Source organism: Maribacter litoralis (assembly GCF_003075045.1).
Taxonomy (GTDB): Bacteria; Bacteroidota; Bacteroidia; order Flavobacteriales; family Flavobacteriaceae; genus Maribacter; species Maribacter litoralis.
In genome coordinates this window covers 865,074-980,416 of the sequence record NZ_QCZD01000001.1, presented here as the reverse complement: position 1 = coordinate 980,416, position 115,343 = coordinate 865,074, and the positions used below count along the sequence as shown (strand labels likewise).

Sequence of the window (115,343 nt, the reverse complement as noted above, 5' to 3'; positions counted from 1 at the left end):
TATGTTTGCTGTTCATGTTGTTCGGTATGTTCTCTGGGGAAGTTAAAGGACAAAATTATAGTCCCGAAAACGAAGATGTACGTGTTGGTCCGCCAAAACCACCACTAGGAAAAAGATGGGTAATGAATCCGGATTTTTCAGATGAATTTAATGGTACAGAGTTGGATACTACCAAGTGGTTAGATCATCACCCTACATGGATAGGAAGAGAACCGGGACTATTCATGAAATCGCAAGTATCCGTTGGTGATGGTTACTTACAGCTGAAAGGCGAAATGATGAAAAAGGACACCACAATAAATGCCTATGGTAGCAACAGAACATTTTCAATTGCCGGTGCTGCGGTAGTTTCCAAGAAGAAAACACAGTTCGGGTATTTTGAAACAAGGGCAAAAGCCGCGGCAACTACCATGTCTACTACATTTTGGTTTTCTACCGTAGGTAGTTTTAAAGGACCTAATGACTGTGATGCGTATGGTCTGGAATGGGATATTCATGAATCGGTTGGTAGAACGGGTGATTTTAGCGGCAATTATTTTGCAAGCGGAATGCATTCCAACAGTCATTTTTGGTATACCGATTGTGAAGGGGAACGACATGATCGTAGAGCGGCGCAAGTAAGATTTGAAGATGATGAAGTAACTTCCGAAAATTTTCATGTTTATGGTGGCTGGTGGCGAAATGAAAGTACTGCAAGCTATTACTATGACCATCGCGAACCTAAGCATCAAAAATTTTATGATAAGGTAAAAGAAAAACCTTTTGATCAGCCCATGTATATGCGCTTGGTGTCTGAGACCTATCCTTTTCCTTGGATAACGCTTCCCAGTGAAGAAGAACTTTCTGATCCACGTAAAAATGTGGTGTATTATGATTGGGTACGAGCCTATGCATTGGAAGATATTTCAAAAGAAATAGCATATCAACCTTTAGAAAAGCAACTGCAGTTATATGAAGAGAGCGTCATTTTTGATACCGTTGCGATAACTGTCAAAAATACATCGAACATAGAAATTCCTATTTCCTATAAGGCAAATGAATCAAGGCAACTGGTATTGGAAATCTATGATAACGATGATAAAAAAATAGAGACAGGTAAGGTGAAATTGCTACCAGGTTATGGTCATTTTCGTCATAATCTACAATTGGAAAATACTTTGCATATGGGTGGTGAATATAGGCTTCTAGCTAAGTTACAGCCCATAAATGAAGAAGATAAAACCATTTTGGATCGCAACAACCTAATTTTAAAATTCAAGTAGGTCAATAATCTACTTTCAAAACCATTTATAACCCTAAATGGGTCATTTGTAGTGTTGTTTTCGAGCAAATCGTACTATTCTTGTTAAGTACCTAATTGTTTATTATGGGTACTTAGGCTCCAAATAGTAAAGACTTGAAAACACGTTTAGATAAGATTTAAAATAGTACAAATGAAAAAATACATTGGTAAAAAAATAGGTGTGCTGGCTGTAATTGTTGGTGCAAGTATACAGTCAAACCTTCATGCACAAACTGAACAGTATGAAGAAAGTTGGGAATCTTTAGCCAACGTGAATGCTACGCCAGATTGGTTCTTAGATGCAAAATTGGGCATTTATGCACATTGGGGTCCGGTTTCAAGTGCATTTGAGGGTATTGAACCGAACAAACATTATGCAGGTTGGCATGGTATGATGATGTATCACGACGGAAAAATTATTGAAACAAAAAATGGTCAACCAAGTAACAATTACATCCATCATAAAAAGAAATACGGAAAGCCTTCTAAAAAGGGATATATAGAAATTATAGAAGATTTTTCTCCCACAGCCTTTGATGCCAAAGAATGGGCGGATTTATTTGAAAAATCGGGGGCACGATTTGCAGGCCCTGTAGCTATGCATCATGATAATTTTGCAATGTGGGACAGTAAAGCGACCCGTTGGAATTCTATGAATTATGGAGGTATTGATCCATCTGCAGCACTAAAAAAGGAGATAAATGATAAAGGAATGCGTTTTATTGGGTCATTTCACCATGCATTTACCTGGAAATATTTTGGTCCTGCACATGCTCACGGTAACATAAACCCGAAGGATTACGACTTGTATACCAATCCGCATAGTTTAGACAATGACACGCCAGATGAAGCTTTTATGACCGCATGGTGGGCAAGTTTAAAAGAATACATAGATAAGTACCAACCAGATATTATTTGGTTCGATTGGTGGTTGGAGAATTTACCGGAAGAAGACCGACTTAAATTTTTAGCCTATTACTATAACAAGGGCAAAGAGTGGGGAAAAGAAGTAGCGGTTTGTTATAAAGAAGCAACCTTTAACGAAGATGTCGCTATTAAGGATTATGAACGCGGTAGACCAAATCAACCAAAACAAAATGCTTGGTTAACCGATACCTCTCCCGGAGCTTGGTTCTATAGACCAAATGCAAAGTTTAAAACAGCTAATGAGCTCATAGATATACTTGCGGATATTGTAGCTAAAAACGGATTAATGTTATTGAACGTACCACCAAACCCAGATGGAAGTATTCCACCAGAAATGCAACAATTACTAACAGATATGGGATCTTGGTTAGCAATTAATGGCGAAGCTATTTATGACACGCGCCCATGGACTGTATTTGGTGAAGGACCAACAAGGTTGCCAGAAGGTGGGCACAAGGTAGAGGAAAAGTTAAAAATCGAATACCAAGAAAAAGATATTCGGTATACCAAAAAAGGCGATAAAGAAATTTTTGCCATTGTTTTAGATGAGCCTAAAGGCGAGATTATCATGAAAACCCTATCTACGGATATCGGAGCGTTAAATTCTGCCATACTGGATGTGCAACTAATTGGTAGTACCGAGAAATTAAGTTGGGAACGCAACGAAAAAGGACTTGTTATACAAAAACCAGCTTCCTTTCCTTCAAAATATGCACATGCCTTTAAAATTACTTTAGAAGGTTACAGAGAGAATGATATTGGAGGTGAAATCGAGGCTCATATAGATTAATTCCTGATGGTGAAATATACGGTCTTACTTTTTAAAAAGGTGTTAATAGGTTTATGTTACATAGGCATTGGCTGTATGTTTTCCTTGCAATCACAAGATAGACCCAATGTCATTTTAGTACTTACCGATGACCAAGGTATTGGAGATTTAGGGGCACATGGCAACCCGTGGTTAAAAACACCGGAAATAGATGCCTTTTACGATGATGCCGTACGAATGACCAATTTTCATGTATCGCCCCTATGCACACCTACTAGAGCTGCAATAATGACCGGAAAGTATCCTATTAATAATGGAGCTTGGGCAACGTATAAGGGTAGGGATGCCCTTTCCAATTCGGTGACAATGGCAGATGTTTTTCAGCAAAACGGATACAAAACCGCCTTATTCGGCAAATGGCACTTGGGGGATAATTATCCTAATCGACCAACCGATGCTGGTTTCGATACAGCTATACATCATTTAGCAGGAGGTATAGGGGAATTGTCCGATTATTGGGGTAATGACTATTTTGATGATGTATATTATGTAAACAACGAACCCAAACAATTTAAGGGTTATTGTACCGATGTTTGGTTCAATGAGACGATAAATTTTATCGAGCACAACAAAGACGATCCTTTTTTCGTGTATTTGCCTTTAAATGCGCCTCATGACCCGCTATATGTCGATGAAAAATATGCTGCCCCGTATAGACATTTAGAAGGAAAACATATTGTTAGTGCTAATCTCTATGGCATGATAGCCAATATTGACGAGAATTTTGGTAAACTGAACAGGTTCTTAAAAGCGGAGAAATTAGAAAAGAATACCATTGTTATTTTCATGTCAGACAACGGTACACGCTTTGGGTATCGTGCAGCCGATAACTTAGGATATAATAAAGGATTTAAAGGAATAAAAGGTCAGAAGGAAGAAGGTGGACATAGGGTTCCGTTTTTTATTCGATATCCTAAAGCCAAAATTAAAGGAGGAAAAGACAATAATGAACTGGCGGCTCACATAGACCTTATCCCAACTTTGGCAAATTTATGTGCGTTGAAAGTGCCAGATAGTTTGAGTTTAGACGGAATCGATTTTTCTCCTGTATTAAAGAATACGAATGCAAGTTTAAGAGAACGAGCACTATTTCTGCACAACCGACAAGACTGGAGACCACCCACACAAGAACATGACGGACTCGTTTTACAGAACGAATGGCGATTACTAAAGGGGAAAGAGCTTTATAATATCATTGATGACATAGGGCAAAAGCAAAACCTGGCAAAAGAACATCCGCAATTGGTTAAAGATTTAAAGAGTAAGAATGCCATTTTTTATACGTCGGCTATGGCTAATGATGTATTTACCGAGTTACCGGTTACTATTATAGGTTCTGAACATCAAAAAGAAATAAAATTAACCATTCAACATGCCGTCGGAGACGATACCGGTATTTGGAAAACCGAACAGGTGGCTGCGGGCGTAAAAAATAAAAATAATAGGTATGCTATAGAAGTTGCTTCGGCGGGCACGTATAAAATCTCTTGTATGCGCTGGTCAAAAGAAGTCCCTGGTCCTGTTTTAGGAGTACCCAATAAACATCCTAAATCTAATTTTGAGTATGTCGCCATTTCTCCTGATAAAGTGAGGATACAGATAGCCAATCAAATATTGGAAAAAACCATAAATGCGAATGAAGCGTCAATAGATTTTGAAGTGTATTTAGAAAAAGGAAAAACATTATTGATAACTGACTTTGTATTTGGCACCGATACCTGCGGAGTCTATTATACCTATATCAATAAAATATGATATGCTGTAATTTGGGTAAGATTATAAGGGTAATAATTAGTGATTGCTAGGTGCGTTTTAGTTAATTATACTTGGGCGGTGTATTGTATAACTATTTGTTGTTGAGTGTATTAATGGTTTGTACAGTTCATGTCTAGTTGTAAAATAAGGTACATTCAGAATGGTATTATAAATTCCCACTTTGAATTATGCATAATTATTTTGCTAAAAAAATTAATTAAATCTAAATTTTTATTTGATAAATGAGAATAATTAAAACATTACTAGGTATTTATGTTTTATCGGCATTCGTAAGTTGCCAAGAAAATACAGTAAAAACATCCGAAACTGATCAGAATAAAGAGGACAATATGTCTATTACCCAAGAGCAAATTGACCATTTGGGTATAACCGATGTCGACCATTTAAGTGCTGCGTCAAAAAGAGCATTGGCTTGGCCTACTGATCTAGGAAACGAGTGGTTTTTAGAATTTAATCAATTAGAACCATTAAAAGGCGATTTAGCATATGAAGAAGGTGTTATAAGAAGAGATCCAAGTGCCATGATCAAGGAAGATGGTAAATACTATGTGTGGTACTCAAAAGGGGTAGGACCTACTCAAGGTTTTGATGGTGATATAGAAAATGAAAAAGTATTTCCTTGGGATCGTTGCGATATCTGGTATGCTACTTCAGAAGATGGTATTACATGGAAAGAGGAAGGTATAGCGGTAGCAAGGGGTAAAAAAGGTGAATATGATGATCGCTCGGTATTTACGGTAGAGATCATGAAGCATGAAGACATGTACTACCTAAGCTACCAGACCGTTAAATCACCTTATAATAAAAGAGTGAAAAATCAAATTGGTTTGGCATGGTCTACTTCACCTAACGGACCTTGGACTAAAAGTAAGGAACCAATTTTAAGTCCCGCAGACAATGGTGTATGGGAAGGCGATGACCCTAATGATCGCTTCGCCGTTAAGAAAAAGGGTGATTTTGATAGTCATAAAGTACATGATCCATGTATTTTACCTTTCAATGGTAAATTCTATCTGTATTATAAAGGAGAGCAAATGGGAGAAGAAATTACTTTTGGTGGTCGCCAAATAAGACACGGTGTTGCAATAGCCGACAATCCTAAAGGACCTTATGTAAAATCACCTTACAATCCTATCAGTAACAGCGGTCATGAAATTTGCGTATGGCCGTACGACGGTGGTATAGCATCTTTAATAACCACTGACGGACCAGAGAAAAATACAATACAATGGGCAGAAGACGGTGTAAATTTCAATATCATGTCGGTAATTCAAAGTCCGCCACATGCTATTGGCTTAAATAGGGCTGTAGATAGCGAAAAAGAACCTACCGAGGTATTGAAATGGGGGTTGACTCACGTGTATAACAGTAGCGATTACCAAAGTATTATGCGATTTACATCACGTAAAAAGAAGAAGTACTAACAGTGTATTTTCGATATGAAAACCAATGTTCATAGGGTAAACTATAATAAATGGTGTTCAAAATTGAGCACTGTCCTATTATTAGGTTTTCTTGTTATGGGAAAATGGCTGATTGCACAGAAAAAGCCGAATATTATTTTTATTCTTTCGGATGATGCCGGTTATGCCGATTTTGGTTTTCAAGGAAGTAAGGAGTTTAAAACACCAAGATTAGATGAATTTGCCAAGATAAGTATACGCTGTACCCAAGCTTATGTAAGTGCAGCTGTTTGCGGGCCTTCTAGAGCAGGTTTTCTTACTGGAATGTATCAGCAGCGTTTTGGTTTCGAGGAAAATAATGTGCCAGGATACATGAGTTTGAGTGGTCTTACAGGTGATGATATGGGTTTACCGTTAGAACAAAAAACAATTGGTAATCAACTGAAAGAGCTGGGTTATACTACCACTATTTTTGGAAAGTGGCATATGGGTAATGCAGATAGATTTCATCCGACCAAAAGAGGTTTTGACGAATTCTACGGATTTAGGGGCGGATCACGAAGTTTTATGCCTTTTGATGAGACCAACCCAATAGATAAAGATGAAAATAGGTTAGAGGAAGGTTTCGGTAATTTTTTGGAACATAACGGTTATTTAACCGATGATTTGGCAGATAAAACCAATCAATTTATAGCTCAACATAAAGACCGACCCTTCTTTGTTTATCTATCGTTTAACGCGGTGCATACACCAATGCAAGCCATGGAAGAAGATTTAAGGCAGTTTCCTAATTTAAAAGGCAAAAGAAAAATTTTGGCAGCCATGACATTGGCAATGGATAGAGCTTGTGGTAAGGTGTTAGACCAATTAAAAAAGTTGAACCTTTTGGACAACACCATCATAGTTTTTACAAATGATAACGGCGGGCCAAGTGATACGAATTCGTCAATAAACTCCCCGTTAAGCGGTACGAAAGCAAACCATTTAGAGGGTGGTATAAGGGTTCCTTTCTTGATTTCTTGGAGAGGGCGCCTAAAAGAAAATACTGTCTACGATTACCCTATTTCATTATTGGATATGTATCCAACCTTTAGCGCTATCGCTGGCGCAAAAGTAGATGATATGGCACACCTAGACGGTGTGAATTTATTACCCTTTTTAGAACGCAAAAATTTAGGTAGACCACATAACACGTTGTTTTGGAAAAAAGAAAATAGAGGGGCTATTAGAGAATTAGATTGGAAGTTAATACGATATCCAGATCGCCCTGCAGAATTGTATGATCTCTCTAAAGATATCGCTGAAGCGCATGATTTGGCATCGGCATATCCGGATAAAGTACGAGTGTTGTACAAAAAACTATTTCAATGGGAGCTTGGCTTAGAGCGTCCTAAATGGCAACTACAGCGCAAGTTTGAAGGTAAAGTAGCGGAAAGAATGGATGCCTTTAGCGCTCCGAAAATTAGAAATTAGAAAGTTTAAGTTCATGAATACAAGTATACAGAAATTTGGAACTATTGAAGCTGATGATATAGAGTTGGTTACACTTAATAATGATAACGGCGTAGAGGTTAAAATAGCTACCTATGGGGCAACCATTACATCTATAAGAATTCCTGATAAAAATGGAGAAAAAGGGGAAATTGTGTGTGGTTTTGACCAATTGGAAAGTTATTTTTCTGATGCCTATAAAAGCAATGCCCCATATTTTGGGGGTACGGTTGGTAGGTATTGTTCTCAAATAAAAGAGGCAAAGTTTACATTGGAAGGTGTAGAATATCAGCTTAATAAAATTGTTGGAGAGAATAATTTACACGGCGGTAGAATAGGTTTTGACAAGAAATTATGGTCAGTGGAAGCCTTTGATGAAAATGAGGCATCGGTAACCATGAAGACTAGGAGTAATCATTTAGAGGAAGGCTTTCCTGGCAACGTTGATGTCTGGGTTACTTTTATCTTAACTGCCGATAATGAATTAAAAATAGAGTATAAGGCTACGACCGACCAAAAAACACCATTTACCATTACCAATCATACCTATTTTAACCTAACAGGTTTTAAGGACAATGTGCTACATCATTCCGTAAAAATAGCTGCTGATAAAAAACAAGTGTGGGATGAAACCGGTGCGGCTACTGGAGAAAATATATCAGTTATTGATAAACCGGATGATTTAAGGACTCCAAAGTTAATTGGTGATGTGCATGAGGCAATGGGCGATGGCTTTGAGCATTATTACCTATTTGATGACAAAGCTTTTAAGCTAGATAAAGTCGCTGAAATTGAAGAGGAAACCAGTGGAAGAAGCTTACAGGTTTATACAACCGAACCTGGTATGTTATTTTACACCGGTAAATATACTTCCGATGAATTAAAACGCGAATCAGGGCTTCAGTATGGAAAGTATAGAGGCTTATGTTTAGAAACGCACCGCTATCCTAACGGACCTAATATTTCTAATGCTCCCAAGAGTATTTTAGATACTGATGAAACATATCAAAGCACCACCATTTTCAAATTTGGATGGTAAAATTAACACGAACTAAACCAAAATAAGATAATATGATAGAAGGAGTCTTACTGGCAATATTTGCCGGTTTAATGTTGGGTCTTTATGCCCTACCGGAAAAATTCACCAAAGATTTTAAGTACGAAAACACATGGAGTTTGTTCTTTTTGCTCACTATGTTCGTGGTTCCTATAATAGCATCTTTGACGCTCATAAACGGGTTTGGGGAAATATTTGGAAACATGCCTATGGATATTTGGGTAAAAATGGGACTGACCAGTTTTTTATGGGGAATTGGAGTTATGATGTGGAGTAAGGCCATTAACCACATTGGTCTGTCTTTAGGTTTTTCCATCTTTATTGGAACTATCATATTAGTAGGATCATTACTGCCATTTATTGAAGATGGATTACCACCTGCAAATGTGCTTACCTATATTTTAATAGGAATTCTAATAGTGTTAGTAGGAGTTATTCTAAATGGTAGGGCAGGTATTCTACGTGAAAAGGAAGATGCTGGTACGAGTAATAAAAAGGGGTCTATGGTTACCGGTATTTTAATTGCCGTGGTAGGTGGTTTATTGGCAACGGGTTTTAGTTATGCCAATGCTGCAGGAAGACCATATTTGCATGAGGCAAGTATAGCGCAAGGAAATGCCGATTGGGTAACTGCGGTAGCGGTTATGTTTCCCATATTTTTAAGTGGCGGAATAGTTATGACGGCTTATTTTTTGTGGCAGTTGAGCAAAAATGATGCTTGGGGCAACTTTAAAACACCGGCGTTTGGTAAAAATGTAGTTTTAATATTGGTTATGGCTGTTTTTCACTATGCAGCATCGGCGTTGTTTGCGTATGCCGCTTTTAAATTAGGAAGTTCAGGAAATACTGTGGGTTATGCCATATTCAATACATCATCGGTAGCAACGGCGATAATAAGTGGGTTGATTACAAAAGAATGGTTAAATGCCTCTTCAAAAGCTAAAGGTTTTTTATATGCAGGTTTAGCATTGATGATTGCCGGTATTGTAGTAGTTGCTTACTCCAACGGAATCTCATAAAAATAGTTCGTTTGATTTAGCGAATTGCTAATTGATTAGAAGCGGAAGGTTGTTGGTCTTCCGCTTTTTCTTGTGGTATGGTAAAGGGTAGCCAACTCTTTTATTTTTGGTTGATATTGTACTTTTGTAATCAAATTTTGCGCTTCTAATTCACCTGGATTATCATTTAGATTGAACAATGCAATCGGTGTTTGGGTATGGTTGCTTTTATCGGATTTGTTCACTTGTAAAATCAATTTAAAACCATCTTTGATCAACATAACTTCTTTGCCTGTGCCGCTTTGAGTGTAAATAACCCTGTCTAAATCTTCAGTTTCATTTTCAAGTAATGGTAATAAACTAGATGAATCTAAAGCTTGGTCAGCAGAAATCTCAATATGATTTAGTTCAGCCAATGTTGCCATAATATCAATACCAAGAACCGGACTTTCATTTATCTGGTGTTTAAAATGATTGTTCCAAGAAATTATGAACGGAACACGATTACCGCCTTCATAAGCTTGGTTTTTTCCACCTCTATAAATATCACTTGGTCGGTGCCCAGACTTTAAGGTATTCTTTCTTAAAAGTCCGCCATTATCAGAAGTTAGCATAATGATGGTGTCATCATAAATACCTTGCTTTTTTAAAGTATCGATCAGCATTTGTATTTGTACATCTAGCTCTTTTACTAAGTCAAGATGTTTGGAAGGTGTGGTGCCGGCTATTTTAATTCCATTTAACTCATCGGTTGGGGTATGGGGTAAATGAACGGCTAGAGCGGAATAGTACATAAAGAACGGTTTGTCTTTATGTGCATTCGCATCAATATAATCCATTGCCTTTTTTACCAATAATGGTCCCATGTCATGCGGATTCCAATTACTGTCACCTAAACCTTCTGCTTTGTCCAATTTCACGCTAATCTTATCCATTTTTGCCTGGGAGATATATGTAATTTTCGAGTCCTTCGCCAAAGGCATCATGTCATTATCTTCATATACCGCGTAAGGCACATCTTGAATACCTGCTTGGAAAGAAAGCGCATAATCAAACCCTTGATAGCGTGGTCCGCCACCTACAATTTTTTTGATATCTACATCTAGTTCGGGTTTGTTTCTTGGACCTCGATAAATAGTATTTGGGTCATCTTTTCTAAGAAAATCACCACCAATATGCCATTTCCCAAAAAAGGCGGTTTGGTAACCCGCTTGCTTCATAAGTTTGGCAAGTGTTAGCTGGTTTTTTTTGATAGGGCTTTTTTCATAACTACCCCAAACTCCCCATGGGGAATCACTTCTATAACAATGGTTTCCGGTCATTATCGCATATCGTGATGGTGCACAAAGTGCAGCGGGAGCATGTGCATTTGTAAAAACGGCTCCGTTTTCTGCTAAGGCATCTATGGCTGGAGTTTCAACAATAATAGAATCTGAATGTGCTTTTCTGCAGTACGATACATCTCCAAGACCTAAATCGTCTACTAAAACAACAACTACGTTTGGCTTTTTCTGAGCACTGAGAACTACAGTGAAAAGTATTGTAAAGAGGGTGATTGTACGATGTAATCGATGCATGTTGTTTTTATTTAATTGGCACTAAAGTATAGGCACGTACCCAATCATAATAGGTGGTGTTTTTAGTATCGTCTGCTAATTCTTCTGGTGTTGGGGGTGTTTCCCAATTGTACGTTTCGGTTACCAAATGCATGTACATTGGTTTATTGAACGGTGTTTCCCTAAAAAATGTACTAGGGTTCATGGTAGTTCTGTATTCGCCATCTAAATAAATCTTTATAGTGTTGGCATCTACCCACCAACAACCGTACACATGATACGCTTCATCTGCTGGCGGATTAATTTCAGAGACGACTCCTTTTTGTGACTTCACTGTTTTTACTCCATCGCAATCGGTATAAAAGGTATGTGTATTCGATCTTAATTTGGTTCTAAAGTCAACACCCGTTTTTTGCTGACCAACAACTTCTACAATATCCAATTCCTGTACTTCAAACGGACATTCTTTGGTGTCTGGTTTATTCTTTAGCCAAAAGGTAGACGACATACTAATACTAGAAGCTTTCATTCTGGTTTCAAAATAGCCATAAAGTGCATCTTTTGCTACAGATGCTACGGCACCGCCCGCAATGTTATATTTCTTGTCGTTCTCTAAAACTGAATTTTTTATTTGGAGATTACCATCTTTCACAGAAACGGAATAATCTCTAAAAGTAGCCGGAGGTCTACCATCTACCCAATAAGGTGATCTAGCATACCATTTACTGGTATCTAATGAATTTCCTTCAAATTCATCGGTAAATTTATCATTTGGTACCCAAGTATATCCTTTAGGAGGTTGGGGAGCTTGTGCTGTTAAATTGAAACAGTACATTACGACTGTAAATAAGAATAGTGTTTTTATCGATTTCATATTTTATCAATTTTTGAATAGTTGTATCTCGTCATTATTATTACCTACCAGGAGTCCTGTTTTTCCGTTGGTCAGTGCAATTGATTTTAATGCTTTTACGTTTTTAGGGGCAAAGAATCCGCTTGACAAACGGTTTTGAGGTTTAAAATTTCCTTCTTTTGTGCCTAATAATACTAACCCGACAGAAGCATCTGCTCTTGTAGTCTCAATTTCAGATTCGAATTTATTTCCAGCTAAGACAATATCCGTAAGTCCGTCCGCATTAAAATCACCTGTAACAAAACCGTTTACACTTGAGAACTGTGCAGGGTAGGGAAGTGGGGCTAGTTTTGCATTTCCATCTTCAAAATTAACAATAACACTTGCGAATTCATAGGCGTTTAGTTGAAGCGCATTATCAATACCTTCCCCAATAATTTCCCTAAGGTTAGATTTAGAAAATTGAGTAAAAGTTTTAAATTTTCGGTCCAATCCTGGTAATTGCTCCGAGCTACATTGTAGACCCCTTATAGGTACTTGTCTACCTTTGTAGTCTTTCGCTAGAAAAATATCATTTGTACCGTTTTGGTCAAAATCACTAGCGTAGACCTTAAATGGTTTCTTTTCGCTTGCCGTAAACTTGTAGTTTAGTCCAAGATTACCGACTAAAAGTTCATTACTACCATCTTGGTCAATGTCTACGGCTGTAACTGTATTATACCAACCATTAGTTTTGTCTAAACCGTAGGAGTGCGTTTCATTTACAAGATTGCCATTATTGTTTTTAAATGCTGAAATAGGCATCCATTCACCAACTACGATAAGTTCTTTATTATTATCGCCATCAATATCCGAGTATGTGGCATCTGTTACCATACCAATAAACTCCAGTTCAGGAGCCAGCTCTGCTGTAGCATCGGTAAAGTTTCCGTTTTCGTTTTTTAGAATAATACTTCTTGGAGCTTTTGGATATTTTGCAGGAACCAGCCTACCGCCTATAAAAAGGTCTAGGTCACCATCATTGTCAACATCAAAAGGCAGTACGCAACCACCACTTTCTGCACTTTTAATCAGCTCTTTTTTCGTAATGAAATTACCCTTACCATCGTTGAGGTAGAGTCGATCTTGAAGTAAAGGGGAGTTTTCGGAAAATTCATTACCACCGCTTACCACATAAAGATCAAGATCTTGGTCATTATCTACATCGAAAAATACGGCATCAACATCTTCAAATTTTGCGTCACCGGATAAAATGGCATTGTCTTTTTTTACAAAGGATTCTTTAGCAGTTTGATAATAAATAGCACCTGAACTGCCTGTTGCCCCACCAACATAAAAGTCCTCTAAACCATCATTGTTAATATCGCCAACGGCAATACAAGGTCCTTCGTTAGAAAGTTTGTGAGGCAGTAATACCTGAATTCTAAAATCGTCAAATTCATTTTCTTGGTGTTTGTAGACGGATGAGAAAGAAGAGCTGGTTGCATCTACAAATAGGGTTTCTTTGGTTGAAGACTTTTCTAAAGGCTGTAAGGCATTTTTATAATCGACAATGATTGTTCTATTGGCAGCAATATCATGAAGTTGATGCTCTTTGCCATCTGGCCAGCCAATGGTTAGGGAGTCTATTTTAGTTACATCTCCAAGACCAAAATGTGCAATTGGTTCTACCGAAGAAAGATAGCCACGAACAGTTTTAAATTCATGAAACTGTATGCTATCATTTATTTTTAGTGTGATTTTTGCTCCTAAACCATCCTTGTTTGTTGCGGGACCCTTGAGCTTTATTTTAAGATATCCGTTCTCTTTAGAATTGGTAAGGTTTTCATAAATAAAAGCTGGATCATCAACGTTATTTACGATAATATCCAAATCGCCGTCATTATCCAAATCTGCAGTTGCGGCTCCGTTAGAAAAGCTTTGTTGGTCTAATCCCCAAGCCTTACTCATATTGGTGAATTTTAAATCACCGTCATTTTTATAGAGGTAGTTCGAAATTTTGTTCTGTTTAAATAGGGAAATAATATGCTGTGCATTCTCTTCATTTGTTCGTTGAGATGCTTCGGCACTTTGCATGTATTGCCTAAATTTTATAGTGGCATCTTTATCCCAAATATCTCTTTTAAATCCGTTTGTAATGAAAATATCCCGTAGACCGTCATTATCGAAATCACTTGCCAAGCATGCCCAGCTCCAATCTGTTTTGGCAATGCCCGAATACTGCGATACATCACTAAAAAACCCTTCGCCACGGTTTTTTTGAAGCATGTTGTGCATGTATTGGTAATGAAAACCATTGTTTTTCATATTGGCGAACAGCTGTGTGTTCATATCTGCCATCGTGGTTTTGGAGCGTTCATAGTCCTCTGGCATCATTTCTAATTGAATGATATCTTCCCAACCATCATTATCTAAATCTGCTATATCTACACCCATGGCGTAAAACGGTATATGATTAAATCTCGATTTCAATTGCTCGTTGAAAATTCCATTACCCTGATTCATGTAGAGATAATCTCGTTCTAAATAATCATTGGCAACAAAGAGATCCACTTGGCCGTCTTTATCCACATCAGAAGTTACTAATCCTAGTCCGTAACCAAAATTGCTAGTAATTCCCTTTTGTTTGCCTACTTCTTCAAATTTTCCGCTGTTGTTGATAAAGAGTTTGTCTCTATAGAAATCATTTTCATCGGCCTTACCCGCTAAAACCTGCTGGTAGTTGAGAAAAAAATGTTCAGGTCTATTCGTAAGGTAGAGGTCCAAGTCATTATCGTTATCCATATCAAAAAAGGATGCCATTACCGAAAACCCTTCGTCTGCCAATCCGTAGTCAGCGGCAGATTCCTTAAAGGTATTATCCCCTTGATTTATGTATAGAAGATTGCTTCTTTCTTGTGGCGTATCTTGCCAACCGCCTCTACAGACATAAATATCTGTTAAGCCGTCTGCATTTACATCTGCCATGACCACACCGTTATGCCAACCGTCTTGCTTGCTTAAGTTTGCCGAATCTGTAATATCATCAAAGGTGAAGTTGCCTTTGTTTAAATATAATCTATCGGGCGCTTCATTAGCTGTAAAATAAATGTCAGATAAACCGTCATTGTTGATATCTGCTATGGCAACACCCGCACCATTGTAGACATAGTTGAAAATGGCAAAGAAATTATCAAAGTTTTCTTCAATCGTATTTTTAAATTTGACGCCTGAATCTTCGGGCTGTACTAATTTAAACAGTGGTGTTTCTTTAGTATTCTTCACTTTTTGAGCCACTTCTTTATCTTCACAACTATAAAATAGAAAGCTGCTCAATAAAACAATTATTACGGTTTTGGCGGCTAGAAAACGGTGAAGAAACATATACAGTGTTTTAGCATAAAAGCCTATTCAGAAATGATGAATAGGCTTTTTAATTATTTGTTTAAGATATTAAAAATATATTACTAGTAACCAGGGTTTTGCACCAGATTAGGGTTAATGTCCAACTCAGATTGAGGTATTGGCCAACGTATTTCAAAATCTTGAAATTCAGGTCCTGGATCACCAGCATTTGGTCCGCCTTGTGTTATCCCCGAAATAGCTTCATGATAGACGCCAAAACGAATAAGATCATTACGTCTCCATCCTTCAAAACAAAGTTCTTTTCTACGTTCTTCTAAAAGTTCGGTTGCATTATCGTCTTGTGAACCTACAACCATATCTGGAACGGCATCATCAGTCATTCTAGCTCTTGCTCTCAATCGGTTTACAGTAATGTCCAAATCTGCCTGAGTAAGCTTGCCTTGACCGTTAAGTGCCTCAGCGTACATTAATAGAACATCTGCGTACCTAATGTACGGGTTATCAAATGGCGTGTCGTTAGGATAGCTATTTGGTTTTTCTGCATGCCATTTCCAACCTCTCCAGTTATTCATGTTTACGGTATGTGTTTCTGGGTCAGAGAATCCTTCTTCTGGAGTTGCGTCATTGGCATTGTGCTTAGCGATATTATTAAACAACCTAACATCTTCTCTGTCGTAAGAAGCTTCAAATGAATGATTGATAAAACAAGTACCCCAGCCACCGCCGTTGTTTACATTTCCATTAGGACCGTAAAAAGTACTTAATAGTCCGCCTTCTCCACGTGCAGGACCATCCATACCAATAGAATACACCATTTCTACGCTTTGCTCGTTATTAAGGTCGAAAACCTCTCTGTAGTTTGGTAAAAGATCATAAACACCGCTATCCATTACTTCTTTTAAAACAGTTTCGGCACTGGCCAATTTGTCTGTTTGATTAAGGGGAAAGCCACTCATTTGTAAATAGACTTTACCTAATAAAGATTTAGCTGCGCCCTTTGTGGCACGACCGCCACCTTGTTCTTCCGGTAGTACACTTGCGGCTTGTTGCAAGTCTTGTATGATGAAGTTATAGGTTTCTTCCGGTGTTGCCTGACTTACTTCCACAGACTCTAGATCTGTAGTTTCACTTGTTAACAATGGAATGTTTTCATACGTGGATACTAAAGAAAATAACACCATGGATCTTAAGAATTTTGCTTCGGCAACGAATTTACTTTTAGATTCATTATCGATTTCATCTTCGTTCATTGCTTCAATTCGGTCAATTGTACTGTTGATTCTGTTCAATGCAACGTATAAATTCTCCCAAATAGACCGCACCACACCATTTGATGGTGTTAATTGATGCAGATAGATAAATTTTCTATCACCTGCCCATGGTGGAAAAACAACTTCATCAGCGGCAACTGTACCCCAATGAATGCCCCAACCATCTTTACCATTTCCGCCAGATGAAACTATAGGCTGTACGGCATCGTACGCACCAATAAGATAGGTTTCTGCACCTTTGGTGTCTACCAAAAGAGCATCGGGAGTTAAGAAGTTACTGGGGTTTTCCGTTAAAATATCATCATCACAAGAAGACACAAGCAACAGTCCTGCCGCTAGCGTCAATATTCCGTAAAATTTAGTTTTTTTCATCTTTTAATTTTTTTTGTTCTTTAATTAGAATCCTACGCTTAAACCTAATCTTATAGTTCTTGATCTTGGGTAAGAGTCTGCATCTAGACCTGGAGTAAGTTGATTGTTACCAACACTTACGTCTGGATCGTAACCTGAGTATTTTGTAAAAACATGTAGGTTATCCACAGCAGCATATACTCTACAGCTTTTAAGACCAATGCTTTTCTTTACTCTGGTAGGTAATTCATAACCTAAAGTAACGTTGCTAATTCTAAAATAAGAGCCATCTTCAATAAATGACGAATAAGCAGTTCCATTAATACCAGCATCGCCATCTCCCCAAATAGAAGGGATATCTGTATCTGGTGTTTCAGGTGTCCAACGATCGGCAACTCTACCATATTTATTTAAAAACGGAATTGCTTGGGCCGTACCTTTACTAAGACTTTTTAAGTAAACATCGTTACCATAAGACCATTGGGTAATTACTGAAAGATCTAAGTTCTTGTATCTAAAGTTATTGGTAAATCCGCCAAAATGCTTTGGTAATGCATTACCTATTATTTTTCGATCATCAGAATTTACAACGCCGTCTGCAGCATCTGGTACACCGTCACCATCAGTATCAACAGTAAGTTGATCTACGAATTTTGGCATACCTGGTCTGTATTTCGTATTGTCTGGCTGACCGGAAGAAAGCACTGTACCTTCTTTAAGTTCATAAACCACATCATACCAGACCACGCCTTGATCTGCAGCGTCTTGCCTAACTTTTGCGGCAGCTTCTTCATTTGATAATCCGTCGAAAGCGGCAAAATCACTATAGTTATAAATTCCATCGACTTCTAAACCATACATGGAACCTAAAGATTCTCCAACCTTTACTATGTAATCATCTTGTATTTGATTGTCACCGATAGAGTTTACCAAAAATTGATCGGCATCACCAAGATCTAAAACTTGGTTGTCATTAAAACTGATGTTGAAATTCGATGTCCATCCGAAGTTTTCATTGTCAAAATTTACCGTGTTCAATGCAAATTCAAGTCCCTTATTCTCAACTTTTCCTAAGTTTTTAAATACGGTTTTAAATCCGGTTGTTGATGGTAATGGAACTTCTAATAAAAGATCAGAAGTTTCTTTACGGTAATAATCTGCTTCTAAAGAAATTCTATCATTGAACATTCCTATGGAAAGACCGGCATCAAACTGTTGGGTAGTTTCCCAAGTTAATTCTTCATTCGCAAGTTGCTGTATAGATGCTCCTGTAACCAATTGATTTCCGTTTAATATGGTACTTGCTACACCAGCTTGAGCAAAAGATCGGTATGAACCAATGGCGGTATTACCGGTTTCTCCAAAACTAGCCTTAATTCTAAAACGATTTAAGGTGTTGTTTTCTTTGAGAAAGTTTTCGTTTGCTACGTTCCAGGCAACACCTACCGAAGGAAAGAAGCCAAACTTTTTACCCTCTGCAAATCTAGATGAACCATCATATCTAGCACTGGCATTTAATGTGTATTTACCTTTGTAATCATATTGAACCCTAGCAAGATACGATTGTAGAGCGGTTTTGGTAAATCCAGAAGAGTTAGGTAAGGTCTCCGTGGCAGAAGCCAAATTGTTTAGGTTTACGCCAGGGAGATCAAAACCTGTTGCTGCTGAATTGTTGAATTCAAATGTATTCTGTTGTTCTTCATAAACCGCCGTAGCATTCAAAGAGTGGTCTCCATAAACCTTGCTGAAGTTTAAATTTTGCTCGGTTATAATACCAGTTCCCATATTGTTGTTTACGAATGCTCTACCATTCGCCGTTCTACCCCAACTGATTTTCTCTGAAAAGTAAGCAGTACCTTTAGTAGAGGATATATTACCCCTTACTGATGACTTAAAAGTAAGTCCGTCTGCCAAGGTATATTGAATATATACACTACCGAAAGATTGAAAAGCGGTTCTGTTATTACTGTTAAACTCTAGGGTAGCCAGAGGATTAGTAATATCACCATCTCTTACCGAGATTATACGACCGTTTTCATCATATTCGGCATCATCATATCTATTGATACCTTGTACGGGTGTAAAAAGTATGGCACTGGTAATAATACCGTTTCTACCATTACCGTTTTCATTGGCTGCATTTACGATACCATTATTTTTGTTGATACCTAAATTCAGGTTCATACCGGCTTTTAATTTGTCGCTTATATTTTGATTGATATTTAAGTTTCCATTATACCTTTCAAAATCAGATGTTTTTACGATACCCTCTTGATTAAGGTATGAGAAAGAAGCTGAATATGTGTTCTTATCACCACCACCGCTCATAGATACTTTATAGCTCTTGGTGATTGCTGGTCTTGTAATTTCTTTTTGCCAGTCGGTAACCAATACTCGAGGATCGCTCAAATCTAATGGTGAACCATCATCATATCTATAAGCTCTGGTGTAAGTATCCTCGGCATCGGGGTTCCATGGGAAATAATCGTTCCAGAAATCTACATATTCTTGACCGGTCATTAGATCCAATGGTCTAGCTAAGGTAGATACACCGGTAAACGTTTCGAAATTAAGTGAAGCTCTACCTTTTTTTCCTTGTTTTGTCGTAATTATAATTACACCGTTCGCACCTCTAGAACCGTAAATGGCTGTTGCCGAAGCATCTTTCAAAACTTCAATAGATTCAATAGAGCTAGGGTCTATTGTTGATAGCGGACTTGTAGAAGAGTTACCGATACCAACGGCAGTACTGGCAGTATTACCTTGTAAGGCAAAGCCATCAATTACATAAAGGGGATCATTACTAGCGGTAATAGAACTACCACCTCTAATTCTAATGTTAAAACCAGATCCGGGCTCACCGCCGGATTGTACAACTTGTACACCAGATGCTCTTGCCGCTAGTCCCCCTTCAAACGAAACAGGAGCCACTTTATCTAAATCTTCTCCTTTTACAGAAACAATGGAACCTGTTAAATCTTTTCTTTTAGAACTACCGTAACCTATAATGACTACTTCGTCCAATGTAGAAACATCGGTGTCTAAAACAACATTGAGATTAGTTCTACCATTAATAGCTAATTCTTTTGTTTTATAACCTAAATAGGTAAAAACAAGCGTGTCGTCAGCACTGGCATTAATTTCATAATTACCATCAAAATCAGTAGCTACGCCAGTGGTAGTACCTTTGACAATAACGGATACTCCAGGTAAAGGACCTGATTCATCGCTTACGTTACCTTTGACATTAATGTCTTGGGCGTACATTAAATTGATGCTTACTAAAAAGTATAATAATAAGAACCAAAGTGTTTTTGAGTTAATTTGTTTTACTCGCATAGTTTGTTCATTTTCAGTTGATGCAATATTTAAAAAAATGTTAAATTTTTACGACACAAATGATTTAGAGAGTGTTACATATGGTTTTTGCTATTATTTTATGGGCTATTTTGAGTATTTGGCAATATGCTGAGCGTGGTAGTAAAACCATTTGTGCTAATCCATAACCAATCAGTTCCATTTTTCAGTATGGCAGAAACTGGTTTTCAGTGACTAGTTCGATAAAAGATGTAGTTGTGGTGCGTCAATCTTTAAAAAGACAAAAAAGCACATGGTATTTGTTCTTTGGATTTTTAATTTTGAAGGACTGTAGGTGTCTAATCGTTAAAATAATCGAATGAACGATTATTGTGCAAATGGTTTGTTTGGGTTGTATGATCATATTTTGGAAAGGAGAATGACCCAGTCTTTCTGTTCACCCTTTGGAGCTATTCCTAAATCCACTTTTTGACCACCCGATACCTTTTTGATTTTCGAAGTTTTTAGCTTTCCACCTGTTTTTGGGTTGTACCAATGCACCTTATAGGTGTTGCTTGTTTCACTTAAATCTAAAACTGTAGATTCTACGCTATTCAGGTAAACGATATAAGTATCATTTGGTTTTGCTAGGCAGTAAACTGTGTTTTTGTTCTCTGAATTACCAACCAGCTCGTTATGGTTCTCCATTTCCCAATAAGAAAGATTGTTTTCTTCAAAAAACTGCATGGCATTGTGAGCTTGATTCCAAAATAAATCTCGAGAACGGTAATCTTCGCAGGTAAGGTCAGAATGTTCATGTTTATATCCAAAATACCATTCGTTGCCCCAGCCACCGGCCATAAGTGTTCCCCAAAGTCCGTTTCTTCTTGCTAGGTCATGATCTGGGTTTTCGTTATCAGGTAAGAGGGAGTGTTGTGCGTCACCCGGTTCATCTACAGCCACTGCCCATTGATTGCCGGCTTTTTTTGAAGCAGCTAACCAATGCAATACTTCTTTATGTATACTACCAAAATCGGCTCTATGGGTTTGCACGGATGGTCCTGTAATACCAGATTCGGCTCCTAGCAAATCGTCAAATTTTTTCCCATTGTGAATAACCAAGTGATGATGATAGGGATCGTGAGTTTTAAAATAATGAGCCATAGCCAGGCGCTGCATAGTATCTTGTGGTGGGGTTGTAGGGTTTTTTACCCATTCACCGTTTTCCTCGCAAAGATTCCAGTTTAGTGCTAAGTGATGCCCAAAGCGTGCAATTAATTCTCGGTAGTATAACTTGCTATTGGCACCAACTCCGCTATTATCCAACAGACCTTGGTTTTCTACCTCTAAGGTTTTAAAATGTAAAAACAGTCCAATTTTTTGTGCATGACTAAATACAATTTCCCATTGGTCTAATTTTGAAATGTCCATACGGTCCCAAGTGTTGTAATCAACATATGGAAATACATTTTTATCATCACCCTTAATGTTATTGGTCAAAAAAGAAAAAGCATTAAGACCTTTGTTAGATAAATAATTAAGCGCACCTATCATTCCTTTTCCCTTATTACCTTTCCAAACCGGGTCAGTAGTATTCCAATCTTGAATATGTGGAGACCATGTCTTTACCAATTTATCGCCATGACCATCGTTGTGGAAAGTACCATCGAAATCTGCATAGGCTAAAAAGTTTTCAGGAGCATCCGCGCCTTGTTTTAAGAAGTATTCGTTGGTTTCTGCAAATTTCAAATAACGCTCACCAACATATTGCAATCTACCTTTTGCTCTAAAGTCTTTCCCTTTTTTATCGGTTGGGGCAATAGTGAAACTACCTGTATGGCCATCCATAAATTCTGCACTTACTCCCGTATCTGCTTTATCACTAATAGCACTCCAATTTCCTTTTCTAAAATCTACTTTAAAACTCCATTCACCAATTTCATCGGGCGCAAAATGTACTTTCCATTTATTTCCTGCAATGGCAGAAGTCTCACCGGCATTTCCATCAGCAGCAAAATATCCTGGTACTAGGTAAGTTTTATTAGTAGCATTATGTGTAAAACGAACATTGAATCTATAATTGGTAAAAGGGTTGATTTCTGCCTGCTCAGATGAATGCGGACCGTCATATACTATGGTAACCTTATGCCACTTTTTAAGCTCTCCTTCAAGTTGATAGTTGATATCGTTTTTTGAATCTTGGGCGACTGAGTAGTTTATAAACAAACAGCCTAGAGATAATAATAGATACTTAAATGTAATATCGCATTTCATAATGGTAGGTTTTGATAGCATCTTATTTTTCCTTAACAGCTTTATTTTGAACATCAATACGCTGTTGCTGCTTTTTGCTTAATCCTAATTTATAATAATCACTTGGTTTGTAATGCCAAATGTTAGAATGGGTTTTCATTTCTTGATCATCGATTTCTAAACTTAGATCGCAGTCAAAGCGCATTAAAATGGAATATTGTTTGCCTTTAGTGCCGGCTGTTATAGCATGAGATATTCCCCAAGTGATACCTTTGCCGTAATCAGTGTTTGTAAAAGCATCTGGAATATATGGTCCGCCAGCAATTGGCATTAATGAACTGGTAATAGCGGCAATTGAGAAGTTAACACCATCGGGCGCGTATTGAATGGTAAAATGTTCGTTACCGTCTTTAATGACTAAAGCGGCAATACCTTCTTTAAAGGGGAATAATGTGGTTTCATGCCCAGAATTCAATACCGGGTTTAAAGGACTTTTGGTAAACGGACCAAGAGGGTTGTCTGCGGTAGCTAGCCCTTGCATGCGCACTAGTTTAGGGTCTCCGTCAAAATCGGACTTATAGTATAAATATATTTTATCGTTATAAACCAACGGGTAGGGGTCGTGAATTGAGTATTGATCCCATTCACCTTTACCACCATTGGGTATAACAATTTCGTTATGGGCTGTCCAAGGACCATCAGGAGAATCGGCATATGACACGGCAACAGGGCAGTCGTCGCCTCTTTTTCCACTAGCCTCCATAAATCCTTGATAATAGAGGTAGTATTTTCCTTTGAAAAACAAGATGTCAGTGGTGGAAACTGAGCGCCATCCTACTTGGGGTTTTTCAGGTCTCTTTATAGCTACGCCTTGTTCTTCCCATGTAATACCATCTTCACTGGTGGCATACCATATTTCGGCAAGATCCCAGTCACTAGAAGGTATGGTGTCGTTACTTTTAGCAGCACCTTGCGGCGGAGTACTAGTATGTCTGTACGTGTACCAAACATAATATTTACCGTTGTGAAATATAACTTTTGATGGGTCTCTTCTAGAAACGGTACCGTCACCATTACTATAATCCAATCCCTTCAATTCAGTATATTTAAATTGAGAATACAGCTCGTTATGCTCTGGGCGTGGGGCTAAATATTGATCATAATTTCGTTGCATTGCCAAGCTCAAGGGCTGATCGGGTTTTTCTTTAGGTAGATGAAACGGAAAAGCCTTTTGTGCATTTAAAGTACATCCTAAAATAACAAAACTAAGCAGTAGTGCAACGCGCTTATAAGCAATCATAAATTAGTGTGTTTGATTATGTTTTCAAGATAATGCAAATACAAAGCACTTAGCTTAAGCGTTGTGATCATTATTGCAACAGGTGACCAAAACCATACCACAAATGATTATATATTGTTTGAAACGAGCTTATTATGGTGATATCGTTTGATTTTTTCTATATTTTCCAGGTGTAGTGCCCGTGAGTTTTTTAAAGGTTCTTGAGAAGTATGAGAAGTTCTCCATGCCTATTTTATGGGCTATTTCTTCTAAGGAATGGTTGGTGGTCCATAACAATAATTGTGCTCGTTCAATTCTTTTTGTTTGAATGTATTTTAAGGGTCTCATATTAAACTGTTGAAGAAATAGTCTAGAAAAATGATCTGTGCTCATATGATATTTCTTGGCTAAATCTTGCACTTCTAGTACCTGGTTTAAATGTTCGGCAATGTATATAAGTACATCATCTAACCTACCAGGAGTAATATTGGCATTCTGAGCGGGCTCATTTTCAATAAAACGAGATAGTAAAATGGTTAAAATACCATGCGTTTCTAAATAACGTTGCGTATTCATTTTAGCATTGTCTCTGTTATATTGCAATAATTCTTGTGGTCTGTGCAAGTATGCCGTAGGATCGTTATTTACAATTTTTCTTTTAGGATACATCTTTGTTAAGCGCTCAAAAAGTAAATGATCACCTTCTTTAATGGGAACTTCATAGTTAAATGACCGTAGATTATAAATGGAGAGTCCCGTTCTTATTTCTTCAAAAAAGCTGATGTAAAACTGTTCATGATAATGCTCACATCTGTAAGTGTTATATACATAGCTGGGAATAAGGTACATATAGCCTTGTTTTAAAGTGTAGGTTTTGTTGTTGTGATAAACGGTGGCAGAACCCTTGGTAACATAAAATAACCGTGTAAAGGGACTAATAACATTATCAAAATTCCATTCGGGACCTAGTTTGGCATACCCTGTATGAAGGAGACTTATTTTGAGGGATTGAAGCAGTTCTAGCATATTAAAAACATTTGTTGCACTTAAAAGAATATATGTATAAGTAGAGTAAAGGAAAGTCAATTAACTTTAGTTAAAACTAATTCAACATACACATGAAAAAAGATAGCGAGCACTCTAAGGTGGTAAAAAAGTCGGAATTGAACAAAAATATCTTACAAACGTCAAGAAGAAAATTTATTACGAGAACAGCTTTAGCTGCCGGGGCAGTTACCATTATTCCTAGACATGTATTGGGAAAAGGGTTTACTGCACCAAGTGATAAAGTTAACCTTGGCTTTATAGGTTTGGGAAAACAATGTAGGGGTTTGGCTAAAAATTTTATAAAGAACGATGCTGAGATAATTGCTTGCTCAGATGTGTGGACAAGTAAAAATAAATGGTTTGTAGAACATGTGGCTAAAAGCCATTTGGAGATTAAAAAAGCGACCAGGAAAAATACTGTTACCTCATATTTAAATTATAACGAATTACTTGATGACTCAAAGATAGATGCAGTGGTAATTGCCTCGCCAGATCATTGGCATGCCATGCATGTAATGGATAGTTTAAAGGCGAATAAAGATGTTTATTGTGAAAAACCGCTGTCTCATAATATTAAGGAAGGAAGAAATATGGTGAAAGCCGTCGAACGTTCTGGTCGGGTATTACAAGTTGGTAGTATGCAGCGTTCTTGGGATAGTTTTAGAAAAGCCTGTGAACTTGTGAGAAATGGATATTTGGGTGAAATAAAACGCGTGGAGGTAAATGTAGGCGATCCTGCAAAGGCTTATGATTTAATGGAGGAAGCCATGCCTAGTGAGGTAAATTGGAACAACTGGTGTGGTCCGGCCCCGTTGCTAAAGTACAATCACAGATTGGCGCCATCAAGTAACGATGTTAAGTTTTGGCCAGACTGGCGCTTGTTCGAGGAAACCGGCGGCGGAATACTTTCTGACTGGGGCGCGCATATGTTCGATATCGTGCAATGGGCTTTAGGAATGGATCATACAGGACCGGTGAAATTAGTGCCTCCAGCAGACCCAACTGCAGTGAGAGGTCTAAAATTGTATTACGATAACGGTATTGAAGTAGAGCATAAAGATTTTGGTAGGGGATGGGGTGTTCGCTTCTTTGGTACTGAAGGTCAAATGGATATCAGTAGAGGGTATTTTGAAACAACACCAGCTAGCTTGTTGAATACCGATTATACATCCTTGAATGTAAAATTAATTCGTTCTGAAAATCACTACAGTAACTGGTTAGATGCCATTAAAAATGGAGGTACGCCTATTTGCGATGTGGAAACAGGACATAGAAGTGCCAGTATTTGTCACCTTTCGAATATTGCATATAAATTGAATAGATCCTTGAATTGGAATCCAGAAAAGGAAAAATTCAGTAAAGATGCCGAAGCAAATAAACTAAGGTCAAGAAAAGAACGAAAGTTTTCAATGGTTTAGATGGTATGTCGGAAATGTGCATATAATACCCTTATTTGGACATGGCTTTTCTCTTTACATTAGAATAGATTTGAAAAACAGAAAACGAAATAGAGCAAATGCGTAGTTTAAAACATATTTTTTTAGGATTTTGGATATTGTTGGTAACGGCATGTGGGGGTCCGGATATGCCAGAACCCGTAGCAATGGAGTATGAGGGCTTGCCAGAGAAATTAGATTTTAATCAAGATATAAAACCTATTTTATCAGACAAGTGTTATTTATGTCACGGTCCAGATAAGGGCAAGATAGAAGCTGGTCTGCAATTGCACGAAGCTGAATTGGCATATTCAGAATTGCCGGAATCGCCGGGTAAATTTGCTATTGTACCTGGAAAACCTGAAAAAAGTGAACTTTTTCATCGTATAATGAGCGATGATCCAAATGTTGTTATGCCATCGCCAAACTCGCACTTAACTTTATCCGATAGAGAAAAGGCATTGCTTACAAAGTGGATTGAAGATGGTGCAGAATATAAAGATCATTGGGCATTTTTACCTCCTAAAAAAGCAAAATTGCCACAGCCTAAAAATGGTAAAGTGGTAAATGCCATAGATAATTTTGTTTTGGCAAAACTAGAAGCTCAAGACTTAGAGGCATCTGAGGAAGCCGATAAGGAGACATTGTTACGTAGGGTTTCTTTTGATTTAACAGGTTTGCCACCAACCCCTGAGGCAATACATCGCTTTGTAAATAACACAGATGAAAATGCCTATGAACAAGAGGTAGATTCTTTATTGTCATCAAAGCATTACGGTGAACATATGGCTCTGGATTGGATGGATTTGGCGCGTTATGCAGACACCCATGGTTATACCGTTGATCGCTATAGAGATATTTCGGTTTGGAGAGATTGGGTCATAAAAGCTTTCAACGAAAACATGCCTTACGACCAATTTATAGAGTGGCAATTGGCAGGAGATATGCTTGAAAATGCTACCAAAGAGCAAATTTTGGCTACCACATTCAATAGGCTTCACCCACAAAATTTAGAGGGTGGTATTGTAGATGAAGAATTTAGGTCAGAGTATGTATCCGATCGCGCAAATGTAACTGGGCAAGGGTTATTGGGGTTAACAGTGGCATGTGCTAAATGTCATGATCATAAGTATGACCCCATTTCGCAAAAAAATTACTACGAACTATATAGCTTCTTTAATAATGTGAATGAGACAGGGCAAATTCCTTGGGATTTTTCAATGCCTGTACCCACCTTAATGCTTCCTACAGAAGAGGAAGAGCAATTTTTAAGCTATGTCAATAATTTGGTAGAGGATAAGGAGGCGGTCGTAAAAAAGACGGAGGCAAAAGAAAAACCATCCGCAGAAAGATGGATAGCCTCAAAAGGATATAAAAACTTATCTGCCAGCAAGAAGCCAAGTGCGCTTTTAGTAGATTATGACTTTAATGACGGTCGTTTGTACAATAAAGTAAACCCTGCTAAAAAAGGGGAAATGCGTACCAACTTTACCAGAAATGAAAAACCGAACTATGTAGATGGTTTTACGGGTAAAGGACTTAAAATGGATGGTGATGTTTGGTTAGATCTTGATGATCAGGGCATCTTTCAACGCCATGAACCCTTTAGTATAGGTATTCGTGTGTTTGTTCCGTCCGATTTGGAGGAAGGGGTAATTTTTCATAAAATGTTGGGCACGCGCTTGCATAGTTACCGTGGCTATCATTTAAATATAAAGGATAATAAGGTTGAAATTTTAATGGCACACGTATGGCCGGATAATGCCATAGTTGAAGAAAGTATAAACGATATTCCTAAAGACAAATGGGTACAGTTGACCATGACTTACGATGGTTCTAGTAAAGCAAAAGGCTTTAAGGTGTTTTTAGATGGTGCTGAAATGAAGACTAAAATTGTACATGACAATCTGTACAAAGACATCATCTTTAATAATTATAGGGACATTATTTATAAAGGTCCGCAAGAACCAGGTTTAAAAGTGGGGGCACGTTGGCGCGGTAAAGGCATAGGTGGTGCCACGGTAGATGATTTGTTGGTATTTGGCAAAGAACTTTCTCCATTGGAAATAAAGCAAATAGCGAATCAAAAAGAATTTCAAGAAATTATTGAAAAAGAGCCAGGTAGTTTAACCAGCAAAGAGATAGAAGCGTTAACCGCGTTTTACTTGAACAAAAACTCTAAGGAATATCAAGCTTCTTTAGCGGCTTTGAAAGAGGTGCGCTCGGTACAAAATGATAGTACTGAAAAGGTTAAGGAAATTATGGTGATGAAAGAAATGCCAGAACCACGTGAAACTTTTATTCTAGAAAGAGGGCAGTATGATGCTTATGGAGAAAGGGTATATCCGAACACTCCAGAAGCTGTATTGCCATTTGCAGATAGTTTACCAAAGAATAGATTGGGTCTCGCCAAATGGATAACCCAAAAAGAGAATCCGTTAACGGCACGGGTAGCGGTAAATAGATATTGGGCAAAGTTGTTTGGAGTGGGTATTGTAAAAACGGTTGAGGATTTTGGAAATCAAGGTGAATTGCCAAGTCACCCTAAACTATTGGACTGGCTGGCAGTGGATTTCATAGAAAGCGGATGGGATGTTCGTGCCCTTCACAAGAAAATGGTCATGTCGGCTACCTATAGACAATCTTCGTTAACATCAGATGAGTTGATGGAGCTTGATATTGAAAACAGGCTTTTGGCAAGAGGACCGGCAAAGAGGTTAACAGGTGAAATGTTACGTGATAATGCATTGGTAGCATCGGGCTTATTGAATGATACCGTGGGCGGACCAAGTGTAAACCCCTATCAACCGGCAGGATTATGGAAATTGAACGGATCGGAATATGTACCCGATACCGGTGAAAAATTGTACAGAAGAAGTATGTATACGGTGTGGAAACGCTCTGTACCGCATCCTACCATTGCTACGTTTGACGCCCCCGATAGATCTTTATGCGTTACGAGAAGACAAAAAACCAATACGCCTTTACAAGCATTGGTATTATTGAACGATCCAACTTATATAGAAGCATCACGGGTAATCGGTAAAAATATGATGGTCTATAAAGACCCAGAACAAGGGATTAAAGATGCTTTTCTTCGATTGACCGGTAGAAATGCCAAAAACGAAGAATTAGATCTATTGGTAGAATTGAGACAGAACGAATATGAAAAGTTCAAGACCAATGAAGCCAAAACATTGGGTTGGTTAAATACGGGCGAGTTTAGAGTGGAAAATAGTAGCGATAAGGCAATGGTAGCTGCAAATGCAGTAGTAGCAAGTACCATTATGAACCTAGACGCAACAATTACAAAAAGATAACAAAAAATATATTCCTATGTGTAGTGGACATGATACGTTAAGATCGGATAATAAAGATTTACAGGAAGTAGAGAAGCAGTGGGACAGAAGGAATTTTTTAACAAAAACGTCCTTAGGAATTGGAGCACTTGCTTTTGGGTCTTTGCTAAAAGCCGAAAAAGCATTTAGTAACCCTACGGGACCAGATGCTGTACAAAATTTTGTAAAGAACAAATTAGGACTTCCGCATCACCTACCTAAGGCCAAAAGAATAGTTTACCTATTTCAAAGTGGAGGACCTTCGCAATTGGATATGTTCGATTATAAGCCAAAACTCAAAGACATGTTTGGGCAAGATTTACCGCCATCGGTAAGGCAAGGACAGCGATTAACGGGTATGAGTGCCCAGCAATCTTCATTTCCTATAGCACCGTCCATAATGGATTTTAAGCAATATGGAGAATCGGGTTCTTGGGTGAGTGAATTAATGCCGCATACATCAAAAGTTGTAGATGACATCTGTATCATTAAATCGATGCAGACCGATCAAATAAATCATGATCCGGCCATCACATTTATGCAAACAGGTAATCAATTGCCGGGTAGACCATCCATTGGTTCATGGTTAAGCTATGGTTTGGGTAGTGATAATGAAAACCTGCCCACCTTTATTACACTGGTTACCAAAGGTCAAGGAGGGCAACCTTTATACTCCCGTCTATGGGGTAACGGATTTTTACCAACAGAACACCAAGGCGTGCAATTTAGATCAGGTAAAGACCCGGTTTTGTATTTAAGTGACCCCGAGAATTACGATGGTAATGATCGTAGAACCATGTTAGATTATTTAGGTAAACTAAATGGCATGCAGAACGATGCTTACGGAGACCCAGAAATTTTAGCTCGTATGAAGCAATACGAAATGGCTTTTAGAATGCAGACATCGGTACCGGAAGTAACCGACCTATCTGATGAACCAGATCATATTTTTGATATGTACGGTAAAGATAGCCGTGATCCGGGTACGTACGCAGCCAACTGTCTTATGGCGAGAAAACTATTGGAAAAAGGTGTGAAATTTGTGCAATTGTACCACCAAGGATGGGATCAACATATTGCATGTCCCGGCGGAGTACGAAATAAATGTAAGCAAACAGACCAAGGTACTGCAGCGTTGCTTCAAGATTTAAAACAAAGAGGCATGTTAGAAGACACCTTAGTTGTTTGGGGTGGAGAATTCGGTAGAACGGTATATTCTCAAGGGCAATTAACAGATACCAATTACGGTAGGGATCACCATCCAAAAGCATTTACCATGTGGATGGCGGGTGCCGGAGTAAAAAAGGGAATGACCTATGGAGAAACAGATGATTTTAGCTACAATGTAACCGAAAATCCGGTGCATGTGCACGATTTTCATGCTACTTTATTGCATTTGTTCGGTGTAGATCACGAACGTTTAACCTTTAAACATCAAGGAAGAAGATTTAGATTAACAGATGTACACGGCCATGTGGTCAAAGATATTTTAACTTAACATACCAATTATGTCCTCACGACGAAATTTTATAAAAACTACCGGATTGGCAACCACGGCGCTAGCAACCACTTCAACAGCATTTGGAGCTACGGTTATTAGTGGTAAAAAGAATTCAGATCGTTTGCTGAACGAGACGGAAACCATTTTGGGTCATGGAGATTACAAATACAAGCTCACTAAAAACTGGGCGCAAATAAGCGCTACCAGGATCCCCTTGTTGAACTGCCATGAAATGGTTATGGATAGCAAAGGAAGGTTGATCATGGTAGGGGACCATCCACAGAACAACATTTTAATTTTTGATAAATCTGGGAAATTATTGGATTATTGGGGTACAGCCTACCAAGGAGGTCACGGATTGACTTTACATGATGAAGGAGGGGAAGATATGCTCTATATTACCGATTCTGGTTGGGCTTTGGGTAAGGGCAATCAAATGGTAAAACACAACGGTCGCGTTTCAAAAACGACGGTCGATGGTCGTGTGCTATTCGATATCGGTCACCCAATGACTATTGGAGTATATAAACCAGAAGAGTCTTTTTGTCCAACTGAAACGGCGATAGGACCTAACGGTGATATTTATGTAGCCGATGGTTATGGGGAAAGTAGAATTATTCAATATGATAGTAATGGAAGGTACATTCGCCATTGGGGCGGAACCGAGAATCCTGCCCCTAATTACAAATTGGTGAGTGCCCATGGGGTAGCAATAGATTATAGGGAAAAGGGCAACCCAATGGTAGTGGTAACATCAAGGTCGCAAGAGTGTTTTAAATACTACACCTTAGACGGTAAGTATGTTAAAACAGTGGAAATGCCTAACATGCAGGTATGTAGAGCAGTTTTTGATGATGATAATTTATATGCCGGGGTTTGTTGGTCTCAGCCTAAAGTTGGTAAAACAAATTGGAAAGATCATACCGGGTTTGTGACCGTCATGGAAGGGAATAAGGTAGTTTCTAACCCTGGGGGTACCGAGCCAGAATATAAAAATGGGATATTACAAAAGAGCTATCAGTTAGATGAAAAACCTATTTTACATGGTCATGATGTGTGTGTAGATGAAGATAAAAATTTATACATCTGCCAATGGAATGCAAACCATTCCGCTCCCTATAAATTAGAGCGTGTTTAATATCAAAAAGTAGTATGCAAGAAGTATCGGATTTTGTTTTGTTCTTAGGTAGGTTTCACCCATTGGTGGTGCATTTACCTATTGGGTTTTTAATGTTTGCCTTAATTTTAGAATTGGCAGATAATTTTACTAAAATGAAACACCTGAACGCAGCAGTACCTTTGGCACTTTTATTGGGTGCTATTTCTGGTACGGTTGCTTGTATTTTGGGTTATATGTTATCGCAAAGTGGCGGTTATGACGAAGATATGCTGAACGGGCACTTTTGGTTTGGTATTGGCACAACACTTCTTGCGTTTTTTGCTTGGGCATTAAAATCGGGTGTACTTAAAATTGCCATCTTACAAAAAGCTAAACCAAATTTAGCCTTGTTGACCGTAATGGTGATTCTATTAAGTGTAACAGGACATTATGGAGGAAATTTAACCCACGGGGAAGATTATCTTGTAAAATACGCACCATTTAGGGAAAAAGAGGAGCCTTTGCCCCAATTGGCAAAGTTAGAAGAAGCTACCGTTTATCCTTATTTAGTAAAACCGGTATTTGAGGCAAAATGCGTAAGCTGCCATAATGAATCTAAAAAGAAAGGCGGTTTAGCAATGCATACTTTTGAAGCCATGGCTTTAGGTGGAGACGGGGGTGCCATTTTTATGGCGGGTGATGTAGAAGGTTCAGAGTTGATACGAAGAATTACCCTACCAGAACATCATGATGATGTAATGCCGCCTGAAGGTAAAACACCATTAACGGAACAAGAAAGTGCCTTGATCAAATTTTGGATAGAACACGGGCAAGCAAATGAAGTAGCGACTTTAGGTACAACAGAAGTTCCTGAAGAAGTTTTGGCATATGCAGCATCGACTTTAGGTTTTGCAGCCGCGGGCGTTGGTCAAGGTTCTTCGGAAGTATTGCCAACGGCTAATCCTTTAAATATGGATGTTGTAAATACTATTACGGCAGCAGGTTTTAAAGTGAGAGAGCTTATAGATGGTTCTGGTCTAGTAGAAATTACCTTAGATGATAATAAGATTAATGCATCGAATATGAGTGAATGGGAAGAACACTTTCAGTCATTAACTCCAATAAAAGACCAAATATTATGGGCAGATTTTGGAGGAAATGACCTGTCTGATGCCATAATGGTACAAATTTCAGGTTTTACAAATCTTAGAAAATTGGTTTTGGATAATACAAGTATTACAGATGCTGCCATACAACCTTTAGCGTCTTTAAATAGTTTAGAATCATTGAACGTTTATAAGACCAATGTAACTAACAATGTGTTGCCAATGCTAAAAGAAATGCCAAACTTAAAAAAGGTATATATCTGGCAAACACAAGTAAGTGCCGATGCGGTTGAGCAATTCTTAGAAAACTCCAAACTGGAAATTATTTCTGGGGTGTAAATTTTATAGGCTTTTTACGGCGTGTTGTTTTCTGTATAAGTTGGGAGTAGTATCGTATTGTAGTTTAAATTTCTTGAAGAAAAACGGCAAGGTTTCAAAACCGCATTTGTAGGCGATGTCCGCAACGGTCATGTCGGTATCAATTAACATTTTAGCAGCTAAATTTATACGGTATTCGTTGAGGTAAACAAAGAACGATCTACCCATCATTTTTTTGAAAAACCGGGAGAATGCCTGCTGTGAAAGGTTGACCATAGCAGCAACCTGTTGTAAAGTTATTGCTGTGTGGTAATTAGCAGAGACAAAATCATGAATAATAGCCATTCTATTATTATGTTCCCACGGTAGTTCTTTGGTGAATTTTGCATTCGATAAAGTGGTGAATTCAGCCTTGGAGAGTTCCAGTAAAATGGATAATAAAACTAAATACTGTTCTGCACTTTTGAGATTGGGCAATGATTTTAGGTTTGATAAAATAGAAGCTGTAGCAACTTCATTAAATAAAATACCTCTACTTGCTTGTTGCATCATATGATGTAGGGCATCCAATTCTGAAATTGGAGTGAATATTTCCTTATTCCATTGAATAACAATGGATACGCTTTCAGCATCAACATCAGCAGAACTCTCATTTTTCCAACAATGGGGTAAGTTAGAATTTAAAAGTACCAATTCACCCGGTACATAGCTACTTACATAATCTCCAATAAATTTAGTGCCTTTACTCTTTTCGATATAGGTTAATTCGCATTGTGGGTGTACATGCCAAGGAGCATCAAAATGGCTGTCCACATATTTGTAAGCCAAAATATTGCTATTCTCCGAAAAAGGTATGGCTTCTAACTGTGGCTTCATAGGCGTTAATGTTCGCTATTATGTCAATATATATTAATTTATTTTAAAATAATGATAATATAGATTAATTAATTGCAAATATAGATTATAGGTGAAGTCTAATTATTTAAGATTTTTGTAGTAAGACCAGTGTAATTTTAATGAATTAGTAAAAGATGGTCTTTATTAGTTGTAAATATTTAAAATTATAGACCTAAATGAGCGCAAGCAATTTTTCCGATGCATTCAAAGACACAAGGGAAGCCAAGGGAACATGTCCTTTTAATGACCAAAACGACCCGGTAACCATGTTGTTACGCTTTAAAGATGTGAGGAAAACGGCACATAATACCAAAGGTTTTAGTTCCGCTGCAAAGCCGGGCAGAATTGTGGTTCCATCAGAAGTAAATATTAGAGATACTAGGCAAATTCCGTTTGAAGTAGATCCGCCTGAGCATACAGAATATCGTGCCTTGGTAGAAAATTGGTTCAAACGCCCTTTAGATCCCGATTATGAAAATAAACTAACGCGGATTGTTGAGGCAGAGATTGAACGTGTACTGCAAAAAGGAAGTATAGAAGTCATTTCAGAATTGTCGTTACCCATACAATCAAAAGCATTGACCTTATTGTTGAACATACCTTTAAGCGAAGCGGAAACTTGGATTTCTTGGGGAACGCATGTGTTTAGAAGTGAAGAATCTGATTTAGATGCGGATAAAGCTTCCATTTTATATGATTATATAGATGCGGAAATAGATAAGGTCATTGCAGCACCTAATGACAGTCTGTATTCCGTTTTGTTGAACTCGGAATATCAAGGTCGTAAAATGACTAAAGAGGAGGTGAAAGGGGTGCTTATTTTAACTTTTGCTGGGGGCAGAGATACGGTTATTAATTATTTGACCAATACCATATCCTATTTAGCCGAACATCCAGTAGCTATTAAGAAATTAAATGATAATCCCGCATTAGTGAATACGGCAATAGAAGAATTTGTGCGATATTTTTCTCCGTTGACGCATATGGGCAGAGTGGTAAAAGAAGAGCAAGAAATTAGCGGGCACGTTGCAAAAGAAGACACCCGTGTTTCATTATGTTGGGCATCTGCGAATAGGGATGAAAGTGTATTTGAAAATCCGAATGAGATTATTTTAGACCGCAAAATGAATCCGCATGTAGCATTTGGTTTTGGTGCCCATAAATGCTTGGGGGCTACGCATGCAAGGCAATTAATGAAGGTGTTTTTACGAGTATTTACTGAAAAGGTAAGTACTATTGAAATTATAAATGCCGTAGAAAATATTGAAGATTGGGGAGTCCATAAACGTAAAGTAGGCTTTGATAAACTAACTATAAAACTAAACGCAAAATAAGATGGCTAAAATAACTTATATCACCAAAGCAGGAGAAGAAATACAACTAGAAGCAAGTACTGGTAGTTTAATGGAGTTGGCGGTAAAGCATAAGGTTAACGGTATAGATGGAGATTGTGGAGGCGTATGTTCCTGTGCTACCTGTCATGTACATGTAGCACCAGAATTCTATCAAAAATTAGAAGCACCAACTGAAATAGAGTCGGATATGCTCGAATTTGATGACAACGTAACCGAGTATAGCCGATTATGCTGTCAAATTCCGATTTCAGAAGCCATTGATGGTATAACCGTAAATGTGGCTAACTAAATATACTTGTGGATACTACAAATTTAAATTGCGTAATTATTGGGGCAAGTCATGCTGGTGCCAATTGTGCTCTTGAACTCCGAAAGCAAGGTTGGCTGGGTGCTATTTATTTGGTTGATGCCGATGAGTATTTGCCCTACCACAGACCACCCTTGTCCAAAGACTATTTATCCATAGAAGATGTAGAAATTTTTAGCTTTAAACCACTATTTGCTAAAGAGAGATACCTAGAAGAAAGCATCACCTTAAAATTAGGTGTTGGAGTTATTAAGGTTGATGAAAAACGGAAGTCGGTAACCTTAAGTACGGGAGAAATTTTAGACTACGATAAGCTTGTATTGGCTACAGGTGCCACGGCTATAATTCCACCGATTGAAGGAATATCAGCCTGTAAAAAAGTAAGGGTATTACGTAATGCGGCTGATGCTTTTCAAATACAACAAGATTTTAAGACAAGTGTCACTAAAGAAGTTGTAATTATTGGTGGTGGTTATATTGGGCTGGAAACCGCAGCTTCTTTAAAGAAAATGGGTGGTAACATTACTGTTCTAGAACGTGAAGAACGTATTCTGGCACGTGTAGCTCCTTTGGAATTAGCCAATTATTTTCAAGAATTACATACGGCAAATGGAGTTGAAATTTACACAGATACATCTGCTGTTAAAATAGAGGAAATAGAAACTTCAATAGAAATTCAATGTAGTAATGGCAAAATTTATACTGCAGATATTTTAATTGTAGGTGCCGGCGTAAAACCTAATACACATTTAGCGGAAGAAATAGGTGCTGAAATTGATAATGGCATTAAGGTTGGTAAGCATTTGCAAACCTCGGTGGAAGATGTGTATGCCATAGGCGATGTTGCGCAATTTTATCATTCAAAATATGAAGCATGGATGCGGTTAGAAAGTGTGCAAAATGCCGTTGACCAGGCAAAAATAGTTGCGGCAAATGTGGTTGGTGAAGCACAGCAGTATAGTGCCATACCTTGGTTTTGGTCAGATCAGTTTCATGTAAAATTACAGATGATAGGATTATCTAAAGGATATACGAATTTGATTGTTCGTACAGAGGCTGATAAAGAAGATTGTTTTTCTATTTGGTATTTTAAGAATGATGACTTGATTGCGGTAGATGCCGTTAATAATGGTAAAGCCTTTGTGTTAGGAGGGAAGTTTATTAAAAATAATACTTTGGTGGACCCAGTTAAAATCGCTGATCATACAATTCCTTTTAAACCCAATAATTTAATTAAAACCGAAACAAATGCCCATTAATGTAAAAGCAGCTATTGCCACAGGAGATGGAAAGTTTAGTATAGATGTCATAACCATTGATGAGCCCAAGAACGATGAGGTTTTGGTAAAAATGAAAGCAGCCGGACTCTGTCATACGGACTACGACTCCCTTTCTTGGGGCAAGCCTATTGTTATGGGGCATGAAGGAGCAGGTATTGTAGAAAAAGTAGGCAATGGAAATTTAGAATTTATAGCAGGAGATCAAGTCATATTAAATTGGGCAACTCCATGTATGCATTGTTTTCAATGTCAAGAAGGTAATCAGCATATTTGCGATAATAATTCTCCCGTAGTGGCCGGTGGTAACGGACATACTCCTGGGCATGCAAACCTGGAAAGTACCAAATGGAAAGGCAAGGCTATTGAGCGCTCATTTAATTTAGGTTGTTTAAGTGAATATGTTTTAGTGAAAGCCTCTGCCTTGGTAAAGGTGGAAGCAGCGGCATTAAATTTTTCAGCCGCAGCAATAGTTAGTTGCGGGGTCATGACGGGTTACGGCTCCGTAGTAAACGCTGCAAAATTAGATGCAGGTAGCACAGCTGTAATTTTGGGTTGTGGTGGTGTTGGCTTAAATGTGATCAATGCTTGTAAAATTTCAGGAGCCAATAGGATTATTGCGATAGACATCAATCCTAATAAATTGGAAATGGCTAAAAAGTTTGGAGCTACAGATATTATTCTAGCCCAAAAAGACGATGAAGGATTGCTAAATGCAGCATCCGAAGTAAAAAAACTACTTGGTAATAAATTGGCAGATTATGCCTTTGAGTGTACTGCTATTCCTGCACTTGGTGCAGCCCCTTTAGCCATGGTGCGCAATGCCGGTACGGCAGTTCAAGTAAGTGGTATTGAAGAAGAAATTACCATTGATATGCGTTTGTTCGAGTGGGATAAGATTTATATGAATCCGCTTTATGGCAAATGCCGACCACAAATAGATTTTCCTAAAATAATGGGCTTATATAAAAAAGGCGATTTATTGTTAGATGAAATGATTACTAAAGAATATGAACTGCACCAACTTGATAAAGCTTTTGATGATATGTTGAAAGGGAAAAACGCAAAAGGTGTGATTGTTTTTAAATAAGCTATGCAAGGATCATTTAGAACCATAGAACTTTCCGATGCAAATTTTGAGTTTGCCGGACTCCGATTTCTAACGGTAAAAACGCCGAATTTAAAGGGTAGGGGAGATATCTGTGTATTTGTGCCAAAAAGCGAAAAGTCACTTAAGAATTTACCTATTTATATTTTGTTACATGGGGTGTATGGTAGCGCATGGGCATGGGCCTTAAAAGGAGGTGCACATAAATCGGCACACGAAATGATGCAAAATGGAGAAATAGAACCAGCAATTATAGCTATGCCTTCGGATGGATTGTGGGGAGATGGTTCTGCTTATTTTCCTCATCACAACAAAGATTTTGCAAAATGGATTGTTGAAGATGTACCATTGGCTATCCAAGAAAACATTCCGGAAGCGGGTGATAAAAGTAAACTTTGCATTGGTGGGTTATCCATGGGAGGTTACGGAGCCTTAAGTTTGGGCGCAAAATATTCTGATAAGTTTAGTGCTATTTCTGCACACAGTGCCATTACTAAATTAGAAGAAATGGAACTTTTTGTAGAAGAACCTTTAAGTAATTATCTCGAAAATGCACGTCAACCCAATGTGCTAGATGTGATTGCCGATAACAAGACTACATTGCCACCGTTACGGTTTGATTGTGGCAAAGCAGACCAATTAATCGCTGGTAATAGAGATTTACATGCCCAATTGACCGAATTGCAAATTCCGCATGAATACACAGAGTTTAGTGGTGGGCATCAATGGGAGTATTGGCAAGAACATGTTCGTAAAACCTATTTGTTTTTTAATGCCTCAATCGCCCATAAATAAGTCTGGTAAAAACAGTGTTATTTGTGGAAATAAGGTGATTAAAATCAGTACTAAAAAGCTGATTCCTAAATAAGGCAAATTCGCTTTGCTTACTTTTTCTAAAGGAACTTTTCCTATACCCGACGCTACAAATAAACATACCCCCAATGGAGGAGTGGTCAACCCAATAATTAAATTGAGTAGTGCTATTATAGCAAAATGAATAGGATCTATATCTACACTTAAAGCCACCTTTAATAAAATAGGGAATAGTATTAAAAGTGCCGCTATGGTTTCCATAAACGTACCCACTAAAATTAAGAGTAGGTTAATGAGTAGTAGTACAACATATTTGTTGTCTGAAAAACCCAAAATCATATTGGAAATCTCATGAGGAACTTTTTCAGAAACTAGGATATACCCAAACAAGTTGGCAAAGCCAATAAGGACCATTAGGCTGGCGGAAGTTTTCATGGCATCGCTTAAAATAGCCATGGTCTTTTTAAAGTTAAGTCGCTTATACACAAAAGTACCGACTAAGAAGGCATAAAGTACTGCAATGATTGATGCTTCAGTAGGTGTAAATACGCCACCAATGATTCCGAATAGGATGATAAACGTCATTAACAACGACCAAAACGTATCTATAAACCCTTTAAATATTTGCTTAAAAGAACTTCGTTTGTATTTGGGATAATTTCTTTTCTTGGCGATGTAGTAGGTGAGTACCAACATAGCAACACCCAATAATAACCCTGGTAAAGCTCCTGCCAAAAACAATTTACCAACCGAAAGTCCGCTTAGCGTAGCAGCGATAATCATAGGTACACTTGGTGGAATTATTGGTCCTACCGTAGAAGAAGATGCGGTAACCGCACAAGCGAAATCAGCATCATAACCTTCTTTTTTCATGGCTGGTATCATTACGGAACCAATACTGGCAGTATCTGAAATTGCCGTACCAGAAATACCTGCAAACAACATAGAAGAACCAATGTTTGCCAAAGCAAGTCCGCCGGGCACATGACCAATAAGGTGATTACAGAACTTTATGATTTTAGAGGTCAACCCGCCTTGGTTCATAAGATTACCAGCAATAATGAAACCGGGTATACTCAATAAAACAAAAACATCTATACCAGAATACATCTTCATGGGCATAATGATGAGGTTTGTACCATTGCAGATTAAAAAAATCATACATGAAATTCCCAATGAAAAAGCAATAGGAAAACGCATTAACAGGCAAATAACAAAAACAATAAGTAGTATGGCAATCATATTTTAGAGGGTTTATTGCTTTTAGGTTTCTCATAAATCAAATGCACCAGTATAGAAAGTCCCATAATGACAATTCCTGAAAAGGATATTGCCATTCTATACTTTAAACTTGGAGATTTTTCTATGGTTCCCATCAATAGAAAATCAATGGCGTGGTAGGTAAATACCAAAACAAAGACTGTGGTCATCGTCCATATAAAAAACTTGATCATATTTTGGGTTCTGGTACTGAACTTCTCGACCAAAAATCCAAAATCTACATAATACGTTCCCCTAACGGCTAATCCAGCAGCGAAGGCAATGGCATAAATAAACGCAACTCTTGCAGCTTCCTCTGTCCAAGATGGTGCTTTTGTCATAAAAAAGCGTCCGTAAATTTGAATTAGTGTAATAGCTATAAAAAGTAAGGTACTGATGATGGTTCCCCATTTCATTCCTTTTCTAAACAATTTAAAGAAAGTCATCATGGTAAATCTTTTTTAACGGTGTCATATATCTTTTGCATTTCAGGAGAAAGTGTTTCGTAAATGGCAGTTCCGCATTTTTCAATAAAAGCGGCATTATCGACATCTATAAAAATCATTCCTTTAGCTTCTAGTTCCGCTCTAATTTCTTTTTCATTTTCTAAAAACAGCTTTTGATGATAGACAATCATTTCTTCAGCGGTTTCTAAAAAGATAGCTTGTAAATCACTAGGTAGTTTTTCAAATGATTTTTCGCCAATAACCGGGTAGGTCCAACTAACTACGTGGTTGGTGAGGTTCACATATTTTTGAACCTCATAAAAGCCGGAAACCTTAATAAGTGCCAGGGGATTTTCTTGGGCATCTATAGTACCTTGTTGTAAAGAGGTAAAGACTTCGGAAAATGCCATTGGAGTGGTTTTGGCACCCAAGGCGTCCCAAGCGGTCACAAAAGAAGGAACATTGGGTACTCGTAAGATCAAACCCTGTAAATCATCAGGATGCGTAATCGGTTTGTTTGAAGTTAATTGCCGAACACCTGCTTGAAAATATCCTAAGGGTTTTAAGCCGGTTTTTTCTTCCATTTCTTGTGAAATGCGCTTTCCTAAAGGACCTTGCATTAAAATTTCTACATCATCGGGTGTTTGTAATAGAAAAGGTAATTCGCAAAAGGTCATTATTTCTGTCCAATTACTAAGTAAAGAACTAGTGGTGGTCATATCTAGCACACCAGCTTGGATCATTCGTATGGCTTCAACTTCTTTAGCCAGTTGTTCTGATGGGAAAGTTTCTAATTGTAACCGACCGTTTGATTTTTCTTTTAATCGTTCGCTAAAAAATACAAAGGCATTGTGCCACGAATGGTCTTCATTAACCAGTAGACTTGCTTTTAAAACATAAGGTTCTTGCTTTTTGTTCTTACAGCTATGTAAGGTGATTACTAAGAAAAACAGGAATATACCCGCTACTCTTTTTAGAAACATTTTGTTGTTAGTTTAATTGCTATTATTCTCTTTTAAAATACAATAATTTGGTGGGTTTTATGGTGTTATTTATGCTTTCATTCCACTGGTCTAGACTATTTTAGGTTCCATTGTAAGTTGTTTTTAAACCTTAAGTCTTATGGTTAGGTCTATGCCTATCTATTGGTGTTCAATTTTAAAATATACATGTTCAGCCCAATGTTAGTTTTTGTCTAGTTATATAATTGATGTTTTAAGCCATTAAATACTACCTTGATATCAGTTATAAATAAAGCATAAATCAACTTACTCATGAAATTTAAATTTTTAGTTCTCTCCGCATTATTTCTTTTTTTACTCACTGCATCCAATTGTAGTTCTAGCTCAGACGTCAATGAAGCTCCAGAATTAGATGAGGTTGACACAACAGACCCAGTAGAAGAAGAGGAAGAGGAAGGGGTAGAAGAGGAGGAGGCAACAGAAGAAAATTACAGTACAATGACAGTGCCGGCAGATCCAGGGTCAGGATTGGAATGGGAATTTCAAGATTTTTCAGATGATTTTGAATATGAGGCACCTGCAGGAAATAAAGGTGATGCCTTTTTTAATAAATGGGACGATTATTACCATAATAATTGGTCTGGACCAGGGCTTACGGAATGGAGTAGGGATATCCCTTTTGTAGCCGACGGTTTATTGCAAATACCGGCAAAAAGAAAAGAAGGCTCAGATAAAATTAGTACAGGCTGTATCACCAATAAAACAAGGGTGCAGTATCCTGTATATGTAGAAGCGCGAGCTAAAATCATGAACTCTGTATTAGCCAACGGAATTTGGATGTTGAGTCCAGATGACACGCAAGAAATCGACATCATGGAAGCGTACGGAGCGGAGTATTCAGAAAGTGCTCAAGCAAGTCATGCATGGTATGAGGTTAGAATGCATATAAGTCACCATGTATTTATTAGAGATCCATTTCAAGATTACCAACCAAAAGATGCCGGTTCTTGGTATATGAAAGATAATATAAAGTGGAGAGAAGATTATCATACCTATGGTGTATACTGGAGAGACCCATGGCATTTAGAGTATTATATAGACGGAGTATTGGTAAGAACAGTTTCGGGTAAAGAACAAATAGACCCATTGTTTTATACCAATGCAACTAATCCTGGAGATACAAGTACCGATACACGTACGGGTTTGAATAAAGAAATGGATATTATTATAGATGTGGAAGACCAAGACTGGAGGTCTAGTCCGGCATCGGGTAACCAATCAGATACATATACGCCAACAGATAATGAACTTGCAGACACGGAAGGTCATACGCTGAAGGTTGACTGGATTAGAATTTATAAACCAGTAGAAAAATAGTTGTTAAGTTTATTTTAATTGAGTTAAGGGCATGGGGTCGTTACCATGCTCTTTTTCTATTTTTATTAGTCTCAATTTTAAAGTTTTGGGCAATTTTTTATAATGAATTTTAAAAGTGGATATATCAAATTATAGACTAGAATCTGTTCTTTGGATACAGATAAATCCATTTAATTGGTTCAGTTAATTTTACATTCCTTCTCTTCAATTGTCTAGCTCATTTTAGGTTAATCATTAATCAATAAGTTATTGTATATTTAAGAGTATAATAACTTTCTATTTGTACAGTTTTGAAAAACACTTTTTCTAGTCGAAATTTCATTTTACAATTTTTAGTAATCCTCTTATTTACTTTTGGTAATTATCCAATCATTTTAGCACAAGGAAATGATAGCGTAAGTATGAAGTTAGATGAGTTTTTTACTGACTCTAACAGAATAAAGTATGAAAGTTCTGAAGCGGCAATAAAAAAGTTAAAACAGACCCATAAAGAATTGTTGCAAAAAGGCGATACGTTGAAAAGTATTGATGCTCTAATGCAACTGGCAGACGTTTATGGGCATAGGGCAGATTATGCAAGTTCGTACGATGTTTTTTGGCAATCACTTTTTTTGGCAGATAAAATTAAAAATGATTCGTTAGACGGTTTGATCGCTTGGCGATTAGGAAGGTTTTATAGCTTTTATAAGCGGGAGGAAGAGTCATTAAAATATTTGAATAAGGCATTGAGCATAAGAAAAAATATGGTTGAAGAAGGTAATACCGACCCTGCCTATTTGGTACATAATTACTTTGCTTTTGTAAGTACTTATCGTGAGTTGGATATGCCAGAACTTGCAAATACTTATTTAGATAGTTGTTTAATCTATTACAGGGAAGTAGAAAACCAAGTGCCAATGTCTCAATTGAATTTTGAGAAGGCATTTATATTATCTAGAACAGGTCAAAACCAAAAGGCACTTGAATTATTAAAAAGTATAGAACCTTGGTTCTTGGAGAATAGACCTTCTTATATGGTTTTGGTTTATACATATTGGGGAGATGTTTTGCAGAATACAGGAGATTTAAATAGTAGTGTTCAGTATTACGAGAAAGCCATAGCGGTTTCAGAAAAATATAAAAACCACATTGATTTTACTCCGCTGATTTATGAACGGTTAACCGAACATTATAAAAAGCAAGGTAACTATCAAAAAGCGTACGAAAATTTAAAGATAGCGAAGGAGTTAGATGCATTGTTCTTTGATGGAAGAAGCTCTAAGAATAAATCGATGTTAGAGATTAGAGATGAATTTAGAATTGAAAAACAGCGCCAATCAGATTTAATTCAAAAGCAACGTTTTGAAAAGCTGCAACAAGAAGAACATATTTCGATGTTACAGCGTGTCATTTTATTAGGGACTATAGTTTTCATATTAATTTTGGCTTTCTTCTTTTTTAGACATCTTCGTAATAAGCATAAGTTGGAAAAACAATTAATACGAAGAAACAAAGAATTGGAAATACAAAAAACCAACGAACTTTTAGAATTGAAAAATAAAGAACTTGCTGCATCGGTTCTTCAGCTCGTAGAGAAAGATGAGTTTTTAAAAGAATTGAAAGAAAAATTAAAATCTAATAAAGACAACCTACAGCAGTCTGAAGTAAATAAACTATTACGCACTATTTCGGTAAGTAATAATAATAATTGGGAGGAGTTTCGACTACGATTTACGGCGGTCAATGAAAAGTTCTACAAAAAATTAACCGAAAAATATCCGAAGCTAACGCAAAGTGATCACAAAATTTGTGCGCTGATTAAATTGAATTTTTCTAGTAAAGATATGGCTAGGTTATTAGGTATATCTGTAGAATCTGTACATACAACCCGTTATAGGTTACGTAAAAAGTTACAGTTGGAAAGAAAGGAAAACCTAGAAGATTTTATTGCTCAGTTATAAGACCGGTAAATGTCATAAAATTGTAATTTTCTTCAAATAGAATAGATTATTGGTTAGTAATTGATTGATAATATTGCTACGGCATTTTTACTGCATTGGAAGGAACTATTGTCTAATGATTAAAGATTTTATCACTGGTAGTTTAAAACAAAAGTTTCTATAATTAAAAAAGGACGAACCGTTAGGCTCGTCCTTTTTATGCATATTTAAAAAGTAGTCTATGGTCTTAGTACCGCTTCAGATATAGATAAGTTATCCATATAAAAACGGGTTACCGTAGAATTATCTTGATTGTACCCTCTAATAGATAAAGTAAAATCACCTGCTACACCACCAAAATCTGTTAAGAAAGAAGAGTAGACCCATTGGTTTAGTGCAAAGTCACTTGTGAATGCTGGGTTAGGAGCAACTCCCCAATCGGTATTAGGTGCCCAATAGAATCTTAAATCCGGAGCGAATAAAGTACCTGTATCAGGTTCACTTAAAGTTTCAACATATACCCAAACCCCAACTTCATACGTTTTGCCTTCTTCAACCGTAAAAGGAATAGCTGCCCCAGAAGTGTCTGTATGAGCAATGATCATACCGCCATTTGGGTCAAATTCTATTAGGGCACTACTTTCTCCATCTTGAGCTTGCGCCGTAGAAATTTCGAGATTGTAAGCATCCCATGGAGCTCCCCACCATTGGTAAGGCCAATTAGCGGCAGTAGAGTTTTCAAAACTATAATCATAAGTGCCGTTATTTAAAATGTTATTGCCTTTAAAGACTACCGGTAAATCGGTAAAACTCTCTGCAGGGTATGCATCTGTCGTAGTTAGATCTCCAGCTGTATAACTAACTATTGCAGTATCATCATTGTATACGCGATCATTTTCAAGACTAATTACAACGATGTTTCCTTCGTTGGGATCAACTTCTACACTTGCTATTTTAGCGGGAATTTCAACACCAGCATTTGCTAAGCTAACCGAGAAATTTGTCATATCTATAGTTGTAGGTTCCATTTCTCTACTAAAATTAAGCCCTATGTTACCATCAGCTGTGGCTTCAATCGCATCAAGTGTAACAGGCTCGGTAGAAGGGATGATTTTTACCAAATTGGTATATGTCAACTCATAACCACCTTCTGGTCTTGCCCTATTGGCAGAAAACCCAAATCCATATTCTCCAAGCTTTTTGTATTTAACGTCCAATTCTTCAACAACCTCTGTAGAAGTAGTTGGATCGCCACCTTCAAAAGACCAGTTGTAATTTTCAGGCTCACCTGTAGTGGTAATGGAATATCTAACCGTACTACCTGCCATAATTTCATTTCTTGAATTATCGCCGATAGTCAATGCTTCACCTACGCTGCCATCACTGTTTAAAAGATTTGCAGTAAGGTTCGCTCCAATATTTCCTAAAACCCTAACTACAATTGTAGTATCCAATTCGGTACCTCTTTGCTCTGTACCCACATAGGCACTGCTTTGAAAAGTTTGGTGTAGTTTTACTTCATGGTCTCCCAATTGAGTAAAGAATGCTTGTACGATATCTTCTGAAGATGTAGTATTGTTTTCTGAACCAGAAATATTGGCAACTCCTTCAGGAAAAGTCCATGTTCTACTTACAACACCTACCGATACGTCGCCAAATGTAATTTCATCATTAAGATTGACCTTATTTTCAAAATCCATTTGAGAGGTCATTATTACTCTATGACTTATTTCTGGAAGTTGAACATCGTCAGCCGGATCATCATCGCATGACAATGTCAACAGCATAAAACCAAATGAAAAGAGTATGGGTAAGTTAAATTTATATTTTATGTTCATAATATTTTTTTTATCGTTTATAAACCATCGTTAGTTTGTACTTCAGCTGCAGGTATTGGAAAGTAATTATGCACTGCAGGAGTGTAGTTCTGAGAAGAAAAAAGAAAATCTGGTCGTATTCTTTCTCTAATAAATAAAGGAGCCTGATCTTCAATAGCTTCAAAATTCTCTTCTCTCCAAATTTCCTCGGCTCTTAAATCATTATACACCTCTTGAACAATTCCCCAACGAACCAAATCTTTATAGCGATGTCCCTCAAAACAAAGTTCTAAAGGTCTTTCCACGCGTTGCAAGTGCGTTAAAACAGTAGCAGCAGTTGCAGGAACCATTGGTTGTGTACCGTTTACTTGTTTGCTAACATGCAGTTGAGGGAAAGTATTGCCATTCTCATTAAGATACTGTCTAAGCGTAATTACACCGGCCCTTGCTCTAATCATATCAATGTATTCAATGGCCTCATCAACAGAACCGCCAGAGTTAAGTAGCGCTTCGGCATACATTAACAATACATCGGCATATCGTATATGTCTAAAATTAATACCAGAGCGGCTGTTGCCATCTTCAAATTCCAAATGGTACCAATTGGCATGTTTTTTAGCATAAGTACTTTGACCGTAAGCCCATCCCTTTGAGCCCGGTTCAACATTGTAATACAGTCCGTCTCCATTACTAGGTACTACTGAACCTCCCATTCTTTTGGATTGTAAGTTATCATCGTTTACAGGGTTAGACGGATCTACTTCATCGTTTACAAATAGTTCGTGTAAAAAATAAGTAGGTAGTACGGTATTATAGCCCCCATAGTTAAGTTGACCAACGGCTGTGGCCAATGTACTTGCTTCTGCACCGGTTTCAAAACTATTGTCGTCTACTGCGGCACCACCCGATGCCGGACTGATTTCTGCATTATAGGCAACTTCAAAAATGGATTCTGAATTAAATTCATTTTCATGTCTGAAATTGTCATTAATATCTGCCGTTAAGGAGTATATGCCCGAATCTATTACACTTTTGAACAAGCTAGCTGCGGTAGTCCAATCCTCATCATATAAATACACTTTTCCTAATAATGAAGTTGCAGAGCCCCAAGTTACCCTTGCAATATTGGAATCATCCCATGTTTGGGGTAGATTTTCTCTAGCATATTCAAGGTCTGGAATAATGATACTGTTCGTAATCTCATCAATGGTAGAAAAAGTTCCGGGTAAATCTTCTGCACTTTCTATGGCGTCTAACTTTATAACTCCGCCACCAAAGGTATGTGCAACCTGAAAGTAGAAGAATGCCCTTAAAAATTTAGCTTGGGCCTCAATCGTTTCCTTTTCACCCTCTGCCAATACAGAAGGGTCTGAGGTAGCTAAATTATTAATTACCTGGTTAGCCCTATAGATTCCGATATAAAGTTGCGACCATTTATTTGCGATTTGACTAGCACCATCCGTATACGTTAAATTTCTATAGGCAAAAGGCGCATACCACGATTCTGTGCCGGCCTCGTCACCCAACATCATCTCAAATTGAAGGTCACCACCACTAATAGACTGAAATTGAGTTGCGCCATAAACAGTTGTTAATGCAGCATCAAATTGAGTTGAAGACTCCCAAAATACGTCTGTAGTAATGGCATTAGGGTTAATTTCCTCTAAATATTCATTTTCACTACAGGACAAGGCAAACACTGCGGTCAGTGAAAGTGCCCATATTGTTTTTATTGATTTAATTTTCATGTTGTTACAATTTTTTTTAATTAAAATTTAACCTGTAAACCAAGTACGAATCTTCTTGTTACCGGGTAATTCCCTTGGTCTACACCTCTGGTATTAAGTCCGTTTCCACCAACTTCTGGATCGTAACCTGTATAATTGGTTATGGTTAGAGGGTTCATGGCAGAAACATAAAGTCTCAATTTGCTTAAACCGATCGTAGATGTAGTTTCGGTTGGTACGGTGTAACCAAGGGTTACGTTTCTCAATCTGAAATAGGTACCATCTTCTAACCAAAAATCTGAACGAGATCTAAAGCTGCTTCCAAAAGAATCTTGTCTAAACGTAGGAATGTCTGAATTTGGATTTTGAGGAGACCACATATTGTACTGCTCCAAATGTCTACCAGTAGCATGGGCTAAGTATCTAGCACCATTAAAGATTTCAGCTCCGTGAGAATAGTAATTCTGTATGAATAGATCAAAACCTTTATAATTGAAGTTAAAGTTAAGACCGACTTCAAATTCTGCTTGACCCGATCCTTTGTAGACTCTGTCATTATCATCAATAACACTATCACCGTTTTGGTCAATATATTTCATATCACCTAACTGGGCGCTTGGTTCAATTGCCCTATAGGCATCTAAATCGGTTTGGGTTTTTATGACTCCGTCATTTTCTACCAAGAAAAAAGCACCGGCTTCATAACCTACAGCATGAAAAGTGGTATAATCGATACCTGCTAAGGTTACTGCTGGCAAACCACCGCCGTAGCCTCTTTCTATACCATTAAGATTTTGAATTTCATTGTCGTTGGTAGTAAACGTTGCGGCAACATCCCATTTAAAAGCCTTAGCGGCATTACTTCTATAAGAGGCAGCCAGTTCAATACCTTGGTTGGTCATATCTCCGGCATTTATTAAAATGTTACTATATGTATTCGCATCCCTTGGTTGAGTGGTACCGGCAGATGGTGGTGTTTGTAAATTAAGTATCATCTCTTTTCGATCATTCTTATAAACATCTGCGGTGAACGTAAACCTGTTGTTGAACATAGAAAGATCTACACCAATATTTTTGGAAATTTTGGTTTCCCATTTAAGATCACTGTTGGCAATTCTTCTTTGAATATATCCGGCAGATGAAGTTTCGGCGGTATCGAATAAATAATTTACGCCACCTTCAATTCTTGATGTGGTTACATAGGGGTCGTTTAAACTTTGGTTACCAACTTCGGCCCAACTAGCTCTTAATTTTAGGTTGCTGATAGATGCGCTGTTTTTTAAGAAGTTTTCTTCGGATATATTCCATCCTGCAGAAAACCCAGGGAAAATTCCAATTCTGTTTTCTTCGGAAAAAACTGAAGTTCCATCTCGTCTAATACTTGCCGAGAAAAGATATTTTTCGTCGAAATTATATAGGAACCTACCCATTAAACCGCTTAAGGTGGTTGTTTGTTCGCTACCTGTTGGTGCAGAGCTATCTTCACCAGCTCCTAAAACTTGTGTTTCGTTACTGGCAAAACCAATTACACCGACCCCTACAGTTTTGGATTCAAATTTCTCGAAAGAAATCAATCCCGTTAAATCGATATTATGTTTTCCAAAGGATCTATTGTATTTCAAGATGTTTTCTATGGTACTTCTTTGTGTCCATGTAAAATCTTCCTGTAAAACAGCGTCTTCTCTAGAAGCCGTTGGGTTCAATAAACCATCATTTCCATAAACAATGTACTGTGGTTGAAAGAACTTTCTTTGGTAATCCCAGTTGTTACGGCCCAGATTTAGTTTATAGTGAAGTCCGTCAATAATTTCATAATCAAGGTTAATGGCAATGTTAGTGCTTTTCACCTTTCTTTCGTCAATATTTTGTAATTGACTAGATAAGTAACTATATAGAATTTCGTTCTGAACAGGAATCTGTACCTGATTTTCACCAACCTCGTTTAAAGAACTTAGGGGTGTTTGCCATGGCTTCTGCCTTAAAGCATACTCATACATTCCCCAAGGTTCTTGAGTAGTGTTTTCATAGGTCATGCCTACGCTTGCGAAAGCAGAGAACCTTCCTTTTTTGAACTGGGCATTAAGTCGAGAACTCAATCTGTCAAAACCAGAGTTAATAAGCACACCTTCTTGTTCAAAGTAATTGGTGTTGAAGTTCATGGAAAGTCCATCGGCACCGCCACTGATACCTACTGCATAATTTTTTATGAGTGCGTTGTTATTTTGTACATCCCCAACGAAATCACTGTCATACTTAAATGCATCTGGATTGAAAAAGAAAATTAAAGGATCAGTACCCAAGGCTTCTAACATGGTATCTTCATGATACATCTGTTGAGTAGTGTTCATTAATGGAACACCCGAGGTTATGTTTTGAATACCCGTGTATGTATTAAAATTTACCTCAATTTTACCTTCTTTACCTCTTTTGGTCGTTATTAAGATAACCCCGTTTGATGCCCTTGTACCATAGATCGAAGCCGAAGCCCCATCTTTTAAGACGTCTATGGATTCAATTTGTTCGGGTGCAATGTTGGGTGTACCTTCATAAGGAATACCGTCTACAATGTAAAGAGGCGTATTACTACCTAATAAAGATCCAAGTCCACGAATTTGAATATTGGCAGCTGCACCAGGTCTACCATCGGCAGCCTGAACATTAACTCCTGCAATCTGTCCTTGTATAGATTCTCCTAAATCCGATACAGGTGCTTTTTCGATAGATTCAGATTTTAGACCTACAACAGCACCGGTTACTTCTTTCTTTCTTTGAGAACCGTATCCAATAATAACAACTTCATCCAGTTGTTGTGTATCTTCTTCTAATACTACATTAATGGTTTGTCCATTAGATGCAATTTGTTGACTGGCATCTTTAAAACCTAAGTATGTAAATACCAGTGTTTCTCCTTTTGATGCCGCTATCGAGTAATTTCCATCCATATCAGTGGTAACACCTTTGTTGCTTCCTGAAAGCAGTATGGTTACCCCAGGTAAGGGAATTCCCGAAGCGTCGGTTACCGTACCGGATACATTTTGTTGGGCAAATGCAGTTCCATACCCGCAAATGATCAGCAGTAACATGGTCACTACGCCGTTAATTTTAAGCTTGTTTCCTTTCATAATAATGAGTTACGTTAGTTGAATTTTGTTAATAGATGATAATTTCACATCTAAACCAGTTAAAAATTTAATATTTCAAAATCATGACCGCTCAAATTTATCTAATTGTCAATTAGGTTAAATAATTGTTAACTGAACAAAAACTAGACACCTCTATTTTTTTGTCTAGCACCAGTAAAAGCGGAGTTGGTTGATTGTACAGATTATATTAAAGGAGAGAGTAGTTTTTTAATATTGACAAACCAACAAAAACCTTCTTATGTTTTTAGTTGATCATTTGTTGCAACTCTTAGCTAATATGGTGCATTGCGATGAAATACTATAAGGTAAATTGCCAATGAGTTAATATGCTAAAAGTGCGGTTGAGTAACGATTAAAAATGGTGTACAGTTTTTGTTCAGTATTCATATCATGACAGAATGTATGTTATAATTAACTTGGCTGTTATTGTCAAGTTGGCAATAGTCTGTCTAAAAAATTATGAAATTAAAATTGTTGGATAGCAAAACATATGTAATTGATAAATACTTCAATTTGTAAACATGGTTTTCAATTTCAATAAATTTCATGATATAAAATCATGACCGTGATGGGCAGCTTATAAAATTAAAAGTGGAAATACATCCATGGTAAGTAATACAGAAAATACATTTAGTGGAGTAAAGTTATCTAAAAGTAAGCTAGACAGTTTAGGAATTACTAATGCACAATTTCTAAGTGCAGCATCAAAACGTGCGTTGGATTGGCCAGAAGTTGGTAACCAATGGTTTGTTGAGTTTGAAGAGGTAAAACCTTTAATGGGAGATTTGGCTTATGAAGAAGGTGTCTGTAGAAGAGACCCTAGTGCGGTAATTAAACATAACAATACCTATTATGTATGGTATAGTAAAAGTTTAGGAGTAACCCAGGGTTTTGCTGGAGACATTGAAAATGATAAAGTTTTTCCTTGGGACCATTGTGATATCTGGTATGCTACATCGAAAGATGGTTGGACCTGGAAAGAACAAGGCGTAGCTGTCAGTAGGGGCGAAAAAGGTTCTTTTGACGATCGCTCTGTTTTTACGGCAGAGATCATGCAATATGAAGGTAAGTATTACTTAAGCTATCAAACCGTGAAAAGTCCTTACAAGGTTCGTGTAAAAAATCAAGTGGGATTAGCTTGGTCAGATTCTCCAGATGGTCCTTGGCATAAAGTGCCCGAACCTATTCTTTCACCAGCCGACAACGGTGTTTGGTTGGGCGAAGAGGATAATAGGTTTAAAGTGGAAAAAAAAGGAGACTTCGATAGTCATAAAGTGCATGACCCATGTATTCTACCTTATAGAGGTAAGTTTTACTTGTATTACAAAGGAGAGCAAATGGGCGAAGAAATAACGTTTGGAGGGCGGCAAATACGTCATGGAGTTGCTATTGCAGACCACCCTCTGGGTCCTTATGTTAAATCACCTTACAATCCGGTTAGTAATAGTGGCCATGAAATTTGTGTATGGCAGTATGATGGGGGAATAGCATCTTTGATCACTACGGACGGACCGGAGAAAAACACCATTCAATGGGCTCCGGATGGAATCAATTTTGAAATAGTGGCGAGTATTCAAAATCCGCCACATGCCATAGGTTTAAATAGGTCTGCGGATGCCGAGAATAATCCAACGGAAATATTAAGATGGGGGCTTACCCATATTTACAATAACGACGATTACCAGAGTATTCATCGGTTTTCGTCATATAACAAAACATCACACACAGCAATAGGAGAAAAAGGAGCATAATATGATAGCAACACAGTATAAAGGTGATAAAACATTTTCTGTAATAGAAAAGGAGATAGAAGCGCCAGGTGCGGGAGAAGTTAGAATAAAAGTGGCATACGTAGGTGTATGTGGTACAGACGTACATATTTATCACGGTATGATGGATAAGCGTGTTAATATACCGGAAACCATAGGTCATGAAATGTCAGGAACCATCGATGCCGTTGGTAAAGGGGTAGAAGGTTTTAAGGTTGGAGACAAAATAGTGGTAAGACCATTAGATGATAGAAAAGTAAAACCATCGGACAAAGGATTTAATCATATTTGCGAGGAGCTAAAGTTTATAGGTATCGATAGTCCGGGTGCCATGCAACAATATTGGAACGTACCCGCATTTACACTTCATAAATTAAAGGAGGAGACAGATTTAAAGTTGGCCGCTTTAATTGAACCCTTATCGGTTGCCGTACATGATGTAAGAATGGGAGGGCTGCAAGCAGGAGAAACAGCGGTTGTTTTAGGTGGCGGACCCATTGGGCTTTTGGTGGCATTGGTAGCCAAAGAAAAAGGAGCTCAGGTCATTGTTTCCGAAGTAAACGATACTCGTATAGCTAAGGCAAAAGAACTTGGTTTAGATGCTGTAAACCCTTTGCGGACAGATTTGGTCGACTATGTAAAAAGTAAGACCGATGATAAAAGGGCAGATGTTGTATTTGAGGTAGCAGGTGTGCAACCAGCCTTAGATATTATGACCGAGGTTGCCGGTATAAGAGGTAGAATTGTTATGGTTGCCATACATGGTCAAAAGAAAGAAGTAGACCTGTTTAAATTCTTTTGGAAAGAATTAAAACTTATAGGAGCTAGAGTATATGAGAAAGAAGACTATGAAAAGGCCATAAACTTAATTACGGCGAACGAATTACCGTTTAATGATATGATTACAGATGTACAACCTTTAAAAAATATACAAACTGTATTTGAAAATATAGACAAAAATCCCGATGGACTTAAAGTCTTAATGGATTGTCAATCTTAACTATAAAATAAGAAACGAAAATGGGAATACTGGATAAATTCAGTCTACAAGGAAAAACAGCATTGGTTACCGGTTGTAAGCGTGGTATTGGTAAAGCTATGGCAATTGGACTTGCCGAAGCAGGTGCAAATATCATCGGCGTAAGTGTTACGCTAGAAGCTAGTGATAGTGATGTGGAAAAAGAGGTAAAAGCTCTGGGAAGATCATTTAAGGCCTATGCATGCGATTTTAGTGATAGAAAAGCATTGTACGGTTTTATAGCTGATGTAAAAAAAGACTTTCCAGTGATAGATATTTTGGTGAATAATGCGGGTACTATATTAAGAGCGCCGGCTGTAGAACACTCAGACGAACTTTGGGATAAGGTGATAGAGGTCAACCAAAATGCACAATTTATCTTAACTAGGGAAATAGGTAAAGAAATGGTGAAACGTAAATCCGGTAAGGTGATTTTTACGGCTTCTTTATTAACCTACCAAGGTGGAATTACAGTGCCTGGATATGCGGCAAGTAAAGGTGCTATTGGTCAGTTGACCATGGCATTTGCCAATGAATGGGCAAGTAGTGGCGTAAATGTAAATGCTATTGCACCGGGCTACATAAGTACCGATAATACAGAGGCATTACGTAACAATCCGGAAAGGGCTAATTCCATTCTAGCAAGAATACCGGCAGGACGTTGGGGCCAACCAGAGGATTTTGCAGGTCCTGTAGTCTTTTTAGCTTCTGACGCAGCAGCTTACATGAACGGAAGCATCACTCTGGTAGACGGAGGTTGGATGGGTAGATAATCAAACTAAAAACAAACTAATGGCATCAATAAAAGAATATAAAATGTTTATAGATGGCGCATGGGTTACATCGACCTCTGGCGAAACCATCGATATTATAAATCCGTCAACGGAAGAGGTATATGCAACGGTTCAAAACGGAACGGTTGAAGAAGCGGAGCAAGCGTTACAAGCGGCGGAAAAAGCACAAAAAGCGTGGAAAAAAGTACCAGCCCGACAAAGGGCAGAATTACTCTATAAATTTGCCAATGAAATAAAGGCCAATGCAGATATGTTGGCTGAACTTTTGGTAAAAGAGCAAGGGAAACTACTTAAGGTAGCAAAAATGGAAGTTGCTGTTACCGCTTCTTTTATAGAATATGCCTGTGAAGGGGCAAGAAGAATAGAAGGAGATATCATTCCATCGGATAATCCTAATGAACAAATTTGGATTCAAAAAATACCTCGTGGTGTTGTAGTGGCAATTACGGCATGGAATTTCCCATTGGCATTGGCAGGAAGAAAAATAGGTCCGGCATTGGTAGCAGGTAATGCTATTGTGGTAAAACCGACATCGGAAACTCCGTTAGCAACTTTAGAATTAGGTCACTTGGCTAAAAAAGCAGGGTTGCCAGATGGTTTGTTGAATATTATTACGGGACCGGGTAGGGCAATGGGTACCGCTTTGGTAGAAAACCCTATAACAAAAATGGTGACCATGACCGGTTCAACACCGGTAGGTCAACAAATAGCTAAAATGGCTGCACAGAATTTAACGCATGTGCAATTAGAATTGGGTGGTAAAGCTCCGTTTATTGTATTTGAAGATGCAGATATAGATGCAGCCGTAGATTCAGCTTTGCATTCAAGATTCGATAATTGTGGTCAAGTGTGTACCTGTAATGAGCGTATGTATGTTCATGAAGATATTTACTATGCATTTATGAATAAATTTATAGAGAAGACCAAAGCCCTTAAAGTAGGTGATCCAATGCTAGAAGATTCTGATATGGGACCAAAAGTAAATAAAAGCGAGTTGGAACATATGGAGCATTTGGTCAAGGTAAGTCTAGATGAAGGAGCAACAATTGCCGCGGGTGGTAAACGTTTAACAGGTGGTGAATTTGAAAAAGGATATTGGTTTGAACCAACTGTATTGACCAATGTTACCCAAAATATGACCATTGTACATGAAGAGTCTTTTGGACCAATTTTACCGGTTTTAAAGTTTAAAGATTTTGATGAAGTTATGGGCTATGCAAATGACTGTGAATACGGTTTGGCTGCCATGGTATTTACCAATGATATGAATAAGATTATGCGTTGTAACGATGAACTAGAATACGGAGAAATTTATGTAAACCGTGGTCATGGAGAGCAGCATCAAGGATTCCATAACGGTTATAAGTTAAGTGGATCTGGTGGTGAAGACGGTAAATACGGATTTGAGCAGTATATGGAAAAGAAAACGTTTTACGTAAGACATAAAGCATAATGAGTACAAGAATCGCAAAAGTAGATTGTCAATTATTTAAAGTTCCCTTACCTGAAGTTATGAATGATGCCAAGCATGGCGATCATACACATTTTGAGTTGGTTACGACTACAATTACCTTAGAAGATGGTTCTGAAGGTACTGGATATACGTATACCGGCGGTAAAGGAGGGCATGCTACGAGAGCCATGGTAGAACATGATTTGGCACCGTTCTTAATTGGGAAAGATGGTACTCAGATAGAGGGGATTTATGAGGAAATGGAATGGCATATACATTATGTCGGTAGGGGGGGTATTGCTTCGTTCGCTATTTCTACAGTTGATATCGCACTTTGGGATATTCGTTGTAAAAAGGCAAATAAACCTTTGCATATAATGGCAGGTGGTGCCGATAATACCTGTAAGGCATATTGTGGCGGTATAGATTTGCAGTTTCCTATTCCTAAGCTTTTAAACAATATGAGAAGCTATTTGGATAACGGATTCAATGCTGTTAAAATCAAAATAGGGCGAGAAAATTTAGAGGATGATCTAGAGCGCATAAAAGCGGTACGTGAGTTTGTAGGTCCAGAAGTTACTTTTATGGTCGATGCCAATTATTCTATGACAGTAGACAAAGCAATAAAAGCTATAGAAGGCTTTAAAAAGTATAGCATCACTTGGTTCGAAGAACCTATTATACCAGATAATTATAAAGGTTATGCAGAAATCGTTGATAAGACGGATTTTCCTTTAGCAATGGGTGAAAACCTTCATACGATACACGAATTTGAATATGCCTTTGCGCAATCTAAATTATCATTTATTCAACCAGATGCCTCTAATTGTGGTGGTGTAACAGGTTGGTTGAAAGTGGCAAAAATGGCGCAGGAACATCATATCCCGGTATGTAGTCATGGTATGCAAGAACTTCATGTAAGTCTGGTGTCTTCACAACCGAATGCAGGTTGGTTAGAAGTGCATAGCTTTCCTATAGACCAATATACATTACGTCCTTTAGTTGTGGAAAATCATAGAGCTGTAGCACCAGATACTCCTGGTACGGGGGTAGTGTTCAATTGGGAGAAATTAGCACCATATAAAAGCTAATAAAAATATGTAATGACTTACCGAATAACTATCGTATCACACTTTATTGAATGAGACGGATTAATGAAAAAAATGAAAGAAAATAAACAATATATAATACGAATAGCGGCAATAGTTGCTCTAGGTGGTTTTATACTTGGCTTTGATGCCTCAGTGATATCTGGCACCCTTAAATTCGTAGAAACCGAATTTTCTTTGAATGATATTCAATTAGGATGGTTGGTAAGTTCCATAACATTAACAGCGGCCCTAGGTACTTTTATAGCAGGGCCATTAAGTGATAAAGTAGGAAGAAGAAGCGTACTTAAGTTTGCAGCTTTGTTATTTGCTGTTTCGGCACTTTTCTCTGCAATGTCAACCACATTTACCATGCTTATTATTGGCAGGCTTATAGGTGGTTTTGCGGTTGGTGCGGCGTTGATCATAGCCCCAATGTATATTGCAGAGGTGAGTCCCCCTGCGAAAAGAGGGCAAATGGTTTCCTTTAATCAATTAAATATTGTTATAGGTATATCAGCTGCATTTTTTACAAATTACCTTATTCTCAAATTAGGCGAAAGCCCATATGAATGGGTGAATGCCATTAACCTTAAAACATGGAATTGGAGATGGATGCTTGGTTTGGAGGTTTTTCCTGCCTTGTTGTATTATTTCGGTTTATATTTTGTTCCCAAAAGTCCTAGATGGCTGTCTATGCATGGTCATTTTGAAAAAGCCCAACTCACCTTGCAGAAATTTGTTGGTACGGAAGACGCAAGGCATCAAATGAAATCAATTGAGGAGAGTATTCTTCAAGAAGGTAAAAAAGAGAAAGTGCACTTTGGCGAGCTATTTAAAAAGAACATTCGCCAGGTAATTATAGTAGGTATTATCGTTGCGATTTTTCAGCAATTAGTGGGTATCAATTCCGTAATGTTTTATGCACCATTAATTTTTGAACAAACGGGTATTGGTACAGATGCATCTTTCTTACAGGCTATCTTAGTTGGTTTGGTAAATCTTGTATTTACTCTTGTTGCCATGAAAATAATAGACAGATTGGGGCGTAAGCCCATGCTGGTATATGGTATGGTAGGTATGGCGGTTTCTATGTTGATTCTTGCTTATGGGTTTAAAACCGCTACCTATACATTAGATAGTGACGCTTTGGCAAGTTTACCAAATGAAATGGCTATTGAAAAATTAAGGGCAATAGAAAGTCAGACCTTTGCCTCAGATTTAGATTTCAAAGCTGCTGTTGCTAGCGCTATAGGTGTTACAGAAGCTAGACAGTTTGAAGCTGTGCTGGTTACCGCCGCTGCAAAAATGAATGCTGTTTTAATTTTAATAGGAATATTACTTTTCGTTTCTTTTTATGCCGTATCAATTGGTCCTGTAATGTGGGTGCTGTTTTCAGAGCTGTTTCCAAACCGTATCCGCGGACTCGCAATTTCTTTTGTGGGCTTGGTAAACCTAACCTTTGCCTTTTTGGTACAATTGGTTTTTCCTTGGCAGTTAACTAATTTAGGTAACGCCCTTACCTTTTTTCTTTATGCAATATTTGCTGTAATTGGTTTATTGTTTATAGTAGCCAAAGTACCGGAAACCAAGGGGAAATCATTAGAGGAATTGGAAGTGTTACTGGTAAAATCCCCTTGATACTTTATAAACCGAATATGTACTAATACTTCGTTTTATCTTGTTTAGAAGCCCAATTATTAAAGACTTCAACAGCTTCATTTTGTAACATTTGTTTAAAGTGAATTTGCCTGTCTTGCATTTCAACTTCTAGTTCATCATAAATAAACTGATCATCAAAATCTATGGCTTTTGCATCAGCTTTATCACAGCCGTAATACACAGCTTTAGGTCTAGCCCAATAAATGGCACCAAAACACATAGGGCAGGGTTCGCAAGAAGTATAAATTATACAATCGGTTAACTGAAAAGTATTTAGTTTGTTACAGGCATCTCTAATAACGACCATTTCAGCATGTGCTGTTGGGTCATTGGTAGATGTAACTTTATTATGGCCTTCAGCTATGATTTCTCCATCTTTGACAACAACGGCACCAAATGGTCCGCCGGCATTCGAGTTCATTCCTTTTGCTGCCATTTCAATGGCTCTTCTCATAAAAAACTCATGGTCTTTCGTCATACTAACTTTTTTAAAATTGTGGATACAAAATTACAGGAATAAAATGGTATTAACTTTAGTTTTCTACCGTTTACGATTATTAGTTTAACGTAATAGATTTTGACTTTATCCTAAAACAACGCTCTTCTCCTAAATAAAGCGGATTTCCATGTTTCTCGGACCAAAATCCGTCTAAAATATCTTTGCTAATACACTGGTAAACAGCAACACCTTTGTAAATGTTTTGGTCTTCACCTACATATTTAAAATTGATGACGAGTATATTGTTTTTAAAGAAACCCGTACCAGTTTGTTGCTGTGATTGGTTAATGGTCCAATGGGCTACAATTCTTTTGTTTGCGTTTAAATTTAATGAAAGTGTGCCGTTATAGTTATGCGATTCATCATCTTGGTTACTGCCAATAATAGTATACTCACCAACTAAATCTTCAATTTTCATATAAGTATTTATTCAAAGCGAAAATATTCAAAATTTCATTTTCTGACTATTAATGAAGGTTTAAAGTCCAAAAGCTACTCTGGTTGTTTAAAACTACAAGACATATTATGCAAACTTCGTTGTAGATGTAGAGGAAAAGAACAATCTTTAGCTTTTAAAATATGAAAACGATTATGAAGAAAGTGATTTTATTAAGCCTATTGGTCTTAAGTTTTGTAGTAAAAAGTAATGCCCAAAAATCGGAATATGGAGATAACCAACCCTATTCTTCGTATTGGTTTGTGAATGAGCTTTTAACATGGTCACCCGAAAATGATAAAGAAGCCAAGTTTAATATAAGTCATGTTCCATTGGCAAGTCGGTTTTTAAACGATTCAATTAACTTGAATGATGACGCGCAGAAAATTCCTGGTATCATAGCATTGATGGCGCCACATACTACCAATTTTCATCCGTCTCAAGGGTTTTCTACCGTAAAACAATATGCTTTCCCATTTTGGCAATACATAGATTATTTTGTGCAATGGGGTGGATCTGCTAATGAAGGTATTATTGTACCGCCCACGGCATTTTGGACAGACGCTGCCCATAAAAATGGAGTTAAGAGCATAGGTACCGTATTTTTTCCGCCTAATGTATATGGAGGTAAAGAAGAATGGGTCTACGAATTTTTAGTTCAGAATGAAGATGGAAGCTTTCCCGTTGCCGATAAATTGATAGAAGTAGCTACAACCTATAATTTCGACGGATGGTTCATAAATCAAGAAACCTATGATTTGGTTGGTGAAATGGGGGCGTTAATGCAGCAATTTATATCCTATTATAGAGAAAAATCAGATTTAAAATTAGTGTGGTATGACGCTATGATCGATGATTCTAGGGTCATTTGGCAAGATGAATTGAATGAACATAATCAAATGTATTTTCAAGATGGAAATACCAATATGTCTGATGTCTTTTTTATCAACTTTAGATATCATGAAGTTAATCTGGAGGACAGTAAAACCCTTGCCAATGAATTGGGTAGAAGCGAGTGGGACTTATATGCAGGTATAGATGTACAGTCAAAAAGTTATATGACACCTGTAAAATGGGATATGCTATACAAAAACGGGAAGCCAAATAACACATCCATTGGTATTTATTGGTCTAACGCTACTTTTGATATTTCGGAAACCAAAACCCCTGAAGATGTTTATAACAACGAACAAAAGTTCTGGAACGGTGGTCCGACTATAGAAACACGTTTTGGTAAAAGTGAATGGAAAGGATTTTCCAATTATTTTGAACCGCGTAGCGTAATAAATGAATTACCATTTAAGACTAGTTTTAACTATGGATTGGGTAAATTTTATAATGAAAAAGGGAAAACGGTTTCTAAGACTGAATGGCATAATTTAAGTATACAAGATGTATTACCAACATGGCAATGGCAAGTAGATAGTACTAAGGTAAAGGCAACCATTAGTTTTGACGAAAGTTATGAAGGTGGTAGTAGTTTGTTTTTTGAAGGATTTGAAAATGCCGAAATACCTTTATATAAAACTAAAATAGACTTAGATAACAAGGTAACACTTAATGTAGTTTCCAAGACCGCTGAAGACTTGAGTTTAGAAGTCTATTGCCAGTTATCTAGTGGGGAATTGCTGATTTTTCCTTTAAAGAATTCCCTTTCTTGGAGCAACAATAGTATTACTATTCCATCTCGTAAAAATATAATTTTATCAGAAATAGGTTTGTATTCAAAAGGAAAAGGTAATGCCTATGTAGGGCAAATATCTTTACACTCTCAAAATGAATCAAAACCAACCACATCAGAATTTAGGGTAGAAGGTTTTGTAAATGAAAAAAACGCAGAATTGTATGTGAATTTTGATGCCGTTGAGGCTGATATTTATCATAATATTTACTACATAAATGAAAAAAAACAAAAGATTTGGTTGGCAAAAACCCCTTCTAAAAATTTTTATATTTCAAAAATTCCTACAAAAAATGGAAAAATAAAGATTGAGATTCAATCTGAAAATGTTGGCGGCAAAAAAGGCAAAATAAGACAAAAAATTTTCGATTTATCTAAATAATATATGTCGGTATTTTGGCAAGAAATGTGAATCTTTTCTACATAAAGGTTGGGCTATATAATTGAGCAAAAACTACTTAAGTTGACGCGAAAAAATAGTAGAAAATTACATCAATGTTAATAGTATGTTATTAAAGAAAATTGTCTATGGACAACTTTAATAAAAATAATTTTAAAAAATATTAGCTGAAGTAATTCTTTAAGCAAATCTGAATTTTGCATTCAGATATATGATTGTAATAAATTGATTTTTAAATAGTTGTGTCCCTTTTTAAAAATATGTCAATCATTGTGAATTTTGACTAAAATTGCAATTGTTGATAACCCTGTTAAAAGCTTACGGAGTAAAACGTAAAAATAAGGTGATTAATTTTGGACCTTTACACCTCGCTTAATTAGTTCATCATTAACATTCTTTTAACATGAAAATCACAGAAGTCATAAAACGGGATTTTTCAACAAAACCCTTCCATTTACACAAAATTACAAATGCCATTTTAAAGGCTATGACAGCTGTTGAACATGGGGGACCAGGAGAAGCTGAAATTATTTCCAATAATGTGCATTTGGCGTTGTTAGAAAGAAAGAAATTAGACGAAAGCTATATTCCTACAGTAGAGGAGGTTCAAGATTTTGTTGAGAACAAATTAATGGAAGGCGGTTACTTTGATGTTGCCAAAGGATACATCCTTTATAGAAATGAACAGGCACAGAAAAGAAAGTCCAACATTTTTGAAAAGCGAGTGAATCTTAAACCCTATGAATACCCTGCATTGTACGAATATGTTTCTGCAATTAGACATTCATATTGGATCCATACTGAATTTAATTTTACGAGCGACATTCAAGATTTTAGGACCGGACTAACCGATATTGAAAGAAATGCCATAAAGAATGCAATGTTGGCCATTTCGCAGATAGAAGTTGCGGTTAAAAGTTTTTGGGGCGATATCTATCACAAAATGCCTAAGCCAGAAATTGGTTCTGTAGGAGCAACATTTGCAGAGAGTGAAGTAAGACACCATGATGCATATTCACATTTGTTGGAAATTTTAGGTTTAAACGAAGAGTTTAAAAACTTAAAGAAGAAGCCCGTAATCATGAAAAGGGTGCATTATCTAGAAACAGCTCTTAAAAACTCTAAAAGTGAGGACAACCAAGAGTATGCAGAATCTATATTATTGTTCTCATTATTTATTGAGCACGTATCGTTATTCTCTCAGTTTTTGATAATTATGGCGTTCAATAAGCATAAAAATATGTTTAAGGGAATTTCTAATGTTGTTGAGGCGACTTCAAAAGAGGAGCAGATTCATGGTGATTTTGGTATTGATATTATTAATATCATAAAAGATGAAAACCCTAAATGGTTCAATGCAGAATTCCACAGTGCGGTACAAAATATGTGTCAAGATGCATTTGTAGCCGAAAGTGATATTATCGATTGGATTTTTGAAGCGGGCGAAATAGATTTCCTTCCTAAGAACTTGATTAAGGAATTCATTAAAAAGAGATTTAACGATTCTATCGAGAGTATCGGTATCGAAAAAATATTCGAGGTAGACGAAGAATTATTATCACAAACGGAATGGTTTGATGATGAGATTATCGGAACCAAGCATGGCGATTTCTTCGTAAAGCGCTCTATCAACTATAGCAAAAGAACACAAAGTATAACCAGTGACGACTTATTTTAAATGAACGATTCAAAAATTAAATTAGAGACTAGCATACAAGAAGAAGTAAAACTGAATGGTTCTAATGAACTGGTACAAGCTAGAAAAGAGGCGCTTAAAAGCATAAAGCAAGACAAAGAAGAAGGTTTTAAATGGTTAAATGAAGATAGCCGTAACTTCTTGGCTTCAGGGTATTTGTCACCTGGGGTTTCTGCAGAAACACGTATTCGCGAAATTGCCGATAGAGCAGAACAAATACTAGGTATGCCTGGTTTTTCAGACAAGTTCTATGGTTATATGAGCGAAGGTTTTTACTCATTGGCATCGCCGGTTTGGTCTAATTTCGGAAAGGAAAGAGGATTGCCTATTAGCTGTTTTGGCTCTAATATAGCCGATGATATGGGTAACATTCTATATACCCAATCTGAAGTTGGTATGATGTCTAAATTAGGAGGTGGTACCTCTGGTTACTTTGGTAATATTAGACATAGAGGCGCAGAGGTTAAGAATAATGGTAAAGCTTCTGGTGCTGTACATATTATGCAACTCTTTGAATCTATGGTAGATGTAGTTAGCCAAGGTTCAGTTCGTCGTGGTCGTTTTTCTCCATATTTACCGGTAGAACATGCAGATATTGAAGAGTTTTTGGAAATTGGTACTGAAGGTAACCCTATACAAGAGCTTACCCATGGTGTAACAGTTACCAATAAATGGATGCAAGAAATGGTAGACGGTGACAATAAAAAACGTTCTATCTGGGCAAAAGTTTTACAGCGTAGAGGTGAAATGGGCTACCCTTATATCTTCTTTAAGGATAATGCAAATAATGGCGCTGCAGATGTATACAGGGAAAAGGGACATAAAATTTACGCAAGCAACTTATGTACTGAGATTATGTTGCCTTCTAGTGATGAGTGGTCTTTTGTATGCGTATTATCTTCTGTAAACGTTCTTCATTATGACAAATGGAAAGATACCGATGCGGTAGAAACCATGGTATACTTTTTAGATGCTGTAATTACTGAATTCTGTGAAAAATTAGAAGTATATCGTGATTCAGAAAGTCGTGAAGATCGCCAAACGTTCATGTTTATGGAACGTGCATATAACTTTGCCAAAGATAACCGTTCGTTAGGTTTAGGTGTTTTAGGTTGGCATTCATTATTGCAGTCTAAAATGTTGCCTTTCAACAGTCAAGAGGCATATAATTTAAATAGTGAAATATTTAAAACGATAAAAGAGAAATCTTACAGTGCATCAGAAGAGTTAGCTGTTAAATTTGGCGAGCCAGAAGTATTAAAAGGCTTTGGTAGAAGAAACGCTACGTTGAATGCAATTGCACCAACGACTTCATCAGCCTTTATATTAGGTCAGGTTTCCCAAGGTATAGAACCAATTTGGTCCAATACTTATGTAAAGGATATTGCCAAGGTGAAGACCACTATAAGAAACCCATTCTTAGTTGATCTTTTAGAGGAGAAAGGAATGAATACTACCGAAGTATGGAGAAGTATACGTGATTTTGACGGATCTGTACAGCATTTGGATTTCCTTACCGATTTAGAAAAAGATGTGTTCAAAACATACTCTGAAATAGACCAGATGGATATTATCTATCAGGCAGCGAACAGACAAAATCATATTGATCAAGGGCAATCTGTTAATATTATTGTTCATCCAGATATGCCGGTTAAAGAAATCAATAAGATTCACGTTACCGCATGGAAATTAGGGTTGAAATCATTGTATTACCAACATAGTATGAACGCAGCACAAAAATTCAAGCAAAAGAAAGATTGTGCTAGTTGTGAAGCATAAATTGTAATTCTAGAACTAGAATTTACTTTTTAAAGATCTGGTGTTTTAGAGAACCAAAAACGTTCTGCTAAGGCACCAGATTTTTTATTTCTTAGCGTTAAGAGAGCAATTGTACCTGCATCAATAATTTTTTAAAGTATTTGTTATTTTGATTGATGAAGGAGTGATTATGTTAAAAATGAGGATAGATTAAACCATTTTATATTTTCAATGTCCTATAAAATTACCTTATTGACAGTCTTTAACACCTATTTTTATTTAGTTGAAAATATGGTGCTAAAACCTTGTTAAATATAGCTTAAGGTATCCCTAAAATTGGTGATTAGGTTTAGATTTGTTAGTAACCAAACTAACTAAATTCAATCTCACCACCTATGAAAACAAAATACATTGTTTACAGTATCTTGCTGATTGGGATTACCGCTTTGATCATTTATCGAATAAATGCCAATAATGAAATTGGGGCGACAAAGTCATCAGCAGAATCTTCTACCGCAACATCAGTAAAAGGACTTGTTTTACAACCACAGGAGTTTAATGACAATATTTCACTTTCCGGTACCATTGAGGCCAATGAACAAATAGAGATTAGAAGTGAAATTTCCGGTGTCGTTGAAAGCATCAATTTTGAGGAAGGTAGTAAAGTAGTGGAAGGTCAAGTACTTTTTACGGTAAATGATATTGAACTTCAGGCACAGCTTTCTAAAGTACAGACCGCACAAAAACTCGCTTCGGAAAATGAACGTAGGGCAAAATTACTATTAGAGAAGCAGGCAATAAGTCAAGAAGAATATGAAATAGCCAGTGCAGACTTTCAATCCGCCAGTGCAGAATCACAACTCATACAGGCACAACTATCAAAAACAATTGTTAGGGCACCTTTTTCAGGTACAATTGGGCTACGTTCCATATCAAAAGGTACATATGTTACACCACTGACCCCTATTGCAAAGTTGGTGAATACCAGTAAGCTCAAAATCACCTTTTCCATTCCAGAAAAATATGCGTCTCAGGTAGCGATAGGTACAGACCTCACTTTTACAACTTCAGATGCAAATACCGCGTATGAGGCTACCGTATATGCTATAGAACCAGAAGTTGAAATAGCAACTAGAACATTGAAAATGAGGGCTATTGCAGAAAATAGTGAAGGTAAAATTTACCCAGGTACCTATGCAAATGTTTTGTTGCCTTTAGAAAGTGTGGACAATGCTTTGTTGGTTCCATCGGAATCATTGATTCCGGTACAGAACGGTAAACGCATTTTTATATCCGAAAAAGGAAGGGCAAAAGAGATAGATGTAGAGATCGGAACAAGAACTGGAAACGAAGTGAGAGTACTTACAGGATTAAAAGCAGGTGATACCATTTTAACGTATGGTGTTATGGCGTTAAAAAATGGTACTCCGGTAGAAATAGATTTTAATCAATCAGAATCAAGAACAGGGGAATAATGAATCTATCTACTTTAAGTATTAAAAGACCGGTACTTGCCATAGTAATGAACATAACACTGGTCCTTTTTGGGATCATTGGCTTTACTTATTTAGGAATTAGGGAATTTCCGTCTATTGATCCGGCACAGGTATCGGTACGAACAACATACTCCGGTGCCAATGCAGATATTATAGAATCTCAAATTACAGAGCCCTTAGAGAAGGCGATTAACTCCATTGACGGTATTAGAAATATTACTTCATCAAGTGTACAAGGATCAAGTTCAATAAGTATTGAATTTAATTTGGATAAAGATCTTGAAGATGCTGCAAATGATGTAAGGGATAAGGTTTCGCAAGCGGTAAAAAGTTTGCCAGATGATCTTGATTCTGCCCCGGTTGTATCAAAATCCGATGCAGATGCACAAAGGATTCTGTCGATGACCGTGCAGAGCGATAATAAGAACATCTTAGAACTATCTGATTATGCGGAAAATGTTATCGCCCAAAGAATAGAGACCATTCCAGGGGTTAGTAGCGTGCAAATTTGGGGTCAGCGTAGATATGCCATGCGACTTTGGATAGATCCTCTGAAACTATCCTCATATGGACTAACGGTTTCTGATGTACAAGATGCACTTTTGGCACAGAACATTGAATTGCCATCTGGAAAATTAACTGGGGATAATACTGAACTAACGGTAAAGACCATAGGAAACTTAAGTACCGAAGAGCAATTTAATAATATCATTATCCTTGCAGATAAAGATAAACTAGTTCGTTTAAGCGACATAGGCAAAGCTTCTTTAGAAGGGGAGAACATGGAGACCAAAATGAGCGATTCTGGTCAGCCTATGGTAGCAACAGCAGTAATACCGCAACCGGGTACAAACTATTTGGAAATCGCAGATGCTTTTTACGAAGAATACGAAAACCTTAAAAAGGACCTGCCCGAGGGTTTTAAATTGAACATTGTAATCGATGATACCGTATTTGTTAGACGTGCAGTTACCGAAGTAGCCGAAACATTACTTATTTCGGTAATTCTGGTAATACTGGTCATCTTTGTTTTCTTTAGAAATTGGTCAATGGCCATGCGACCCTTAATAGATATTCCTGTGTCATTGATAGCCACTTTTTTTGTTATGTGGTTGTTTGGGTATTCAATAAATGTTTTGACTCTTTTGGCGATCGTATTGGCAACGGGTCTGGTGGTTGATGACGGTATTGTGGTAACAGAAAATATTTATAAAAAAGTAGAAGAGGGCATGAGCCCGATAGAGGCAGCCATAAAAGGATCTAATGAAATATTCTTTGCGGTGATATCCATCTCAATAACCTTAGCTGCCGTGTTTTTACCGGTAATCTTTCTAGAAGGTTTTGTAGGTAGACTTTTTAGGGAATTTGGTGTGGTATTGGGTGCTGCTGTATTGATTTCGGCATTTGTATCGCTATCGTTGACGCCTATGTTAAATGCATATCTTATTAAACCCGGTAAGCAAAAGCAGTCTAAGTTTTACCATGTTACCGAAAAGTACTTTTTGCAAATGAACAAATCCTATGCAGAATCGCTGCGGGTTTTCATGAAAAGAAAATGGCTGAGTTTTCCTATTCTCGCGGGATGTATTGCGTTAATTGCAGTGTTTTACATCATACTACCCAAAGAAACGGCGCCCTATGATGATCGTAGCTTTATCCGTTTGAGCGTAAATGCGCCAGAAGGTTCTTCATATGAATATATGGATCGCCTTATGACCGATATTACCGAGTTAATAAATGATTCCGTACCGGAGAAAAAGGTAAGTTTGGTATTAACGTCGCCCGGATTTGGATCTTCTTCAGTAAACAGTGGTAGGGCAAATATTGCTTTAGTAGAACCTAGTGAACGCGATCGATCTCAAAGAGAAATCGCCAACGATCTGGGCGAGTGGGCAAAAGCCTATGTGGGAGGAAAGTCAAATGTGTCTGAACGCCCTACAATTTCAGTCAACAGACGTGGTGGACCACCGATACAGTATATTATTCAGGCACAAAATTTTGATAAGTTGAAGGATTATATTCCAGCATTTATGGCAGAGGCAGAGAAGGATGAAACCTTTTCGTATGTAGATGTTAATTTAAAATTTGACAAGCCGGAGTTATATGTATCCATTGACCGGGAAAAAGCGGAGACCTTGGGCGTTTCTGTAATAGACGTAGCGGAAACTTTACAATTGTCATTAAGTGGACAACGATTTGGGTATTTTCTAAAGAATGGTAAACAGTATCAGGTAATTGGTCAGTTTGACAAGGAAGATAGAAATGCGCCAATGGACCTTACATCCATTTTTGTGAAGAATAAGGACGGATTGCTTATTCAGCTAGATAATTTGGTTCACACCTCAGAACATAGTAGTCCGCCGCAACTATATCACAATAACCGCTACATGGCCGCAACGGTTTCTGCGAATCTTGCCCCCGGAAAAACTATAAACGATGGTATAGCGGCAATGGAAAGAATCAAGGAAAATGTTCTAGATGAAACCTTTACCACAGATTTGGGTGGTGAGTCTCGTGATTTTGTTGAGAGCAGTTCAAATACATTGTTTGCATTTGGTCTAGCACTGCTATTGATATTTCTAATTTTGGCAGCCCAGTTTGAAAGTTTTATTGACCCCTTTATTATCATCTTAACGGTGCCAATGGCTGTGGCAGGTGCTCTTTTCTCGTTATGGTTGTTTGGGCAGTCTTGGAATATTTTCAGTCAGATCGGTACTATTATGTTAATTGGTCTTGTAACTAAAAATGGTATTCTAATTGTTGAATTTGCGAACCAACTAAGAGAACAGGGTATGGAAAAAAGTGAGGCGATATTACAAGCCTCAGAATCTAGATTAAGACCCATATTAATGACTAGTTTAACCATTGCGTTAGGTGCATTACCAATTGCTTTGTCTTTAGGTGCGGCATCTACAAGTAGAATAGGAATGGGTGTAGTAATTATTGGAGGCACTATGTTCTCGCTGCTTTTGACCCTATTTATTATACCTGCACTGTATTTGTTATGGTCTAGGGAAAAAGTAGAAAGACCAGAGTTTAAAGTACTTGAAACAAACTAGAATGAATTTATCGAAGCTTACATTTTTATCAGTAATATTTTTATGTTTTAACGGTACTGCGCAAGAAATTCTAACGATTGAAGATGCTGTTAAAATTACGGTGAAGAATAACTATCAAATTATTACCGCCGCCAATAATTTAAAAATAGATTCTGTATCGGTTAGTCCGGGTTTTGCTGGTATGCTGCCCACTATCGAAGCAACCATTGAAGATGATAATAGTATACAGAATTTATCACAAACCAGATCAGATGGTTCTCAAGTAGAGCAAGACAACGCAAAAAACAATAGTCTAGATTATGGTGTATCTCTTGATTGGACATTATTTGATGGTCTAAGCATGTTTGCGGCATACGATCAGTTAAAACAGAATAGGGATTTAGGTGCGGAAGAGTTAAAGCAAGTAGTTTTGACCAAGGTAGGAGAGGTAATGATTACTTATTATGATTTAGTTCAACAACAACAGCAGTTAGCTGCGTTGGATAGTACCATTTTCATTTCCGAACAACGGGTAGAATTAGCAAAAAATAGATTTTCCATAGGTAAAGCTTCTAAGTTGGAAGTGCTTAATGCGCAAGTAGATTTAAATACCGATCAAACCTTAATGCAACGCCAAAAAGAATTGTATGCAAATACCAAAATTCAACTGAATGAGCAATTGGCGAGGGACTTAACAACCGACTTTAAGGCAATACCTGAAATTTTTGTTGATGAAAGTCTAATGCTGCCCGATTTGGAATCTAAGTTAATGGAAAATAATCCCGAATTAAATGCTGAACGAATCAGTAGAAGGATAAGTGAGCTAGAATTAAAACAGGTTAAAGCAGCAAGGTATCCTACGATTTATGCAACTACGGGTTATAATTTTGGAAAATCGGAATCTAGTCTTGGATTTACAACAAGCTCAGAGTCCAACGGTTTTAGTTATGGTTTTGGGGCAACATTAAACCTATTTGATGGATTCAATCAAAACAGGAATGAGAAAATAGGAAAAATGGAATTGGAAAATGCAGCCATTGCCATTAAAGAAAAAGAACAGGAATTGCTATCTACATTGAGCACTACCTATCAAACCTATCTTACCAATATAAGTTTAATAGAATTGGAAGGAAACAATGAAGCAATAGCTAAGGAAAACTTAGATATTACGGTAGAAAAGTATAGAATAGGTATCATTCCTACCATTGAGTTTCGAACGGCACAACTTAACTATATAAACGCAAGGGTTAGGTTTAGTAATGCAAAATTTCAAGCAAAACTATCCGAAATTATTCTTAGACAATTGTCTGGTGAATTAAATATTTGAGCTATGACCCTTTATGCAAATTTTCGCGCTAAGTTAGTAAGGTATATACTTGTTTGGCTATTTCTAATTCTTCATTGGTCGGTATGACCAAAATTTTAATTTTTGAATCTTTTTTATTGATTTCACGAAGGCTAGATGCTCTAAGGTCATTTTTTGCATCATCTAAGTGAATATTGAAATACTCCATATCCTTACATACCAATTGCCTAATCAGGCTTGAGTTTTCTCCTATGCCTGCGGTGAAAATGATAGCATCTAAGCCGTTCATGGTGGCAGTATAGGCTCCGATGTATTTTTTAATACGATAGGCGTTCATTTCTAAAGCAAGAATACAATCGGTATTTCCTTTACTCGCCTCTACTTCAATATCACGTAGGTCATTGTAACCTGTAAGGCCTAGCATTCCACTCTTTTTGTTTAAAAGTTCATTTACTTCGTCTAGACTATACCCAAGCGTATTCACCATATAAAAAATAATGGAGTGGTCAATTTCGCCACTTCTAGTACCCATTATCAAACCGTTAGACGGGGCAAATCCCATACTGTGATCAATGCTCTTCCCATCTTTGATAGCGGTAATACTACAACCATTTCCCAAGTGAATGGAAATGAGCTTAGTATTTTTATTGCCTAGATATTCATTTGCTTTCTCAGAAACATATTTATGGCTAGTACCATGAAATCCATAAGCTTGCACTCTCTTTTCTTCGAACAAGATATTTGGAACGGCATATTTTTTGGCTTTTATTGGTAAGGTACCATGAAAGGCAGTATCGAAAACAACAATCTGCTTAGCTGATTCAAATATTTCTTCCGCCATTAGGATACCTTCTAAATTGGCAGGATTGTGTAAAGGGGCTAGGGGAGAAAGCGATTTTATTTTTTGTTTAACTTCTTCATTGATTAAAGTAGTGTCAACATAATCTTTACCACCATGTACCACACGATGACCAATGGCATCTATTTCTTCAGTACTATCGATCACGCCCATTTCAGTATCAAGCAAAAGAGAAGTAATTCTCTCTAAACCAACTTTGTGAGTTGCAATTTCATAGGTTTTTTCAACCTTATGTGTATCCGTTTTATATGTAGATATAGCTTGGGTACTGCCAATACGCTCAATAGTACCAAGGCAAATTATTTTAGCTGAAGGCATCTCTAAAAGTTGGTATTTTATTGAAGAGCTACCAGAATTTATGATTAAAATATTCATAGAAATAAATTAGAATCCTTGTGCTTGAATAGCGGTTATAATTACGGTGTTAAAAATATCGTCTACGGTACACCCACGGCTTAAATCGTTTACAGGTTTATTTAGGCCTTGTAACATTGGGCCTATTGCCAATGCACCTGTTTCTCTTTGCACTGCCTTATAGGTGTTGTTACCTGTATTTAAATCCGGAAATATAAACACACTGGCTTGCCCTGCTACTTCAGAATCGGGAAGTTTGCTGAGTCCAACCTTAGCGTCAACCGCCGCATCGTATTGAATAGGACCTTCCACTTTAAGATCAGGTCTTTTCTCTTTAATGATTTCAGTAGCCTTACGTACACGATCAACATCTTCACCAACACCTGAAGCACCTGAAGAATAAGAAAGCATGGCTACTTTTGGTTCAATACCAAAAGCGGCACTAGTGGCGGCAGAAGATATTGCAATTTCAGATAACTGTTCAGAATTCGGATTCGGATTAATAGCGCAATCCCCAAAAACTGTTACCCTGTTTGGAAGACACATGAAAAATATGGAGGATACAATAGATACACCGGGTTTGGTTTTTATGAACTGCAAAGCAGGTCGAATAGTGTGCTGGGTAGTATGTATTGCACCTGAGACCATACCGTCGGCATCGCCCTTGTGTACCATCATAGTACCGTAATAAGATACATCTTCCATTAAATCTTTGGCCATAGCCAAATTCACGTTTTTATGTTTACGCAATTCATATAAAGTAGTAGCGTAGTCTAAGAAATCAACTGAATTAGTTGGGTCTACTATATTAATGTCATTAATATCTAAATCGATATCTAGCTCGGTAATTTTTGAGATAATTTGTTCTTTGTTTCCTAAAAGTGTAATGCGTACGGCATCTACATCAATAAGTTTTTTGGTAGCCAAAAGAATTCGTTCGTCTAAACCTTCGGGGAGCACAATATGTTTTTTAGAAGATTTAGCTTTTTGAAGTAAGTTATACTGAAACATTCTTGGGGTAATGCCTTTTGCTTTAAAGGTGATCAAACGTTCCGCCAATTCTTTAGTGGGAATATGTTTCTCGAATTCTTGTATAGAAGTCTGTATTTTTTCTTTGTTTTCAGCGTAAATACGTGGTCTAATGGTGCCAATTTTGTTAGTAACGAAGAATGTACCTCTGGCAACGGATAAAATGGGAATAATATCTGACAACCCTTCTATTAGTTTAATAATCGAATCTTCGGGTAGTAGACCTCCGGTTAAAACAATACCTGATAAGCTAGGATAGTTAGTAGAAATATTTGCTTGCAAGGCTCCAAGAATAATATCTGCGCGATCCCCAGGCGTAATGACCAAACTGTCATCTTTTAAATGCGTTATATAATTTCGTAATTGCATGGCACCAACGCTAAAACTACCAACTTGGTTGTTTATGTAATCCTCGCCAAAAAGAACATTTGCATCTAATTCTTGCGCAATTTCCTTTAGGGTAGGGCTGCCAAGTATATTGTTTACGGGTATAGTACCAACCAAAACATCTTTTGGTAATTTCTCTTTTAACTCGTTAGATACAATCATTACGTTCTCGGGTTGTACCTTATTGGCAACAATTAGTAGAACATCTACACCTTTTTCAACAAAAGAATCGTAGGCCATATGCAAATTGCCCACCAATTCGTCTAAGGTTTTGTTTTTTCCGCTTGCTAAAATTACTGCGGGTATACCTAAGTTTTTGGCAATGAGAACATTTATGTCCCATTCAATGATAGTGCCTTCGCCAGAAAAATCTGTTCCTTCCACTAAAACAAAATCGAATCGGTTTTCTATGGTTTTATATTTATGTATAATATGACCAACAATTTCATCGTCCTTGTCTTCATTTTTTAATTGTACTACTTGGCTACGGGTGTAGGCATAGGCATCAATTGGTTTCATATCCAAATTGAAATAGCTGAGTACGGTATCAATGTGATTATCTATTTTACCATTTGGAACATCATCAATAATAGGTCTGAAATAACCTACCTTGGCTGTTTTTCCTAGTAAAAGTTGCATAAGACCAAGGGAAACAATCGATTTTCCACTATTGGGTTCTGTAGTTACAATATATATGGCTTTACTCACGTGTAAAAGGGATTAGTGTTTATCAAATTTATAGGATTCTTTAAGTGTGCGGAATTTTTAAGTTAAAAACTGACAAATTCATTTAAAGATTCTATTTTTCTTTACCGAATTTATAATTTAATTTTTTCAGATTTTCATCTGAATTTTTTCGAGTCAAAAATATATCCAACAACAACTATTACATATGACTAAAGTCATTAATCGAAGTATTTTTCTTTTGGTGGTTGGGTGATTAACATTTACAAACTATTGTAATGCACAATTTTTGTCGAAAGGTGCGTTTAGCTATTAAGGGAAAGTTCGTTGAAACCTTTGTTTTAAAGAATGCAAACCCGATTATTTAATGTGACTGTTCTAATAATAGATTTACTTATGAAGCCATTTGTATTCATCCTTTTTATGTTTGGTATTACCCTAGGTTCTGCCCAAGAATGGCATACGGATTTCAGTGAAGCAAAAAATATCGCTAAAGCAAAAGATTTGCCCATCATACTTGTTTTTCAAGGTTCAGATTGGTGTGCTCCCTGTATTAAATTAGATAGGGAAGTTTGGTCAACAGATGAATTTAAAGATTACGCCAAAGAACATTATGTAATGTTACAGGCAGATTTTCCCCGTAGAAAAAAGAATGCATTACCAAAAGAGCAATTGAATAAAAACAAGGCATTGGCAGAGGGCTATAACCAGCAGGGTATTTTTCCTTTCGTAGTTGTTTTGAATGCCGATGGCGAGGTGTATGGTGAAACCAGTTATAAAAAGCTTTCTCCCAAAGAATACATTAAAGAAATGAATTCATTTATAAAATAGATTGAAGAACGTAGTATTCATATTGACTATATTTTCTGTTAGTATTCTTTTTGCTCAAGAGCCATATAAGCGCACCTTGAAATTAATGGGTAGCCGTTTTGAAATAACGGTTGTTGGTAAAGATCAAGTTGAAGCAAATGAATATATAGATTTGGCTATCAGTGAGATAAGTAGAATAGAGAAGTTGATTTCTTCGTGGGACCCAAATTCCCAAACCTCTTTGATAAATAAGAATGCAGGTATTCAACCTGTACAAGTCGATGCGGAATTGTTCGGTTTAATTCAACGTGGAATAGGTATTTCAAAGCTGACCGATGGGGCTTTTGATATTAGTTATGCCTCTATGGACAACATTTGGAAGTTTGATGGTAGCATGACTGATATGCCATCAGATGATTTGATTAAGGCATCTGTTGCTAAAGTGGGTTATCATAATATTATTTTAGATAAAGAGAACCATACCGTGTTTTTGAAGTTAGAAGGAATGAAAATTGGTTTCGGAGCCATTGGTAAAGGGTATGCTGCAGATAAGGCGAAAGAGCTCTTGATGTCAAAAGGCGTTGTTGCGGGTATCATAAATGCATCTGGCGACATGAATACATGGGGAAAGCAAACCAATGGCAAAGATTGGCAAGTAGCCATTACCAATCCAATAGATAAAAACAAAGTATTTGCACTATTGCCAGTACATAATGGCGCAGTAGTTACCTCTGGTAATTACGAGAAATATGTAACCTTTAACAATACTAGATATACACATATAATTGATCCTCGAAGCGGATACCCTGCGACGGGTATTGTAAGTGTAACGGTATTTGCACCAAAGGCGGAGTTGGCAGATGCCTTGGCAACATCGGTATTTGTAATGGGTAAAGATGTAGGGTTAAATAGAATTGAACAGCTACCTAAGGTAGAATGTGTCATTATCGATGGTGAAGGAAATATAATTACATCCAAGAATATTCAAATAAATAAGGAAGAATGAAGAAGATTTCAATTATTCTAATGCTATTAGGTAGTCTTAGCAGTTGCACGGTGTTGAAAGAGTATGATAAAGTGAATATCAATGATCCCGATATGACCTTACAAGATAAAAAGTGCGATAGAAACGTTATTACCATGCATTCTTATAGAGAAGCTGCTGTTGGTGCTAATGGAGGTAAAACTGGTGGCGGATGCGGCTGTAATTAGTAAGTGATAATGCAACAACAAATACAAAGATTCAGATTTTTAGGTTTACTGGTCGCATTTTTAATGTGGGGTTTTGGTCATGCCCAACAAAATATGAATACTGCAAATTCCTATAAAAAACGTGTATTAGAAACTACAGAAGTAGATTTCTTAAGTAGCTACTATGGTCAAGATGGTGATAATGCTGCCGTGACCGGCGGAAGGGGAACAGAAGAGCTTACCGATGTAACGGGAACAATCATAATATCGGTACCTTTAAGTGATGATGATGTTTTAATTATTGATGCAGGGGTTTCTGCCTATACATCTGCATCTTCAAGTAATGTAGATCCATTTGATGGCAATGAGCGGGCAGATTCATTTGTGGCAAGCTCCGGAGCTTCCAGATCAGATGTATGGACCAACTTGTCGGGCACATATACGCATAGTTCAGATGATAGAAATACTATGTTCTCTGGAAATCTATCGGTATCATCGGAATATGATTATTTTTCATTCGGATTCGGAGGAGCATTTACAAAACTCTTCAATGAAAAAAATACCGAAGTAAGTATTAATGCCAATATTTTCTTGGATACCTGGACTCCAATTTACCCAACGGAACTAAGGCCTTTTGTAAGTGGGGCAAATGGTTTGGATAACGGATTCTTTTCAAACAAAACAATTACCGGCAACACAGATTACAGTCCTACTTTTGAGAATTTTGCAGATGAAACAAGAAATTCTTATTCCGTAGGTTTGGGCTTTTCTCAAATTCTAGGTAAAATTCTTCAAGGTTCATTGGCTCTAGATTTTGTAAAACAAGATGGTTTACTAAGTACACCTTTTCAACGTGTTTATTTTGCCGATGTAGCCGATTCATTTATTCAAGAATTTCAACTCGCGGATGCTATTGAGCAACTACCCGATAGCCGCTTTAAAGTTGCGGGTGGCGGTAGATTAAATTGGTATATAAATGAGAGTGTTGTTTTACGTTCCTATTATCGGTATTACTACGATGATTGGGGTATAAACTCCCATACTGCAAGTGTAGAGGTGCCTATTAAGCTTTCAGATAAGTTTACGGTATACCCATCCTATAGATATTACCAACAAACTGCCGCAGATTATTTCTTTGAATATGAAGAAGCACTTTCTACTGATACGTTTTATACCTCAGATTATGATTTGTCAAAATATTCGGCAAATCAATTTGGTATGGGCCTTTCCTACACGGATATTTTTACAAAAATGCATATCTGGAAACTCGGGCTTAAAAGTATTGATTTGAAGTTTTATAAATATGATAGGGACAATAGCTTTAGTTCTAGTATCGTCACCGCGGGATTTAAGTTTGTGATGGACTAGTTTAAGGTATAGGTATTTACGTTTTAGGTATTTGAACGCATATTTACTAAATAAAATTTTACTTGAATTCTAGACATTGGTTTTAAAACATCCTATTGTTAGGAATTGTTTTTGCCTTCTATAGTGGCAGGGCTGGTTTTAAAAATGTACAGGAAAAATAGCGCGAAGATTATATAAATTACAGTTAGAGGAATTATAATTTCTGAATAATTGGCACTGTTAGATGCAACTTTTACTAATGCAATTGCTCCAACTCCAAAATGCATTAAATTCCCCATAGTAATTGGTCTATTGTAAATTCCTCCAAATAATGTTCCTCTCGCCATCCAATTTAAAATTCCAAACGCCATATACAATGCACCTAAGATTTTTATGAAAAGTATTGTTATAATATTTGATTCAATGTCTAGATAGTTAATTAGTTCATTTGGCAAAAAAGAAATAGTTAGCCCCATAATCGCTAAAAACAAGGAGCTAAAAGTCATTAATATTTTTGTATTCAAGGATATTTATTTTAGGATTAATAACTAATTAGTAGCTTGAATAAAATTTTGTTACAAATTATTACCAACTTAGTAGTAAAAAAGTAGAGATAATGGAACTGAGAGAAGAATACGACCTTATTTGTGTAGGCGCAGGTATCATGAGCGCTACCTTGGCTTTATTGGTAAAACAGTTGAAGCCAGATCTTAACGTGCTGATCGTTGAACGGTTAGATAAGGTTGCACAAGAAAGTTCAGCTGCTTGGAACAATGCCGGTACAGGACATTCTGCCCTTTGTGAATTGAATTATACTCCGCAAACCGAAGATGGTACAATTGATATTAATAAGGCAATTAATATTTGTACGCAGTTTGAAACCTCAAAGCAATTCTGGTCCTTCCTTGTTGAACAAGGTCTGATCGATGATCCAAGATCATTTATTGCACCGGTGCCCCATCACAGTTGGGTAAGGGGTAAAGAGAATGCAGATTATCTAGAAGACCGTTACAAAGCCTTTAAAGAACATTTTATGTTCAACACTATTGAGTTTTCAAGGGATATAGCGAAAATGAAAGAGTGGTTCCCTTTAATGATGCATAAGCGTACAGAAGATGAGGTTATGGCAGCTTCAAGAATAGAAAGAGGAACAGAGATGAACTATGGTTCATTAACCGAAAAATTGTTTGCCATACTAAATGATGAATATGATACCAAAGTATTATTCAATACAGAGGTTGAAGATATCGATCCAGATCATGATGAAGATTGGTTGGTAAAGATGGAAAATTTAAAAACGGGTGATAAGAATACGGTAGATGCCAAGCATGTTTTTATCGGTGCCGGTGGTGGTAGCCTTTTGTTGCTACAGAAAGTTGAGATTGAGGAAAAAGACGGTTACGGTGGTTTTCCTGTAAGCGGCGAGTGGTTGGTCTGTAAGAACGAAGATATTATAAAGCAACACAATGCTAAAGTGTACAGTAAGGCGGGTATTGGAGATCCACCTATGTCAGTACCGCATTTAGATACCAGATATATTGACGGTAAAAGAGAGCTCTTGTTTGGTCCGTTTGCTGGGTTTAGTCCTAAGTTTTTAAAAGAAGGCTCGTATTTAGATCTATTCAAGTCTATCAATTTTGATAATATTCCTTCCATGTGGGGTGTGTTTTGGCATAATCTTCCGTTGACCAAATACTTGATAGAGCAGGTTGCCATGAGTTTTGACGACCGCATGGCATTGCTACGTGAGTTTGTTAAAGATGCAAAAAATGAAGATTGGGAAATTTTGGTTGCCGGTCAGCGTGTTCAAACCATTAAAAGAGATGAGTTTGAAGGAGGATCTTTAGAATTCGGAACTCAACTTGTAAGTAGTAAAGATGGCAGAATAACTTGTTTGTTAGGTGCATCACCAGGAGCTTCTACCTCAGTAAAAATTATGCTCGATGTCATTGAAAAAGCATTTCCGGAACTTATAAACTCGGTTCAAGGAAAAGAAAAGTTAAATGCAATGGTTCCTTTTTATACCCAAAAAGTTACCAAAGAACTATTCGATAAAGAATTGGCAAGGGTGACCAAGGTTTTAGAATTATAGACAGTTCACTATCTTTTAAGATACTTTTATATGTATTAGCACTATTCAACAACAATAAAAATGCGGTACTTGCATTATCCTTAATTAGATAGATGGTAAGTACAATTGCATGCAGCTGAGATTTCTAATCCTTTTTTTATTCTTGACAACCTTTACGCTACAAGCTCAATTGAGCGATTTGGCAAGAATAGACTTTACTTTTATCCCCAATAAAAATTCTGATGTTGAGTATACCCGTTCTAGGGTTATGATCAATGCACCCATTCCATTAAAAGGGGAGGGAAAGTATCTGTTTTTAGGTTTTGATTACAGTGATATTCATTTGCGGTTCAAAGATGAAGAATTGCCTTTTAATAGAAATCAATTAGACGATTTTAGATTACTTGATTTTACAATAGGCTACACACAACCATTAAAAAATGATTGGAGGTTAGGCTTTAGGTTTCAACCTGGTATAAGCACTAACCATACGGCAAGAAATCTTACGGTAGATGATATTGTCTTTTCGGGCGACTTGGTTTTTATTAAAAAATATGAAGATGAGTATAAACCTTCTCGTTTAATTATTGGACTATCGTATTCGCAAAATAGAGGCTATTTATTTCCCTTGCCATTTATAAGTTATTACAAGAAATTCAGTGCAGATTGGTCTTATAACCTAGGAATTCCTAAAACCAATTTACAATATCATATTTCAGATAGGCACAGGCTTAAGTTGTTTGCCCAGCTAGACGGTTTTACTTCAAATGTGCAAAACGGGGCTTTGGTTAATGAAACGGAAATAGCGGAACTTATAAATATGTCGTTGATCAATGGAGGTCTTCAATATGAATATCATTTTACCAATCACCTTCAGTTAGATCTAAGGGCAGCTTATAATTTTAATCTTAGCAATAAGTTGAAAGATGGCGACAATAATACGATACTTACTATAGATAATGACTCAAGAAGCTATGTAAGGGCAGTATTGAAATTTAAAATATAGCTTTTTGAACTAAAAAAACACCAGACAAAAAATCTGGCGTTTCAATATTACAATAGCATAAGGGCTTTAACCTATCACAGATTTCTCTGTAATAAAAGGTTGATTATAATGTCTTTGACCGGTAGCTTTATAAAGGGCATTTGCTAATGCGCCCACAATTGGCGGTAAAGAAGGCTCACCCAAGCCTGTCGGATCTATACCGTTATCAACAAAGAAGGTTTCAATTTCTTTAGGTGCTTCTTTATGTCTTATTAAGCGATAGGTATCAAAATTTTTATGTTGTGGCTGACCATTTTCAAAGGTCATTTCACTATAAGTAGCATGGCCAATACCATCGATAATACCACCTTCTATTTGATTTTTTGCTGCCATTGGGTTAATAACAATTCCGCAATCAACCGCACACCAAACCTTATCTACCTTTGGCGAATCTGTATCATTATTTAAGTCCAATACTTGTGCCACGTAAGAATTATGGCAGTAATATGCTGAAACTCCTCTAGATTTACCGTTGTTCTGTGAAGAGTTCCAATCAGATTTTTCTTTTACCAATTTTAATACTCCTGCATAGCGTTCTGGATCGTAATCATTTTTTTCAGGCTCACCAACAGGATCTTTAATAGCTCTATCGAATAGTTCTAATCTAAAATCTATAGGGTCTTTACCAGCCGCTTCTGCAACTTCGTCAATAAAAGCTTGTTCTGCCCCGGCAACAAAATTAGAACGTGGCGCACGCCATGCTCCGGTAGTAACATTTGTTTCTAAACTGAATTTCTCGGCTAAGTAGTTATCTACCGCACCAGCAGGAAATCTGTTTTCAAAGAGAAGGTCATCATTTGATCCCGCTCCTTTAACATGCCACGCTATTAGGTTACCTTCATTATCCAGACCAGCCTTGTATTTTACTTTATAGGTAGGTCTGTAAGTACCTTGGGTCATGTCATCTTCACGAGTGTACACCAGTTTAATTGGTGCTTGCATTTTTTGCGAAATTACCGCCGCCTCAACGCCAAATGTTCCATATAGACGTCTACCGAATCCGCCACCCATACGGGTCATTTTTATATCAATTTTTTCAACAGGCAAATTTAATCGAGATGCCAAGGTTTTCTCTAAAAACTCGGGAGTCTGTATAGGTCCGTTCAATAACGCTCTTTCCCCATTTACATCGGCAAAGAAATTCATGGGTTCCATCGTATTATGCGCTAAAAATGGAGCACTATATGTTCGTTCTATTATTTGAGCTGCGTTTTTGAAAGCGCCGGCCACATCACCATCTTTACGTGCAGGAGCTTTAGCTGAGGTGTTCAATAATTTTGTTAAAGCTTCATCATGCCCTTCAGTACTTTCTAGAACAGATGATTCTTCCCATTCTACTTTCAATGCTTTTTTTGCTTGCATACATTGCCATGTAGTTTCTCCAACAATGGCTACTAACTTATTTATGGCACCACCGTCAGACCATTGTTTTTCTACATCGTCTGGATAAACGTCAATAGGGAATACATCTTTAATACCGGGCATGGATTTTACGGTTTCGGCATCCATAGATTTGTATGTGAGTCCAAATGCCGGTGGATGCACGATCATAGCGATCATCATTCCCTCTTCTTGAATGTCTATACCGAACAACGGTTTACCGGTTACCAAATTTGGTCCGTCAACATTTCTTTTATCTGTACCTATAATATTAAAATCAGATGTTTCTTTCAGTTGAACCTCTTCGGGTACTGACATGGTTGCAGCTTTTGAAGCCATGTCACCGAAACCTGCAGAATTGTTCGTTGCAGTGTGACTGATTACACCGTTATCCACCGTAATTTCAGAGGCATCAACTTGCCAGGTATCTGCAGCTGCAGCGACTAACATATGTCTTGCAGTAGCGCCGGCCATTCTTAATCCCGACCAACCAGCACGTATAGATTGACTACCGCCCGCCAATTGTCTTTGGAAAATATCGGTATTTAAAGGAGCTTGTTCTACGATTACGTCTTTCCAATCTACGCCAAGTTCATCTGCAATGATCATTGGCATAGAAGTTTTTACGTTCTGACCGATTTCAGGGTTTGGCGACATGATCGTTACCATGCCATTATCGCCAATTTTAAGAAAGCCGTTAATATTGAACCATTCTTTTGGCATGTTATTTACTTGTTCGGGCGTAGGTTTACAAGAAGCCAGCCAACTGAAGCCTAATATCATTCCGCCACCTGCTAACGCACCACTTTTTAAGAAAGAACGTCTATTATATGAAGTTTTAATGAGTGTCATGTGTTTGTTTTTTTGAAGGTTAATATCCCAAAATTGGGGCAATTTAACTACGCGTTTGAAATAGAGGCAGCATTCTTAATTGCCTTCTTAATTCGCGTATAAGTGCCACAACGACAGATATTTCCGTTCATAGCATCCTCAATTTCAGTATCCGTAGGATTAGGGTTTCGTTTTAAAAATGCACTGGCATTCATAATTTGGCCAGCTTGGCAATATCCACATTGGTAAACATCTTCCTCTAGCCATGCTTTTTGAACAGGATGGTCACCGTTTTCAGAAAGCCCTTCAATTGTAGTTATCGATTGTTCGCCAACAGCAGAAACCGGTAATTGACAAGATCTGACCGCATTGTCACCTAAGTGAACTGTACAAGCCCCACATTGAGCAATGCCACAACCAAATTTTGTACCTACCAATTTTAAATGATCTCGTAATACCCAAAGCATTGGTGTAGACGGATCTACATCTATTTCTTGGGTTTTTCCATTAACTTTTAAACTGAAATTTGCCATTCGTTTTTCCTATTTGTTTGAGTCCCTTGAAATTAGGGATTTTTTTAGATTTATTTGGTTGATTTAACAACAAATAATCTTAAAGTTTTTGTTGTCAGATATTTGAGTCTAAATTAATACTATTTGATTATTTACTGAAGAATATTTGGTAAGTGCCTACAAAGGTTTTTAATTCTTAAAATGAGAAGGCTTTTAGTCCTAATCCATGTTGTTTTTTAGCTGATAAACTGAAAGAGTTATTTAATTAACTTTTCGTGATATTGTAAGAGTTTACGTCAAACTATTTTTATCCGTATGAAATTACCACTTGTAGTTCAGCGCAATTGGATGAAAAAAGCAACCCATGATTATTCAAAATATAACCACATCTATTTCCAGATCAATTATAGACACTGTTGGTAAAACACCAATGGTAAAGCTTAACAATATAGAAAAAACCGATCATTTCAACCTCTTTGGAAAACTAGAGGTTGCCAACCCTGCCGGAAGTATAAAAGACAGAACTGCTCTTTTTATTATTCAAAAGGCAATGGAAGAAGGCAAGGTCAAAAAAGGAGATACCGTAATTGAATCTAGCTCTGGTAATATGGCGGTAGGTTTGGCTCAGGCTTGTTTACATTACGGACTTCATCTAATTGTTGTAGTAGACCCAAAATTGAATTTGCATACCGAAAAGATTCTTAAAACCTATGGTGTACGTATTGAAAAAGTAACCAAGCCAAAAGATAACGGAGGTTACTTAGGGGCGCGTTTAGAAAAAGTTCAACAATTACTGAATACTATTCCCAATAGTTTTTGGTCCAACCAATATGGTAATCAAAACAACCCGTTAACGCATCATCAAACAATGACCGAAATTATGGATGCCCTGCACGGTAAATTAGATTATTTGTTCGTGGCAACGAGTACCTGTGGAACCCTAATGGGTTGCGCAGATTTTATAGTGGAGAATAATCTTGACACTAAAATTATTGCGGTTGACGCGGTAGGTAGTGTTCTCTTTGGCGGTCCGCCTTTAAAGCGATTAATTCCTGGTCACGGAGCGGGCGTTCCTTCCCAATTTTTAGATACCGATAAAATTTTTGACCAGATTTACGTTGATGATGTTGATTGTGCCCGCGGATGTTGGAATCTACTTGAAAAAGAAGCAATTCTCTGTGGAGGCTCATCTGGCGGAATGATCAGTGCCGTTCAAAAGTATAGTAAGAATATTGAAGCAGAAAGTAATTGTGCATTGTTCTTATGTGATAGGGGCGAGCGTTATTTGGATACCATTTATAATACTAAATGGCTAATGAAAGAACTACCGGAAAGTAAAAATGCCTTTACACCATTATGCGGTTGGTAAATATATAGACTTATGGAAAATACAGAAACATATGCTATTGGTATTGTAGGTTTTGGACCCAAAGGATTTTACGGATTTGAAAGGCTCATTGCCAATTTAAGCGAACATAACATTGATCGATCAATTCAGATACATATTTTCAATAATACATCATTTTTGGCATCTGGTGATGTATACAGAACGGATCAACCTGAATATTTGATAATGAATTATGCCAACCGAAATATTAATGGTTGGATATTGCAAGAGCCTTATGCTCCAGCTACGTCAACTCCTGATTTTGTCTCATGGGTAACTGAGAATAGGTTTGCCAATGCAGCACCAAATGAATATGCACCCAGAGCAATTGTCGGTAAGTATTTAGAAGAATGTTATCAGTTGGTTTTAGATCAATTACCAACAAACGTTAGGGTAGTACCGCATATTGGTACGGTTAGCAATGTGTTTAAAAGAGGCGAAGAGTATCAAGTAAAGTATACGGAAGCAGAATCAGGAAAAGAAAATAGTATTCAGTGTAATTCACTGTTGTTTACTACAGGTCACCACACCTTTACATCGCAAAAAAATACGACATCAAAAGAAAATAGTGTAGATTTTATTTATCCGGTTGAAGAAAAATTAAAACCCATCAATAAAGATTCATTGGTGGCTATAAAGGGCTTTGGATTAACGGCCATAGATGCTATTTTGGCATTGACCGAAGGCAGACAGGGCGTGTTTAAAAGGAAGGAAAATGGGGAATTTAAATATGACCCATCAGGGAGAGAACCGCTTAAAATTTATCCTTTCTCAAGAACCGGATTGCCAATGGTTCCTAGAAATGGGGAACCTAATTCTAATGCAGAATTACACTTTTTCACAGACGATTTGGTAAGACATTTAAAGAAAAACAAACCTGTTAGCTTTAAGTGTACCATATTGCCGCTGATAAAAAAGGAATTTTATTTTGCATATTATAGGGTTCTGTTCAAAAACCATGGACATCAATTTTATTTCGATGATGATTTTACGGTTATTGAGAATCAGGTACAATATTTCCACGAAGATTTTCCCGAATGCCCGGTTTTTAATTGGGAGGCTATTGTTGACCCATTTAGAGATGAACCAATTTTGTCATCGATCATGCTTCAATTTTATTTGGAGTTCTTGATAGAAGAAGCAAAACGTGGCGAAGATGAAAGTCCGTTTTTAGCAGCCGTTTCAGTTTGGAGAAAAATAAGTCCATTGTTCAATGAACTATACAGTTTTGGGGGCTTAGATGCTGCTTCACAGAAGGAGTTCGATACCTATTACTTCGGATTGTTCAATCGTTTATCGTACGGTCCACCGGTGAAGAACATGGAAAAAATGCTAGCATTGTATAAATCAGGTATTTTAGATTTTTCATTTGTAAAATCAGCAAATATTTCAGAAAATACTTTGAACAACAATTACACCTTGCAAATTAAAAATGCTCGGAAAACAGAAATAAACTATTATTTAAATGCAACAATTTCTAGAGCAAAAGAAGGTGAATTTAAAAACGAGCTCTATCAAAATTTATTAAAAAACGGACTTGTTCGCGAGTTTAAGAATAAACTCAATACGAGTTATAACCCCGGTTGCATAGAAATAAACAAAGATGGAAACGCGATAGACGCTAAGGGTAGGGTTGATAAAAACATTACATTTTATGGTACCCCAACAGAAGGTATAACATGTGATAACGATACGTTATCTAGAACAAAAAACAATTTTGCATCGGTCTGGGCGAAAGGAGTATGTACCTCTATTTTGAATAAAGCAGGCATTACAGAAAAATATGAAAGAGAAGAAAATGTATTGTAAAGGAAAACCAAAATTTCAACTGACACCTAAAACTTCCCAATGGATGCATGAATTGTTCAACAATCAGTCCGTCGTTAAAGGTTTGGTTGAACGATACGGTTCTCCCATAAACATTCATCACTTACCATCCTTTAACCATAATTGCGAGATATATAAAGAAGTTTTTGAAAGCTACGGCTTAAAGTATAGAATCTTTTATGCTAGAAAAGCAAACAAATCTAGAGGGTTGGTAAAGCAGGCATTTGCATCGGGCATAGGTGTAGATACCGCTAGCTTTAAAGAATTGGAACAGTCACTTTCATTGGGTGGTAATAGTGAAAATTTGGTGTTGACGGCGGCAATAAAAACAGAGCCACAAATAGAATTGGCCATAAGGAATGGAGTACCGATAATATTAGATAATGAAGATGAATGTGTTCTTACACAGGCGGTAGCTAAAAGAATTGGACACAAGGCGAATGTTGGTTTTCGAATAAGTGGCTTTGAGGTTGACGAAGAAAAATTATACAGTCGCTTTGGGTTCGATGTAGATGACGTGATCGATTTTATTTCATCATATGTAGGAGAAAACAAGACCTTTGACCAATTAGAGGTAACCGGGCTACATTTTCATTTGGATGGATATGCTACCCATCAAAGAAGTATTAGCTTAATTACAAGTGTAAACATAGTTTCAAAACTTAAAAATAGAGGTTATAATATTTCTTTCATAGATATTGGTGGGGGTATTTTAATGAACTATTTAGAAGACGAAAAAGAATGGTTTGCCTTTAATGAAAACCTGAAGAAAGCGGTTGTAGAAGAAAATAACGACATTACCTTTAACGACAACGGTTTAGGATTTAGGCTAGAAGATGGAAAGCTACGTGGTAAACTGAACACTTATCCGTACTTTAATAAAGTAAATAAAGAAGGATTTATAAGAGAAGTACTTGATTTTGTTGATGATGAATCTGGTCTATCGGTAGCATCGTTGCTTGTAAACAATGGAATTGAATTACGTATAGAACCAGGTAGATCATTATTAGATCAAGTTGGTATTACGGTAGCAAAGGTCGTCCATCGAAAAAAAGATGCAAAAGGTCAATGGTTGGTCGGTTTGGAAATGAATATGAGCCAAATGATGAGTTCTAGTGCAGACTTTCTACTGGACCCTTATATGTTATACGATTCTGAAATTAAGGAGAATGAACAGGTAGATGTATTTTTTACCGGTGCTTATTGCTTAGAAAGAGATGTGTTGCTGAAAAGAAAAATTACACTACCCAAATTACCGGCAATAGGGGAGTACGTGGCCTTTGTAAATACGGCCGGCTATATGATGCATTTTTTTGAAACAGAAGCCCATTTGTTTGATCTATCAACTAACTTAATGTTTACGGGCTCCAATGAAAAACTTTCATTTTTCCAATTTATAGATGACAGTAAAATTGTGCTAGAGTAGTTAAGAAATTTAGCTATAAGGTAATGCATTAATAACTGTAGTTTTTAAGGTAAGGCTACAGGTTGATATTGGGTAAATTGTATAAAAACAATATATCATGAAAATACAAGCATATTTAGCATTTAACGGTAATTGTCAAGAAGCTTTGAACTTCTACGCAAATCTGTTCAACGCAGAGATTAAAAACAAACAGACTTACGAGGATAAGAAAATAGATGTACCATCTTCTTATAGAGAGAAGCTGCAACACGCTGAATTGAAAGGAAAGGGTGTACATTTTATGGCATATGATGCGTCACCAGATACACCGCTTAACAATGGTAATCAAATTAACATGAGTGTTGATTTAGATGATTTAGATGATGGTAAGCAGTTATTTAATGATTTATCAAGTGGCGGTCAAGTACATCACGAATTTAGAGAGCGCGAATGGGGACATTTTGGTAGATGTACCGATCGTTTTGGTATAGGTTGGATGGTAAATGTAGATAAGTAAAACGTAGGTAAAAAAAGATAAGGGGGCATTTTCAAGTTGCAGTTGTTGTGGCTTGAAAAAGCCTCTTTTAAAATTCATATCGCATTGCGATTAAAAGAGAAAATTTATGGAAATAATATATGAGTATGACGGTGTAACAGCTAGTGAAAGATTAGAAAGTTATACCGAGGAGAAACTTAAAAAGTTACACGCAAAATTTGACGACATTATAAGAGCGGATGTTTTTCTAAAGCAAGAGAATACTTCTTCTGATGAAACTGGAATGATCTGTAACATTCGTTTAAGTCTGCCTGGTCCCAGAATTTTTGCGGAAGCCAGCAATCAAAACTTTGAAGAGTCGGTCAACGAATCAATAAGTGAACTTCAAAGACAATTGAAGAAACGAAAGGAAAAAATGAAAACGTATTAATATCGAGTTATGAAAAAAGCATTGATACTATATTTCGGTAAAAAGTTCTATAAGAACTGGTTAAAGAAAAAAAGAGCTGAAAAATCTAGAAGAAAAAATAAATTAGTTAATTCTTAAGAATAAAAAAGCCCTTGCAATTGCAAGGGCTTTACTTTCTGTAAATATCTAATCTTATCTGTGATCTTCTAAAACTTCACTAGTTTCCAAAGCGTTTTGTAATTCATTTCTCTGTGCTCTAATGATTTCTTTTAGGCGATGTGGCATCATGGTTTCTGCCAATGCATTATCATAATCATTAATAGCGGCTTTGTCACCTCTAACAGCTTCTTCTAACATTGCTTCGTCATTGTCATCTGCAAAAAATGCTTTAATATCCATCCATGTTCTGTGTAAGGTTCCGGCTGCGCTACCTTCAATTTCAACACGGCCTAAATCCAATTCTGGTACAGCTGCTCTTAATTCTCTTAAGAACTGCATACGGTCTACTACTTTCTTCTCAAAGTAACTTTTAATACCAACATCCTTCGAATTTTCAGATGCTTTTTCAAAACCTTTGATTGCATCTTCGTTTTTACTTACCAAGTCTTTAAGACTATCTTCAATTTTCTTTATATCGTTATTCATAATATTAAATTTAGTAGGCATTACTGCCTATTGTTATACAATTTTACAATACTAAGATATGTGCAATTAGTGGTAGTTCTTAGCTATATACAATAGTACTTTAGCTGTATGCCATAAAACCCCAATGCTCTTATAAATGGTATTTGTTGAAGGCATTTAGTACACATTTTCAATGGATAGAGCTAAGTTAAATTCGGGCTTGTGGCTACATTGCTTTTAAACAAAAAAAATAAAAGTTATGAGATTATCACCATTATTCGGAGTTGCAAAAATGTTAGTGAAAAGTAGAAAGTTGAAGATGGCGGCTGTTGGTCTACAATTGGCATATTTAGGTTATACTTATTATTCTGAAAAGAAAAAAAATAAACAGGTATCTAAATAGTATCGATTTTAAATGTAAATATCTGATTTTAAATTGATTATGTGGATTAATTAAATTTATTGATTTACAAATGATATCAAAACCTATGAATTTTTATTAATAATCAATTGAATGAGTTGCTAGACCTTTGGAGTATGAAATCCCAAAATCTAGTATTATGATCAATTCAATTAAAATTAGCCTTTTGTTTGCCTGCATGGCGACCATGGGTTATGGCCAAGATTTGGCCTACAACGATTCTTCAACCAGTTTTCTTGAAAGAAAGGTTACAGAAGTTTCTAACCGAGCAGAGAACTACAACAAATTAAAATCACTTGGTTATTCAGATGAAGAAATCTTTGAAGACCTGGGCAATGCCAATTTCCTGACCAAAAAGTATGAGAACGCATTATATTGGTATGGTAGGCTTATGGAAATTTCTGAGGATGGTACTTTAAAGAAAAGTTACCAGAAGAGATTTGATCATGCCGTTTCGCAATTAGGCAAAGAAGTGCAAAATGAAATTGCCGATGAAAACTGGACAGAATTGGTTAAGGATGATTACAAGATGACCCGTAACGTAATTCCTTCACGTCTTACCTCTAACAACAGAAGAAATTTTTTACCGTGGGATGACGACCAAGTAAGTAGCGAGTTTGCATCTAACACTAAGGTACCGGCAAAAACATCTGGTGAATATGCCCCACCGGTGGCATTGACCAATGGTGGTAGAACGGCATACTATAGTAAAACCGTATACCGCAAGCCCGTAACCGGTATGTTTTCCAAGAAAAAGGAGATACATAAAATTTATAAAGCTGATAAAGTAGGCGGCGAATGGAAAAAAATTACGGAAGTAGCGGTTTGCCCGGCAGATTATTCCGCAATGCACCCTGCAGTGTCACCGGACGGAAGTCGTTTATTCTTTGCATCTAACATGCCAGGTACATTCGGGGAGTATGACATTTATGTCGCTACCATTCAAAAAAATGGCACATTAGGTCAGGCAAAGAATTTAGGAGAAAAAGTGAATACTGCTAAAAATGATATGCACCCAAACCCAATTTCAAATGGAAGTCTAGTATTTGCATCTGATGGAAGAGACGGTTATGGCGGTCTCGATGTTTACATGGTAGAAGTTGGTCAACGCAGCGTCGGACTTGCGGTAAACATGGGAAATACAATCAACAGCTCTTATGATGAATACTCGGTAAACTTATTACAAGGTGATGGTTCCGGTTATGTGGTATCCAACAGAATAGGGAAAGGTAAGCATGCACAAAATGTAGCTTTTAATTTAAACGATAAGCCAATTAACGAGAAAGATAGAGATGATCGCTTCTTAGAAGCATTTAACTCAGAAAAGCAAATGCAGTATTCTAGTTCTGTATTTGAAGATGAATAACCACCCATTATTCATTTCCCCCAATTCATAGACAATTTCAATTCTAATCATTAAAATCAAACGTTATGGAAAGTCCGTATAAAATCAGTAGTTTTCTTATTGCTTTATTTTTATTGGCTCTTGTCCAAACAATAAAAGGTCAAGAAACCAATGCAAACTTAGGCTCCAGTAGTACCTACCACAACCAATTATTCTTCAATAGGTTTTTTATAAACCCAACATTCTCTTTGGTACGTGAGAACAAATCATATTTAAATATTCTACATAGAAATCAATATGCCACTTTTGATGATAATAGTCAAAACTATTTTCTAGGGTTCAGCAACAAATTAAATGACCATACGGCAGTTGGTATAGGTGTGTACAGTCAGTGGTCTGGTGTGGTACAAGAATTTGGTTTCAATGCCAATTACGCTTCATCAGTTCGTTTAGGTGAAAAATCGGTATTGACATTTGGTACTAACGTTACCTACTTTAATCAAGGTTTAGATAAGAATAGGGTCGTAGTTAGTGAAGACGATCCAGAGATAGCAGATGCTAGAAAAGAAAGTAAAATTGCGGTGCAACCGGGTATCAACTTAACACTGGGTAGTTTCGATTTTGGTTTGTACGCAGAAGATTTAATAAAATACAATCAAACAACGAACGAGTTTTTGACCGATTTATCTACAAAGAGTGTAAAGGCATCGGTACAGTATACCCATTCATTTGAGCATTCAAGAGGTCTTTTTGAAAATGCCCGTTTAATGCCAATGGCTCAAGTAGGGCAAAATTATGACGGAAGCCTTTATTATTTTGGTTCTTTATTATTGGATATGCCTAAATATGGTTGGTTACAGACCACGGTAGATGAAGAATACGGAGTAGCCGCAGGGGTTGGTTTCAACCTAAGTGAAAAAATGTCTTTGGGATATTTAATGGAGAAGGATTTATCAAGTGATGATGCCAACCTGGGGTGGAACCACGAGATCACATTAGCGTACAAGTTTAAAGACGATGATTTGGCTATTTCGGTTGCGGATAACTCATCGGATAATCAAATAGATAATATCGTTAGAAATTATGAAGAGCAAATAGCCAACCTTATAGAAGAGCGAGATAGTGCCAGAAAGTCGAGTAGAAGAAAGCAAGAAAGTACAGCTAATACTTCGGTATCCGAAAGTAGTTTAGCATATGAAAACAAAATTATTTTAGATGAATTGATTCTTCGTCAAGATTCAATTGAAAGCGAGAGAATAGCCGCCTTTGAAGAACGATTTGAGTTAATTGTAAGAATGTTGCGTAATGATATTGATACGACCATTAAAAACTCTTTACAAGACTTTAGCGTAGAGGAAAACACCTCTTATGCAAACAATGATTTGGTAGATGATGCCATCGATTTTGTAACGGAACCTGCAGATGCTTTTGCAACAGGTGCTACGGCAACTTCTACAGCGTCAACAACAACATCTTCAAGAAGGGCTAACTTTAAAGAACTGCCATCTACAAGAGATAATTTTAAAGAATTACCGGTAAAAATGTTAGTAGATTCAGATGTCATAGATATGAATTCTGGTTACTATGTTATTGCAAACGTATACAGCCAAACAAAGTATATGAATGCTTTTATGAAAGATTTACGTGAAAAAGGATTAGACCCTAAGCAATTTTATAACAAAGAAAATGGACTGTACTATGTATACTTGGCAGATTATGATTACAAGAATGAAGCACAAATGGCTGCAAGTACAGATTTAAACGGAAAATACAATCAAGAGAAATGGATCATGCAAGTGAACGAAGCAACGGCAACGGCATCCAATACTTTTGAAGATGATTATATAAGTATAGAATAATGAATTGAGTATCCATAATTTCCTAAGGTTTTATGGTTGATTTGAATTGTCAATAAAAGGAGGGGTGTTATCCGGGGGGATGACTGGGGCCCCTCCTTTATTATTTGGTTTACATTGGTGGTGATTCTCGGTTTTAACTATACGTTAACTATCGACGAATTACCTTGTTTTTTAAGAAATTTTGGTAGTTGAACGAAAAATTTGATGTTTTCAACGGGTATATAGCTTTAATTTATATATTTCAATCACCAAAAAGATTCAAACCCAATTGTATAACCCCAAATCCCCCCACAACCATGAATGAGAATTACCTACACAATCCCCATTTTAAAACACATCTTTTTTTAAACAAGTTTTCTATTTTTTTAGAACTCAAAAATCTCATAGATCTACAGTTTGGCAAACGCCTCGGTTTTATGAATTAACTCGCTGGCGGTAATCCGTTTTTCGATTAGATTTTTTAACTGAACACAAACAAAGTTCAATCAATTTTTGATTGCTCTTTAAGGCGACGTTTGTCTAATGGTGTGTAAAATTGAACCTATGGTTTAGGCTATCTGTTCATCTACATATCTGTTGTTTAGTGGTTTTAACCTTTTGAAGGTTTTCGAAATTATTAAAAACTAACGCAGGTCATTGTTCTTTAAAAGGAATATTGGTTGCAAAAAACTATGGAGATTATGAAAAATTCAAGCATAAGAATAATCGTTTTAGAAAAAGACACCTCACTACATAGCGTATATAGAAATCATTTTGAAGAAATTGATGGTTATGAAGTAGTGGGTAGTTATGCATCGGCTAAAGATGCCATCAAAGATTTTAAGTTTACAAGACCCCAAATTGTACTTTCTGAAATAGAATTGAACGATATGAACGGCGTAGATGCCATCAAACTATTTAAAAAGAAAGACTGGGAGATCAAAATTGTTATGTTCAGTGAAATCAATGATTTTGATGTCATTAAAAACGCTTTTAAAAAAGGAGCGAATGGGTACTTGACAAAGCCTTTGACTTTAGATAAGTTAGAACATGCACTTAGAAGTATGGAAAAAGAAGGCGCGGCAATGAGCAATGATATCGTAAAAAAGATCATTAGCAATTTTCACAGAAAAACCTTTGCTTTTTTCTCTGAACGCGAGAACCAGATCGTAGATTTTCTATGTCAAGGTGCTACCTATAAAATGATCGCGCAAAAGTTGTTTGTAACACCTAGTGCCGTAAATTTTCACATTCAGAATATTTATTTAAAGCTCGATGTTAATTCAAAATCAGAGGCGCTTTCAAAACTTGAGCAGCTTCAAAATCAATTAGAGGAATATTAAATTATTATTTCTTGTAGATTGATTTTAAGGCTAATACGAAAACCTTTTCGAAAATAAATTAATTTCAAAAACATTTTTAAGTATCTGAATATCAATTTATTGTATTCAAATAGTTAATGGTGGTTAATACTGTTAATTTGCATTGCGATAATTTTTCGTAGCCTAAATATCTATTGCTAAGGATAGTACTTATTTTTGGTTTAACTTATTACAGCAAACCAATTTATAGTATTTATGTACCACTTAGGATTAGATATCGGAAGCTCTTCTATTAAGATTGCCCTGGTAAATGCATCAACGGGAAAAAGCATTGGTGTAGTTACTGAACCAGAGACGGAAATGTCTATGGAAGCTATAAAAAATGGCTGGGCAGAACAAAGTCCGTTAGATTGGTGGCGCTATGTTTGTAGTGGTATCGATAAGCTTTGTGTACAAGAAAAAATTAAAAAATCTGATATATCTGGTATAGGTATATCATATCAAATGCACGGTCTAGTGCTTATTGATAAGGAGGGAAATCCGCTAAGAAAATCTATAATCTGGTGCGATAGTAGGGCAGTTGACATTGGTCAACAAGCCTATGAGGAAATTGGATCCGGTATGTGTGATACCCATTTGCTAAATAGCCCCTCTAATTTTACAGCTTCAAAATTAAAATGGGTCAAAGAAAATGAGCCCGAAATTTACGCGCAGATTTATAAAATGATGCTCCCGGGCGATTTCATCGCCTATAAATTATCGGGAGTGGTAAACACTACCGTTTCCGGTTTATCAGAAGGTATTTTCTGGGATTTTAAAAAAGATAGCATAGCCGATTTGATTTTGGAACATTACGGGTTGGAGAAAGACATGATTCCAGATATCGTAGATACTTTTTCAGTACAATCTAAAGTTAATGAAAAAGGTGCAAATGAAAGCGGTTTGTCTACAGATACACCAATACTATATCGTGCCGGTGATCAGCCTAATAATGCTTTGACTCTCAATGTGTTTAACCCTGGTGAAGTAGCCGCTACCGGCGGTACATCGGGTGTGGTATATGCGGTTACCGATAACCTCTCGGTAAAAGAAAGCTCTAGGGTAAACAATTTTGCCCACGTTAATTACTCCCCAGGAAAACCTGCTAGAATTGGTAAACTACTCTGTATCAACGGGGCAGGTGTACAATACCGATGGCTATTGAATAATCTTGATGTTGACTCTTATGACGAGATGAATACCTTGGCGAATGAGGTGCCTATTGGGTCAGATGGTGTAGCAATGATACCATTTGGTAATGGTGCGGAAAGAATGCTGAAAAGTAAAGAGGTAGGAACCAGAATTGTAAATCTTAACCTTAATAATCATGGAAAGGGGCACCTGTGTCGTGCAGCATTGGAAGGTATCGCTTTTTCATTCGTATACGGAATGGAAATCATGGAGTCTGACGGAATAAAAGTAAACGTTATGCGTGCCGGCAATGACAACCTATTTCGTTCAGAGATTTTCTCTACTACGGTAGCCACTTTAATTGGCTATGACATAGAAATTTACAATACTACAGGAGCAATAGGTGCGGCAAGGGCGGCAAAATTGCATAATGGTGATTTTGAGGCATATGGTAAGGCAATTTTAGATAATGATTACGTAAAGACATTTAGCCCTAAGAAAGATAATACGGCATATAAAGAAGCGTATGCCACATGGAAAACTGAACTTGAAATAATATTGAACAACTTATAAAATCAACATAATGGCAAATAAGGAATATTTTAAAGGAATAGAAAAAATTAAGTTTGAAGGCAAGGAATCTGATAATCCGTTAGCCTTTAAATATTATAACCCCGATCAAGTAGTTGCAGGTAAAACCATGCGTGAGCATTTTAAGTTTGCTACTGCATATTGGCATACGTTCTGTGGTCAAGGGTCAGATCCATTTGGTCCTGGTACGCAAAGTTTTGAATGGGACAAATCATCGGATCCTGTGCAGGCAGCAAAAGACAAGGCAGATGCCGCCTTTGAATTTTTTGAGAAAATAGGATTTGACTACTACTGTTTTCATGATTTTGATTTAATTCAAGAAGCACCAACATTTGCTGAATCTGAAAAGAGGTTGGCAACGATTACAGATTATTTAAAAGAGAAGCAAAAGGAAACGGGTAAGAAATTATTGTGGGGTACTGCCAATTGTTTCTCAAACCCAAGATATATGAACGGTGCTTCTACCAATCCAGATTTTAACGTAGTGGCAAGAGCAGGTGGTCAAATAAAACTGGCATTAGATGCAACCATAGCCCTAGGTGGCGAAAATTATGTTTTCTGGGGCGGTAGAGAAGGGTATATGTCTTTGTTGAATACAGATTTGGGTCGCGAAGTAGATCACATGGGGCAGTTTCTTGCCATGGCCAGAGATTATGCACGTAGCCAAGGCTTTACAGGAAATTTCTTCATTGAGCCAAAACCAATGGAACCAATGAAGCATCAGTATGATTTTGATTGTGCCACTGCCATTGGATTCTTAAAAGAATATGGTTTAGAGAACGATTTTAAAATGAATATAGAGGTGAACCATGCAACATTGGCACAACATACTTTTCAGCATGAAATAGCGGTTGCCGCAAAAGCGGGTATGTTGGGTAGTATGGATGCCAACCGTGGAGATTACCAAAATGGATGGGATACCGATCAGTTCCCAAATAACATTCAAGAAACAACAGAAGCGATGTTGGTATTCTTGGCGGCCGGCGGTTTACAAGGTGGCGGCATTAATTTTGATGCGAAGATTAGAAGAAACAGTACCGATTTGGAAGACGTGTTCCACGCACATATTGGTGGTGCCGATACTTTTGCGAGAGCACTGATCACTGCAGATAAAATTATAGCATCATCTTCATATAATAAACTACGCGAAGACAGATACAGCTCTTTTGATTCTGGTAAGGGAAAAGATTTTGAAAATGGCAAGCTAGAGTTGAAAGATCTTTACAATATCGCAAAAGAAAACGGAGAGTTGGAATTAAAGAGCGGTAAGCAAGAATTGTTTGAGAATATTATCAATCAATACATATAATTAATATTGCCATATGACTATGTTGATATAGTCTCCTTTATGGGAATTGGTATTTACTGAAATTGAAGCAGTTTGTCCCTAGGTGAATAACTTAGGGACATTTTGCTTTTTACGAATATTTTAAATGTCAATTTAAATATGTTCTTTTGCAGTAATAATTATGAAAAAAGTTACCCTTAAGGATATAGCAGCTCATTTTGGCGTATCTATCTCAACCGTTTCTAAAGCGATAAATGATAGTTACGAAATCAGTAACGACCTGAAGTTAAAAATACAGGCTTACGCAAAAGAAAAGCATTATAAGCCTAATAGGTTGGCACTTAATTTATTAAACAAAAGCACGAAGACCATTGGTGTGGTTGTGCCTAATATTTTAAACTACTTCTTTGTTCAGGTGCTATATGGTATAGAAAAAGTAGCCAATGAGAGTGGTTATAATATTATTAGTTGCATTAGCAATGAATCTAGTGCCAAAGAAACCAAAACATTGGAGTTTTTTGATGCGGGTACGGTAGATGGAGTAATTATGTCTTTGGCTGAAGAAAGTCAGAATGAAGATAAGCATGAAGCCTTGTTAGATGTAATCAATAATGATATCCCTGTAGTTCTTTTTGATAGGGTATCTGATAATGTGCAGTGCGATAAAGTAGTGGTAGATGACCTTGAAGCGGGTTATAAAATTACTAAGTATCTAATAAACATTGGTTGTAAGAATATAGCGGTAGTAAACCCTATTTCTAGTTCAAGTGTAGGTAAATTAAGGCTTTTGGGGTATAAAAAGGCTCTTGAAGAATTCGGTATTCCCTTCGATCCCAAGTTAATCATTAATTTAACTATTAAAGACGATTTGGATTTATTGATGTCTTTTTTATTGAACTACAAAACGATAGAAGGAATTATAGGAATTGATGAGCTTATAGCTGTACAGGTATTACAAGTGGTTAAGGCAAGAGGTTATAATGTTCCCAATGATATTTCGATCATTGGTTTTACTAACGGCCAGTTGTCTAAATATGTAACGCCTTCATTGACCATGGTAAGTCAACATGGTAAATATATAGGTGAGCAGACAGCCAGATTACTGATCAACAGAATTAAAAATCCGGGTTTGCCCTACGAGACTAAAACGGTAAAAACGAGTTTGTTGGTGCGAGATTCGACAAAAAAGGTTGAATAGTTTAAACCGTATCTGGGTGAGGGTGTTTCCAATCTCCACGATATTCTCGCTGTAATAGGGCAGTAGCTTCTGGATCGTTCAACACCGTTCTAGTTTTTGGATCATAGGCTAAAGGTCTTTTTAAATCCATTGAAAGATTAGCTAAAATGCAGCTGGCAGATGAAATATGACCTTGTTCAATGTCGGCAACAGGTTTGGTGTTGTTTTTTATCGCATTCAAGAAATCTATCATATGTCTACGTGTAGCCGGTGCAGCATGTAATTCTAAATCTTTTTCAGTGAGATCTTCAGGGTACTTTTCTTTTTCGTAAAGTACATCAAAGCGAATAGTCTCACTACCATCTACAGGTATAAACTCCGCTTTCATTACATCACCTTTAAGAACACCTTTTTCTCCATATATTTTAAATGCCCAAGGATATTCAGGGTCATCAGGGTTGCCCCAAGTTCTGTGTTCCCAGTTGCAATTGAGTCCGTCATACTCGAAAACAGCGGTCTGTGTATCCGAAATATTAGATTTTCCATCCTTCTGAACATAAATTCCTCCAACAGAACTAATGCTCTTTGGCCATCCTAAATCAAGCATCCAGCGTACGGTATCGAGCATATGAACGCACATATCTCCCATAATTCCGTTTCCGTATTCCCTAAACGTACGCCACCATCTTCTATGTGGTAGACCGTCAAAGGGTCTCATGGGTGCAGGACCTGTCCACATTTCGTAATCAAAATAATCTGGGACCTCCTGTATTGGCGGATTTCCATTTGCGCGCATGTGATAAAAACAACATAAATCAACATGACCAATAGTACCTAGTAATCCCGCATCAATAATCTGTTTTTTGGCATCGATCAAATGCGGAGTGCTTTTTCGTTGTGTACCAACTTGAACCACTTTGTTGTACTTTCTTGCTGCGGCTACCATTGCTTCACCTTCTATGACATCTACGCTTATTGGCTTTTGCACATACACATGGGCACCAGATTTTAAAGCATCGATACAGGTTAAGGCATGCCAATGATCAGGAGTGCCAATGAGCACAATATCCAATTGGTGCAGTTTCAGCATTTTTCTATAATTACTGAACAATTTTGGTTTCTTGCCATTTTTCTGCCGTTCGGCAACCAAATTGGCAGCAATATTTAAATTGTGTTCATCTACATCACATAACGATACAACTTCAACATTGGCAATTTGAATAAGCCGTAATAGATCGCCCGTGCCATACCATCCTGTACCGATGAGTGCCACTTTTTTAGGTTTTTCATTGGCGAAAAATTCAAAGCCATATGAGCTAAAAGATGATAATAATAATGAAGCCGATGTTGCTCTAATAAAACTACGTCTGTTCATTGGGTTAGGTGTAGAAGGCATGTAGAATTGATTATCAGGGTTTTATTGAATATGTTAAAAGAATACAATCAAGATAACAAATTCAACAAAATTATTGATGATAGTTTATGAATTTGTCAATGTGATACATATTTAGGTATATTTAAATCAAAATTACCATCAAACAAATGAATGTACGTAGAAGCTTAATAGTCATATGTTTTTTAGCAACAGCTTTAGTAAAAGCAGAAATAACATTACCCGGAATTTTCACCGATGCAATGGTCTTACAGCGACAGACCGATGTTTTATTGTATGGATGGGCAGAACCAAATGAAGAATTCACGGTTTTTACCAGTTGGAACGATGTAACGATAAATGTTAAGACAGGAAATGATGCAAAGTGGGAAGTCACGGTTCAAACTCCCAAAGCTGGCGGACCTTATGAAATTACGTTTAAAGGTGGGGCTAATGAAATAACTCTAAAAGATGTATTGATCGGTGAGGTATGGCTATGTTCCGGTCAAAGTAATATGGAATGGAGCGCCAACAGTAAAATAGTGAATAGAGATTTTGAAATAGAAAATGCCAACTACCCCAATATTCGATTGTTTTCCATAACCAAGAGAACTTCAAAATATCCACAAGAAGATGTAAGTGGCACTTGGAGGGCTTGTACGCCTGAAAGCATGCAAGATTTTAGTGCTGTCGCTTATTTTTTTGCAAGAAAACTGCAAAAGGAATTGAATATGCCTATCGGGTTGATCGATAATGCGTGGGGCGCTACAAGTGCAGAAGTCTGGACACCCGCTTCGGTTTTTGAAGCACACCCCCAATTGGCGGAAGCCCAAAAGAAAGTAAAACCGAACAAATGGGTTACCACCGAGAAATCTGTTCTATATAATGGTTTGGTTGCACCGTTGACCAAATTCAAAATAGGTGGTACTATTTGGTATCAAGGGGAATCCAATACTGCAAATGCAGAAAGCTACCAAAACCTTTTTACCAATATGATCACTTCTTGGCGCAATGAATGGAATAACGATTTCCCATTTTACTATGTACAGATAGCACCTTATAAATATGATGACGAATTTGCCGGTGGTATAGTACGTGATCAGCAACGAAGGGCATTGTCCTTAAAAAATACAGGAATGGCCATGACCAGTGATATCTGTACCATTGAAGATATTCACCCTTTAAATAAACAAGATGTTGGTTTGCGGTTAGCGAATATTGCACTTAAGGACCACTTTGGTGAATTACAAGGGCAAGAAGTATATGGTCCGCTTTACAAAAGCTCCGTAGTTAATGGCAATCAGGTAGAAGTCCATTTTAGTCATGCCGATGGCTTGTATAATAAAGGGAATAAAATTGCGCTTTTTGAACTTTCAAATAAAAAGGGAGAGTGGTTTCCGGCAAAGGCTAAATTGAAGAATGGTACAGTAATAGTCAGGGCAAAAGAGGTACAAAAACCAACTGCAGTACGGTACGCTTGGAGAAGTACTGATATAGCCACATTGTTCAATAGTGTGGGCTTACCGGCTTCTACATTTAAGAGTGAGCGGTTAAATTAACAAAAATGAAGTATAGTGCTTAAAAATTATCCGTCCGTCCAATTACCAATGTTATTCAGCTAAAAACGGGGGTCGTTATTTTATTAAATAGTTAAATTGTAATCAATAACTAATTTCAAATTATGCAGATAAAAGAATCCTCAGAACTCTTTGATGTGATCATTGTAGGTTCAGGAGCAGGTGGTGGTATGGCTACCAAGCAGTTGGCAGATGCAGGTTTAAATGTAGCTGTTGTAGAAGCGGGACCATTTTTTGATCCGGCGGATCCAAAAACCATGACGCAATTAAAACAACCATATGATTCACCTAGAAGAGGAGCAGGAACAACTAGAGCATTTGGCGAGTGGGATATGTCTTGGGGAGATTGGGAAGTAGAAGGAGAGCCATATACACATGCGGAAGGAACAGAATTTAAGTGGTGGCGTGCAAGAATGCTTGGTGGTAGAACCAATCACTGGGGACGTATTTCATTACGTTTCGGACCTAAAGATTTTAAAGGAAAAACACGTGACGGTCATGGAGATGACTGGCCAATAGGATATGAAGATGTTAAGCCATATTATGATAAGTTAGACAAGCTAATAGGTGTATTTGGCACCAATGAAGGTAGAGAAAATGATCCTGACGGATTCTTTCTTCCTCCCCCGAAACCGAGATTACATGAGTTATTTTATATCAATGGGGCAAAGAAAGCTAACATACCGGTAATACCAGGTAGGCTTTCAATGTTGACCAAAAGGATCAATAATGACCGTGGAGTTTGTTTCTATTGCGGGCAGTGTGGTAGATCTTGTCAAATATATGCCGATTTTTCTGCAGGTAGCTGTTTAATTTTCCCTGCACAGAAAAGTGGAGGTCAAGTGAAATTGTTCGTAAACTCCATGGTCCGTGAGGTTACAACAAATGAAGAAGGTAAGGCGACCGGTGTATCGTACATCAATAAAGAAGATAGAAAAGAATACAAGTTAAGGGGTAAGGTAGTAGTACTAGCTGCTTCGGCATGTAGTTCTGCACGTATATTGTTAAACTCAAAGAGCAAGCAACACCCTAATGGCTTGGGCAATAGCAGTAATTTGGTAGGTAGGTATCTACACGATTCGACCGGGGCAAGTGCTGCGGGTGTTATTCCTGGTTTAATGAATAGAAAAACCTCTTATAATGAAGACGGTGTAGGTGGTATGCATGTTTACTCACCATGGTGGGGAGATAATTCAAAATTAGATTTTCCAAGAGGATATCATATAGAAGTTTGGGGTGGTATGAGTCAGCCAAACTACGGTTTCGGTTTTGATCCAAATGCCATGAACAAGTACTTTGGGTTAAAATCTGGAGGTTATGGAGAAAGCCTACGTGACGATGTAAAGAAATATTACGGTTCGGTAATCGGTTTTGGAGGTCGAGGAGAAGGTTTGGCCAACATCGATAATTATTGTGAAATAGACCCGACTACGGTAGACGAATACGGTATTCCTGTTTTAAAGTTCAATTATAAATGGTCTCAGTACGAAAAGAATCAGGCAAAGCATATGCAAGATACTTTTGAAGAGATCATTCATAATATGGGCGGTCATTATTTAGGAGAAAAACCTGGTAAAGATCAAGATTACGGACTTCATAAGCCAGGAGAAATTATTCATGAGGTAGGTACAACTAGAATGGGCGATGATCCAAAAACATCGGTAACCAATAAGTTTCAGCAATTACATGATGCGGATAACGTATTTATCGTAGATGCAGGTGTATTTGTATCTCAGGCAGATAAAAACTGTACATGGACAATTATGGCGCTATCGTGGAGAGCATCAGATTATATCATAGAGCAACTAAAGGCACAAAATATTTAGTATGATGGATAGAAGAAAGAGTTTACAAACTATAATACTTGGAGGTGCCGCAGCCGGTACCGGTCTGGTTTTCAATTCATGCAAGACTGAAAGTGGAGAAACTATAGATGAAACTATTGCCACTACTAGTGAAAAGTACTTTGGTAGAACGCCGGCAGAATTAGAGCGTATAGAAAAGTTGAATGCCGAGCAATTATTTAACGAGCATGAAATGGAAACAATTGCTGCTTTAAGTGTGGTTATTTTGCCCCCGAAAGAGCCACATGGAGGACCAATAGAGGCAGAGGTGCCTGAGCTGGTTGAATTTATGGGAAAGGATATACCGGAAATGGGTCCTATTTTATTAGGTGGCCTAATGTGGTTAGACCATAAAAGTAATACCGAATTTGGAACGGAATTTAAGTCGGCCACTTTGGAACAAAAAAAACAGATTTGTGATGAAATCTGTTGGCATGATACAGAAAAGCCATTGAGCGAACAACCATTGGAAATTCAATTTTTCTATACCATGCGTGGTTTAACGGTCACCGGTTATTATACATCTAAAGTAGGAATTGCTGATTTAGGATATAAAGGTAATACACCAAATGTGTGGGACGGAGTACCGCAAGACGTTTTAGATCAACACGGTGTTGCCTATGATCCAGAATGGATTGCAAAATGTGTGGACCAAAGTAAAAGAAACGTCATTGCCGAATGGGATGATGAAGGAAATTTACTTACTTAGAATTTAAAACGATGATTAAAAAATTAATGATTGCCACTATCCTATTGGGTAGTGGTTTTTTAGCACAGGCCCAAGAAGTAGGTTTACAACTGTATAGTCTTAGAAATCAATTTAAGATGGATGTATCCAATACATTAGGCTTGATCAATGAATGGGGCATCACCAAAATTGAAGGAGGCGGAACCTATGATATGTCATTAGAAGATTTTAAAGCTTTATTGTCTGAAAATGATTTGGATATGGTAAGCGTTGGTGCCGAGTTTGGTGACTTGGAAAATGATGTTGAAAAAGTCATTAAAAATGCAAAAGACTTTGGTGCTAAATATGTAATGTGTGCCTGGGTACCTCATGAGGGCAATACTTGGGAGTTGCAAGAAACCAAGCATGCCACCGAGGTATTTAACAAAGCAGGGAAAATTTTAAAGAAACACGGCTTGGTATTGGCATATCATCCGCATGGTTACGAATTTAGACCTTACAAGAAAGGTACTTTATTCGATTACATGGTACGGCACGCAACAGATTTTACATTTGAACTAGATGTTTTTTGGGCTCAACATGGAGGTGCCGATCCATTGGAATTGATGAAAAAATACCCGAAGAAATTTACATTGCTACATTTAAAGGATATGGAAAAAAGTATTGAAGGTAATAATACCGGTCACGAAGAAGATGATACAAATGTAGTTTTAGGCACTGGGCAAATTGATATTGCAGGTGTAGTTGCCGAAGCTAAAAAATTAGGTATTGAATATATGTTTATAGAAGATGAATCTTCTAACGTTGTTACTCAAGTACCAAAAAGTTTAGAGTATTTAAAAAGTTTAAAGTAAACCAACTACCAACTTGAATGCAAAACCTTCTATTTTTAATTAAATGGAAGGTTTTTTATTTCAAGATTTTTAAATGTTGGGGTTTCTCACGTAAATGTTTATTATAAATATTTAGAATGTTATTTTTACTTTAAAGAGCACCAAAGGTTTATATGAATCTTAGGTTCGTACACATAAATTATAACTAATGAAAAAGCTGTTTTTTACCATGAAAACTATTATAGTTTTATTTTTAAATATGATGATTTTTCTTAGCTGTAAAACTGAAGCCTCAAAAAAAGAGACTGCTAAAGAAGAAGAGCCCATAGAAAAAATAGTAGCTGATTCGGTTAGAATTGCAAAAGTGGTGAAACCTCAATTTAAAAGTCTGGAAGGTATTGCAGATACTACATTTGTTCGTTTAGCAGACTATAGTGATGGCTTTGCGTATGATTTGAGATACGCTACCGATAATAATTTTTTGAAAGAGCAAGTGTATGAATGTGGTGAATGTTATACCAGGGCTAAAACTGTCAAGGCATTATTAAAGGCAAACGAAGAATTTAAAAAACATGGCGTTAAAATAAAATTCTATGATTGCTATAGACCCAATTCTGTTCAGTATAAAATGTGGAAAATAGTCCCTAATTCGCAATACGTGGCAAACCCTGTAAAAGGATCTATCCATAACAAAGGTGGTGCCGTAGATATAACTTTGGTAACATTAGAAGGAGAAGAGGTTAAAATGCCAACGGATTTTGATTTCTTTGGTAAGCGCGCATATCACGATAATTTTGACCTTCCTCAAGAAATTCTAGATAATAGAAAGCTATTAAAGGAAACTATGGAAAAGTTTGGTTTTTGGTCTACCCGAACGGAGTGGTGGCATTATAATTTACAAGGAGCTTCTAATGACCCTATAGCAAATTTTAAATGGAATTGTGAATAGGATAAAATAACTATTATGAAAACGAAACTATTGTTGTTATTGTTGCTAATGGTAAACGGTATTCTTGCTCAAGATACTATTTTACCGTTGTGGCCAACGGGTAATATTCCTAATCACGTTAAAAGTTCAGAAAAAGAAATACATGAACAAAAGGAAATTTTACGAATAAGTAAGGTACAAGTCCCCACTATAGAGGTATATCTTCCATCAAAACGAGACGCTACCGGTGAGGCTGTTTTAATTTTTCCAGGAGGAGGATACGGAATATTGGCATACGATTGGGAAGGTACGGATATTGCAAAATTCTTGAATGGTAAGGGCATTGCTGGTATAGTAGTTAAGTATCGCTTACCATCAAACGTTTCTCAAACAGATAAGAAATATGTGCCGCTTATTGATGCTCAAAGGGCTATTCGGTTAGTTCGTAGTAAAGTAGAAGAGTTTAATATACAGTCTAATAAAATAGGAATTATCGGGTTTTCTGCTGGTGGGCATTTAGCATCTACATTGGGAACACATTTTAATGATGAGGTTTATCAACCAATAGATGGTATAGACAAAGAAAGTGCACGCCCAGATTTTATGGCATTGGCGTATCCTGTCATCTCATTTGGTCCCAATACACATAGTGGCTCTAAAATTAATTTAATAGGAGAAGAAGAATCTAGTGAACTATCTGATTATTTTTCAAATGAAAAACACGTTTCAGATCAAACTCCGCCAACCTTTTTGCTTCATGCAACCGATGATGCCGCGGTTCCTGTAGAAAATAGTTTGTTATTTTACAAAGCGGTTAAAGATAAAGGTGTTTCTGCAACAATGCATATATACCCAAAGGGAGGTCACGGATTCGGATTGGGTTTACATGATGAACATTTAAAAGATTGGGGAAAGCAAATGATCGATTGGATAGAATCGTTGCGATAACTATTTTAAATTTTCAGAAAAGATAGATTCTAATCTATAGAACTTCTTTATTTTTGCAATCGAATTTTACGGGATGTAGCGCAGTCCGGTAGCGCACTCGGCTGGGGGTCGAGTGGTCGCAGGTTCAAATCCTGTCATCCCGACAAATTATAGTATCAATCTATAGCAAAAACCTGTTAATCGTATGATTATCAGGTTTTTTCGTTTATAGGGATATCAAAACATATCATTTAATCCTAATAGAAATGTCAACAAATCGGTCAACAAATTTAAAACTGTAAAAGTGTTGACCTATTTGTTAAAAAGCCAAATGCGTTGACTAAATAAATGTATCTTTATAAGTGATTTGACTTTCGTCTGATAACAAAATAAATGTTAATTAAAAGACGAAATCATGAAGACATCTTCAACATTCAGTATTCTCTTCTGGGTAGATTTTTCCAGAGTCAAAAACAATCAGGCCTCACTTTATGCTAGAATTACCGTAAATGGTAAACGGGCAGTCATTAGTTTAAAACGGAAAATTTTAATATCGGGCTGGGATGTGCATAAAAACCGAGCTAAAGGGACTAGCCAAAAATCGAGAATACTTAACAGCTATTTGGACGAGACCTATAATCACTTATTTCAGTGCTACCGAGATTTAAAGACTGAAAATAAGCTAATTACCGCACAGGCAGTTAAGGCAAGATTCCTTCGGGTAGATGATGCCCATCGTTCGGTTACGGATATTATTGCTTACCATAACGAGGACATGAGGGGCAAGTTAAAATGGGGAACCCAAAAAAATTATTTCACCACACAAAAATATGTTTCCAAATTCCTACTAAAAACTTATAAGTCCTCGGATATGTACTTGAGTGAACTCGACTATGACTTTATCATAAAATTTGAAAAATTTCTAAGGTCTTACGTACCTGAAGACCATCAACAGAGAATGGGTAACAATACTGTGATGAAACATATAGCACGTTTCAGAAAATTAATCAACCTTTCTCTAAAATTGGGATGGATACAACGTGATCCCTTTATCAACTTCGAATCAAAATATATTAAAACGGAAAGAGGCTTTTTAAGACTTGACGAACTTCAAGCAATAGAAGAAAAGTCCTTTGCCACAACTAGACTTCAGTTGGTAAAAGATTTGTTTGTTTTTAGTTGCTATACGAGTTTGAGTTATATCGATGTAATCAACCTGACCGGAGAAAACCTATGTATTGGAATAGATGGCGAACTTTGGATTTATTATCGTCGAGAAAAGACCACGAAGCCTATTCGAGTTCCATTATTACCAAAAGCACTTGAAATCGTTGAAAAATATAAAAGCAATAAGAAATCGATATCTCAAGGAACTATCTTCCCTAAAATGTCGAACCAAAAACTAAACTCATATTTAAAGGAAATTGCCGATGTATGTGGTATTCGGAAGAACCTGACATTTCATATCGCTCGACATACTTTTGCAACAACGGTAACGCTGAGTAATGGTATACCCATTGAGACAGTCTCGAAATTATTAGGTCATTCTAGAATAGCGACAACTCAGATTTATGCCAAGGTTATTGAACGCAAAGTAAGTGATGACATGCAGCGATTAAGGACACGATTTAATCATAATGAGAATAAACCACTTTCCAAAACAACCACCTCAAGTTGAAGAGCATTGGATTAACATATTGAAGGTTGTAGCTTAAACTTCATATTACAAGACCAGGCTGATTCAGCTTGGTCTTTTTTATTGAAAGAATCTTATTAAAGATTATCTTCAATACTAATGAAATAGTACTTTGTCATTTAAAACGAGAGTATCTATAAATTAAATTATCAACAAAATAAAATACTGTAAATTGGAAAGTATAGTCAATTGTTACTCGTAATACTTAAATGTAGAAATAAAAAAATGAAGAAAATTATCGATAATCAAGAGCTTGAATTAATTTATAAAAGTGGAAACGGTGCTTGGACATACCATCTTGTCATTCCCAATACAGCCGATATAGATGGAGCTTGGGGATCGCTAAAAGTATCTGGATTGATTGATGATTACGAGTTGAAGGAAATGAATTTGGCACCAAGGAAAGAAGAGGACAAAATGATTTCAATAAACCAAAAAATCAGAAACGAAATAGGTAAGACTGGTGGTGATAAAGTTACAGTTACGCTATATCTACATACACATGATAAAATTAATAAGAATTCGGAAATTCTTAAATGTTTTGAAGATGCAGGCCTAATGGACTCTTTCAAATCATTAAGTAAAGATGATCAAGATGAAATTATAAATGATATTACTTCAAATAAAACAGAGGCAAAACAAATTGAACAAATAAACCACCATATCAACCAATTACTCAATGGGAAAAACTAAATGAGTAATGGCAAAAGATATCTTGTAAAAATTTATGAACTATTTAGTGAAGACAATAATTTATTTGCTGAAACTAACAACGTAGGGGATGCCAATGGATTGAATAGTACAGTTTTCAAAAACTTTGTTTCCATTATGCCTTTGGTAATGACATATAAAAACCAGGTATTAATAGATTATATCCGTTTACCAAAAGGCTACTACACCAGAGGAAATTGTGGAGTTTGAAAGACAAATTTATTTTAGTGACAGTTTCGGTTCTAGTTCAAATTCCGAAATTCACTGGGCGAATGTCCTACCCTTTGTTTAAAGAGCCTTGTGAAATGTTGTGGATATTTAAACCCTAATTCATATGCTATCTCACTTAAAGATTTTGATGGGTCAAATACGCGTTCCTTAGCAACTTCTATCAGCTTGTTCTGGATGTACTCTTGGGCAGATTTTCCCGTTTCCTTTTTCACCAAATCTCCAAAATAGTTGGGCGAAAGGTGCAAGCGATCCGCAAAGTAACCCACAGTTGGAGTGCCATGCTTTTGTGGTTTATCTGATGAAAAGTACTGGCTCAGCAAAACATCGAATTTCTCCAAAGAACCTATATTTTCTACCTCTCGTGTAATGAATTGTCTATCATAAAAACGAGTGCAATAATCCAAAAAGAGTTCAATGTTGGCTACGATCAACTTTTTACTGTGCTTGTCCAAGTTTTGTTCCAACTCAAACTGTATTTTTTCGATCAAACTTAGAATCACTTTTCGTTCTTTATTGGAAAGATGGAGTGCTTCGTTACTTGAATAGGAGAAAAAACTATAGCTATGCAATTTTTTCCCCAATTCCATACCTATCAATAAATCAGGGTGGAATAGTATTGCATACCCCTTGGGCACATAATCAGGGTCAAAACCGCTTAATTCAATGGTTTGACCGGGAGCCATAAAGACAAGGGTTCCCTCATCATAATCGTATGGCTTCCCTCCGTAATGCATTTTGCATCCCTTGGCATCCTTCAAGAAAACAGCATAGCAATTATAATGGAAGGCATCATAGTCTTTGTTTTCGTAGCCTTCTTTGTTTACGTCCTCAAAATCAACAATACCCACTAGAGGGTGCAACACCTCTTGTTTTCTCAAATTAAGGTAATCTCCAACGGTGTCGATGTGCAGTACATTTTTCATTAACCTCTAATTTTTTGTTAAAGATAAGCCATTGATTACCAGTAATTCAAACGGTTATTGGAAAATCCGTAATAGTGGTAGGTATAACCGTAATTTGGGTAAGCCTATTTGGTTTTTGACCCACTACTTTTGTATCAAACCGATAAAAGGGAACAAGATTTCGGCCACTATTTTTATCTGTAAAGTTTAAAACATGATGAACTGATTGGGATAATCTTTAAAAAATAAAAAATGAAAACAAGAACATTAGGAAAGAATCTGAAAGTATCAGATATCGGTCTCGGTTGTATGGGGATGAGTTTTGGATATGGCCCTGCGAAGGACGAAAAGGAAATGATACAAGTCGTCCGAAAAGCGGTAGAAATGGGGGTCACCTTTTTTGATACCGCCGAAGTGTATGGGCCTTATATTAATGAGGAATTGGTAGGAAAGGCCTTAAAACCGTTTAAAGATCAGGTACACATAGCCACCAAATTTGGATTTGGTTATCAAGATGGAAAAGTGACGGGCTTGGATAGTAGTCCTGACACTATTCGGAAAATGGTGGATGCTTCCTTACAGCGTTTACAGGTAGATACTATAGATTTATTGTATCAGCATCGGGTTGACCCAAAGGTTCCCATTGAGGAAGTTGCGGGTACGGTTAAGGATTTGATAGCTGAGGGAAAAGTGCAACATTTTGGACTTTCCGAAGCAGGTGTCGAAGTAATCAAAAGAGCACATTCGGAGCAACCGGTTACTGCCTTGCAAAGCGAATATTCATTGTTTTGGCGGGAGCCGGAAGAAGAAATCATGCCCGTATTGGAAGCATTGGGTATCGGTTTTGTACCTTTTAGTCCCTTGGGGAAAGGTTTTTTGACAGGCAAAATAGATAGGAACGCCAGTTTTTCCGATAATGATTTTAGAAGTACCGTGCCTCGATTTTCCAAAGAGAACCTGAGGGATAATTTTGTTTTGGTAGATTTGGTTACGGCTTTTGCCAAGGAAAAAGAGGCCACTCCGGCACAAGTTGCTTTGGCTTGGATTCTTTACCAAAAACCATGGATTGTACCCATTCCCGGTACTACAAAGTCTTCAAGGCTGGAAGAAAATTTAGGGGCGACCGGTATTTCTTTTACAGATGGGGAACTGCAACAAATTACGGAGGCCACCTCAAAGATTGATTTGGTGGGTGAACGCTATTCCGAAGCGAACCAGAAAATGATAAACCGCTAGTAAGTAGCGAAAAATTAAAAATAATAGCAAAAGGATGAAACAGCTTATAACAATTGGTATTGCCATAGTGATTACTGCGTTTCTTGGCGTCACAAATCATGTGAATGCCCAATCCAAGGATAATACAATCGTGAATTTGGATGCGAAGCAACAATCCATAATTGCCATTGCCTCACTCACCGCAAAAGGCGACCTGCAAACTTTGGAATCCGCTTTAACGGAAGGTCTGGATGCAGGATTGACCGTAAGAGAAATCAAGGAAGTTATGGTGCATCTATATGCCTATTGTGGATTTCCAAGGAGCTTGCGTGGTTTACGGACGTTTATAAAAGTTTTGGACAAACGCAAGGCCGAAGGAGTTGAAGATCAGCTAGGAGCGGAAGCTACCCCAATAGAAGATAATCGTACAAAATACGAACGGGGCAAAGCGAATTTGGAAACCTTGGTACAGGCCAAATTGGACGGTCCTCCGGCCGATTATGCCCAATTCGCCCCGATTATCGAAGTCTTTTTGAAGGAGCATCTGTTTGCGGATATTTTCGACAGAGACATTTTGGATTATCGGCAAAGGGAACTGGTCACGGTTTCCGTTCTGGCAACCATCGGCGGTGTGGAGCCTATGCTGCATTCGCACATGAACATCTGTTTGATTCAAGGAATTACGCCAATTCAATTAAAGGAATTGATGGATGTGGTGGGGAAAAATGTAGATCAAGAAAAAATCGATTCGGCCAAAAAAGTATTGAACGAATTATTGGAATCTAAAAAGCAGTAAGGAAATGAAATATTTAGGATTATTTATTTTAATGAGTATGCTATCAATACATCAGACGATTAGGGCACAAAGCGAGAAAAATCCTTTTGGATTGGTATATGAGGGAGCAATTACGGAGAATGTGGATGGAAAAGTCAACATACTTCCCGTTAGGTATAAACTGAACGGAATCGATATTGCGGCAAATGTTTATACACCAGCCAATTATGACCGAACAAAGAAATATCCGGCAATAACAATTGCACATCCTAACGGAGGGATAAAAGAACAGACAGCAGGCCTATATGCACAGCATTTGGCAGAGGCCGGTTATATTACCATTACGGCAGATGCTGCCTATCAGGGTGCAAGTGGGGGCCAGCCACGCCATATGGACAAACCCCAATTTCGTACAGAAGATATCCGAGGAATGGCCGATTTTATTTCACAGTATCCTGGGGTCGATAGAGAACGTTTAGGTGCTTTGGGCATTTGTGGCGGCGGAGGCTATACGTTGAAAGCGGTTCAATCCGATAAACGGTTTAAAGCAGTGGCAACCCTGAGTATGTTCAATACAGGAATTGTACGAAAAAATGGCTTTTTGAATTCGCAGATTTCGACCATTCAAGAAAGGCTAAAGCAAGCTTCAAAGGCAAGAGAACAGGAGGCTGGAGGCGGCGAAATTGTTTATTCCGGAGTAGACGGTATTACCGACGAAGAACTAGCAAAAGTTTCAACGCTTTTTTATCGTCAAGGCTATGAATATTATTTTAGGACCCACGCCCACCCCAATTCGACGTTTCTTTACACCACAAGCAGTTTAATGGATTTAATGGCCTGGAATGCTACCGACGATATTGAGCTCATAGACCAACCTTTATTAATGATTGCTGGCAGCAATGCCCAAACATTATATTTGACCTTAGATGCTTTTCCAAAGGCGACCAATGCGAAAAGCAAGGAATTGTTCCTTATCGAAGGTGCAACGCATATAGAAACCTATTGGAAGCCAGAATATGTGAATCAAGCAGTAAATAAATTAGTGGACTTTTACCAAAACCATCTTTCAACTACAGACCTATGAACAGAAAAAATCTTTTAGCGATTATATTGATGGTAACATTTATATTTTCCTGCAAGCAAGCAGCCGAGAAAAATCAAACTGTCGATTTGAATTCCCAACAAGAATTGATTTTCCCTAAAGGGGAAAAGGTCACGAACAATAATTTCATTGGGGATGTATGGGTACATATGCAAGTGATGGCGGATAGTGTGAACCAAAATTCAGTTGGAACGGTAACCTTTGATCCTGGGGCTAGGTCCAACTGGCATTCACATCCCAACGGACAGATTATTATGTCTTTAGATGGCGAAGGCTATTATCAGGAAAAAGGTAGTGAGAAAAGAATACTACGAAAAGGCGATGTGGTCAAATGCCCTGCAAACACCCCGCATTGGCACGGTGCAAGCGCAGAAAAACCGTTCATACAAATAGCTATAACAAGCAGAGTTGACGGTCCAACGGAATG

The 115,343-nt window shown here is 37.2% G+C and carries 87 protein-coding genes and 1 tRNA gene (2 of these 88 cut by a window edge); 63 read left to right on the top strand and 25 right to left on the bottom strand.

Going from position 1 to position 115,343, the window contains the following annotated elements:
- The 7 genes from DCS95_RS04525 to DCS95_RS04495 form a co-directional block, all read left to right on the top strand.
- Positions 1–1,262, top strand: partial view of a family 16 glycosylhydrolase gene (locus tag DCS95_RS04525; protein ID WP_244178375.1) — the 3' portion only. 55 nt of this gene lie to the left of the window's left edge; the window shows 1,262 of its 1,317 coding nt (coding positions 56–1,317); its start codon lies off the left edge, out of view; its stop codon occupies positions 1,260–1,262.
- A 171-nt stretch (positions 1,263–1,433) separates the two neighbouring features.
- Positions 1,434–2,999 (top strand): alpha-L-fucosidase, encoded by a 1,566-nt coding sequence (locus DCS95_RS04520; RefSeq protein ID WP_116769623.1) that lies wholly within the window; start codon positions 1,434–1,436, stop codon positions 2,997–2,999.
- Positions 3,000–3,074: 75 nt separating this feature from the next.
- Positions 3,075–4,793 carry an arylsulfatase gene (locus DCS95_RS04515; protein WP_116769622.1) on the top strand — a complete coding sequence of 573 codons (1,719 nt, stop codon included), beginning with the start codon at positions 3,075–3,077 and terminating at the stop codon, positions 4,791–4,793.
- Between the two features lie 350 nt (positions 4,794–5,143).
- The gene (locus DCS95_RS04510; RefSeq protein WP_425269152.1) at positions 5,144–6,238 is read left to right on the top strand and encodes a glycoside hydrolase family 117 protein; all 1,095 of its coding nucleotides are present in this window, start codon (positions 5,144–5,146) and stop codon (positions 6,236–6,238) included.
- 96 nt (positions 6,239–6,334) lie between these two features.
- On the top strand, positions 6,335–7,690 hold the full coding sequence (locus DCS95_RS04505; RefSeq protein WP_208630729.1) for a sulfatase-like hydrolase/transferase: 1,356 nt from the start codon (positions 6,335–6,337) through the stop codon (positions 7,688–7,690).
- A gap of 13 nt (positions 7,691–7,703) precedes the next feature.
- Positions 7,704–8,747: an aldose epimerase family protein gene (locus tag DCS95_RS04500; protein ID WP_116770149.1), complete on the top strand. Its 1,044-nt coding sequence runs from the start codon at positions 7,704–7,706 to the stop codon at positions 8,745–8,747.
- Positions 8,748–8,779: 32 nt separating this feature from the next.
- Positions 8,780–9,784 (top strand): L-rhamnose/proton symporter RhaT, encoded by a 1,005-nt coding sequence (locus tag DCS95_RS04495; protein ID WP_116769619.1) that lies wholly within the window; start codon positions 8,780–8,782, stop codon positions 9,782–9,784.
- Between the two features lie 35 nt (positions 9,785–9,819).
- Here DCS95_RS04495 and DCS95_RS04490 read toward each other — a convergent pair whose 3' ends face one another.
- From DCS95_RS04490 to DCS95_RS04455, 8 genes are all read right to left on the bottom strand, one after another.
- The gene (locus DCS95_RS04490; RefSeq protein WP_116769618.1) at positions 9,820–11,340 is read right to left on the bottom strand and encodes a sulfatase-like hydrolase/transferase; all 1,521 of its coding nucleotides are present in this window, start codon (positions 11,338–11,340) and stop codon (positions 9,820–9,822) included.
- A gap of 7 nt (positions 11,341–11,347) precedes the next feature.
- On the bottom strand, positions 11,348–12,193 hold the full coding sequence (locus tag DCS95_RS04485) for a family 16 glycosylhydrolase (protein ID WP_244178374.1): 846 nt from the start codon (positions 12,191–12,193) through the stop codon (positions 11,348–11,350).
- A gap of 6 nt (positions 12,194–12,199) precedes the next feature.
- Entirely contained in the window at positions 12,200–15,535 is a 3,336-nt protein-coding gene (locus tag DCS95_RS04480) for a VCBS repeat-containing protein (protein WP_116769616.1), read from the bottom strand.
- Positions 15,536–15,618: 83 nt separating this feature from the next.
- Entirely contained in the window at positions 15,619–17,160 is a 1,542-nt protein-coding gene (locus DCS95_RS04475; protein ID WP_116769615.1) for a RagB/SusD family nutrient uptake outer membrane protein, read from the bottom strand.
- Positions 17,161–17,184: 24 nt separating this feature from the next.
- The gene (locus DCS95_RS04470) at positions 17,185–20,478 is read right to left on the bottom strand and encodes a SusC/RagA family TonB-linked outer membrane protein (protein WP_244178373.1); all 3,294 of its coding nucleotides are present in this window, start codon (positions 20,476–20,478) and stop codon (positions 17,185–17,187) included.
- Between the two features lie 378 nt (positions 20,479–20,856).
- Entirely contained in the window at positions 20,857–22,710 is a 1,854-nt protein-coding gene (locus DCS95_RS04465; RefSeq protein WP_116770148.1) for a DUF5060 domain-containing protein, read from the bottom strand.
- A gap of 22 nt (positions 22,711–22,732) precedes the next feature.
- A complete protein-coding gene (locus DCS95_RS04460; protein WP_116769613.1) occupies positions 22,733–23,989 on the bottom strand; it encodes a glycoside hydrolase family 117 protein in 1,257 nt (418 codons plus the stop codon).
- A gap of 132 nt (positions 23,990–24,121) precedes the next feature.
- A complete protein-coding gene (locus tag DCS95_RS04455) occupies positions 24,122–24,994 on the bottom strand; it encodes an AraC family transcriptional regulator (RefSeq protein ID WP_116769612.1) in 873 nt (290 codons plus the stop codon).
- Between the two features lie 92 nt (positions 24,995–25,086).
- Between DCS95_RS04455 and DCS95_RS04450 the strand changes: the two genes are divergently transcribed.
- From DCS95_RS04450 to DCS95_RS04430, 5 genes are all read left to right on the top strand, one after another.
- Positions 25,087–26,433 carry a Gfo/Idh/MocA family protein gene (locus tag DCS95_RS04450; RefSeq protein ID WP_116769611.1) on the top strand — a complete coding sequence of 449 codons (1,347 nt, stop codon included), beginning with the start codon at positions 25,087–25,089 and terminating at the stop codon, positions 26,431–26,433.
- A 98-nt stretch (positions 26,434–26,531) separates the two neighbouring features.
- Positions 26,532–29,771 (top strand): DUF1553 domain-containing protein, encoded by a 3,240-nt coding sequence (locus DCS95_RS04445; RefSeq protein ID WP_116769610.1) that lies wholly within the window; start codon positions 26,532–26,534, stop codon positions 29,769–29,771.
- 16 nt (positions 29,772–29,787) lie between these two features.
- Entirely contained in the window at positions 29,788–31,287 is a 1,500-nt protein-coding gene (locus DCS95_RS04440; RefSeq protein WP_116769609.1) for a DUF1501 domain-containing protein, read from the top strand.
- Between the two features lie 10 nt (positions 31,288–31,297).
- Positions 31,298–32,428, top strand: coding sequence for a twin-arginine translocation signal domain-containing protein (locus tag DCS95_RS04435; RefSeq protein WP_116769608.1), 1,131 nt, complete (start codon positions 31,298–31,300; stop codon positions 32,426–32,428).
- Between the two features lie 14 nt (positions 32,429–32,442).
- Entirely contained in the window at positions 32,443–33,834 is a 1,392-nt protein-coding gene (locus tag DCS95_RS04430) for a c-type cytochrome domain-containing protein (protein WP_116769607.1), read from the top strand.
- A 3-nt stretch (positions 33,835–33,837) separates the two neighbouring features.
- Here the strand turns inward: DCS95_RS04430 and DCS95_RS04425 are convergent, their stop codons facing one another.
- The gene (locus tag DCS95_RS04425) at positions 33,838–34,689 is read right to left on the bottom strand and encodes an AraC family transcriptional regulator (RefSeq protein WP_116769606.1); all 852 of its coding nucleotides are present in this window, start codon (positions 34,687–34,689) and stop codon (positions 33,838–33,840) included.
- A gap of 197 nt (positions 34,690–34,886) precedes the next feature.
- On the opposite strand from DCS95_RS04425, the gene DCS95_RS04420 reads away from it, so the two are divergent.
- From DCS95_RS04420 to DCS95_RS04400, 5 genes are read left to right on the top strand one after another with little or no spacing between them, the layout of a single operon-like run.
- On the top strand, positions 34,887–36,044 hold the full coding sequence (locus DCS95_RS04420) for a cytochrome P450 (protein WP_116769605.1): 1,158 nt from the start codon (positions 34,887–34,889) through the stop codon (positions 36,042–36,044).
- 1 nt (position 36,045) lies between these two features.
- Complete coding sequence (locus DCS95_RS04415; protein ID WP_116769604.1) at positions 36,046–36,354, top strand: 2Fe-2S iron-sulfur cluster-binding protein; 309 nt, start codon at positions 36,046–36,048, stop codon at positions 36,352–36,354.
- A gap of 8 nt (positions 36,355–36,362) precedes the next feature.
- Positions 36,363–37,631 carry an NAD(P)/FAD-dependent oxidoreductase gene (locus tag DCS95_RS04410; protein WP_116769603.1) on the top strand — a complete coding sequence of 423 codons (1,269 nt, stop codon included), beginning with the start codon at positions 36,363–36,365 and terminating at the stop codon, positions 37,629–37,631.
- Positions 37,621–38,739 (top strand): Zn-dependent alcohol dehydrogenase, encoded by a 1,119-nt coding sequence (locus DCS95_RS04405; RefSeq protein WP_116769602.1) that lies wholly within the window; start codon positions 37,621–37,623, stop codon positions 38,737–38,739. The genes DCS95_RS04410 and DCS95_RS04405 overlap by 11 nt, the downstream gene beginning before the upstream one ends.
- Positions 38,740–38,742: 3 nt before the next feature.
- Positions 38,743–39,552, top strand: coding sequence for an alpha/beta hydrolase (locus tag DCS95_RS04400; protein ID WP_116769601.1), 810 nt, complete (start codon positions 38,743–38,745; stop codon positions 39,550–39,552).
- Here the strand turns inward: DCS95_RS04400 and DCS95_RS04395 are convergent.
- From DCS95_RS04395 to DCS95_RS04385, 3 genes are read right to left on the bottom strand one after another with little or no spacing between them, the layout of a single operon-like run.
- On the bottom strand, positions 39,535–40,812 hold the full coding sequence (locus tag DCS95_RS04395; protein ID WP_116769600.1) for a TRAP transporter large permease: 1,278 nt from the start codon (positions 40,810–40,812) through the stop codon (positions 39,535–39,537). The two genes, DCS95_RS04400 and DCS95_RS04395, sit on opposite strands and share 18 nt — an antisense overlap.
- Entirely contained in the window at positions 40,809–41,279 is a 471-nt protein-coding gene (locus DCS95_RS04390; RefSeq protein WP_116769599.1) for a TRAP transporter small permease, read from the bottom strand. Before DCS95_RS04390 ends, DCS95_RS04395 begins: the two co-directional genes overlap by 4 nt.
- The gene (locus DCS95_RS04385; RefSeq protein ID WP_116769598.1) at positions 41,276–42,259 is read right to left on the bottom strand and encodes a TRAP transporter substrate-binding protein; all 984 of its coding nucleotides are present in this window, start codon (positions 42,257–42,259) and stop codon (positions 41,276–41,278) included. Before DCS95_RS04385 ends, DCS95_RS04390 begins: the two co-directional genes overlap by 4 nt.
- A gap of 291 nt (positions 42,260–42,550) precedes the next feature.
- Here DCS95_RS04385 and DCS95_RS04380 point away from each other — a divergent pair, with 291 nt between their 5' ends.
- A complete protein-coding gene (locus DCS95_RS04380) occupies positions 42,551–43,615 on the top strand; it encodes a family 16 glycosylhydrolase (RefSeq protein WP_116769597.1) in 1,065 nt (354 codons plus the stop codon).
- A 401-nt stretch (positions 43,616–44,016) separates the two neighbouring features.
- On the top strand, positions 44,017–45,555 hold the full coding sequence (locus tag DCS95_RS04375) for a helix-turn-helix transcriptional regulator (protein ID WP_164674116.1): 1,539 nt from the start codon (positions 44,017–44,019) through the stop codon (positions 45,553–45,555).
- A gap of 218 nt (positions 45,556–45,773) precedes the next feature.
- Here the strand turns inward: DCS95_RS04375 and DCS95_RS04370 are convergent, their stop codons facing one another.
- Genes DCS95_RS04370 through DCS95_RS04360 form a run of 3 tightly spaced genes read right to left on the bottom strand, consistent with a single transcriptional unit; the run spans position 45,774 to position 52,200 of the window.
- Complete coding sequence (locus DCS95_RS04370; RefSeq protein ID WP_208630728.1) at positions 45,774–47,372, bottom strand: hypothetical protein; 1,599 nt, start codon at positions 47,370–47,372, stop codon at positions 45,774–45,776.
- A gap of 17 nt (positions 47,373–47,389) precedes the next feature.
- Positions 47,390–49,099, bottom strand: coding sequence for a RagB/SusD family nutrient uptake outer membrane protein (locus DCS95_RS04365; RefSeq protein ID WP_116769595.1), 1,710 nt, complete (start codon positions 49,097–49,099; stop codon positions 47,390–47,392).
- Between the two features lie 20 nt (positions 49,100–49,119).
- On the bottom strand, positions 49,120–52,200 hold the full coding sequence (locus DCS95_RS04360; protein WP_116769594.1) for a SusC/RagA family TonB-linked outer membrane protein: 3,081 nt from the start codon (positions 52,198–52,200) through the stop codon (positions 49,120–49,122).
- A gap of 626 nt (positions 52,201–52,826) precedes the next feature.
- Between DCS95_RS04360 and DCS95_RS04355 the strand changes: the two genes are divergently transcribed.
- From DCS95_RS04355 to DCS95_RS04330, 6 genes are all read left to right on the top strand, one after another.
- The gene (locus DCS95_RS04355; protein WP_116769593.1) at positions 52,827–53,972 is read left to right on the top strand and encodes a glycoside hydrolase family 117 protein; all 1,146 of its coding nucleotides are present in this window, start codon (positions 52,827–52,829) and stop codon (positions 53,970–53,972) included.
- A 1-nt stretch (position 53,973) separates the two neighbouring features.
- The gene (locus DCS95_RS04350) at positions 53,974–54,990 is read left to right on the top strand and encodes a zinc-dependent alcohol dehydrogenase (protein ID WP_116769592.1); all 1,017 of its coding nucleotides are present in this window, start codon (positions 53,974–53,976) and stop codon (positions 54,988–54,990) included.
- Between the two features lie 26 nt (positions 54,991–55,016).
- Positions 55,017–55,781, top strand: coding sequence for an SDR family oxidoreductase (locus tag DCS95_RS04345; protein ID WP_208630748.1), 765 nt, complete (start codon positions 55,017–55,019; stop codon positions 55,779–55,781).
- 19 nt (positions 55,782–55,800) lie between these two features.
- Positions 55,801–57,255: an aldehyde dehydrogenase gene (gene aldA, locus DCS95_RS04340; RefSeq protein WP_116769590.1), complete on the top strand. Its 1,455-nt coding sequence runs from the start codon at positions 55,801–55,803 to the stop codon at positions 57,253–57,255.
- Positions 57,255–58,346: a mandelate racemase/muconate lactonizing enzyme family protein gene (locus tag DCS95_RS04335; RefSeq protein ID WP_116769589.1), complete on the top strand. Its 1,092-nt coding sequence runs from the start codon at positions 57,255–57,257 to the stop codon at positions 58,344–58,346. The genes aldA and DCS95_RS04335 overlap by 1 nt, the downstream gene beginning before the upstream one ends.
- A gap of 72 nt (positions 58,347–58,418) precedes the next feature.
- Positions 58,419–59,984, top strand: a complete 1,566-nt coding sequence (locus DCS95_RS04330; protein WP_116770146.1) for a sugar porter family MFS transporter — start codon at positions 58,419–58,421, stop codon at positions 59,982–59,984.
- A 22-nt stretch (positions 59,985–60,006) separates the two neighbouring features.
- Here DCS95_RS04330 and DCS95_RS04325 read toward each other — a convergent pair whose 3' ends face one another.
- Both DCS95_RS04325 and DCS95_RS04320 read right to left on the bottom strand, forming a co-directional pair.
- Entirely contained in the window at positions 60,007–60,483 is a 477-nt protein-coding gene (locus DCS95_RS04325; protein ID WP_116769588.1) for a nucleoside deaminase, read from the bottom strand.
- Between the two features lie 79 nt (positions 60,484–60,562).
- Positions 60,563–60,922 carry a hypothetical protein gene (locus DCS95_RS04320; protein ID WP_116769587.1) on the bottom strand — a complete coding sequence of 120 codons (360 nt, stop codon included), beginning with the start codon at positions 60,920–60,922 and terminating at the stop codon, positions 60,563–60,565.
- 173 nt (positions 60,923–61,095) lie between these two features.
- Here DCS95_RS04320 and DCS95_RS04315 point away from each other — a divergent pair, with 173 nt between their 5' ends.
- The 6 genes from DCS95_RS04315 (at position 61,096) to DCS95_RS04290 (ending at position 72,336) form a co-directional block, all read left to right on the top strand.
- A complete protein-coding gene (locus tag DCS95_RS04315) occupies positions 61,096–63,003 on the top strand; it encodes an endo-beta-N-acetylglucosaminidase (RefSeq protein ID WP_164674115.1) in 1,908 nt (635 codons plus the stop codon).
- Positions 63,004–63,424: 421 nt separating this feature from the next.
- A complete protein-coding gene (locus DCS95_RS04310; protein WP_116769585.1) occupies positions 63,425–64,699 on the top strand; it encodes a ribonucleotide-diphosphate reductase subunit beta in 1,275 nt (424 codons plus the stop codon).
- Positions 64,700–66,496, top strand: a complete 1,797-nt coding sequence (locus DCS95_RS04305) for a ribonucleoside-diphosphate reductase subunit alpha (protein ID WP_116769584.1) — start codon at positions 64,700–64,702, stop codon at positions 66,494–66,496. It abuts the gene before it with no gap.
- A 374-nt stretch (positions 66,497–66,870) separates the two neighbouring features.
- Entirely contained in the window at positions 66,871–67,950 is a 1,080-nt protein-coding gene (locus DCS95_RS04300; protein ID WP_116769583.1) for an efflux RND transporter periplasmic adaptor subunit, read from the top strand.
- On the top strand, positions 67,950–71,030 hold the full coding sequence (locus DCS95_RS04295; RefSeq protein WP_116769582.1) for an efflux RND transporter permease subunit: 3,081 nt from the start codon (positions 67,950–67,952) through the stop codon (positions 71,028–71,030). The genes DCS95_RS04300 and DCS95_RS04295 overlap by 1 nt, the downstream gene beginning before the upstream one ends.
- A 1-nt stretch (position 71,031) precedes the next feature.
- On the top strand, positions 71,032–72,336 hold the full coding sequence (locus DCS95_RS04290; protein WP_116769581.1) for a TolC family protein: 1,305 nt from the start codon (positions 71,032–71,034) through the stop codon (positions 72,334–72,336).
- A 28-nt stretch (positions 72,337–72,364) separates the two neighbouring features.
- On the opposite strand, the gene DCS95_RS04285 is transcribed toward DCS95_RS04290, so the two are convergent.
- Together DCS95_RS04285 and pta are read right to left on the bottom strand one after the other, a co-directional pair.
- Positions 72,365–73,549, bottom strand: coding sequence for an acetate/propionate family kinase (locus DCS95_RS04285; RefSeq protein WP_116769580.1), 1,185 nt, complete (start codon positions 73,547–73,549; stop codon positions 72,365–72,367).
- A 9-nt stretch (positions 73,550–73,558) separates the two neighbouring features.
- Positions 73,559–75,652: a phosphate acetyltransferase gene (gene pta / locus DCS95_RS04280; RefSeq protein ID WP_116769579.1), complete on the bottom strand. Its 2,094-nt coding sequence runs from the start codon at positions 75,650–75,652 to the stop codon at positions 73,559–73,561.
- A gap of 372 nt (positions 75,653–76,024) precedes the next feature.
- On the opposite strand from pta, the gene DCS95_RS04275 reads away from it, so the two are divergent.
- Genes DCS95_RS04275 through DCS95_RS04260 form a run of 4 tightly spaced genes read left to right on the top strand, consistent with a single transcriptional unit; the run spans position 76,025 to position 78,997 of the window.
- On the top strand, positions 76,025–76,459 hold the full coding sequence (locus DCS95_RS04275; protein ID WP_116769578.1) for a thioredoxin family protein: 435 nt from the start codon (positions 76,025–76,027) through the stop codon (positions 76,457–76,459).
- A 1-nt stretch (position 76,460) separates the two neighbouring features.
- Positions 76,461–77,444, top strand: a complete 984-nt coding sequence (locus DCS95_RS04270; RefSeq protein ID WP_116769577.1) for an FAD:protein FMN transferase — start codon at positions 76,461–76,463, stop codon at positions 77,442–77,444.
- A complete protein-coding gene (locus tag DCS95_RS04265; RefSeq protein ID WP_116769576.1) occupies positions 77,441–77,650 on the top strand; it encodes a DUF4266 domain-containing protein in 210 nt (69 codons plus the stop codon). The genes DCS95_RS04270 and DCS95_RS04265 overlap by 4 nt, the downstream gene beginning before the upstream one ends.
- Before the next feature lie 9 nt (positions 77,651–77,659).
- Positions 77,660–78,997, top strand: a complete 1,338-nt coding sequence (locus DCS95_RS04260) for a DUF3570 domain-containing protein (protein ID WP_116769575.1) — start codon at positions 77,660–77,662, stop codon at positions 78,995–78,997.
- Between the two features lie 98 nt (positions 78,998–79,095).
- Here DCS95_RS04260 and DCS95_RS04255 read toward each other — a convergent pair whose 3' ends face one another.
- Entirely contained in the window at positions 79,096–79,500 is a 405-nt protein-coding gene (locus DCS95_RS04255) for a hypothetical protein (protein WP_116769574.1), read from the bottom strand.
- 92 nt (positions 79,501–79,592) lie between these two features.
- Between DCS95_RS04255 and mqo the strand changes: the two genes are divergently transcribed.
- Together mqo and DCS95_RS04245 are read left to right on the top strand one after the other, a co-directional pair.
- Positions 79,593–81,068, top strand: a complete 1,476-nt coding sequence (gene mqo, locus DCS95_RS04250) for a malate dehydrogenase (quinone) (RefSeq protein ID WP_116769573.1) — start codon at positions 79,593–79,595, stop codon at positions 81,066–81,068.
- 109 nt (positions 81,069–81,177) lie between these two features.
- On the top strand, positions 81,178–82,053 hold the full coding sequence (locus tag DCS95_RS04245) for a DUF6268 family outer membrane beta-barrel protein (RefSeq protein WP_164674114.1): 876 nt from the start codon (positions 81,178–81,180) through the stop codon (positions 82,051–82,053).
- A gap of 66 nt (positions 82,054–82,119) precedes the next feature.
- Here the strand turns inward: DCS95_RS04245 and DCS95_RS04240 are convergent, their stop codons facing one another.
- Both DCS95_RS04240 and DCS95_RS04235 read right to left on the bottom strand, forming a co-directional pair.
- Positions 82,120–84,324 carry a xanthine dehydrogenase family protein molybdopterin-binding subunit gene (locus DCS95_RS04240; protein WP_116769571.1) on the bottom strand — a complete coding sequence of 735 codons (2,205 nt, stop codon included), beginning with the start codon at positions 84,322–84,324 and terminating at the stop codon, positions 82,120–82,122.
- A 47-nt stretch (positions 84,325–84,371) separates the two neighbouring features.
- Positions 84,372–84,836, bottom strand: coding sequence for a (2Fe-2S)-binding protein (locus tag DCS95_RS04235; protein ID WP_116769570.1), 465 nt, complete (start codon positions 84,834–84,836; stop codon positions 84,372–84,374).
- A 343-nt stretch (positions 84,837–85,179) separates the two neighbouring features.
- Here DCS95_RS04235 and sbnA point away from each other — a divergent pair, with 343 nt between their 5' ends.
- The 5 genes from sbnA to hpf all read left to right on the top strand — a co-directional run bounded on the left by sbnA (position 85,180) and on the right by hpf (position 90,360).
- A complete protein-coding gene (gene sbnA, locus DCS95_RS04230) occupies positions 85,180–86,184 on the top strand; it encodes a 2,3-diaminopropionate biosynthesis protein SbnA (protein WP_116769569.1) in 1,005 nt (334 codons plus the stop codon).
- Between the two features lie 12 nt (positions 86,185–86,196).
- Positions 86,197–88,011, top strand: coding sequence for an FAD/NAD(P)-binding protein (locus tag DCS95_RS04225; protein ID WP_116769568.1), 1,815 nt, complete (start codon positions 86,197–86,199; stop codon positions 88,009–88,011).
- On the top strand, positions 87,986–89,455 hold the full coding sequence (locus tag DCS95_RS04220) for a type III PLP-dependent enzyme domain-containing protein (protein WP_244178372.1): 1,470 nt from the start codon (positions 87,986–87,988) through the stop codon (positions 89,453–89,455). The genes DCS95_RS04225 and DCS95_RS04220 overlap by 26 nt, the downstream gene beginning before the upstream one ends.
- Before the next feature lie 97 nt (positions 89,456–89,552).
- Entirely contained in the window at positions 89,553–89,951 is a 399-nt protein-coding gene (locus DCS95_RS04215; protein ID WP_116769567.1) for a VOC family protein, read from the top strand.
- Positions 89,952–90,057: 106 nt separating this feature from the next.
- Positions 90,058–90,360, top strand: coding sequence for a ribosome hibernation-promoting factor, HPF/YfiA family (hpf, locus tag DCS95_RS04210; RefSeq protein WP_116769566.1), 303 nt, complete (start codon positions 90,058–90,060; stop codon positions 90,358–90,360).
- Between the two features lie 171 nt (positions 90,361–90,531).
- Here hpf and DCS95_RS04205 read toward each other — a convergent pair whose 3' ends face one another.
- A complete protein-coding gene (locus DCS95_RS04205; protein WP_159301562.1) occupies positions 90,532–90,984 on the bottom strand; it encodes a ferritin-like domain-containing protein in 453 nt (150 codons plus the stop codon).
- Positions 90,985–91,222: 238 nt separating this feature from the next.
- Between DCS95_RS04205 and DCS95_RS20175 the strand changes: the two genes are divergently transcribed.
- The 7 genes from DCS95_RS20175 to DCS95_RS04175 all read left to right on the top strand — a co-directional run bounded on the left by DCS95_RS20175 (position 91,223) and on the right by DCS95_RS04175 (position 100,136).
- Positions 91,223–91,366: a hypothetical protein gene (locus DCS95_RS20175; protein WP_159301561.1), complete on the top strand. Its 144-nt coding sequence runs from the start codon at positions 91,223–91,225 to the stop codon at positions 91,364–91,366.
- A 157-nt stretch (positions 91,367–91,523) separates the two neighbouring features.
- Positions 91,524–92,750, top strand: a complete 1,227-nt coding sequence (locus tag DCS95_RS04200) for a TolB family protein (protein ID WP_116769564.1) — start codon at positions 91,524–91,526, stop codon at positions 92,748–92,750.
- Between the two features lie 65 nt (positions 92,751–92,815).
- A complete protein-coding gene (locus tag DCS95_RS04195; RefSeq protein WP_116769563.1) occupies positions 92,816–94,588 on the top strand; it encodes a PorP/SprF family type IX secretion system membrane protein in 1,773 nt (590 codons plus the stop codon).
- Positions 94,589–95,268: 680 nt separating this feature from the next.
- On the top strand, positions 95,269–95,910 hold the full coding sequence (locus DCS95_RS04190) for a response regulator transcription factor (RefSeq protein WP_116770144.1): 642 nt from the start codon (positions 95,269–95,271) through the stop codon (positions 95,908–95,910).
- Positions 95,911–96,144: 234 nt separating this feature from the next.
- On the top strand, positions 96,145–97,632 hold the full coding sequence (locus DCS95_RS04185) for a xylulokinase (protein ID WP_116769562.1): 1,488 nt from the start codon (positions 96,145–96,147) through the stop codon (positions 97,630–97,632).
- Positions 97,633–97,642: 10 nt separating this feature from the next.
- The gene (gene xylA, locus DCS95_RS04180) at positions 97,643–98,959 is read left to right on the top strand and encodes a xylose isomerase (RefSeq protein WP_425269148.1); all 1,317 of its coding nucleotides are present in this window, start codon (positions 97,643–97,645) and stop codon (positions 98,957–98,959) included.
- Between the two features lie 160 nt (positions 98,960–99,119).
- Complete coding sequence (locus DCS95_RS04175) at positions 99,120–100,136, top strand: LacI family DNA-binding transcriptional regulator (RefSeq protein ID WP_244178371.1); 1,017 nt, start codon at positions 99,120–99,122, stop codon at positions 100,134–100,136.
- Position 100,137: 1 nt separating this feature from the next.
- Here the strand turns inward: DCS95_RS04175 and DCS95_RS04170 are convergent, their stop codons facing one another.
- Positions 100,138–101,490, bottom strand: coding sequence for a Gfo/Idh/MocA family protein (locus DCS95_RS04170; protein ID WP_244178370.1), 1,353 nt, complete (start codon positions 101,488–101,490; stop codon positions 100,138–100,140).
- A gap of 167 nt (positions 101,491–101,657) precedes the next feature.
- On the opposite strand from DCS95_RS04170, the gene DCS95_RS04165 reads away from it, so the two are divergent.
- From DCS95_RS04165 to DCS95_RS04120, 10 genes are all read left to right on the top strand, one after another.
- Positions 101,658–103,046 carry a sialate O-acetylesterase gene (locus DCS95_RS04165; protein ID WP_116769558.1) on the top strand — a complete coding sequence of 463 codons (1,389 nt, stop codon included), beginning with the start codon at positions 101,658–101,660 and terminating at the stop codon, positions 103,044–103,046.
- Positions 103,047–103,168: 122 nt separating this feature from the next.
- A complete protein-coding gene (locus tag DCS95_RS04160; RefSeq protein WP_116769557.1) occupies positions 103,169–104,890 on the top strand; it encodes a GMC family oxidoreductase in 1,722 nt (573 codons plus the stop codon).
- Between the two features lie 4 nt (positions 104,891–104,894).
- Entirely contained in the window at positions 104,895–105,617 is a 723-nt protein-coding gene (locus tag DCS95_RS04155) for a gluconate 2-dehydrogenase subunit 3 family protein (RefSeq protein WP_116770143.1), read from the top strand.
- An 11-nt stretch (positions 105,618–105,628) separates the two neighbouring features.
- Positions 105,629–106,450: a sugar phosphate isomerase/epimerase family protein gene (locus DCS95_RS04150; protein ID WP_116769556.1), complete on the top strand. Its 822-nt coding sequence runs from the start codon at positions 105,629–105,631 to the stop codon at positions 106,448–106,450.
- 187 nt (positions 106,451–106,637) lie between these two features.
- Positions 106,638–107,378 (top strand): M15 family metallopeptidase, encoded by a 741-nt coding sequence (locus tag DCS95_RS04145; protein WP_425269147.1) that lies wholly within the window; start codon positions 106,638–106,640, stop codon positions 107,376–107,378.
- 15 nt (positions 107,379–107,393) lie between these two features.
- The gene (locus DCS95_RS04140; RefSeq protein ID WP_116769555.1) at positions 107,394–108,305 is read left to right on the top strand and encodes an alpha/beta hydrolase; all 912 of its coding nucleotides are present in this window, start codon (positions 107,394–107,396) and stop codon (positions 108,303–108,305) included.
- A 69-nt stretch (positions 108,306–108,374) separates the two neighbouring features.
- A tRNA-Pro gene (locus DCS95_RS04135) sits at positions 108,375–108,448 on the top strand.
- A gap of 251 nt (positions 108,449–108,699) precedes the next feature.
- Positions 108,700–109,962, top strand: coding sequence for a site-specific integrase (locus DCS95_RS04130; protein WP_116769554.1), 1,263 nt, complete (start codon positions 108,700–108,702; stop codon positions 109,960–109,962).
- 243 nt (positions 109,963–110,205) lie between these two features.
- Complete coding sequence (locus DCS95_RS04125) at positions 110,206–110,673, top strand: DUF1905 domain-containing protein (protein WP_116769553.1); 468 nt, start codon at positions 110,206–110,208, stop codon at positions 110,671–110,673.
- Positions 110,674–110,901 (top strand): hypothetical protein, encoded by a 228-nt coding sequence (locus DCS95_RS04120; RefSeq protein ID WP_116769552.1) that lies wholly within the window; start codon positions 110,674–110,676, stop codon positions 110,899–110,901. It abuts the gene before it with no gap.
- Between the two features lie 32 nt (positions 110,902–110,933).
- Here the strand turns inward: DCS95_RS04120 and DCS95_RS04115 are convergent, their stop codons facing one another.
- The gene (locus DCS95_RS04115; RefSeq protein WP_116769551.1) at positions 110,934–111,845 is read right to left on the bottom strand and encodes a helix-turn-helix domain-containing protein; all 912 of its coding nucleotides are present in this window, start codon (positions 111,843–111,845) and stop codon (positions 110,934–110,936) included.
- Between the two features lie 231 nt (positions 111,846–112,076).
- Between DCS95_RS04115 and DCS95_RS04110 the strand changes: the two genes are divergently transcribed.
- The 4 genes in view from DCS95_RS04110 to DCS95_RS04095 are tightly spaced (at most 34 nt apart) and all read left to right on the top strand, a layout consistent with a single transcriptional unit that may run on beyond the window.
- Entirely contained in the window at positions 112,077–113,060 is a 984-nt protein-coding gene (locus DCS95_RS04110; protein ID WP_094996539.1) for an aldo/keto reductase, read from the top strand.
- A gap of 34 nt (positions 113,061–113,094) precedes the next feature.
- Complete coding sequence (locus tag DCS95_RS04105) at positions 113,095–113,835, top strand: carboxymuconolactone decarboxylase family protein (protein WP_094996540.1); 741 nt, start codon at positions 113,095–113,097, stop codon at positions 113,833–113,835.
- 4 nt (positions 113,836–113,839) lie between these two features.
- On the top strand, positions 113,840–114,898 hold the full coding sequence (locus tag DCS95_RS04100) for an alpha/beta hydrolase (RefSeq protein WP_116769550.1): 1,059 nt from the start codon (positions 113,840–113,842) through the stop codon (positions 114,896–114,898).
- Positions 114,895–115,343, top strand: the 5' portion of a protein-coding gene (locus tag DCS95_RS04095; RefSeq protein ID WP_116769549.1) for a cupin domain-containing protein. Its footprint extends 43 nt past the window's final position; the window shows 449 of its 492 coding nt (coding positions 1–449); it begins with the start codon at positions 114,895–114,897; the stop codon falls past the right edge of the window. Before DCS95_RS04100 ends, DCS95_RS04095 begins: the two co-directional genes overlap by 4 nt.

What these genes read in the sequence shown, in the direction of transcription:
- hpf (WP_116769566.1), top strand. Translation starts at nt 90,058, where the DNA reads ATGGAAATAATATATGAGTATGACGGTGTAACAGCTAGTGAAAGATTA.
- DCS95_RS04390 (WP_116769599.1), bottom strand. Translation starts at nt 41,279, where the DNA reads ATGATGACTTTCTTTAAATTGTTTAGAAAAGGAATGAAATGGGGAACC.
- DCS95_RS04480 (WP_116769616.1), bottom strand. Translation starts at nt 15,535, where the DNA reads ATGTTTCTTCACCGTTTTCTAGCCGCCAAAACCGTAATAATTGTTTTA.
- DCS95_RS04285 (WP_116769580.1), bottom strand. Translation starts at nt 73,549, where the DNA reads ATGAATATTTTAATCATAAATTCTGGTAGCTCTTCAATAAAATACCAA.
- DCS95_RS04330 (WP_116770146.1), top strand. Translation starts at nt 58,419, where the DNA reads ATGAAAGAAAATAAACAATATATAATACGAATAGCGGCAATAGTTGCT.
- DCS95_RS04145 (WP_425269147.1), top strand. Translation starts at nt 106,638, where the DNA reads ATGAAAAAGCTGTTTTTTACCATGAAAACTATTATAGTTTTATTTTTA.
- DCS95_RS04175 (WP_244178371.1), top strand. Translation starts at nt 99,120, where the DNA reads ATGAAAAAAGTTACCCTTAAGGATATAGCAGCTCATTTTGGCGTATCT.
- sbnA (WP_116769569.1), top strand. Translation starts at nt 85,180, where the DNA reads ATGATTATTCAAAATATAACCACATCTATTTCCAGATCAATTATAGAC.
- DCS95_RS04385 (WP_116769598.1), bottom strand. Translation starts at nt 42,259, where the DNA reads ATGTTTCTAAAAAGAGTAGCGGGTATATTCCTGTTTTTCTTAGTAATC.
- DCS95_RS04440 (WP_116769609.1), top strand. Translation starts at nt 29,788, where the DNA reads ATGTGTAGTGGACATGATACGTTAAGATCGGATAATAAAGATTTACAG.
- DCS95_RS04515 (WP_116769622.1), top strand. Translation starts at nt 3,075, where the DNA reads ATGTTTTCCTTGCAATCACAAGATAGACCCAATGTCATTTTAGTACTT.
- DCS95_RS04155 (WP_116770143.1), top strand. Translation starts at nt 104,895, where the DNA reads ATGGATAGAAGAAAGAGTTTACAAACTATAATACTTGGAGGTGCCGCA.
- DCS95_RS04185 (WP_116769562.1), top strand. Translation starts at nt 96,145, where the DNA reads ATGTACCACTTAGGATTAGATATCGGAAGCTCTTCTATTAAGATTGCC.
- DCS95_RS04215 (WP_116769567.1), top strand. Translation starts at nt 89,553, where the DNA reads ATGAAAATACAAGCATATTTAGCATTTAACGGTAATTGTCAAGAAGCT.
- DCS95_RS04325 (WP_116769588.1), bottom strand. Translation starts at nt 60,483, where the DNA reads ATGACGAAAGACCATGAGTTTTTTATGAGAAGAGCCATTGAAATGGCA.
- mqo (WP_116769573.1), top strand. Translation starts at nt 79,593, where the DNA reads ATGGAACTGAGAGAAGAATACGACCTTATTTGTGTAGGCGCAGGTATC.
- DCS95_RS04505 (WP_208630729.1), top strand. Translation starts at nt 6,335, where the DNA reads ATGGGAAAATGGCTGATTGCACAGAAAAAGCCGAATATTATTTTTATT.
- DCS95_RS04125 (WP_116769553.1), top strand. Translation starts at nt 110,206, where the DNA reads ATGAAGAAAATTATCGATAATCAAGAGCTTGAATTAATTTATAAAAGT.
- DCS95_RS04520 (WP_116769623.1), top strand. Translation starts at nt 1,434, where the DNA reads ATGAAAAAATACATTGGTAAAAAAATAGGTGTGCTGGCTGTAATTGTT.
- DCS95_RS04425 (WP_116769606.1), bottom strand. Translation starts at nt 34,689, where the DNA reads ATGAAGCCACAGTTAGAAGCCATACCTTTTTCGGAGAATAGCAATATT.
- DCS95_RS04120 (WP_116769552.1), top strand. Translation starts at nt 110,674, where the DNA reads ATGAGTAATGGCAAAAGATATCTTGTAAAAATTTATGAACTATTTAGT.
- DCS95_RS04200 (WP_116769564.1), top strand. Translation starts at nt 91,524, where the DNA reads ATGATCAATTCAATTAAAATTAGCCTTTTGTTTGCCTGCATGGCGACC.
- DCS95_RS04450 (WP_116769611.1), top strand. Translation starts at nt 25,087, where the DNA reads ATGAAAAAAGATAGCGAGCACTCTAAGGTGGTAAAAAAGTCGGAATTG.
- DCS95_RS04445 (WP_116769610.1), top strand. Translation starts at nt 26,532, where the DNA reads ATGCGTAGTTTAAAACATATTTTTTTAGGATTTTGGATATTGTTGGTA.
- DCS95_RS04315 (WP_164674115.1), top strand. Translation starts at nt 61,096, where the DNA reads ATGAAGAAAGTGATTTTATTAAGCCTATTGGTCTTAAGTTTTGTAGTA.
- DCS95_RS04245 (WP_164674114.1), top strand. Translation starts at nt 81,178, where the DNA reads ATGCAGCTGAGATTTCTAATCCTTTTTTTATTCTTGACAACCTTTACG.
- DCS95_RS04495 (WP_116769619.1), top strand. Translation starts at nt 8,780, where the DNA reads ATGATAGAAGGAGTCTTACTGGCAATATTTGCCGGTTTAATGTTGGGT.
- DCS95_RS04240 (WP_116769571.1), bottom strand. Translation starts at nt 84,324, where the DNA reads ATGACACTCATTAAAACTTCATATAATAGACGTTCTTTCTTAAAAAGT.
- DCS95_RS04275 (WP_116769578.1), top strand. Translation starts at nt 76,025, where the DNA reads ATGAAGCCATTTGTATTCATCCTTTTTATGTTTGGTATTACCCTAGGT.
- DCS95_RS04435 (WP_116769608.1), top strand. Translation starts at nt 31,298, where the DNA reads ATGTCCTCACGACGAAATTTTATAAAAACTACCGGATTGGCAACCACG.
- aldA (WP_116769590.1), top strand. Translation starts at nt 55,801, where the DNA reads ATGGCATCAATAAAAGAATATAAAATGTTTATAGATGGCGCATGGGTT.
- DCS95_RS04510 (WP_425269152.1), top strand. Translation starts at nt 5,144, where the DNA reads ATGTCTATTACCCAAGAGCAAATTGACCATTTGGGTATAACCGATGTC.
- DCS95_RS04205 (WP_159301562.1), bottom strand. Translation starts at nt 90,984, where the DNA reads ATGAATAACGATATAAAGAAAATTGAAGATAGTCTTAAAGACTTGGTA.
- DCS95_RS04170 (WP_244178370.1), bottom strand. Translation starts at nt 101,490, where the DNA reads ATGAACAGACGTAGTTTTATTAGAGCAACATCGGCTTCATTATTATTA.
- DCS95_RS04500 (WP_116770149.1), top strand. Translation starts at nt 7,704, where the DNA reads ATGAATACAAGTATACAGAAATTTGGAACTATTGAAGCTGATGATATA.
- DCS95_RS04320 (WP_116769587.1), bottom strand. Translation starts at nt 60,922, where the DNA reads ATGAAAATTGAAGATTTAGTTGGTGAGTATACTATTATTGGCAGTAAC.
- DCS95_RS04360 (WP_116769594.1), bottom strand. Translation starts at nt 52,200, where the DNA reads ATGAAAGGAAACAAGCTTAAAATTAACGGCGTAGTGACCATGTTACTG.
- DCS95_RS04355 (WP_116769593.1), top strand. Translation starts at nt 52,827, where the DNA reads ATGGTAAGTAATACAGAAAATACATTTAGTGGAGTAAAGTTATCTAAA.
- DCS95_RS04130 (WP_116769554.1), top strand. Translation starts at nt 108,700, where the DNA reads ATGAAGACATCTTCAACATTCAGTATTCTCTTCTGGGTAGATTTTTCC.
- DCS95_RS04490 (WP_116769618.1), bottom strand. Translation starts at nt 11,340, where the DNA reads ATGCATCGATTACATCGTACAATCACCCTCTTTACAATACTTTTCACT.
- DCS95_RS04335 (WP_116769589.1), top strand. Translation starts at nt 57,255, where the DNA reads ATGAGTACAAGAATCGCAAAAGTAGATTGTCAATTATTTAAAGTTCCC.
- DCS95_RS20175 (WP_159301561.1), top strand. Translation starts at nt 91,223, where the DNA reads ATGAGATTATCACCATTATTCGGAGTTGCAAAAATGTTAGTGAAAAGT.
- DCS95_RS04190 (WP_116770144.1), top strand. Translation starts at nt 95,269, where the DNA reads ATGAAAAATTCAAGCATAAGAATAATCGTTTTAGAAAAAGACACCTCA.
- DCS95_RS04475 (WP_116769615.1), bottom strand. Translation starts at nt 17,160, where the DNA reads ATGAAAAAAACTAAATTTTACGGAATATTGACGCTAGCGGCAGGACTG.
- DCS95_RS04485 (WP_244178374.1), bottom strand. Translation starts at nt 12,193, where the DNA reads ATGAAATCGATAAAAACACTATTCTTATTTACAGTCGTAATGTACTGT.
- DCS95_RS04140 (WP_116769555.1), top strand. Translation starts at nt 107,394, where the DNA reads ATGAAAACGAAACTATTGTTGTTATTGTTGCTAATGGTAAACGGTATT.
- DCS95_RS04365 (WP_116769595.1), bottom strand. Translation starts at nt 49,099, where the DNA reads ATGAAAATTAAATCAATAAAAACAATATGGGCACTTTCACTGACCGCA.
- DCS95_RS04380 (WP_116769597.1), top strand. Translation starts at nt 42,551, where the DNA reads ATGAAATTTAAATTTTTAGTTCTCTCCGCATTATTTCTTTTTTTACTC.
- DCS95_RS04110 (WP_094996539.1), top strand. Translation starts at nt 112,077, where the DNA reads ATGAAAACAAGAACATTAGGAAAGAATCTGAAAGTATCAGATATCGGT.
- DCS95_RS04220 (WP_244178372.1), top strand. Translation starts at nt 87,986, where the DNA reads ATGAAAGAGAAGAAAATGTATTGTAAAGGAAAACCAAAATTTCAACTG.
- DCS95_RS04405 (WP_116769602.1), top strand. Translation starts at nt 37,621, where the DNA reads ATGCCCATTAATGTAAAAGCAGCTATTGCCACAGGAGATGGAAAGTTT.
- DCS95_RS04430 (WP_116769607.1), top strand. Translation starts at nt 32,443, where the DNA reads ATGCAAGAAGTATCGGATTTTGTTTTGTTCTTAGGTAGGTTTCACCCA.
- DCS95_RS04370 (WP_208630728.1), bottom strand. Translation starts at nt 47,372, where the DNA reads ATGAACATAAAATATAAATTTAACTTACCCATACTCTTTTCATTTGGT.
- DCS95_RS04235 (WP_116769570.1), bottom strand. Translation starts at nt 84,836, where the DNA reads ATGGCAAATTTCAGTTTAAAAGTTAATGGAAAAACCCAAGAAATAGAT.
- DCS95_RS04305 (WP_116769584.1), top strand. Translation starts at nt 64,700, where the DNA reads ATGAACGATTCAAAAATTAAATTAGAGACTAGCATACAAGAAGAAGTA.
- DCS95_RS04310 (WP_116769585.1), top strand. Translation starts at nt 63,425, where the DNA reads ATGAAAATCACAGAAGTCATAAAACGGGATTTTTCAACAAAACCCTTC.
- DCS95_RS04265 (WP_116769576.1), top strand. Translation starts at nt 77,441, where the DNA reads ATGAAGAAGATTTCAATTATTCTAATGCTATTAGGTAGTCTTAGCAGT.
- DCS95_RS04195 (WP_116769563.1), top strand. Translation starts at nt 92,816, where the DNA reads ATGGAAAGTCCGTATAAAATCAGTAGTTTTCTTATTGCTTTATTTTTA.
- DCS95_RS04395 (WP_116769600.1), bottom strand. Translation starts at nt 40,812, where the DNA reads ATGATTGCCATACTACTTATTGTTTTTGTTATTTGCCTGTTAATGCGT.
- DCS95_RS04100 (WP_116769550.1), top strand. Translation starts at nt 113,840, where the DNA reads ATGAAATATTTAGGATTATTTATTTTAATGAGTATGCTATCAATACAT.
- DCS95_RS04260 (WP_116769575.1), top strand. Translation starts at nt 77,660, where the DNA reads ATGCAACAACAAATACAAAGATTCAGATTTTTAGGTTTACTGGTCGCA.
- DCS95_RS04300 (WP_116769583.1), top strand. Translation starts at nt 66,871, where the DNA reads ATGAAAACAAAATACATTGTTTACAGTATCTTGCTGATTGGGATTACC.
- DCS95_RS04290 (WP_116769581.1), top strand. Translation starts at nt 71,032, where the DNA reads ATGAATTTATCGAAGCTTACATTTTTATCAGTAATATTTTTATGTTTT.
- xylA (WP_425269148.1), top strand. Translation starts at nt 97,643, where the DNA reads ATGGCAAATAAGGAATATTTTAAAGGAATAGAAAAAATTAAGTTTGAA.
- DCS95_RS04455 (WP_116769612.1), bottom strand. Translation starts at nt 24,994, where the DNA reads ATGCTAGAACTGCTTCAATCCCTCAAAATAAGTCTCCTTCATACAGGG.
- DCS95_RS04375 (WP_164674116.1), top strand. Translation starts at nt 44,017, where the DNA reads ATGAAGTTAGATGAGTTTTTTACTGACTCTAACAGAATAAAGTATGAA.
- DCS95_RS04160 (WP_116769557.1), top strand. Translation starts at nt 103,169, where the DNA reads ATGCAGATAAAAGAATCCTCAGAACTCTTTGATGTGATCATTGTAGGT.
- DCS95_RS04225 (WP_116769568.1), top strand. Translation starts at nt 86,197, where the DNA reads ATGGAAAATACAGAAACATATGCTATTGGTATTGTAGGTTTTGGACCC.
- DCS95_RS04150 (WP_116769556.1), top strand. Translation starts at nt 105,629, where the DNA reads ATGATTAAAAAATTAATGATTGCCACTATCCTATTGGGTAGTGGTTTT.
- DCS95_RS04350 (WP_116769592.1), top strand. Translation starts at nt 53,974, where the DNA reads ATGATAGCAACACAGTATAAAGGTGATAAAACATTTTCTGTAATAGAA.
- DCS95_RS04115 (WP_116769551.1), bottom strand. Translation starts at nt 111,845, where the DNA reads ATGAAAAATGTACTGCACATCGACACCGTTGGAGATTACCTTAATTTG.
- DCS95_RS04470 (WP_244178373.1), bottom strand. Translation starts at nt 20,478, where the DNA reads ATGCGAGTAAAACAAATTAACTCAAAAACACTTTGGTTCTTATTATTA.
- DCS95_RS04420 (WP_116769605.1), top strand. Translation starts at nt 34,887, where the DNA reads ATGAGCGCAAGCAATTTTTCCGATGCATTCAAAGACACAAGGGAAGCC.
- DCS95_RS04415 (WP_116769604.1), top strand. Translation starts at nt 36,046, where the DNA reads ATGGCTAAAATAACTTATATCACCAAAGCAGGAGAAGAAATACAACTA.
- DCS95_RS04295 (WP_116769582.1), top strand. Translation starts at nt 67,950, where the DNA reads ATGAATCTATCTACTTTAAGTATTAAAAGACCGGTACTTGCCATAGTA.
- DCS95_RS04465 (WP_116770148.1), bottom strand. Translation starts at nt 22,710, where the DNA reads ATGAAATGCGATATTACATTTAAGTATCTATTATTATCTCTAGGCTGT.
- DCS95_RS04460 (WP_116769613.1), bottom strand. Translation starts at nt 23,989, where the DNA reads ATGATTGCTTATAAGCGCGTTGCACTACTGCTTAGTTTTGTTATTTTA.
- DCS95_RS04400 (WP_116769601.1), top strand. Translation starts at nt 38,743, where the DNA reads ATGCAAGGATCATTTAGAACCATAGAACTTTCCGATGCAAATTTTGAG.
- DCS95_RS04105 (WP_094996540.1), top strand. Translation starts at nt 113,095, where the DNA reads ATGAAACAGCTTATAACAATTGGTATTGCCATAGTGATTACTGCGTTT.
- DCS95_RS04165 (WP_116769558.1), top strand. Translation starts at nt 101,658, where the DNA reads ATGAATGTACGTAGAAGCTTAATAGTCATATGTTTTTTAGCAACAGCT.